Annotated in this window: 120 protein-coding genes and 2 tRNA genes (1 of these 122 cut by a window edge); 110 read left to right on the forward strand and 12 right to left on the reverse strand. The window is 41.3% G+C overall.

What is annotated here, in order from left to right; genetic code table 11:
* Positions 1 to 12: 12 nt before the first annotated feature.
* A complete protein-coding gene (gene truB, locus WC310_02745) occupies positions 13 to 672 on the forward strand; it encodes a tRNA pseudouridine(55) synthase TruB (GenBank protein ID MFA5358710.1) in 660 nt (219 codons plus the stop codon).
* Between the two features lie 29 nt (positions 673 to 701).
* On the opposite strand, the gene WC310_02750 is transcribed toward truB, so the two are convergent.
* Positions 702 to 1,517, reverse strand: coding sequence for a bifunctional 5,10-methylenetetrahydrofolate dehydrogenase/5,10-methenyltetrahydrofolate cyclohydrolase (locus WC310_02750; GenBank protein MFA5358711.1), 816 nt, complete (start codon positions 1,515 to 1,517; stop codon positions 702 to 704).
* A gap of 281 nt (positions 1,518 to 1,798) precedes the next feature.
* On the opposite strand from WC310_02750, the gene rny reads away from it, so the two are divergent.
* The 3 genes from rny to WC310_02765 all read left to right on the forward strand — a co-directional run bounded on the left by rny (position 1,799) and on the right by WC310_02765 (position 4,555).
* On the forward strand, positions 1,799 to 3,319 hold the full coding sequence (gene rny, locus WC310_02755) for a ribonuclease Y (protein MFA5358712.1): 1,521 nt from the start codon (positions 1,799 to 1,801) through the stop codon (positions 3,317 to 3,319).
* A 67-nt stretch (positions 3,320 to 3,386) separates the two neighbouring features.
* Positions 3,387 to 4,205 carry a TIGR00282 family metallophosphoesterase gene (locus WC310_02760; GenBank protein MFA5358713.1) on the forward strand — a complete coding sequence of 273 codons (819 nt, stop codon included), beginning with the start codon at positions 3,387 to 3,389 and terminating at the stop codon, positions 4,203 to 4,205.
* Positions 4,206 to 4,255: 50 nt separating this feature from the next.
* Positions 4,256 to 4,555 (forward strand): HU family DNA-binding protein, encoded by a 300-nt coding sequence (locus WC310_02765; GenBank protein MFA5358714.1) that lies wholly within the window; start codon positions 4,256 to 4,258, stop codon positions 4,553 to 4,555.
* A 108-nt stretch (positions 4,556 to 4,663) separates the two neighbouring features.
* Here the strand turns inward: WC310_02765 and clpP are convergent, their stop codons facing one another.
* The 3 genes from clpP to WC310_02780 all read right to left on the reverse strand — a co-directional run bounded on the left by clpP (position 4,664) and on the right by WC310_02780 (position 6,817).
* The gene (gene clpP / locus WC310_02770) at positions 4,664 to 5,251 is read right to left on the reverse strand and encodes an ATP-dependent Clp endopeptidase proteolytic subunit ClpP (protein MFA5358715.1); all 588 of its coding nucleotides are present in this window, start codon (positions 5,249 to 5,251) and stop codon (positions 4,664 to 4,666) included.
* 175 nt (positions 5,252 to 5,426) lie between these two features.
* Positions 5,427 to 6,419 (reverse strand): bifunctional oligoribonuclease/PAP phosphatase NrnA, encoded by a 993-nt coding sequence (locus tag WC310_02775; GenBank protein ID MFA5358716.1) that lies wholly within the window; start codon positions 6,417 to 6,419, stop codon positions 5,427 to 5,429.
* 50 nt (positions 6,420 to 6,469) lie between these two features.
* Complete coding sequence (locus WC310_02780; GenBank protein MFA5358717.1) at positions 6,470 to 6,817, reverse strand: ribosome-binding factor A; 348 nt, start codon at positions 6,815 to 6,817, stop codon at positions 6,470 to 6,472.
* A 168-nt stretch (positions 6,818 to 6,985) separates the two neighbouring features.
* Here WC310_02780 and infB point away from each other — a divergent pair, with 168 nt between their 5' ends.
* A complete protein-coding gene (gene infB / locus WC310_02785; GenBank protein MFA5358718.1) occupies positions 6,986 to 8,992 on the forward strand; it encodes a translation initiation factor IF-2 in 2,007 nt (668 codons plus the stop codon).
* Positions 8,993 to 9,018: 26 nt separating this feature from the next.
* On the forward strand, positions 9,019 to 9,342 hold the full coding sequence (trxA, locus tag WC310_02790; protein ID MFA5358719.1) for a thioredoxin: 324 nt from the start codon (positions 9,019 to 9,021) through the stop codon (positions 9,340 to 9,342).
* Between the two features lie 34 nt (positions 9,343 to 9,376).
* On the opposite strand, the gene WC310_02795 is transcribed toward trxA, so the two are convergent.
* The gene (locus WC310_02795) at positions 9,377 to 10,162 is read right to left on the reverse strand and encodes a helix-turn-helix domain-containing protein (GenBank protein ID MFA5358720.1); all 786 of its coding nucleotides are present in this window, start codon (positions 10,160 to 10,162) and stop codon (positions 9,377 to 9,379) included.
* Between the two features lie 253 nt (positions 10,163 to 10,415).
* Here WC310_02795 and WC310_02800 point away from each other — a divergent pair, with 253 nt between their 5' ends.
* The 79 genes from WC310_02800 (at position 10,416) to WC310_03190 (ending at position 86,665) form a co-directional block, all read left to right on the forward strand.
* Entirely contained in the window at positions 10,416 to 11,300 is an 885-nt protein-coding gene (locus WC310_02800; protein MFA5358721.1) for an amidohydrolase family protein, read from the forward strand.
* Between the two features lie 11 nt (positions 11,301 to 11,311).
* Entirely contained in the window at positions 11,312 to 12,007 is a 696-nt protein-coding gene (locus tag WC310_02805; protein MFA5358722.1) for a phosphopantothenoylcysteine decarboxylase, read from the forward strand.
* Entirely contained in the window at positions 11,994 to 12,653 is a 660-nt protein-coding gene (locus tag WC310_02810) for a flavoprotein (GenBank protein MFA5358723.1), read from the forward strand. The genes WC310_02805 and WC310_02810 overlap by 14 nt, the downstream gene beginning before the upstream one ends.
* A gap of 31 nt (positions 12,654 to 12,684) precedes the next feature.
* Entirely contained in the window at positions 12,685 to 12,942 is a 258-nt protein-coding gene (locus WC310_02815; GenBank protein MFA5358724.1) for a hypothetical protein, read from the forward strand.
* Position 12,943: 1 nt separating this feature from the next.
* Positions 12,944 to 13,201, forward strand: a complete 258-nt coding sequence (locus WC310_02820; GenBank protein ID MFA5358725.1) for a hypothetical protein — start codon at positions 12,944 to 12,946, stop codon at positions 13,199 to 13,201.
* A gap of 102 nt (positions 13,202 to 13,303) precedes the next feature.
* On the forward strand, positions 13,304 to 13,675 hold the full coding sequence (locus WC310_02825; protein MFA5358726.1) for a hypothetical protein: 372 nt from the start codon (positions 13,304 to 13,306) through the stop codon (positions 13,673 to 13,675).
* A gap of 34 nt (positions 13,676 to 13,709) precedes the next feature.
* Entirely contained in the window at positions 13,710 to 13,934 is a 225-nt protein-coding gene (locus WC310_02830) for a hypothetical protein (GenBank protein ID MFA5358727.1), read from the forward strand.
* Positions 13,935 to 14,157: 223 nt separating this feature from the next.
* Positions 14,158 to 15,099, forward strand: a complete 942-nt coding sequence (locus WC310_02835; GenBank protein MFA5358728.1) for an FAD-dependent oxidoreductase — start codon at positions 14,158 to 14,160, stop codon at positions 15,097 to 15,099.
* A 92-nt stretch (positions 15,100 to 15,191) separates the two neighbouring features.
* Positions 15,192 to 16,433: a Glu/Leu/Phe/Val dehydrogenase gene (locus tag WC310_02840; GenBank protein MFA5358729.1), complete on the forward strand. Its 1,242-nt coding sequence runs from the start codon at positions 15,192 to 15,194 to the stop codon at positions 16,431 to 16,433.
* A gap of 169 nt (positions 16,434 to 16,602) precedes the next feature.
* Positions 16,603 to 16,830: a hypothetical protein gene (locus WC310_02845; protein ID MFA5358730.1), complete on the forward strand. Its 228-nt coding sequence runs from the start codon at positions 16,603 to 16,605 to the stop codon at positions 16,828 to 16,830.
* Between the two features lie 132 nt (positions 16,831 to 16,962).
* A complete protein-coding gene (locus WC310_02850) occupies positions 16,963 to 17,580 on the forward strand; it encodes a ribonuclease HII (protein ID MFA5358731.1) in 618 nt (205 codons plus the stop codon).
* A gap of 62 nt (positions 17,581 to 17,642) precedes the next feature.
* The gene (locus WC310_02855; GenBank protein ID MFA5358732.1) at positions 17,643 to 17,951 is read left to right on the forward strand and encodes a hypothetical protein; all 309 of its coding nucleotides are present in this window, start codon (positions 17,643 to 17,645) and stop codon (positions 17,949 to 17,951) included.
* 9 nt (positions 17,952 to 17,960) lie between these two features.
* On the forward strand, positions 17,961 to 21,425 hold the full coding sequence (locus WC310_02860; protein ID MFA5358733.1) for an alpha/beta fold hydrolase: 3,465 nt from the start codon (positions 17,961 to 17,963) through the stop codon (positions 21,423 to 21,425).
* A gap of 1 nt (position 21,426) precedes the next feature.
* Entirely contained in the window at positions 21,427 to 21,915 is a 489-nt protein-coding gene (locus tag WC310_02865) for a hypothetical protein (protein MFA5358734.1), read from the forward strand.
* Between the two features lie 5 nt (positions 21,916 to 21,920).
* Entirely contained in the window at positions 21,921 to 22,622 is a 702-nt protein-coding gene (locus WC310_02870; GenBank protein MFA5358735.1) for a sugar phosphate nucleotidyltransferase, read from the forward strand.
* A gap of 90 nt (positions 22,623 to 22,712) precedes the next feature.
* Complete coding sequence (locus WC310_02875) at positions 22,713 to 23,249, forward strand: adenine phosphoribosyltransferase (GenBank protein ID MFA5358736.1); 537 nt, start codon at positions 22,713 to 22,715, stop codon at positions 23,247 to 23,249.
* Positions 23,250 to 23,275: 26 nt separating this feature from the next.
* Complete coding sequence (locus tag WC310_02880) at positions 23,276 to 24,055, forward strand: class I SAM-dependent methyltransferase (GenBank protein MFA5358737.1); 780 nt, start codon at positions 23,276 to 23,278, stop codon at positions 24,053 to 24,055.
* A gap of 32 nt (positions 24,056 to 24,087) precedes the next feature.
* The gene (gene mtnP / locus WC310_02885) at positions 24,088 to 24,819 is read left to right on the forward strand and encodes an S-methyl-5'-thioadenosine phosphorylase (GenBank protein ID MFA5358738.1); all 732 of its coding nucleotides are present in this window, start codon (positions 24,088 to 24,090) and stop codon (positions 24,817 to 24,819) included.
* A gap of 28 nt (positions 24,820 to 24,847) precedes the next feature.
* Positions 24,848 to 25,396, forward strand: a complete 549-nt coding sequence (locus WC310_02890; GenBank protein ID MFA5358739.1) for a DUF6580 family putative transport protein — start codon at positions 24,848 to 24,850, stop codon at positions 25,394 to 25,396.
* A gap of 16 nt (positions 25,397 to 25,412) precedes the next feature.
* Positions 25,413 to 26,372: a glycosyltransferase family 2 protein gene (locus WC310_02895; protein MFA5358740.1), complete on the forward strand. Its 960-nt coding sequence runs from the start codon at positions 25,413 to 25,415 to the stop codon at positions 26,370 to 26,372.
* Positions 26,373 to 26,396: 24 nt separating this feature from the next.
* On the forward strand, positions 26,397 to 27,374 hold the full coding sequence (locus tag WC310_02900) for a glycosyltransferase family 2 protein (protein ID MFA5358741.1): 978 nt from the start codon (positions 26,397 to 26,399) through the stop codon (positions 27,372 to 27,374).
* Between the two features lie 4 nt (positions 27,375 to 27,378).
* Positions 27,379 to 28,836, forward strand: a complete 1,458-nt coding sequence (locus WC310_02905; protein ID MFA5358742.1) for a radical SAM protein — start codon at positions 27,379 to 27,381, stop codon at positions 28,834 to 28,836.
* A gap of 10 nt (positions 28,837 to 28,846) precedes the next feature.
* Entirely contained in the window at positions 28,847 to 30,142 is a 1,296-nt protein-coding gene (locus WC310_02910) for an oligosaccharide flippase family protein (protein MFA5358743.1), read from the forward strand.
* 9 nt (positions 30,143 to 30,151) lie between these two features.
* A complete protein-coding gene (locus WC310_02915; protein MFA5358744.1) occupies positions 30,152 to 31,156 on the forward strand; it encodes a glycosyltransferase in 1,005 nt (334 codons plus the stop codon).
* Positions 31,157 to 31,225: 69 nt separating this feature from the next.
* Complete coding sequence (locus WC310_02920; GenBank protein MFA5358745.1) at positions 31,226 to 32,263, forward strand: GDP-mannose 4,6-dehydratase; 1,038 nt, start codon at positions 31,226 to 31,228, stop codon at positions 32,261 to 32,263.
* A gap of 15 nt (positions 32,264 to 32,278) precedes the next feature.
* Positions 32,279 to 33,382 (forward strand): SDR family NAD(P)-dependent oxidoreductase, encoded by a 1,104-nt coding sequence (locus WC310_02925; protein ID MFA5358746.1) that lies wholly within the window; start codon positions 32,279 to 32,281, stop codon positions 33,380 to 33,382.
* A gap of 10 nt (positions 33,383 to 33,392) precedes the next feature.
* Positions 33,393 to 35,717 (forward strand): glycosyltransferase, encoded by a 2,325-nt coding sequence (locus WC310_02930; protein MFA5358747.1) that lies wholly within the window; start codon positions 33,393 to 33,395, stop codon positions 35,715 to 35,717.
* Between the two features lie 8 nt (positions 35,718 to 35,725).
* On the forward strand, positions 35,726 to 36,748 hold the full coding sequence (locus WC310_02935) for a radical SAM/SPASM domain-containing protein (GenBank protein ID MFA5358748.1): 1,023 nt from the start codon (positions 35,726 to 35,728) through the stop codon (positions 36,746 to 36,748).
* Between the two features lie 9 nt (positions 36,749 to 36,757).
* Positions 36,758 to 37,375 (forward strand): methyltransferase domain-containing protein, encoded by a 618-nt coding sequence (locus WC310_02940; GenBank protein MFA5358749.1) that lies wholly within the window; start codon positions 36,758 to 36,760, stop codon positions 37,373 to 37,375.
* Between the two features lie 28 nt (positions 37,376 to 37,403).
* Positions 37,404 to 38,822, forward strand: coding sequence for a radical SAM protein (locus WC310_02945; GenBank protein ID MFA5358750.1), 1,419 nt, complete (start codon positions 37,404 to 37,406; stop codon positions 38,820 to 38,822).
* Between the two features lie 29 nt (positions 38,823 to 38,851).
* The gene (locus tag WC310_02950; protein MFA5358751.1) at positions 38,852 to 41,293 is read left to right on the forward strand and encodes an alpha-(1->3)-arabinofuranosyltransferase family protein; all 2,442 of its coding nucleotides are present in this window, start codon (positions 38,852 to 38,854) and stop codon (positions 41,291 to 41,293) included.
* A gap of 67 nt (positions 41,294 to 41,360) precedes the next feature.
* Positions 41,361 to 42,518, forward strand: coding sequence for a glycosyltransferase family 4 protein (locus WC310_02955; GenBank protein ID MFA5358752.1), 1,158 nt, complete (start codon positions 41,361 to 41,363; stop codon positions 42,516 to 42,518).
* A 7-nt stretch (positions 42,519 to 42,525) separates the two neighbouring features.
* Positions 42,526 to 43,191: a YdcF family protein gene (locus WC310_02960; GenBank protein ID MFA5358753.1), complete on the forward strand. Its 666-nt coding sequence runs from the start codon at positions 42,526 to 42,528 to the stop codon at positions 43,189 to 43,191.
* Between the two features lie 9 nt (positions 43,192 to 43,200).
* A complete protein-coding gene (locus WC310_02965) occupies positions 43,201 to 44,217 on the forward strand; it encodes a polysaccharide biosynthesis protein (GenBank protein ID MFA5358754.1) in 1,017 nt (338 codons plus the stop codon).
* Positions 44,201 to 45,124, forward strand: coding sequence for a dTDP-4-dehydrorhamnose reductase (gene rfbD, locus WC310_02970; protein ID MFA5358755.1), 924 nt, complete (start codon positions 44,201 to 44,203; stop codon positions 45,122 to 45,124). Before WC310_02965 ends, rfbD begins: the two co-directional genes overlap by 17 nt.
* The gene (locus WC310_02975) at positions 45,090 to 45,476 is read left to right on the forward strand and encodes a WxcM-like domain-containing protein (GenBank protein MFA5358756.1); all 387 of its coding nucleotides are present in this window, start codon (positions 45,090 to 45,092) and stop codon (positions 45,474 to 45,476) included. Before rfbD ends, WC310_02975 begins: the two co-directional genes overlap by 35 nt.
* Positions 45,477 to 45,482: 6 nt before the next feature.
* Complete coding sequence (locus WC310_02980; protein MFA5358757.1) at positions 45,483 to 46,367, forward strand: class I SAM-dependent methyltransferase; 885 nt, start codon at positions 45,483 to 45,485, stop codon at positions 46,365 to 46,367.
* A complete protein-coding gene (locus WC310_02985) occupies positions 46,357 to 47,169 on the forward strand; it encodes a polysaccharide deacetylase family protein (GenBank protein ID MFA5358758.1) in 813 nt (270 codons plus the stop codon). Before WC310_02980 ends, WC310_02985 begins: the two co-directional genes overlap by 11 nt.
* Entirely contained in the window at positions 47,166 to 48,080 is a 915-nt protein-coding gene (locus WC310_02990; GenBank protein ID MFA5358759.1) for a class I SAM-dependent methyltransferase, read from the forward strand. The genes WC310_02985 and WC310_02990 overlap by 4 nt, the downstream gene beginning before the upstream one ends.
* Positions 48,081 to 49,568, forward strand: a complete 1,488-nt coding sequence (locus WC310_02995) for a radical SAM protein (protein ID MFA5358760.1) — start codon at positions 48,081 to 48,083, stop codon at positions 49,566 to 49,568.
* Between the two features lie 5 nt (positions 49,569 to 49,573).
* Entirely contained in the window at positions 49,574 to 50,716 is a 1,143-nt protein-coding gene (locus WC310_03000) for a glycosyltransferase family 4 protein (protein ID MFA5358761.1), read from the forward strand.
* A gap of 13 nt (positions 50,717 to 50,729) precedes the next feature.
* Positions 50,730 to 51,524: a class I SAM-dependent methyltransferase gene (locus WC310_03005; GenBank protein MFA5358762.1), complete on the forward strand. Its 795-nt coding sequence runs from the start codon at positions 50,730 to 50,732 to the stop codon at positions 51,522 to 51,524.
* A 17-nt stretch (positions 51,525 to 51,541) separates the two neighbouring features.
* Positions 51,542 to 52,204 carry a class I SAM-dependent methyltransferase gene (locus WC310_03010; GenBank protein MFA5358763.1) on the forward strand — a complete coding sequence of 221 codons (663 nt, stop codon included), beginning with the start codon at positions 51,542 to 51,544 and terminating at the stop codon, positions 52,202 to 52,204.
* Positions 52,194 to 53,327: a radical SAM protein gene (locus WC310_03015; protein ID MFA5358764.1), complete on the forward strand. Its 1,134-nt coding sequence runs from the start codon at positions 52,194 to 52,196 to the stop codon at positions 53,325 to 53,327. The genes WC310_03010 and WC310_03015 overlap by 11 nt, the downstream gene beginning before the upstream one ends.
* A 1-nt stretch (position 53,328) precedes the next feature.
* On the forward strand, positions 53,329 to 54,525 hold the full coding sequence (locus WC310_03020) for a glycosyltransferase family 4 protein (protein MFA5358765.1): 1,197 nt from the start codon (positions 53,329 to 53,331) through the stop codon (positions 54,523 to 54,525).
* Position 54,526: 1 nt separating this feature from the next.
* The gene (locus tag WC310_03025) at positions 54,527 to 55,078 is read left to right on the forward strand and encodes a methyltransferase domain-containing protein (GenBank protein MFA5358766.1); all 552 of its coding nucleotides are present in this window, start codon (positions 54,527 to 54,529) and stop codon (positions 55,076 to 55,078) included.
* A 1-nt stretch (position 55,079) separates the two neighbouring features.
* The gene (locus tag WC310_03030) at positions 55,080 to 56,297 is read left to right on the forward strand and encodes a hypothetical protein (protein ID MFA5358767.1); all 1,218 of its coding nucleotides are present in this window, start codon (positions 55,080 to 55,082) and stop codon (positions 56,295 to 56,297) included.
* A gap of 1 nt (position 56,298) precedes the next feature.
* Entirely contained in the window at positions 56,299 to 57,405 is a 1,107-nt protein-coding gene (locus WC310_03035; GenBank protein ID MFA5358768.1) for an alkaline phosphatase family protein, read from the forward strand.
* Positions 57,406 to 57,409: 4 nt separating this feature from the next.
* Positions 57,410 to 60,628: an alpha-(1->3)-arabinofuranosyltransferase family protein gene (locus WC310_03040; GenBank protein MFA5358769.1), complete on the forward strand. Its 3,219-nt coding sequence runs from the start codon at positions 57,410 to 57,412 to the stop codon at positions 60,626 to 60,628.
* Between the two features lie 5 nt (positions 60,629 to 60,633).
* Entirely contained in the window at positions 60,634 to 62,490 is a 1,857-nt protein-coding gene (locus tag WC310_03045; GenBank protein MFA5358770.1) for a hypothetical protein, read from the forward strand.
* Positions 62,474 to 63,301 carry a hypothetical protein gene (locus WC310_03050; protein MFA5358771.1) on the forward strand — a complete coding sequence of 276 codons (828 nt, stop codon included), beginning with the start codon at positions 62,474 to 62,476 and terminating at the stop codon, positions 63,299 to 63,301. The genes WC310_03045 and WC310_03050 overlap by 17 nt, the downstream gene beginning before the upstream one ends.
* Before the next feature lie 147 nt (positions 63,302 to 63,448).
* On the forward strand, positions 63,449 to 64,438 hold the full coding sequence (locus WC310_03055; protein ID MFA5358772.1) for a fibronectin type III domain-containing protein: 990 nt from the start codon (positions 63,449 to 63,451) through the stop codon (positions 64,436 to 64,438).
* A 91-nt stretch (positions 64,439 to 64,529) separates the two neighbouring features.
* The gene (locus WC310_03060; protein ID MFA5358773.1) at positions 64,530 to 65,855 is read left to right on the forward strand and encodes a ComEC/Rec2 family competence protein; all 1,326 of its coding nucleotides are present in this window, start codon (positions 64,530 to 64,532) and stop codon (positions 65,853 to 65,855) included.
* Positions 65,831 to 66,700 (forward strand): MBL fold metallo-hydrolase, encoded by an 870-nt coding sequence (locus WC310_03065; protein MFA5358774.1) that lies wholly within the window; start codon positions 65,831 to 65,833, stop codon positions 66,698 to 66,700. Before WC310_03060 ends, WC310_03065 begins: the two co-directional genes overlap by 25 nt.
* 185 nt (positions 66,701 to 66,885) lie before the next feature.
* Positions 66,886 to 67,491: a nucleoside-diphosphate kinase gene (locus WC310_03070; GenBank protein ID MFA5358775.1), complete on the forward strand. Its 606-nt coding sequence runs from the start codon at positions 66,886 to 66,888 to the stop codon at positions 67,489 to 67,491.
* A gap of 152 nt (positions 67,492 to 67,643) precedes the next feature.
* Positions 67,644 to 67,955: a hypothetical protein gene (locus tag WC310_03075; GenBank protein MFA5358776.1), complete on the forward strand. Its 312-nt coding sequence runs from the start codon at positions 67,644 to 67,646 to the stop codon at positions 67,953 to 67,955.
* A 468-nt stretch (positions 67,956 to 68,423) separates the two neighbouring features.
* Positions 68,424 to 68,500 (forward strand) — tRNA-Pro (locus tag WC310_03080).
* A gap of 103 nt (positions 68,501 to 68,603) precedes the next feature.
* A complete protein-coding gene (locus tag WC310_03085) occupies positions 68,604 to 74,564 on the forward strand; it encodes a right-handed parallel beta-helix repeat-containing protein (GenBank protein MFA5358777.1) in 5,961 nt (1,986 codons plus the stop codon).
* A 337-nt stretch (positions 74,565 to 74,901) separates the two neighbouring features.
* Complete coding sequence (gene rplC / locus WC310_03090) at positions 74,902 to 75,546, forward strand: 50S ribosomal protein L3 (GenBank protein ID MFA5358778.1); 645 nt, start codon at positions 74,902 to 74,904, stop codon at positions 75,544 to 75,546.
* A 1-nt stretch (position 75,547) separates the two neighbouring features.
* Positions 75,548 to 76,180: a 50S ribosomal protein L4 gene (gene rplD / locus WC310_03095; GenBank protein MFA5358779.1), complete on the forward strand. Its 633-nt coding sequence runs from the start codon at positions 75,548 to 75,550 to the stop codon at positions 76,178 to 76,180.
* Between the two features lie 2 nt (positions 76,181 to 76,182).
* A complete protein-coding gene (gene rplW / locus WC310_03100; protein ID MFA5358780.1) occupies positions 76,183 to 76,623 on the forward strand; it encodes a 50S ribosomal protein L23 in 441 nt (146 codons plus the stop codon).
* Between the two features lie 8 nt (positions 76,624 to 76,631).
* On the forward strand, positions 76,632 to 77,474 hold the full coding sequence (gene rplB, locus WC310_03105) for a 50S ribosomal protein L2 (GenBank protein MFA5358781.1): 843 nt from the start codon (positions 76,632 to 76,634) through the stop codon (positions 77,472 to 77,474).
* Between the two features lie 3 nt (positions 77,475 to 77,477).
* Positions 77,478 to 77,819: a 30S ribosomal protein S19 gene (rpsS, locus tag WC310_03110; GenBank protein ID MFA5358782.1), complete on the forward strand. Its 342-nt coding sequence runs from the start codon at positions 77,478 to 77,480 to the stop codon at positions 77,817 to 77,819.
* A gap of 20 nt (positions 77,820 to 77,839) precedes the next feature.
* Positions 77,840 to 78,442: a 50S ribosomal protein L22 gene (gene rplV / locus WC310_03115; GenBank protein MFA5358783.1), complete on the forward strand. Its 603-nt coding sequence runs from the start codon at positions 77,840 to 77,842 to the stop codon at positions 78,440 to 78,442.
* Between the two features lie 10 nt (positions 78,443 to 78,452).
* Positions 78,453 to 79,109: a 30S ribosomal protein S3 gene (gene rpsC, locus WC310_03120; protein ID MFA5358784.1), complete on the forward strand. Its 657-nt coding sequence runs from the start codon at positions 78,453 to 78,455 to the stop codon at positions 79,107 to 79,109.
* Positions 79,110 to 79,112: 3 nt separating this feature from the next.
* Complete coding sequence (gene rplP / locus WC310_03125; protein MFA5358785.1) at positions 79,113 to 79,520, forward strand: 50S ribosomal protein L16; 408 nt, start codon at positions 79,113 to 79,115, stop codon at positions 79,518 to 79,520.
* Between the two features lie 9 nt (positions 79,521 to 79,529).
* Positions 79,530 to 79,760 (forward strand): 50S ribosomal protein L29, encoded by a 231-nt coding sequence (gene rpmC, locus WC310_03130; GenBank protein ID MFA5358786.1) that lies wholly within the window; start codon positions 79,530 to 79,532, stop codon positions 79,758 to 79,760.
* A 19-nt stretch (positions 79,761 to 79,779) separates the two neighbouring features.
* Complete coding sequence (gene rpsQ, locus WC310_03135; protein MFA5358787.1) at positions 79,780 to 80,061, forward strand: 30S ribosomal protein S17; 282 nt, start codon at positions 79,780 to 79,782, stop codon at positions 80,059 to 80,061.
* 10 nt (positions 80,062 to 80,071) lie between these two features.
* Complete coding sequence (rplN, locus tag WC310_03140) at positions 80,072 to 80,443, forward strand: 50S ribosomal protein L14 (protein MFA5358788.1); 372 nt, start codon at positions 80,072 to 80,074, stop codon at positions 80,441 to 80,443.
* Positions 80,444 to 80,453: 10 nt separating this feature from the next.
* Positions 80,454 to 80,798, forward strand: coding sequence for a 50S ribosomal protein L24 (rplX, locus tag WC310_03145; GenBank protein MFA5358789.1), 345 nt, complete (start codon positions 80,454 to 80,456; stop codon positions 80,796 to 80,798).
* A gap of 1 nt (position 80,799) precedes the next feature.
* On the forward strand, positions 80,800 to 81,345 hold the full coding sequence (gene rplE, locus WC310_03150; protein ID MFA5358790.1) for a 50S ribosomal protein L5: 546 nt from the start codon (positions 80,800 to 80,802) through the stop codon (positions 81,343 to 81,345).
* A gap of 5 nt (positions 81,346 to 81,350) precedes the next feature.
* A complete protein-coding gene (locus WC310_03155) occupies positions 81,351 to 81,536 on the forward strand; it encodes a type Z 30S ribosomal protein S14 (protein ID MFA5358791.1) in 186 nt (61 codons plus the stop codon).
* 42 nt (positions 81,537 to 81,578) lie between these two features.
* Positions 81,579 to 81,971: a 30S ribosomal protein S8 gene (rpsH, locus tag WC310_03160; protein MFA5358792.1), complete on the forward strand. Its 393-nt coding sequence runs from the start codon at positions 81,579 to 81,581 to the stop codon at positions 81,969 to 81,971.
* A gap of 8 nt (positions 81,972 to 81,979) precedes the next feature.
* Complete coding sequence (rplF, locus tag WC310_03165) at positions 81,980 to 82,525, forward strand: 50S ribosomal protein L6 (protein MFA5358793.1); 546 nt, start codon at positions 81,980 to 81,982, stop codon at positions 82,523 to 82,525.
* Positions 82,526 to 82,616: 91 nt separating this feature from the next.
* Complete coding sequence (gene rplR, locus WC310_03170) at positions 82,617 to 82,970, forward strand: 50S ribosomal protein L18 (GenBank protein MFA5358794.1); 354 nt, start codon at positions 82,617 to 82,619, stop codon at positions 82,968 to 82,970.
* A gap of 30 nt (positions 82,971 to 83,000) precedes the next feature.
* Entirely contained in the window at positions 83,001 to 83,786 is a 786-nt protein-coding gene (gene rpsE, locus WC310_03175) for a 30S ribosomal protein S5 (protein MFA5358795.1), read from the forward strand.
* A 20-nt stretch (positions 83,787 to 83,806) separates the two neighbouring features.
* A complete protein-coding gene (rplO, locus tag WC310_03180) occupies positions 83,807 to 84,247 on the forward strand; it encodes a 50S ribosomal protein L15 (GenBank protein ID MFA5358796.1) in 441 nt (146 codons plus the stop codon).
* A 44-nt stretch (positions 84,248 to 84,291) separates the two neighbouring features.
* Positions 84,292 to 85,566 carry a preprotein translocase subunit SecY gene (gene secY / locus WC310_03185; protein ID MFA5358797.1) on the forward strand — a complete coding sequence of 425 codons (1,275 nt, stop codon included), beginning with the start codon at positions 84,292 to 84,294 and terminating at the stop codon, positions 85,564 to 85,566.
* Positions 85,567 to 85,675: 109 nt separating this feature from the next.
* Entirely contained in the window at positions 85,676 to 86,665 is a 990-nt protein-coding gene (locus WC310_03190) for a tRNA-dihydrouridine synthase (GenBank protein MFA5358798.1), read from the forward strand.
* Between the two features lie 2 nt (positions 86,666 to 86,667).
* Here WC310_03190 and WC310_03195 read toward each other — a convergent pair whose 3' ends face one another.
* The gene (locus WC310_03195) at positions 86,668 to 87,597 is read right to left on the reverse strand and encodes a magnesium transporter CorA family protein (GenBank protein MFA5358799.1); all 930 of its coding nucleotides are present in this window, start codon (positions 87,595 to 87,597) and stop codon (positions 86,668 to 86,670) included.
* A 121-nt stretch (positions 87,598 to 87,718) separates the two neighbouring features.
* Between WC310_03195 and WC310_03200 the strand changes: the two genes are divergently transcribed.
* The 11 genes from WC310_03200 to WC310_03250 all read left to right on the forward strand — a co-directional run bounded on the left by WC310_03200 (position 87,719) and on the right by WC310_03250 (position 97,189).
* A complete protein-coding gene (locus tag WC310_03200) occupies positions 87,719 to 88,252 on the forward strand; it encodes a hypothetical protein (GenBank protein ID MFA5358800.1) in 534 nt (177 codons plus the stop codon).
* A gap of 13 nt (positions 88,253 to 88,265) precedes the next feature.
* The gene (locus tag WC310_03205) at positions 88,266 to 90,851 is read left to right on the forward strand and encodes a DUF87 domain-containing protein (GenBank protein ID MFA5358801.1); all 2,586 of its coding nucleotides are present in this window, start codon (positions 88,266 to 88,268) and stop codon (positions 90,849 to 90,851) included.
* Between the two features lie 21 nt (positions 90,852 to 90,872).
* On the forward strand, positions 90,873 to 91,481 hold the full coding sequence (locus WC310_03210) for a hypothetical protein (GenBank protein MFA5358802.1): 609 nt from the start codon (positions 90,873 to 90,875) through the stop codon (positions 91,479 to 91,481).
* A 15-nt stretch (positions 91,482 to 91,496) separates the two neighbouring features.
* Positions 91,497 to 91,760, forward strand: coding sequence for a hypothetical protein (locus tag WC310_03215; GenBank protein ID MFA5358803.1), 264 nt, complete (start codon positions 91,497 to 91,499; stop codon positions 91,758 to 91,760).
* Between the two features lie 13 nt (positions 91,761 to 91,773).
* Positions 91,774 to 92,424: a nucleoside monophosphate kinase gene (locus tag WC310_03220; GenBank protein ID MFA5358804.1), complete on the forward strand. Its 651-nt coding sequence runs from the start codon at positions 91,774 to 91,776 to the stop codon at positions 92,422 to 92,424.
* Positions 92,425 to 92,426: 2 nt separating this feature from the next.
* Positions 92,427 to 93,194, forward strand: a complete 768-nt coding sequence (gene map, locus WC310_03225) for a type I methionyl aminopeptidase (GenBank protein MFA5358805.1) — start codon at positions 92,427 to 92,429, stop codon at positions 93,192 to 93,194.
* Positions 93,195 to 93,232: 38 nt separating this feature from the next.
* Entirely contained in the window at positions 93,233 to 93,625 is a 393-nt protein-coding gene (gene ruvX / locus WC310_03230) for a Holliday junction resolvase RuvX (protein ID MFA5358806.1), read from the forward strand.
* A 4-nt stretch (positions 93,626 to 93,629) separates the two neighbouring features.
* Positions 93,630 to 94,361, forward strand: a complete 732-nt coding sequence (locus tag WC310_03235; GenBank protein MFA5358807.1) for a hypothetical protein — start codon at positions 93,630 to 93,632, stop codon at positions 94,359 to 94,361.
* 21 nt (positions 94,362 to 94,382) lie between these two features.
* A complete protein-coding gene (recO, locus tag WC310_03240; GenBank protein MFA5358808.1) occupies positions 94,383 to 95,120 on the forward strand; it encodes a DNA repair protein RecO in 738 nt (245 codons plus the stop codon).
* A gap of 193 nt (positions 95,121 to 95,313) precedes the next feature.
* Positions 95,314 to 95,385 (forward strand) — tRNA-Asn (locus WC310_03245).
* 778 nt (positions 95,386 to 96,163) lie between these two features.
* Entirely contained in the window at positions 96,164 to 97,189 is a 1,026-nt protein-coding gene (locus tag WC310_03250; protein MFA5358809.1) for a hypothetical protein, read from the forward strand.
* Positions 97,190 to 97,736: 547 nt separating this feature from the next.
* Here the strand turns inward: WC310_03250 and avd are convergent.
* The gene (avd, locus tag WC310_03255; GenBank protein MFA5358810.1) at positions 97,737 to 98,075 is read right to left on the reverse strand and encodes a diversity-generating retroelement protein Avd; all 339 of its coding nucleotides are present in this window, start codon (positions 98,073 to 98,075) and stop codon (positions 97,737 to 97,739) included.
* Between avd and WC310_03260 the strand changes: the two genes are divergently transcribed.
* On the forward strand, positions 98,076 to 98,657 hold the full coding sequence (locus WC310_03260) for a reverse transcriptase domain-containing protein (protein ID MFA5358811.1): 582 nt from the start codon (positions 98,076 to 98,078) through the stop codon (positions 98,655 to 98,657).
* Positions 98,644 to 99,153, forward strand: coding sequence for an RNA-directed DNA polymerase (locus tag WC310_03265; GenBank protein ID MFA5358812.1), 510 nt, complete (start codon positions 98,644 to 98,646; stop codon positions 99,151 to 99,153). The genes WC310_03260 and WC310_03265 overlap by 14 nt, the downstream gene beginning before the upstream one ends.
* 75 nt (positions 99,154 to 99,228) lie before the next feature.
* Here the strand turns inward: WC310_03265 and WC310_03270 are convergent, their stop codons facing one another.
* Together WC310_03270 and WC310_03275 are read right to left on the reverse strand one after the other, a co-directional pair.
* Positions 99,229 to 100,284 (reverse strand): hypothetical protein, encoded by a 1,056-nt coding sequence (locus WC310_03270; protein ID MFA5358813.1) that lies wholly within the window; start codon positions 100,282 to 100,284, stop codon positions 99,229 to 99,231.
* Positions 100,285 to 100,296: 12 nt separating this feature from the next.
* On the reverse strand, positions 100,297 to 101,025 hold the full coding sequence (locus WC310_03275; GenBank protein ID MFA5358814.1) for an NUDIX domain-containing protein: 729 nt from the start codon (positions 101,023 to 101,025) through the stop codon (positions 100,297 to 100,299).
* A gap of 336 nt (positions 101,026 to 101,361) precedes the next feature.
* On the opposite strand from WC310_03275, the gene WC310_03280 reads away from it, so the two are divergent.
* The 3 genes from WC310_03280 to WC310_03290 all read left to right on the forward strand — a co-directional run bounded on the left by WC310_03280 (position 101,362) and on the right by WC310_03290 (position 105,032).
* A complete protein-coding gene (locus tag WC310_03280) occupies positions 101,362 to 103,122 on the forward strand; it encodes an ABC transporter ATP-binding protein (protein ID MFA5358815.1) in 1,761 nt (586 codons plus the stop codon).
* 191 nt (positions 103,123 to 103,313) lie between these two features.
* The gene (prs, locus tag WC310_03285; protein MFA5358816.1) at positions 103,314 to 104,351 is read left to right on the forward strand and encodes a ribose-phosphate diphosphokinase; all 1,038 of its coding nucleotides are present in this window, start codon (positions 103,314 to 103,316) and stop codon (positions 104,349 to 104,351) included.
* A 162-nt stretch (positions 104,352 to 104,513) separates the two neighbouring features.
* Complete coding sequence (locus WC310_03290; protein MFA5358817.1) at positions 104,514 to 105,032, forward strand: hypothetical protein; 519 nt, start codon at positions 104,514 to 104,516, stop codon at positions 105,030 to 105,032.
* A gap of 134 nt (positions 105,033 to 105,166) precedes the next feature.
* On the opposite strand, the gene WC310_03295 is transcribed toward WC310_03290, so the two are convergent.
* Genes WC310_03295 through WC310_03305 form a run of 3 tightly spaced genes read right to left on the reverse strand, consistent with a single transcriptional unit; the run spans position 105,167 to position 106,215 of the window.
* Positions 105,167 to 105,427 carry a hypothetical protein gene (locus tag WC310_03295; GenBank protein MFA5358818.1) on the reverse strand — a complete coding sequence of 87 codons (261 nt, stop codon included), beginning with the start codon at positions 105,425 to 105,427 and terminating at the stop codon, positions 105,167 to 105,169.
* Positions 105,369 to 105,725 carry a hypothetical protein gene (locus WC310_03300; GenBank protein MFA5358819.1) on the reverse strand — a complete coding sequence of 119 codons (357 nt, stop codon included), beginning with the start codon at positions 105,723 to 105,725 and terminating at the stop codon, positions 105,369 to 105,371. Before WC310_03300 ends, WC310_03295 begins: the two co-directional genes overlap by 59 nt.
* A complete protein-coding gene (locus tag WC310_03305; protein ID MFA5358820.1) occupies positions 105,715 to 106,215 on the reverse strand; it encodes a hypothetical protein in 501 nt (166 codons plus the stop codon). The genes WC310_03300 and WC310_03305 overlap by 11 nt, the downstream gene beginning before the upstream one ends.
* Before the next feature lie 215 nt (positions 106,216 to 106,430).
* On the opposite strand from WC310_03305, the gene WC310_03310 reads away from it, so the two are divergent.
* From WC310_03310 to WC310_03350, 9 genes are all read left to right on the forward strand, one after another.
* On the forward strand, positions 106,431 to 107,108 hold the full coding sequence (locus WC310_03310) for an NUDIX domain-containing protein (protein MFA5358821.1): 678 nt from the start codon (positions 106,431 to 106,433) through the stop codon (positions 107,106 to 107,108).
* A gap of 83 nt (positions 107,109 to 107,191) precedes the next feature.
* Positions 107,192 to 107,776 carry a nicotinamide riboside transporter PnuC gene (pnuC, locus tag WC310_03315; GenBank protein MFA5358822.1) on the forward strand — a complete coding sequence of 195 codons (585 nt, stop codon included), beginning with the start codon at positions 107,192 to 107,194 and terminating at the stop codon, positions 107,774 to 107,776.
* Positions 107,757 to 108,824: an AAA family ATPase gene (locus WC310_03320; protein ID MFA5358823.1), complete on the forward strand. Its 1,068-nt coding sequence runs from the start codon at positions 107,757 to 107,759 to the stop codon at positions 108,822 to 108,824. The genes pnuC and WC310_03320 overlap by 20 nt, the downstream gene beginning before the upstream one ends.
* A 175-nt stretch (positions 108,825 to 108,999) precedes the next feature.
* Entirely contained in the window at positions 109,000 to 109,797 is a 798-nt protein-coding gene (locus tag WC310_03325; GenBank protein MFA5358824.1) for a hypothetical protein, read from the forward strand.
* 39 nt (positions 109,798 to 109,836) lie between these two features.
* Positions 109,837 to 110,586, forward strand: coding sequence for an isochorismatase family protein (locus WC310_03330; GenBank protein ID MFA5358825.1), 750 nt, complete (start codon positions 109,837 to 109,839; stop codon positions 110,584 to 110,586).
* A gap of 189 nt (positions 110,587 to 110,775) precedes the next feature.
* Positions 110,776 to 111,876: an ADP-ribosylglycohydrolase family protein gene (locus tag WC310_03335; protein MFA5358826.1), complete on the forward strand. Its 1,101-nt coding sequence runs from the start codon at positions 110,776 to 110,778 to the stop codon at positions 111,874 to 111,876.
* Between the two features lie 153 nt (positions 111,877 to 112,029).
* Positions 112,030 to 113,508 (forward strand): NAD(+)/NADH kinase, encoded by a 1,479-nt coding sequence (locus WC310_03340; GenBank protein ID MFA5358827.1) that lies wholly within the window; start codon positions 112,030 to 112,032, stop codon positions 113,506 to 113,508.
* 171 nt (positions 113,509 to 113,679) lie between these two features.
* Positions 113,680 to 114,936, forward strand: coding sequence for a nicotinate phosphoribosyltransferase (gene pncB, locus WC310_03345; GenBank protein ID MFA5358828.1), 1,257 nt, complete (start codon positions 113,680 to 113,682; stop codon positions 114,934 to 114,936).
* Between the two features lie 227 nt (positions 114,937 to 115,163).
* A protein-coding gene (locus WC310_03350; GenBank protein MFA5358829.1) for an NAD(+) synthase crosses the window boundary here: on the forward strand, positions 115,164 to 115,343 show its start. 1,872 nt of this gene lie beyond the right edge of the window; the window shows 180 of its 2,052 coding nt (coding positions 1-180); its start codon is at positions 115,164 to 115,166; the stop codon falls past the right edge of the window.

Below are 115,343 nucleotides of genomic sequence, written 5' to 3' on the forward strand. Positions count from 1 at the left end.
TATACTTCTTTTATGTTTCTTTTAGTTAACAAACCAACCGGTATCACCTCGCATGATGTTGTAAATGTTTTGCGCCGGATTACCGGAATAAAAAAAATCGGTCACGCCGGAACACTCGATCCGCTAGCGACCGGTCTTTTGATCGTGGCGATCAATCGAGAATCAACTAAGGAAATAGATAGATTTGTAAAGCTGGATAAAGAATATGTCGCGACAATCAAATTAGGAGCGACTTCTGACACCTATGATGCAGAAGGGAAAATAATCCCCGCTTCCAAATCACTAGCTCCAAGTTTGGACGAAATCAAAAAAACCATAAATGTGTTTATCGGCAGACAGCAGCAGATTCCCCCTATGTTTTCGGCTAAAAAAATCGGCGGCAAAAAACTGTACGATTTAGCTCGTGCCGGAAAAGAGATCGAACGCGCGCCAAGTGAGATAGAAATATTTTCAATTAAAATCTTAGAGTACAGTTATCCGATTCTAAAAATTAACGTTCATTGTTCATCCGGTACTTATATTCGTTCATTGGCAAACGATATTGGTGCCAGTCTCGGTGTCGGCGGCTATCTGGCTGCATTAGAACGGACTAAAATCGGAAAATACGAACTAAAAAATTCCGTCGCGTTGGCGGAATTGGATAAAAACAACTGGAAAAATTATGCGTCGTAATAACACGCGACAGAAAACAGGACTTGTGATTATTGATTTTTAACCACGTTCTCAAGTAACTTCGCCACTGTTACAGGACCGACACCACCAGTCGGTGGGGTGACTAGACTAGCTTTTTCTTTAATCCCTTCAAAATCAACATCACCAACGGTTTTGCCGTCAACAAAACTAATGCCGGCATCCATTATCACCACGCCGTTTTTGACCATCTCGGCGGTAATAATTTTTGGTTTGCCAACACCGGTGATCAAAACATCGGCATTTTTAATTATCTCGTTTCTATTTGACGTATCAATATCGCAAGCCGTCACGTCGTAACCTCTTTGCTTTAGTATCGCTAATATTGGCGAGCCAACTAGCTGACCAAGTCCGACGACTGCGATCTTGCAGCCAGACAATTCTATATTATAGTAGTTAAGTATTTCTAGTATCGCCCCGGGAGTCGGCGGGATAAATACCGGGTTGTCAGTTCGTAATCGGGCAATATTTACGCTAGACAGGCAATCAACGTCAAATTCCGGTCTGACCGCGTCCAGAATTTTTTTTGTATCAAAACCATCCGGCAGCGGCAGCTGGACGATCAGGGCGCTCAGTTCTTCCTTGTCTTGAATCCGTTCGATTTCCGTCAGCAAGTTTTCCTCGGTGGTTTCGTTCGGATAGCTGAAAAGTTTAAAACCAATGCCGATGTTTTCACATGATTGCCTTTTCTTATTTATATAAATAACCGAAGATTGGTTGTCGCCAACCAGCACCACGCCCAAAACCGGCGTCTTCGGTAAAGCCGTTATTTTTTCTTTTAGCCGGTCTAATACTTTGCCGGCAATGATTTTTCCCGCGACAATCATAAAGATAACGAAATTTTACCACAAAAATGCAATCTTGCAAGGAGCGGAAGGCTATGCTATGATACTAGCACTAATTAATTAAGACTTTTCTGCTAAGGAATAAGAATTGAGTAATTTTCTGAAAAACACCGAATTTCAGCATTTTCCCAAGATTTTGTGACTTTATCAACTCTAAATAACATCTGTCGAAAGTTTTTGTCACGAACCTGGAATAAAAAACAGGTCTAATTTTGGCTAAACTCATTATCTTGTTTTAAACAGCAGAAAAGGTAAACAATAATATGTTTGATCCCATTTTTTTTGCAGTTATCGGTTTATTTTTAGGAGTCGGCGGCGGATATTTGCTGCGCAAATTAATTCTTGGTCAGCGCGCTGCTTCAGCCGAAGCCAAGGCTTCAAAACTTTTAACCGAAGCTAAAAACAAACAACAAGAGTTATTACTGGAAGCAAAGGAGAAAGCCATCAAAATAATTGATGAGGCGAAAAAGGAAGAACAGGATTCCAAGCAAGAAATGCGCCAATTACAAAAACGTCTAGAACAGCGCGAAAGCCGTTTTGATCAAAAGTTGCTTGAGCTGGAAAACAAACAGCAAGAAATTTTCGACAAGGCGCAGCAGCTTGAAGCAGTAAAAAAGAAGATTCATGAGATTAAGGAAGAGCAGCTCGCGCGTCTGGAAAAAATCGCCGGTATGACTAAGGATCAGGCTGTCGAGGTGATGTTAAAAAACGTCGAAGAACAAAGCAAGGACACTATTCTTGCTCGGGTGAAAAAACTGGAAGCCCAGGAATCCGAAGAAGTGGAAAAGAAGGCTAGAGATATTGTTACGCTGGCTATTCAGCGTTGTGCCGGTTCACAAGCCGTAGAGTTGACTACTACGACCGTTGATTTGCCATCCGATGAAATGAAAGGCAGAATTATCGGTCGTGAAGGTAGGAATATTCGTGTTATTGAACAGCTAACCGGTACCGAGATTATCGTTGACGACACTCCGCAGGCAATCACTGTTTCCGGATTTTCTCCTATTCGTCGTCATATTGCCAAATTAGCTTTAGAAAAACTGATCGTCGACGGTCGCATTCATCCGGGAAGAATCGAAGAAGCGGTCAACGAAGCCAGAACCGCGATTGCCATAGATATTAAAAAGGCAGGTGAAAATGCTCTCTACGAGTTGGGAATCACCGGGCTTGATCCTAAGTTGGTACAAATTTTAGGTCGTCTCAAATATCGCACCTCTTACGGTCAAAATGTGCTCCAGCATTCCATGGAGGTTGCTCATTTGTCCGCGCTACTAGCAGAGCAGCTTGGTGCCAATGTTACAGTCGCAAAAAAAGCTGGACTACTTCACGATATTGGCAAGGCGGTTGATCATGAAGTCCAGGGTACTCATCCGGAAATCGGACGCGATATTGCTAAAAAATTTGGTTTACCTGAGGAAATTATTACCCCGATACTCAATCATCACGAGGACAAACCGCCGACATTGGAGGCTGTTATTGTCAAAGTGGCCGACGCTATTTCCGGTGCCAGACCAGGAGCAAGAAAAGATACTTATGAAAATTTTTTGCAGCGTTTGGAAGAACTGGAAAAAATCGCTACTTCTTTTGCCGGAGTGGAAAAAACTTATGCTATTCAGGCTGGTCGTGAAATCCGCGTCTTTATCAATGCTGACGAAATAAACGATCTGCAGGCGACTAAGCTTGCTCGAGATATCGCCAATCGTATCGAAAACGAACTCAAATACCCCGGTGAAATCAAGGTCAATATTATCCGCGAAATGCGCGTGATTGAATACGCCAGATAAAATCAATGATTACTAATTGGTAATTTAGAAATATTTTTTTACCAGCCAGACGGTCACTCTATAAAATATGATAAAAACGAATAACCTTAAAGTTTTGTTTTTCGGCGACGTCATCGGTAAAATCGGTCGGCGGGCGCTGGTTAAGGCTGTGCCGAACCTTCGCAAAAAATACGAAGCTGATTTGGTGATTGTCAATGTAGAAAATCTCGCTCACGGCAAAGGTATTACTCGTAAAACCTGGAACGAGCTGATTGAAAGCGGTATTGATTTTGCTACTTCGGGAAATCACATATTCAAAAAACCAGAAGGAGTAGAAATGCTCGACGAAGATATTCCGATTATCCGTCCGGCAAATTATGCACACAAAACTCCGGGTAAGGGTTACAAGATAATCGAAACCGCCAAGGGTCCGATAATGATAGTTAATCTTCTGGGTCAATTGTTTATCAAGGATGAACCGGTACCGACTAATCCTTTCACCAAATTAGCGGATATTTTAGCTAACGCCAAACCAAAAAAGGTTAAAATGGTCATCGTTGATTTTCACGCTGAAGCCACTTCGGAAAAAGTTGCCCTAGGTCGGCAATTTGACGGCGAGGTATCGGCGGTTCTTGGTACTCACACCCATATTCCTACCGCCGATATGAAAATTTTGCCAAAAGGCACCGGTTATATTACCGACGTCGGTATGGTGGGAGATAAAAATTCTATCTTGGGCGGACAGATTGAACCGATACTTGATGCTTATATGAACAAAGAACGCAGTTCACGTTTTGAAATATCGGAAAACGGCATCTGCCTGGCTAATTTTGTCTATCTGGAAATCGATACCGCCAAAGGCTTGACACGTAAAATAAAACGGTTAGACAAGGAAATTGTCGTATAGTATAATAAAAGAGGTAAAATTAGAATAAATTTAACCACAAGAAAAACCATATGAACAAAGCTACTCTAATCGAAACCCTAGCGCAAAAAGCCAACGTCTCAAAAAAACAGGCCGAGGATTTGGTTGACGCCCTGATGCAAACTATAATGGACACTATTAAAGACGGCGGTGAAGTTACTCTTACTGGTTTTGGTACTTTTTCCGCTCGCGTTCGTAAAGGTCGCGAAGGCATTAATCCGAGATCGAAAACTTCTATTACCATTCCTCCGACTAAAGTAGTCAAATTTAAAGCCGGTAAGGTTTTGAAAGAAACGCTCAAGTCTTCCAGCAATACTCCGGCAGCCGTATAAAATATAGAAAATATTTTTTAAAAAATACCCCGCGATAAGCGAGGTATTTTTATTTAGTTTATAGAAGTTAGGTTGTTTTAGACCGTAATTTTTCCGCGTAAACAAAAATTATTTGCTATTGATAATAATTTTATCGATAATGCCGTATTTTTTAGCTTCTTCTGCGTCCATGAAGAAATCACGATCGCCGTCTTTTTCTATTTTAACAACCGGCTGGCCGGTATGTTTGGCTAGCAGCTTATTCATTTTTTCGTGAACCTTGATAATTCTTTCAGCGCGGATTTTGACATCAGCAGCTTGTCCTTCGGCGCCGCCCATTACTTGATGAATCATTATTTCCGAATTAGGCAGAGCGTATCTTTTTCCTTTAGTACCAGCGGCAAGTAGCGTCGCTCCCATGGAAGCTGCCTGACCAACACAAATAGTGGCAACGTCACATTTTACATACTGCATGGTATCGTAAATAGCCAGCCCGGCAGTTACGCTGCCTCCGGGGGAATTGATATAAAGCTTGATGTCTTTTTTGCTGTCTTCAGCGTCCAAAAATAAGAATTGAGCGATGACAATGTTGGCGACAACATCGTCAATAGGAGATCCTAAAAATATAATCCGGTCTTTGAGCAAACGAGAATAAATGTCGTAAGCGCGTTCGCCGAACTGGGATTTTTCAATAACAGTAGGGATAAGGTAATTCATAAATTAAGATTTTAAGAAGTTAATTCCAAAAAGCCAGTTTTGTTTTTGGGAGATGAATAAATGGTAGCATTGATGCGGTTAATTTTCAAGAACTTTAGCTTTGTCTGAAAACACTGAAAATTTTGGCATTTATGAAAATAATAAAAAGAAAACGGGTATAAGAAGGTTTAAATATCTAATTAATAACCGTTACTTTCCAGCCCTTGCCTTCTACTTTTTCTATCCGTCCCCGTACCAAAAATCCGGCGGATTTTTTGTGCCCGCCGCCGCCATATTGACGAGCGATTTCCGACACATCGACGTCATCACGAGTGGTGCGCAGACTGCCGCGGACAAAACCGCCATCTTCTTCTTTGAAAATGATTACTGCTTTTGCCGTACCAAGGTTGTTTAAAAAATTTGCCACGCCGGCAAAATCATCAGGTGATACTTTGTTATCCTCTAAATCTTTAAGGGTGATGGCAGTGGTGGCTATTCCTGTTTGCGGGTCTTCTTCTAGGCGCAGGAGGGCAATTCCCCAAAGATGTAAAATAGGCAGTTTTTTGTTTTGCCAAGTATTTATTGTTACTTCTTGCAGTCGTGCGCCAAAACCAAGCAGTTCAGCGCCGGTACGTAAAGCGGTAAAAGTCGTTCCTAGATTTGTGAAATTTTCCGTATCGGTGACCAGTCCTGTCAGTAAGCAAGTGGCGATATCTTTGGTTATTATTATTCCCATTTGTACAAAAAGATTGTAAACTATTTCGCAAGTAGAAGAAGCGTCGGTTATTACCAGCGAGATATCAAAAAAATTCGGTTCGGGGTTTTGGTGATGATCAATATTGATAAAAGTTGTTCCTGTTTTTTTTATTTCACGTAGCTTTTCTTCGATGCCGGAATTTTTTAGTTGACCAAAATCAACCATGACGACCAGATCGTATTCTTTCGTATAAATTTCTTCCGGGTTGTTTTTTAAAAAATTAACTCCGGGTAAATAACTCAAGCTGGCAGGAACGGGATAAAGATTGAAAATCGTAAAATTTTTTGTGATACTTTTTAGATAATGACCAAAAGCAAAACAAGATCCGAGGCTATCTCCGTCCGGTTTGGGAATTGAGTGCCCCAAAATCAAAATTTTTTTTGAAGTCAATATTTTATCTAAAATTTTTTGGGCTAAAAATAGATCAACCATAAATTAGTGTAGAAAGGGTAAGCGTAAAATATAGAGAGGGGTATATTTTTTTATTTTTTACTCTCCTGGCGGATTTGCTCAAGCAGTCTTTCTACTTCTTGTGCCGCCATCGCTCCTCGGTCAATGCGAAAAGACAGTAGTGGGGTAAATTGCCAATCCAGTTTGGCAGCCAATAAACGGCGCAATTCTTTGACGCTATCGCGCAGCTTACCATAAACAATACCAATATTTTCTTCGGGGCTGACGGTTATCCAGATTTTGGCGGAGCGCAGGTTTGGAGATATTTGCGCGCGCAAAACAGTTACCAAAGAATCTTTTGGCAATTCGATCTCTCTTGCTATGATTTCGCTTAATTTGTCGCGCAGCACTTCTCCGGCGCGTTGGGCTCTATTAGACATAAGTTCACTATATTATAGCACAAAATGATTTTTGTAAAGGTGCGGCAGGTAAAAGACGGAATGTATGATATAAGATTTGTAATTTTTAATCTCCAGCCGTTAGCCTTCAATCATTTATTTCCAAATTGACTTTTTGTCATAAATAACGTAAACTTTTGAATACTTGTTATGAATGTTACTGAGCTAGCACGAAAACTAAGAGTAACAACAAAAGAGCTACTGGAACTTTTGCCGCAGCTTGGTTTTGATATTGGCGCGCGAGCGATAAAAGTTGATCCGCGGGTAGCGTCGCAAATTTTACGGGAATGGCCGCGTTTTTATCGTGAACATCAGGCTAAGCTTGAGGCTATTCGCAAGCAAAAATTAATCGAAGAACGTAAGCTCAAAATGCAGGACAGCGGTCCGGTAAAACTGTCGGCAGTGATGACTGTCCGTGAATTCGCGGAAAAATTGGAAGTGCCGGTCAATCAGGTGATCGCCGAACTGATGAACAATGGAATCTTGGCAACGCTTAATGAGAGAATAGACTATGACACCGCTGCCATCGTGGCGGAAGGTTTTGGTTTTACGGTAGAAAAGTCGGAAGATGTCGCTTCCGACGTTGATATCGATAAGGATAAAAGAATAAGAGATATCCTTGATAGTGCTGATAAAGAAAAATTGCAAGCACGTCCGCCGGTAGTAGTGGTGATGGGTCACGTCGATCACGGCAAAACTAAATTACTCGACGCTATTCGTAAAACAAACGTTATTGATACGGAACACGGCGGTATTACTCAACACATCGGCGCGTATCAAACCATTTTTCAGGGACGGGCGATCACTTTTATCGACACTCCTGGTCACGAGGCTTTTACTACTATGCGTTCCCGCGGTGCCAAGGTCGCCGATATCGCCATACTTGTAGTAGCTGCCGATGATTCGATAAAACCGCAAACCGTGGAAGTAATTCAGATTTTACAGGCGCTCAATTTGCCTTTTATCGTGGCGATAAATAAAATCGATAAACCAGATGCCAATATTGAAAAGGTAAAACAAGATTTGGCGCAGCGAAATTTATTGCCAGAAGATTGGGGCGGCAAAGTTGTTTGTGTGCCTATTTCCGCTAAACAAGGAACTAATATTAATCAACTTCTGGAGATGATCTTGTTGATTATGGATTTGAATAAAGAAAAAACTATGGCCGATCCTACCGGTCCGGCATGCGGTACTATTATCGAAGCTCATAAAGATGCCGGCGAAGGAGCCGTGGCAACATTGTTAGTGCAAACCGGTACTTTAAAAGTAAATGATATTTTGTCTATTAATGGCGCTTTTTACGGTCGGGTGCGGGCGATGAAAGATTGGATCGGCAAAGATGTTTTTGCCGCTCCGCCGGGAATGCCGGTCAAGATTTTAGGTTGGCGGGCGGAAGCCGCGGTCGGTGATATATTAGAAGTCGTATCCGATGTCAAAAAACTAAACGAACAAAAGATAAAGAAGCAAAAACCGTCGTCTGTTTCTAGCGCCGTAGTAACGCAAACCGAAAATTCCAGCGAAGAAGACGAGGAGAAGATAAAGACTCTGAATATAGTTTTGCGCAGCGATGTACTGGGTTCGACCGAAGCGATTGTCGAATCTTTGGCTAAACTAGAAATTCCGCATGGTGTAAAGTATAAAATAGTTTCTCAAGGGCTGGGTAATATAGTTGAATCCGACGTTTTGCGTGCCGAAGGCGACAACGGCGTGGTACTCGGTTTTAACGTTCAGGTTACGCCACTGGCTAATAAAATAGCGGATGAAAAAAAGGTAGAGGTAAAAACCTATAAAATCATTTATGAGTTGCTTGATTTGGTAAGAACAAAACTAAACGCTATGATTGAAGTAGAGATTAAAGAAAACGATATCGGCAAGGTGGAAGTTTTGGCGTTATTTAGAAAAGATAAGGTTGGTCAAGTGGTTGGCGGTCGTGTTAAGTCTGGCAAGATAGAAACCGGAGCCAAGGTTCGCGTGATGCGCGAGAATCTTGATTTAGCGCGACTGAAAATTTTGGAGTTACAAACCACCAAGCAGATAGTCAAAGACGTAGAGAAAGGTTTTGAATGTGGTATTAAATTAGAAGGAAAATTTGAGGTAGCTGTTGGTGATACGCTGGAAGTCTATCAGGAAGAAATGATAGAGAGAAAAGTAAAATAATTAATGATTAACAATTAATAATTTATATGTCTGAGATTATATTAGATGACAAAAATTTTGAGGCAGAAGTACTCGCCTCTGACGTGCCGGTGCTTGTAGATTTTTATGCCGTTTGGTGCGGTCCGTGCAAAATACAGGGGCCGATGATTGATGAATTAGCCGAGGAGATGAAGGACCAAAAAGTAAAAATCGCCAAACTGGACGTTGACAAAGCGCCGGAATTTTCCCAGAAATACGAAATTATGTCTGTTCCTACCTTGATTATTTTTAAAGGCGGGCAAATAGTCGAACGCATGACTGGGATGAGAACAAAAGAGGAATTAAAAGAAAAGTTGGAAAAGTTAATATAATATAATAAGTTTTTAGAATATTTTAAAACTCCGTTTATTGGGCGGAGTTTTTTAATATTATCCCGCTAGACACGGACCACAATCCTTCAAATATCGCGAGCATGGTATCGTGAAATTCTTTTGATTGGATTAGTACTGCCGACAGTTCTTTGAGTGAAGAAATAATCAGCACTTTGTCATCGTAAATATCGATGACTGAAGAAAATTTTCCGTACATTACCGGCGGCAGGACGCGAGGGTTGCGTTCCAGGAGCTGTTGCGGGGTCATTAGTTTTTGACTTTCTTGGTATTCCCAGAGCGATCGGCTGGTAATACCTTTGGCTTGGCGGGTTTCCACGAAATATTTGGCGTAATTTTTATCAAATTCAGAAAAAAAGTTTTTAATGGGAGAAATAATATCCCAGTGTTTTGATTTGCAGTAGAGTGCGTCTTCGATTACTGTTTTTACGCCCTCGATCCCTTCATAGTGATAGACGCTGATTTTATTTTCCGGCTGTTCCATGCTTTGTAGCAGGAGCGGGATAATAGCGGAGATTTCACCTTTTTGTTTTTCTAGCATTCTAATTTTTTCTTGGAGCAGGTTTTGGATGTTTTTCGGGTCGGTGGCGGTGAAAAGTATTTTTTGTCCGGAAATTTTTTTCCCGACCAGTCCCTTGTCTGTCAAAGTGCCTAGGGCGTGATAAATTGTCGTCCGGTTAACGTTGGTTTGTTTGACCAGTTCATTTACCCCGATCGTCGAGTATTTCAAAGCAGCGAGGTATATCTTTACTTCAGTTTGCGTCAGACCTAGATTTTTTAGAGAGTCGGTGATTTGGGACATATTGGTAGTTGGTAGATGGTAGTTGGGGATTAGGGTCAAGAGAAATAAGAAATTGGAAATGACTATTATAATAATATTAGTTATTGATGGTTTTGTCAAAGATTGTTTGTAATGAAATATATTTAAAATTAGATAAAAAATTTATTTGTTTATCAATAGTTATAAACACATATTAACACTTTTGGTATTTAGCTGTTAAATATAGGTGGAAAAAGAACATTAAAAATTGAAACAAACAAAAAGGAGGATAACGATGATTATCGATGTCCATACCCATACTACTACGCACGATCTGTGGGATTTACATACCAAAACCGCCACACTGACCGATCTGGAAGGATTGGCCGCGCAGTACGACGTCAGGAAAATCATCCTGATGGCAACGTATTTTCCGACCAAAGGCACGGGACTGCACAATTTGGATCTGCTGCGCCGAATCGGAGAAAGCAAACTTTTTGCCATGTGCGCCAGTCTAAACGCTATGACTGCTGACGGTCTACACATCGGTCTGCAGGAGATCAGCCTCTTGGCGCGAGAAAAAATGATCGTCGGGATTAAGCTCTATCCCGGTTATCAAAATTTTCACCTTTCCGATCGACGAATCGATCCACTGTATGAGCTCGCGGAAAAGTATCGTTTGCCGGTGACGGTTCATACCGGTGAGTTGCATCACTGCTGCCCGGTCAAAGATCGGGGAGAGGGTCGCGGTCGCTGCGGTCAAGTCTGCCCGATTGACGAGTGGCAAAATTTGGCGCGACCGTCGCAGATTATCGAAGCAGCGACACGCTTTCCCGAAGTCAATTTTGTGCTGGCACATCTGGCCAATCCCTACTTCAGTGAGTTGCTGTATGACGTGATGGCAGTATTGCCAAACGTCTACACGGATATTTCCGGACAGTTTCGTTCGGGAACAGAAGAAGCGACTGAGGAATACAAAGATGAAGTGTTGGCGCAAATCAAAATGTTTATTTCGTCAGGGCAAGCCGGCATCGATCGAGTGATGTTTGGTACAGACTTTCCTATTCAGTCTTACGCCGACACGGTTGATTTCGTGGAACGGCTGGGACTAGGTAAAGAAGACAAGGAAAAAATCTACTGGCGTAACGCCGCAAGGCTGTTTGCGTTGGATATAGGGTAAGGAGACGGAATATGGAAAGAAAAAGAATTTTGGTTACCGCCGGGTCCACAGTAGTGCCTATTGATCAGGTGCGAGTTATTTCCAATATCTTTAAGGGCAAAACCGGAACGGCTATTGCTGCACATTTTGCAGAGCGAGGACACGGCGTGACTTTGCTCACCTCAAATCCAGAGCTGCTTGAAGATTACCGCGAGATCAGCAATGGCTGGAATATTCAGGTGGTGAAATTCCGGACGTTCAACGACCTGGCTAGCGCAATGAAAAAGCTGATCACTGCCGGCGCATATGACATGATCGTTCATTCGGCCGCAGTCAGCGACTATCAGGTCGCTCAAGTACTGACGAAAGATGTAGGAGGTCAGTTGTTGCCACTAGACGCTGGTACAAAAGTTTCTTCTCGGCACGGCAAGCTGTATCTGGAAATGGTGCCGACAGCAAAATTGATCGACAAGATTCGGACCGATTGGGGTTTTGCCGGCTATCTGGTCAAGTTCAAACTGCAGGTGGGAATCGGCGACGGAGAGCTAGTCAATATCGCCCGTCAGAGCCGAGCTGATTCGGCATCAGACCTAATCATCGCCAACTGTCTGGAGTGGGCCGCTCAATATGCCTATGCTATTGGGTCTGATAATACGGCAGAGAAAATTTCGCGGGAAAAAATCGGCGAGACGATTGAAAGGAGGGCGGGTTGGTATGACGAAAAATAAAGTTTTACTCGGGCTGACTGGGAGTGTAGCTTCCAAGCTCGACAGGCAAATTGTGGCAGCGCTAAAAGCAGAAGGTTGCGAGGTGATCGTTGTTCCAACTATTGCTTCGCTGTATTTCAGCTGGTCTCTCAAGCTCGAGTTTGTTAAAGCGTTGCTAGCAAGCAAGCTTGGCTTACTTGGTAGGATGTTAGCGCGGGTAATCGAGCTATTGTTTCCAAGCAAACTCGGAGCGCCGGTAGTTACCGATGCCGCCGAATGGCGCGGACTCAACTACAAAAAAAATATGCCGATCGAGCATATTGTCTTGCGCGACTGGGCTGATGTGCTGGTAATCGCGCCGCTGTCGGCTAACACGCTTGGCAAAATCGCAAACGGTCTAGCAGACAATCTACTGACTTGTATTGTCCGCGCTTGGGATCCGGCCAAACCAGTTGTGCTGGCACCGGCTATGAATACCAAGATGTGGCAGTCGTCGTTTACCGCAACGCACTTGCAAAGTTTGAAAAATATTTTTCAGCTGTGTGTAGTGCCACCGGTAAGTAAAAAGTTGGCTTGCGGCGATGAAGGAGTTGGTGCACTGGCTGCTATTACTGACATCGTCGCTGCTGTCGGCGTTGCCACAAAATCGTCTCTCGACGTTGTCTAGTTGCAAATAACCTGAAAAAAAGGAGCGGTCAATGGAAGCGTACAAAACAGTTTGTCCAGATTGCGGCTATGTCCGGTTTTGGACCGGTTGGAAAACCGGTTTGGGCAAGACCAAAGAACAGCTGGAACAGATGAGCCGTGATTTCAAGACATGCAAGAAATGCGGTTCGGTTAACGCCAAAACCGGTTCTGACCGTGAGTCTGAAATAGGCCGCGATTTTGCTGCCATGGACAAAGAGGCAGTGCGAGTCATTGGCGATTTTATCAAAGAACGGTTGGGGGTAAAATAGAATGAAAGTCCGTGTTTATGGAGAAGATAAGGCAGGACTTGTCGCTGATACAACGGTGATTCAAATAACGTGTCCGCATTGCAACAGCGATCTGGACGTGACTTTTAGCGACATCAGTCGTTGTGCCGGTTTTCGTCACGATGTAGATGCTTGCGGAGTAAGGACTTGCTGCGGTGCCTGCAATCAGTATTTTCTCATTTCGCAAGACAAGATGCCAAAAAATTGGCTAAAGGCGTTATTTCCGCCTGATGAGTTTTGAAAAAAAACAAAACCCCGTACCAAGTATGGGGTTTTTAAAATATTGACTTTTTTCTGTTATTATTCTAAGTTATATAGTTAAATAAAAAAGGAGGGCGTTAACATGTACAGAGACATTGAACCGGATGGACGCGTCCGCAGCGTTCTTTTCGCGGGATGGCTGGTTGTTGTGGGGTTGATGATCACCGTATTCTTTTTTCACATTTTAGGAAAGGTTGCTTGGGGGTTGTTTATTGCTCTTTATTCTTTGCCCTGGTGCATTTGGGGGTTTGTCACTATCGGCGCTTATGTTTTGCAGTTTAAAATGAACATGACGATGGGTAGTGGCAGTAAGGAAAAAAAAGAAGATTGGCGACGCGGCGGCAACAGACGGTACAGATATTCTGGTATTCCGGGGGGAAATTCCAGTGGTCTTTGGAATCAAGGTCGGGTTTGGGATCCGGAAAAAAACCAATGGGAAGAAAAAAAGGAGTAATGAGACGACTTAAATAACGCGAGGAGGGGAGAAAATGAACCGCGTTAAGCAAGAGCCAAAACCCGGCAGAAAGTGCGTTCTTTGCGGTATGCCGCTGAGTATGTACAATCCAAACAATCAGTGTTTTTGTCATCAAACAGGGTTGAAAAACGACCCCTTGTTTCTACGAGTAGAAAAAACTGGTTGTTTTTCAACTGGAATTCGGGGCTTCGATTTTCGTCGGACCATGTCCGACTACGAAGGAAGATCGGTTGATTAAAAATCTATCCGCCCGATACACTAGTCGGGCGGATTTTTATTTTCTTGAAAAAAAAGGTTAAAAGTAGTACACTGCTACTGCTTTATTTGGTAGCTGCGGATTGGTGGTTGATGATTGGGATCTAGAAAATTTTTCTAACCATCCGCCTACGTCCGCCGCCGCGGACTTCGGCGAGGCAAGCTAACCATTAACCATTAATCATTAATCATTAATTACTATTTTTATGGAAAATCAATACGATGTTGTCATCGTCGGTGGCGGTCCGGCTGGTATCGTTGCCGCTATTTATGCCGCGCGTAAACAATTAAATACCGTTATTATCACCCCTGACCTCGGCGGTCAGATGGCGATTACCAACCATATAGAAAATTACCCCGGTTTTGAAAATATTTCCGGTCCAGAGTTGGTAAACAAATTTCGTTTGCAGGTGGAAAAGCTGGGCGGTAAATTTATTTTTGATCAAGTCGTCGGTATAGAGCCGGTTGACAGTATTTTTAAAGTCAAAACTTCTGGCAGGGAATTTATGACTCGAACAGTTGTCCTGGCTTTTGGTTTGACACCACGAGGGCTAGATGTTCCCGGAGAAGAAAAGTTTAAAGGACGCGGTATCGCTTTCTGTGCTACTTGTGACGCGCCGCTTTATAAAGGAAAAACCGTGGCAGTAGTTGGCGGTGGTAACAGCGCGATGGAAGCTATTACCGAGTTGTCTAAAATCGCTACCAAAGTTTATGCCACGCATCGCGGCGACAAATTTAGCACCGCTGATCCAGTCGAAGTAGAAAAGATTAGTGGTTACGCCAATGTCGAAGTGATGTTGAACAGTGAAATCACAGGGTTTATCGGGGATAAAAAATTAGAAAAAATTTTGGTTCATAATAATAAAAATGAAAAGCCGGATTTTGAGTTGGCGGTCGACGGCGTGTTTTTAGAAATCGGTTACGTGACTAAAACCGACTGGCTAAAAGGGTTTGTGGATATTGATGAAAAAGGACATGTATTAATCAATGAAAAGGCCGAAACTTCTCGACCCGGCGTTTATGCCGCTGGTGATGTGACCAATACGACTTATAAACAAATTGTTATTTCCGGCGGCGAGGGTGCCAAAGCCGCGTTGTCAGCTTATAAATATTTAAACAACTCCAAAACGGTTACGCCGGATTGGTAGTGGATAGTCCAGAGTCCAAAGTCCAGAGTTTGGGGTAAATCCTCCTAACCTCCTAACCTCCTAACCTCCTAACCTTTTAACTTCCTACTATTATGTCTAATGCATTTTCCAACGCCATGAAGCAGCTTGACGTCGCTGCCAAATATTTGGATTTTGAGCCAGAGATTTTGGATAAACTACGATCGCCGAAAAGAGCGTTCAATTTTTCTCTTCCGGTAAAAATGGATAATGGCACGACAAAAACTTTTGAAGGTTATCGCGTGCAATACAACGATGCCAGAGGTCCTTTTAAAGGTGGAATCCGTTTTCATCCTAAAGCCGACATGAACGAAGTAAAGGCATTGTCTTTTTGGATGACGATTAAGTGCGCTGTTGTCGGTATTCCTTTTGGTGGTGGCAAAGGCGGCGTGACAGTCGACCCCAAAAAATTGTCAGCAACTGAGCTAGAAAATCTTTCTCGCGCTTATGCTCGCGCACTGGGTAAAAATATTGGTCCATATATTGATGTGCCGGCGCCCGATGTTTACACTACGCCGCAGATCATGGCTTGGATGATGGATGAATACGAAAAATTGGTTGGTTGTCATGCGCCAGGAGTGATTACTGGCAAGCCTCTGTCTGTTGGCGGATCGCTAGGTCGCGACACAGCTACGGCGCAAGGAGCTTTTTATGTTTTGCAGAGTTTGGCTAAAAAAATTAGATTAAACAAAAAAGCGAGTTTGGCAATACAGGGTTTTGGTAACGCCGGTTACCATCTGGCGCGGTTAGCTTACGATGCCGGTTACGTTATTAAGGCGATAGCCGATTCGCGCGGCGGAATAGTGGCGCTGGACGCTAAAGGTTTTGATCCAAAAGAAGTGGTGGTTTACAAGGAAAATAATGGTGAACTGGGCAGTAATAAAACTAAGTACAAAAAAATAGTAAGTGAAAAAGTTTTGGAAGAAAAAGTGGACGTGGTGGTTCCGGCGGCGCTAGAAAATCAAATTACCCTAAAAAATGTCGGCAAGATTAAAGCCGCGGTAGTACTGGAAGTGGCTAACGGACCGACTACTCCCGAGGCTGACGTGAAGTTGTTTAAAAAAAGCGTGGTGGTTTGCCCGGATGTTTTGACCAACGCCGGTGGCGTGACCGTTTCATACTTTGAGTGGGTGCAAAATTTGCAGGGTTATTATTGGACGGAAAAAGAAGTGTTTAGTAAGCTGCAGCCGATTATGGAGAGTTCATTTGCGGCTGTTTGGGATATTTCTCAAGAAAAAAAAGTTGATCTGCGTACTGCTAGTTTTGTTTTGGCAATCAAGCGTGTGGTGGAGGCGATGAAGGCGAGAGGGTATTAAAAAGTAAAAAGTAAAAAAACTGCGGGAGGCCGCGGTTTTTTGTATACTAAGTTTAGCCCCTGTATGCCGTTCCCTGCATACTTCGTTTTTATATTGACTAGCTATAGATTCCGTAGTAAGGTGTTAAATCAAGACAAAAGGTTCTTTTACGTAAAGAAGGAGTAGTCAAATGAAAAGTTTTCTTTTGCGGAAGTGGCACGAGTTCATGGCTAAGAGTGACGAGACTATTTGGTTGACGGTAATCCTTTCTGTCCTTTGCGCCGTTTGCGCGATTCTTGTCACCTTCGGGCTTGGCAACAATCCGGTGGTTTTTTTTCTCTTGGCCGTATTCTACGGCGCCCTTGCAGCAGTCCTTTTCTTTGTCACACCAAAGGTGCCATCACCACCGCCATTTTGACCAATCACCCAACGCCCTCGCGTTTCATATGACGCGGGGGTTTTTAATTAGTATATAGTATATAGTATATACTATATAGTATAGAGTATAGAGGAAATTTACAAAAACCCTATATACTATATACTAATTTCCATGATTACCCCGACTTTTAAACTTGAACAAATCGCCTTGGCTGACGGTTTCACTCTGATCGCCGGTATTGACGAAGCTGGTCGTGGACCTTGGGCTGGACCGCTCTGCGCTGCCGCAGTTATTTTGGATATCGCCAGTTTTAGCAACGACGCTGTTCGTGACTCCAAGATGTTAACGGCCAAAAAGCGTGAAGAGCTTTCTCCTTGGATTAAGGAAAACTGTATTGCTTGGTCGGCCGGTGAAGTTTCTTCCGAGGAGATCGACGCCATTGGTCTGCAAATGGGCAACAAAACCGCCATGAAGCGCGCGATAGAAAACCTCGCCACCAAGCCTGATTTTATCTTGACCGACTATGTCGGTCGGATTGAGTTTCGTACGCCTTTTAAAGTAGTAAAAATGGGCGACAAACTTTCTATTTCTATTGCCGCGGCTTCGATTATCGCCAAGGTTCATCGTGATGAGATAATGATGCGCCTAGCAGAGCAATATCCAGAATATCGTTTTGACCTGCACAAAGGTTACGGCACGGCGCTCCACCAAGAAATGATCCAAAAATACGGACTTTGTCCGATTCATCGGCGCAGCTTTCGGCCGATCAAACAGGTTGCGAAAAGCTAAAATAGGTAGTAAAATCATAAATAACTAAGCTACAGCTATTTATTTTTTTATTTATCAAAAATATGGCAAAAGAACCATGGAGTGATGAGTCAATTACCGGTCCAAGAGTGGTGCCGTCTAACGCGGAGTTTGTTGATGTTCCCACTGACCCAAAAGTTGATGAAAAGATTTTTATCATGTCTTTGGTTTTACGTCCTGGTGAAAACCAGGTTGATACAGAAAAAATCCGTGATCGTTTTCAGAGAGTGGTAAGACATCTGGCAGCGCTAGAGGAAGAACTATTTGCCGGATTTGGCGAAGAAATGAAAAAAGCCGATTTGGAAGAGCTGCGTGACCGTTTCGAAAAATTAGTTAAAGAAAAAGCAGCCTAAGATAATTTTATGAATGAATATAATCACCAAGAAATAGAAAAGAAATGGCAGAAGGTTTGGACAGGGCAAAATATTTATCGCACTCGAGAAGACAAGGGTAGACCCAAGTTTTACATTTTGGATATGTTTCCCTATCCCTCTGGTGTGGGACTACATGTTGGTCATCCCAAAGGATATATTGCTACTGATATTTTTGGTCGGGCTAAATCAATGCAGGGCTACAATGTGCTCCATCCCATGGGATGGGACGCTTTTGGCTTGCCGGCAGAAAACTACGCTATCCAAAACAAAGTTCATCCGCGCCAGGCGACAGAAGAAAATATCAAAACTTTCAAAAATCAGCTAGCCATACTCGGTTTCACTTACGATTGGGAAAGAGAAATCAATACTACTGACCCGGCGTATTACAAATGGACGCAGTGGGCTTTTATTCAGATGTTCAAAAAAGGTCTTGCTTACGAATCATACGAGCCGATCAACTGGTGTCCATCTTGCAAAACCGGTCTAGCCAACGAAGATCTGGAAAACGGTCTTTGCGAACGTTGCGGTTCAGAAGTAGAACGTAAACCCATTCGACAGTGGGTGCTAAAGATTACCGATTACGCCGACCGACTACTAAACGATTTGGAAAAATTGCCGGACTGGGAAGAGTCGATCAAAGAAATGCAGAGGAATTGGATTGGGAGGTCGGAGGGGGTAGAGATAGAATTTAAAATTAAAAATAATGGTGAGCAGCAGTATAACCCACCAATTAATTGGTGGGTTAACAGTGGTGACGGAGACGTTTGGTTTTTTGTTACTTTCCCGACTTACAGCCGAGGTTTATTTTTTGAAGAGCAAGGTGAGGCTCAGAAAATAATCAATATTTTTGAGCAGATTGTTAAGGAAAAAAAATATCAAGTGGCAGATATCGCGGTTATGCCAGAGCACGTACACCTGCTTGTTAAACGCGGAAAAAAAGACGATTTGGAAAAGATTGTTAAAAACCTCAAAGGTATTAGTTCTCGTTTGTATGATCAAAGCGAGGAGCATTTATGGGCTAAAAGTTTTGAATACGAAACGATAGAGAACCAAGTAGATTTTGATAAGGTGATTAGTTATTTACAAAATAATCCGATCAAGGCGGGTTTGCCAAAAGATGGTAGACTTTTATCCGAGTATCGGATGACTACGATTGGTGGGTCAGTCGACAGGATTAAGGTGTTTACTACTCGACCGGACACGCTCTATGGCGCAACTTATTTAGTATTGTCGCCGGAGTACGCGTGGTTAAACTCAGTGTCGCCGGAGTACGCGTGGTTAAACCACCAATTAATTGGTGGTTTAACCAATGCAGATGAAGTGGTGGCTTATATCGAGAAGACCAAGCAAAAAACCGATCTAGCTCGCCAGGCGGAAAAAGAAAAAACCGGCGTTGAGTTAAAAGGCATCAAAGCTATCAATCCGGTTAATGGCGACGAGCTGCCGATTTTTATTGCCGACTATGTTTTGTCCAGTTACGGCACGGGAGCTATCATGGCAGTGCCAGCTCACGATGAAAGAGATTTTGAATTTGCCAAGAAATTTAACTTGCCGATCATTCCGGTTATTAAAGATGAGGATAAAGATAAACGTGGAACAATTTTGGTTATTCATGGACTATGCGGAAATTCTAATGAAAATTGGTTTCCGTGGTTAAAAGATAATGCCCAAAAAATTGGTTATGAGGTTTTAGTCCCAGATCTACCAAATGCAGATGAACCAAAAATGGAAGAATGGTTGTCGGTTTTAGCTGGTCTAAAAGAAAAATTAGTTGGTGAGATAATTGTAATTGGTCATAGTTTGGGCGCTGCAGTGGCTTGTAAATTTGTTGAAGAAAATAATTTGAAAATAAATAAGTTAATTTTAGTTGCGCCGACTGGGTCAAGTCAAGGTGAAGATAATTGGCAAGCGTTAAAAAGTGCTGGTGTAACAGATAGTGGCATTCAAGCAATTAAAGATTTTAACGGAGTGAAAATTGATTGGAAAAATTTGCAAAGTTTAATCGAAAGTCCGTTTATTTGTATGTCAGACAATGATCCATATATTCCGTTGGAAGTTCAGAATGATTATAAAGGAATAAATCCGGCAATTAGAATATTTTCTAACTGCGGTCATTTTAATCAAAAAGCGGGTTTTATCAAGTTTCCTGAATTAATGGCGGAGATCATGGATGGGGCTTATGTCGGCAAAGGTGGTTTGGTTAATTCAGGAGAATTTGATGGTATGGAAGTTGATGAAGCCAAGAAAAAAATTACTAAAAAAGTTGGCGGCAAACTGACCGTCCAATACAAACTTCGCGATTGGGTGTTTTCTCGCCAGCGTTATTGGGGCGAGCCGATTCCGCTCGTCAAATGCGACAAATGCGGCTGGGTAGCAGTACCGGAAAAAGATTTGCCGGTCGAGCTTCCTGATGTAAGATTTTACGAGCCAACCGGTACGGGTGAATCACCGCTAGCTAATATTACCGACTGGGTAAATACCACTTGCCCGGAGTGCGGCGGACCAGCTAAACGTGAAACCAACACCATGCCACAGTGGGCTGGATCATCTTGGTATTATTTACGTTATATCGATCCGCACAATGATACGGCGCTAGTCGACAAGAAAAAAGAAAAATATTGGTCGCCGGTTGATTTTTACGTTGGTGGAGCTGAGCACGCGACACGACATTTGATTTACGCTAGATTTTGGCACAAATTTTTGTATGATATTGGCGCGGTAAATTATGATGAGCCGTTTAAGAGATTGCAACACGTTGGATTGATACTAGCTGAAGACGGTCGCAAGATGAGTAAGCGTTGGGGCAACGTGATAAACCCAAACGATATCGTCCGCGATTATGGCGCTGACGCCATGCGTGTTTACGAAATGTTTATGGGACCTTTTTCGCAACCCTGCGCTTGGAGTACAGATGGGTTGGTTGGAGCTAGAAGATTTTTGGTTAAGATATGGAAATTGCAAGATAAAGTAAAGGAGACGGAAATTGAGAAATTAGAAATTAAGAAATTGGTTCATAAGACGATTAAAAAGGTTACCGAAGATATTGAAAACTTTAGGTTCAACACCGCTATCTCGGCGATGATGATTTTGGTTAACGAAATGGAAAAGGAAGAAAGTATTTCAGCCGCCAATTTTCAATTTCTCATTTCTATATTATCTCCTTTTGCTCCGCATATCTGCGAAGAGTTGTGGCAAAAGCTTGGTCACATTGACAGTATTACTGTGCGGCCTTGGCCGAAATATGACGAGAAGCTGATTGTTGACGACGTTGTTAGCTTAGTCGTTCAGGTCAACGGCAAACTAAGAGAAAATATTGAAGTAGCAAAAGACATCACGGAAAAAGAAGCAACCGAGCTGGTGCTAGCAAGCGAAAAAATACAGAAATGGCTAGAAGGGAAAACACCAAAGAAAATAATTTTTGTTCCGGGTAAATTAATTAATATAGTTGTTTAATATGATGGAAGGTGGTGAAATAATAGAGCAAAGAAAAACAGACGGTTCTGGAGTTAAAGAAGAGGCGGCTTTGCTTATAGAGCTTCAGGCTGCAGCGGAAAAAGAATTGTCAGATTTGATTTCCCTTTTTGAGAGAGAAATCACTGCTCCTACCAAACAATTTTCCTTATTTATAAAAAATTCCGTCGAGAGGCTGAAAAACAATCGTGACAGTGGGGGTGGTGAAATCAAAGATGGTTTTAATGATATCTTTTCTCGTTATAATGCGGTTTATTCCAAAAGAAAAGAGGATGGAGTTTTTCGTCACAACCTTTTTGATTATTTTGTTCACGCGGTAGGCGTTTTGGATTTGTTGAAAATGGATATTGATGAAGGCAAAGACAGTAAAAAAAGAAGAAAACAGGCGTTGGAGCTCATTCGTTATGACTATGAAAAAGCCAAGTCTTTTCTGGCGCAAAAAATAAACGGTTCTAACGGAAAAGAAGTCTAAGTTTTATGCAAGCAGTGATACTAGCCGCCGGTCGTGGCGTACGTATGCAGCCTTTGACTTACGAAATACCAAAACCGATGCTCCGAGTGCAAGGCAAACCCATACTTGCTTACACCATAGATTTGTTGCCGGCAGAAATCGACGAAATTATTATTGTTGTTGGTTATCTCGGCGATCAGATCAAGGAATATTTCGGGCAAGACTACAACGGTAGAAAGGTTGTTTATGTCGAGCAGCAAGAACTGCTCGGTACAGGGCACGCATTGTCTTTATGTCGGGATATATTGCACGACAGATTTCTGGTTTTGATGGGAGATGATATATATTCTGCTGCCGATATTCCGCGCTGTTTGGAGTACGAGCAAAGTATACTTGCCAAAGAAGTGACAGCCGAAGAAAAAAGAAATTACGGGGCGTTTGAAATAAACGACAAAGGAGATCTGATCGGTATTACCGAAAAAGAATTGCCGACCGGAGATAAGTTTTTGGTCAACACCGGTTTGTATGTACTAGACATGACATTTTTTGACTACGATTTAGTCTCGATCAAAGACGGCAAAGAGTTTGGCCTACCGCAGACACTGGTGAATGTGGCCAAAGATCATCCGATCCGCATCGTGAAAACAGATTACTGGTTGCCGATAGGTTATCCTGATGATATCGAAAAAGCGGAGATATATTTGAGGAAAAATGGAGTGATTAGATAGATACTAGCCGCTAGCCGCTAGCGGCTAGTATCTAGGTCTTAGTATTTAGTATCTAGGGAACATTATCGCTTAATTTATAACCACCGTCCTATGAACCTAGACGAAAAGATTCGCAAGATTCCCAATTGGCCAAAAGAGGGTATTTTGTTTTACGACGTGACTACGCTTTTTGAAGATCCGGCGGCGCTACGTTATACTATCGACAAAATGATCGAGCCGTATCGCGGACAAAAAATCGACAAGATAGTAGCTATCGACGCGCGCGGATTCTTGCTCGCAACGCCAATGGCGCTAGAAATGAACACCGGAGTATCTCTAGTCCGCAAGAAAGGCAAACTACCCCACAAAACTGTGGAAGCTAGTTACGAAAAAGAATATGGTCCAGATACGATAGTCATGCACGAAGATACTATCAAACCCGGGGAAAAGGTTTTGATTGTTGACGATCTGCTTGCTACCGGCGGCACGATGCTGGCGTCAGTGGAGCTGGTACGAAAGCTTGGAGGAGAGGTAGTGGGTGCTAGCGTTTTGGTAAACCTGTCGTTTTTGCCAGGGCTGGAAAAGTTGAAAGCTGAAGGAATAAGAGTAAATTATTTGGTGGAGTATAATAATGAGGCGGTAGTGTAATCTAATAATGATAAAAAAGCTTGTTTATGGATTTGTTTAAAAGTGCGGCAAAAGGTTATACGAAATATCGCGGAGAATATCCTAAAGAAGTAATTGAGAAAATAATTGCTAAATTAAATTTAGATGGGTCAGGGCGTCTTTTGGATATCGGCTGTGGCGACGGCACATTAACCTTCGCATTATCGAAGTATTTTAAAGAAGTAGTTGCAGTGGATATAAGTATTGAAATGATAAATGAAGGGAAAAAAAGAGCCAAAGCATTAGGTGTTAACAATATTAATTGGATCGTAAAGAGCGCCAATAGCTTAAATGATGATATCGGCAGATTTGATTGTATTACAATTGCTAAAGCGTTACATTGGTTTGATATAGAAAAAGTTTTATCTTTAAGCCATAAAATTTTAAAACATAATAGCGCAATTGTTATTTTAGGAGGAAAGAGTATTTGGAATTATGCACCAACAGAATGGGAGAAAAAAATAATTGAAATTATTAAAAAATATCTTGGACCGGAAAGGATGACTATAAATGGCAAATTTCTGGTTTCACAAAAGCCCTACGAGGGTTATTTAAAGGAAGCGGGTTTTAAAAATATAAAGGTGTTTGGATATACTACGCCCAAAGGTCCTAAAACAGTTGACGAAGTTTTAGCCGAGCAGTTTTCGACTTCCTATGCGGCAAAAGAGCTTTTTGGCAATAGATTAATCAATTTTGAACAAGAGTTGAAAAATGAATTATTAAAGATTCGTCCAGATAACAAATTTGTCAGCGAGTCTAGAGGAGATGTAATTATGGGGTTTAAATAATAGTTGAATGAATTAAGAATAATAAATAAAATATGAAAATCGGCATTATCGGTGGTAGTGGTCTAGATGATCCAAAGATTCTAGAAAACGCCACAGAAAAAGAAGTGGAGACACCTTATGGTATGCCTGCCAGTGCTTTGATTATTGGTAAAATTGGTAATACTGATGTAGTGGTGGCTTCACGCCATGGTAAAGATCACACTATTACTCCAACGCACGTTCCTTTTCGCGCCAACATTTGGGCGCTCAAAGAAGAGGGCTGCACCCATATTTTGGCAACCACTGCTTGCGGCTCGCTACGCGAAGAAATTAAACCGGGCGACTTGGTTTTTATCGATCAGTTTATTGATAACACCAAACATCGGATTCTGACTTTTTTTGAAGATCGGGTAGTACATACGCCAATGGCCGAACCGTTTAGTCGGGAACTGCGCGACAAACTTTCAGCTGCAGCTAAAGACCTTGGCTTTGCTTATCACGATAAAGGTACGATGGTAACTATCGAAGGACCGCGCTTTTCTACCAAAGCCGAATCGCATATGTTTCGCGCTTGGGGCGCTGACGTGGTTAATATGTCGACAGTACCTGAAGTGATACTAGCTAACGAGCTTGGCATTCCTTATCAATCAATTGCTATGGCAACAGATTATGACTGCTGGAAAGAGGATGTTGAGCCGGTAAGCTTTGAAATGATTTTGCAGCGGATGGCGGAAAACGCCGATAAAGTGAGGAAGCTGATTATCCAGGTAATAAAAAATTTTTAACAATTTAATAATTTAATTAAAAAAAAGTATGAAAAAAAATTGGCAAATATTTGTCGTTTTGGCAATAATAATTTTGGCAGCTGCTTCGCGCTTAGTTCATCATCCGTTTAATTTTACGCCGATCATTGCTTTGGCGTTATTTGCTGGTTGTTATTCCAAAAAACATTGGGCGATAATTTTGCCTTTGGGAGCGATGTTGGTCAGCGATTATTTTATTGGTTTTTATGACTGGCAGGTGATGGCTTCGGTCTACGTCGGTTTTGCCATCGCTTTTTATATCGGTTGGTTTTTAAAAAAACACAAAACCTGGTACGGGGTTGGTGCCGCAGCGCTTATTTCCTCGGTGGTGTTTTTTGGGGTAACCAATTTCGCAGTTTGGGGATTTTTTGAATGGTATCCGCATACTTGGGCGGGGCTGGTTTCTTGTTTCACCTTAGCTTTGCCATTTTTTCGCAACAGCTTAGCCGGAGATCTGATTTACAGCGCCGCTTTATTCGGATTATTTGAAACAGCTATTTATTTCGTAGATAAAAAAAATTGGATAAAGCAAAACACGACTTCTCCGGAAAAGGTGTAGTTAATGTCTAAAAAATATGGATAGTCAAAAACAAATTTCGATTGTTATTCCTCTTTACAATGAAGCAGGCAATCTCGAAAAATTATACAGCGACCTAAAAGATGTTTTAGCCAAAATTTCTTGTTCTTGTAATTATGAAATTATTTTTGTTGACGACGGCAGTACCGATGGCAGCACCGAAATGGTTTTGCGTTTTGCTGCGAATGATCGGGCGGTAAAAGTGATAGAGTTCTCTCGTAACTTTGGTAAAGAGCTCGCTATAACCGCCGGCGTAAATAATTGCGAGGGAGATGCCTGTATTATCATGGATGCCGATTTACAGCATCCGATCGGGTTAATACCGGAGTTTGTCAAAAAATGGGAAGCAGGCGCCGAAGTGGTAGTGGGTGTTCGTGAAAAAAATAAAAACGAAGGTTTGACAAAAAAAATCGGTTCAATCCTTTTTTATAAAATTATCGGTATGATTAGCGAGACAGAAATGGTGCCGCGTTCAACCGACTACCGTCTGCTTGACCGTAAAGTGATAAAAGAGTTTAACCGCTTTACGGAAAAAAATCGTATTACCCGTGGATTAATTGCTTGGCTCGGTTTCAAAAAAGATTATATTTATTTTGCCGCCAACGCGCGCTATTCGGGCAGAGCCAGCTATGGATTTTTTAAACTAATCAAGCTGGCTTTATCGGCTTTCGTTACTCATAGTCTTTTTCCGCTAAAATTGGCCGGCTATGTTGGGGTTTTTATCACCATTTTTTCCGCAATAACCGGAATTTTTATCTTTACCGACAAATATATTCTCAATAATCTTTGGAACCTCAACTTTACCGGGACGGCTTTGCTAGCGGTTTTAATCATTTTTTTCGTCGGCATCATTCTTTGTTGCCTGGGATTGATCGCTCTGTATATTGCCAATATTCATGAAGAGGTTTCTCATCGGCCTCTATATATTGTCCGCCGCAGAGAAAACTTTGATAATTAGCAGGCAGTTCAATTTATTTATTTTATGATTAAATACAGCTTTATCATACCGGTAAAGGAAATTAACGATTATATCCAGGAAACCGTTGCTGCTATTTTGAAAATTTCTCGCGACGATTACGAAATAATTATTTATCCGGATGTCGCTACTTCTGACGTCTGGTTAAAGACAAGGCAGATTGCCACCGGACATGTCGGTCCGGCGCAAAAAAGAAGCTTGGCGATAAATGACGCCGCTAGCGAGATATTGGTTTTTGTTGATGACGATGCTTACCCGCAGGCGGATTTTTTGGACAAACTCGATGACGATTTTTCGTCGGCAGAGGTCGTGGCTGTCGGCGGTCCGGCTATTACTCCGGCAAGCGACGGTTTTTGGCAAAAAGTTTCCGGCGCTGTTTTTTTGAGTAAACTGTCGGGCGGATTTCCCGAACGTTACGCTGCAGTTGGTGTTAAACATTTTGTTGATGACTGGCCGAGTGTTAACCTGTCAGTGCGCAAAACAGATTTTTCCGCTGTCGGCGGTTTCGATAGCGTTTATTGGCCGGGCGAGGATACTAAACTTTGTATTGATCTGATTAAAAAAGCTAAAGGTAAAATACTCTATGATCCGGCTTTGATTTGCTTTCACCATCGTCGAGATGGATTTTTCAGACACTTAAAACAAATCGGCAATTATGGACTTCATCGTGGGTTTTTTGTCAAAAAATTTCCCCAGACATCTTTGAAGTTAAAATATTTCTTTCCCGGTTTTTTTCTTTTGTTTGTACTGGTCGGAGCGCTTTTTAGTTTATACTCGCCATTTTTTTTAAAACTATATATACTAGGTTGGCTGGTTTATGTTTTGATTTTGGTTAAAGCCCTGCTGGAAATAAGTAAATATGAGAAAAATTGGTCGATATTGCTTAATTCTTTATACTATATATTTTTTACCCATATTTTCTACGGCATTCGTTTTATTCAAGGTCTGATTTTTACGAGAGACTTAAAAAGCAAATTAAGGTAACAGCATGAGAATTTCTATTTCTTATCCGCCTCTGGAATCGCCAAAAGGTACGCCGCTACTCAGCCAAAATCGGCAATTTCAGTGGTTTAACAGTCCAACTTATATTTATCCGATGATTCCGGCTTACGCCGCGACGCTTTTGCAATCCCAAGGTCATGAGGTTTTATGGGATGACGGTATTGCCGAAGGTTTGGAATATAAAAAATGGTTAGAAAAACTATTGCATTTTTATCCTGAGTTGGTTGCTATCGAAACAAAAACTCCAGTGGTTAAAAAACACTGGGAGATTATTAAGCAAATAAAAGACGTTATACCGAGCGGCAAGATAGTTCTGATGGGAGATCATGTTAGCGCTTTGCCGCAAGAATCGTTTGAACAGTGTCCAGTAGATTTTGTGATTGCCGGCGGTAATTATGATTTTATTTTAGCTAATATCGCCGGATATTTGGCAAAACGGGAAAAACTGGGCGGCGGTATTTGGTACCGCGACGGTAAAGAAATAAAAAATACCGGAGAGTACGATCCGCATGTTCATAATTTAGACGAACTGCCGATGATCGACCGCGAATTAACGCGCTTCCGTCTTTATGCTTACCAAAACGGAAATTTCAAATACACTCCCGGTTCATATATGATGAGTGGGCGTGATTGTTGGTGGGGGCGCTGCACTTTTTGTTCTTGGACAACGATTTTTCCCGGTAAAAATTTTCGCGTTCGCAGCGCGGAAAAAGCTCTAGACGAAGTCGGTAATTTGATAAAATTGGGAATCAAAGAAATTATGGAAGATTCCGGTAGTTTGCCCGTCGGTAAATGGCTGGAGGATTTTTGTCAGGGCATGATTAAACGTGGTTACAGCAAAAAGGTGGTGATGAGTTGTAATATGCGTATCAATGGTATTAAAGATCCGGCTCTTTGGTGGTTGATGAAAGAGGCGGGTTTTCGTTTTATTTTATTTGGACTGGAGTCGGCTAACCAAGTAACTTTAGACCGAATAGAAAAAGGATTACGGGTCGAGGAAATAGAGCCGGGGTTAAAAATGTGCAAAGAAGCCGGACTTGAGCCGCACATTACGGCGATGATCGGCTATCCTTGGGAGACTAAAACGGATGCCAAGAAAACGGTTGATCTGGCAAAAAGTTTATTTAAAAAGGGTTATGTTGATACGCTACAGGCGACGATTGTTATACCTTATCCGGGAACTCCGTTGTATAAATATTGCAAGGAAAACAATTTACTGAATTTTGACGATTACGATCGTTTTGATCAGCGCGAGCAAGTAATGAAATCCGAGCTGACTACGACTGATGTTAAAGAATTGACTCAGGGGTTGTACAAATCATTTGTCACGCCAAAATTTTTGTTTAAAAAAATCATCAGTATTCGTAGTTTTGCCGATGTTAAATTTCTGGTTCGAGCGGCGATAAGGGTAGTTGGTCACTTGACCGACTTTAGTAAAAAATAAAATAAAAAAAATGAAAAAATATATTTTGGCCTTAGCAAGCAACAGGATAGTGCGTAACAGTTCTATTCTTTTTATTGGTTCAATGATTTGTGCGGTCGGCAACTACCTTTTTCATTTAATAACCGCTCGAATGTTGACTGTTAACGCTTATGGCGAGATGGAGTCATTGATTGCTCTGTTCTATATTATCTCCGTACCGGCTGGAACGATTATGACCGTGATTATCAAATATTCTGCTCAATTCAGCGCCGAAGGAAGACTTGATAAAGTACATAAATTATTTACCGCTTTCAGTCATAAGCTGCTCTTGGCCGGATTTATTTGTTTTATTGTTATTTTTTTTCTTAGTCCGTGGATTGCCAAATTTTTACAACTATCTTCAGTTTTACCCGTGATAATTTTAGGAACAATAATGATTACGGCGCTGCTGTTGTCTTGTGGTCGTGGAGTTCTCAACGGTTTGCAAAAATTTTTTTCAACGGCGATAAATATGGTTATTGAAGTTTTAACCAAAATTATTTTAGCCTTTGCTTTTATTTATTTCGCTTTCGGCGTTAATGGCGCAATCGGAGCAATCAGTATCGCTGCTCTAACCGCTTATCTCTTCGTTTTCAAACCATTACGTTTTTTGCTTAAGGAAAAAATCGACGAAACAAAAATTGATTATAAAGAAATTTTTCTTTTTTCTTTGCCGACACTTTTTATTACTCTGTTTCTCAATCTTTTTTATAATGTTGACGTTTTGTTGGTCAAACATTTTTTTGATCCGAGTATGGCCGGGCAATACAGTGCATTGACGGTGCTTGGTCGGATAGTATTTTTTGTAACCATGACCATCTCGACGGTGGTTTTTCCACTGACAGCCGAAGCCCATACTAAAAACGAAAATCATAGGAAGATTTTGAATCAAGGTTTTATTTTAGTAAGTTTAATAGCTGGAACGGCTTTGTTTTTATTTTTTTCCGTCCCGGGACTGGTTATCAAAATTTTAATCGGTAGTAAATTTTTGGCAGTCGCCCCGTATCTTGGCTGGTTTGGACTGGCGATGTTTTTTTATTCTTTGGTTTATCTTTTAACTCAATATTTTTTGTCTATTGGTAAAACCAAATGTCTATACATTGTAACCGTCGGTGTCGCAGTGCAGGTAACGTTGATAATGTTGTTTCATAATAGTATCGTGCAGATAGTGCAGATAATGAACGTAGTAATGATTGGGACGACACTGGCTTTGCTTATTTATTATAAAAAAATCGGTAAGATATTAATGGTAGATAGGCAGCAGATACAAGAAGTAATAACGCAATAAGTAATTATTATGGAGCGGTTATTTGTTTCAATTGTTATGCCGACGTTTAATTCGGCTAGAACGCTGGAGGCGGCTTTAGCGGCGATAAAAAATCAAAATTATCCGGCGGACAAAGTTGAGATAATTATTGCTGATGCCGGATCGACCGATAAAACCAGACAGATCGCCAATAAATATACTAACTTGATTTTTGATAATCCTCTGACTACCGGCGAAGCGGGCAAAGCCGTGGCGGTAAAAAAAGCCAAGGGCGATATTGTCGCACTAATAGATTCGGACAATATTTTACCGACTAACGATTGGTTGGAAAAAATGGTCGCGCCATTTGACGACCCGGAGATTATCGGCAGTGAACCGTTAGAATATACGTATCGTCCGACGGATCACTATATTACGCGCTACTGCGCCCTGATTGGTATGAACGACCCTCTGTGTTATTTTTTGGGCAATTATGATCGTTATAGCTTTTTAAGTAAAAAATGGAACGGACTACAAATTAAAGTCGAAGAGCAAGACGATTATCTGAAAGTCTTTTTGGAACCAGGGAAAATGCCGACGATTGGCGCCAATGGTACGATGATTAGAAAGCAGTATTTGCAAAACGTTGGTGACTATTTGATGGATATAGATATTATTTACGATTTAGTTGCTTCTGGCAAAAATAAATTTGCCAAAGTAAAAGTAGGTATCATTCATCTTTTCGGCGGCAGTCTAAAAACTTTTTACCGTAAACAAAAAAGGAGGGTGAAAGATTATTTGTATTTTAAAGACAAGGGTAACCGTAGTTATCCCTGGAAAAGTCAGTCTCGCGTTGGTTTGGTCAAATTTGTTGTTTATTGTCTTTTGATTTTTCCTTTAATTTTTCAGAGCATAATCGGATTTTGCCGCCGGCGTGATTGGGTTTGGTTTCTGCATCCGGTGTTTTGTTGGATTACTTTTTGGGTTTACGGTTGGGGGACAATCTTTAGTTTGTGGCATAAAGAGCAGATGAGTCGAGAAAAGTACGGACAGTAGTTGATATCTTGATTTTGACGGTAAATAAGCATATTCTTAATATACGATAAATAAAGAGCTTCTTTTTTTATGCAAAATTATTTGATTATCGGCGGTGCTGGTTTTATTGGCTCTAACATTGCTAGCTATCTGTGTTCTGTCGGTAAAAGCGTTACAATTCTAGACAATTTTTCTCGCCGAGGAACAGATCTCAATCTCAAATGGCTGCAAACAAGTTATCCGGACATTAAGGTGGTAAAAGCTGATGTTCGTCATGATTTAGACAAACTTAACGAAGCCGTAGCGCAAAACGAGGTTGTCTATCATTTAGCGGCGCAGGTAGCAGTTACCACTTCGGTCAAAAATCCCAGAGAAGATTTTGAGATTAATGCGCTCGGCACGTTTAACGTTTTGGAGGCCGCCAGGCTTTCCGCTCGAAAACCGATTGTGATTTTTTCTTCCACCAATAAAGTTTATGGCGGCATGGAAGATGTTAAAATAGTTCATGACGAAAAACGTTACAGTTACGCCGATTATCCACTTGGTATTCCCGAAGATCGCTTGCTTGATTTTCATTCTCCTTACGGTTGTTCCAAGGGTACCGGCGACCAATATGTCCGCGACTATGCCAGAATCTACGATATTCCCACTGTAGTTTTCCGCCAATCTTGTATTTATGGCACGCATCAGTTCGGTTTGGAAGACCAAGGCTGGGTAGCTTGGTTTACTATTGCCTCGCTGCTTAGTAAACCGTTGAAAATTTACGGCGACGGCAAGCAGGTTCGCGATGTGCTTTTTGTTGATGATTTAGTCAGAGCTTTTGTTAGTGCTACGGACAATATAGAAAAAACCAAAGGAAAAATTTTCAATATCGGCGGCGGGGCTAGCTATACCATGTCGCTGCTTGAGCTAGTTAGTTATCTGGAAGAATTTCTTGGTCAAAAAATCACTTATTCTTTTGCCGATTGGCGACCGGGAGATCAGCCGGTCTATATTAGCGACGTGCGCAAAGCCAAAGAAGTATTTGGCTGGCAACCGCAGATTGATGTGAAGCAAGGCGTGTCTAAGCTCGTCTTTTGGGTAAAAGAAAATCGGGCGATGATCGAAGATGTTTTCAAAGACATGTAAAATAATTATAAAATTATGAAAATTTTAGTTACCGGCGGCGCCGGATTTATTGGTTCTCATCTAGTCGACCGTCTTATCGAGCAGGGTCACGAGGTCAGAATTTTTGATAATCTGACTGAACAAGTGCATCAAGGTAAAATTCCTGAATACCTGAACCCCAAAGCCGAGTTTATCAAAGGTGATGTTTTAGACCGCGCGGCGCTTGCCGCAGCGCTTGCAGGAATAGATGTGGTCTTTCACTTTGCTTCGGCAGTCGGAGTAGGACAGTCGCAATATCAGATTTATCATTATGTGAATACCAATGTCGGCGGTACGGCTAACTTGCTAGATATTATTGTTAACGACAAACTGCCGATAAGAAAAGTGATTGTCGCTGCTTCTATGAGTAGCTACGGCGAAGGTCTTTATAATTGCGACAAATGCGGCGCGGTTAGACCAGAGCTACGTTCGCAAGTAGTAGATGGCGATTGGGAACCGCGTTGTCCGCTTTGTGGCGGAACAGTCAAACCGATACCGACCAATGAAAAAGCGGTGCAATATTGCAATTCTATTTACGCTTTGACTAAAAAAGCTCAAGAAGATATGGTAACAAACATCGGTCGAACTTATAATATTCCGACTGTTGCCCTTCGTTTTTTTAATGTCTATGGTCCCAGACAGAGCCTGTCTAATCCTTACACCGGCGTAGCGGCAATTTTTATGAGTCGGATCAAAAACGGTAACTCGCCGGTGATCTATGAAGACGGGCTTCAGACACGCGATTTTGTTTCTGTTTACGATATTGCTGATGCTAATATTGCCGCGATGAATAGTGCTAGCTCCGACTACGAAGTTTTCAATGTTGGTAGCGGCACGGCTTTACCAATTAAAGAAGTGGCGGAAATTTTGGCCAAACTCTATGGTAATGATGTTAAACCAGAAATAACTAGCCAGTTTCGCAAAGGCGATGTGCGGCATTGTTTTGCCGACATGACAAAGGCTAAAGAAAAATTGGGCTGGCAGCCAAAAATTTCTTTCGAGCAAGGTATGGCTGATCTGATCGCTTGGAGTCGTGATGCCGAGGCGGTAGACAGTCTGGATAAAGCCATTGCCGAGATGAAGGAAAAGGGTTTAGTTTAGAAGAAAAAAAATGAAAATATTATTTCTCAATCATAACCAGGAAAAGGTTGGTACTTATTACCGTTGTTTTTTCTTGGGAAAATATTTGTCGCAAATCGGTTACCAAATCACCATGATTTGCGCCAGCGGAAAAAGTTTTGATCTGCGGATTCGTCGGCAGAAAATTAACGACAACTTTACTATTATTACTCTACCGCGGATCAAGTACAGCCGCTATCTTACTGGTCAGCTTTTACTTCGTTTGCCGCTGACTATTTTTTACATTTTTTCTTTATCTTACGACATTTGTCACGCCTTTACCGTCGCTCAACCGCAAATCGGTATTCCGGCTTGGGTAGCCAAAAAAATAAGAGGCAAAAAATTGATTGTCGATTGGGATGACCTGTGGGGCGGTGGTTTTGCCGACTATCATGCCTGGCCGATCAAACCGGTTTTGTCTTGGTTTGAGAATTCTGTCCCGCGACTCGGCGATCGGATAACTTATGTTTCCGAATATCTGGGTGAAAGGATAAATAAACTCGGGTTGATGGATCGCGCGGCCAAAATACCTAATGGTTCTGACCCAGAAAAAATACTGTCGCTAGATAAAGCTGTCGTTCGTCAAAAGTTGGGACTAGCTTTGGACAAAAAATATTTAGTAGCTATGGGTAATACTTATTTGGAGAGTTTTGCCCTAATGCTGACGGCTTTTGCCGAAGTGGTTAAGAAAAACAGTAATGCCTTTTTGATTCTACTTGGCAATGCCGAAATCTCTCCAGCGCTGCAAGACCTTTTTGCCAAAATAAAAGACAATGTTATTATTGGCGGTTTTGTGCCGATTGAAAAAGCTGCGGCGTACCTCAGCGCCGCTGACGTTTTAGTGCTGCCCATGGACAGCAATCCTATTGAGTTTGCTCGTTTTCCGATTCGTCTGGGCGACTATCTTTGCGCCGGTAGGCCGGTTGTTTCCAATGCTGTCGGCGAAGTAAAATATTATTTGGAAAAATATAATTGTGGTTTGATCTCGGCGCCGCAAGATACCGACGCAATGGCTAATAATGTTTTGACTTTACTATCCGATCAGGAACAGTCGCAGAAGCTGGGTCTTGCCGCTCGGCAAGTGGCAGAAAATATTTTGCCGTGGAAAAAAGCCGCGTTTGAGTTATCTACGGTTTATAATGATTTAGCGAGCGAAGAGGTCAGAAACAAAAAAATATCAGGGATTATTATTTTGTCGCCGTTTTACGAACCAAACACCGGAGGAGTGGAAACTCATTTACGCGATTTATCTAAATATTTAGTTAAACAAGACTATCGCGTGGCGGTATTAACTTATCAGCCGCTTACCACCAAAGCCAAGGCCCCGATCTGGGAGCAACCAGGAGAAGGTTTCATTATCCACCGTATTCCTTGGGTTGGTCATAATCTTTTTCATAAATTAGAAGAGCATCCGTTTTTTCAATTTTTATATCTGACACCGATCCTTTTTGTTTATACGTTTTTCTTTTTATTATTTAATCGTCGCAAATACGAAGTAATTCACGCTCACGGGCTTACTTCGGCGCTGATCAGTAACTTCATGCAGAAAATTTTTCATATCCGTTTTGTGGTTAGCATGCACGCAATCTACGGTTTTCGTCCCGACTGGTGGCTAGCCAAAGTTTGCCGGTTTATTTTAGCTCCAGCCAAAAAAATATTTTGTCTTGCTGAAGCATCGCGTGACGATATTCGACAGTTGGACCTGGAAGAAAAAAGATTGGATCTTTATATCCAGTGGGTGGATCAGGACAATTTTAAGCCGCGAGATAAAAAAGAATGTCGAGCGACGTTAAAATTGACCGATAAATTTACTGTGCTTTTTGTTGGACGCCTAATCGAGAAAAAGGGCGCCGGTGTTTTGCTTGAGGTAGCAAAAAAACTGCCAAACATTAATTTTATTTTTATCGGCGATGGGCCAATGTATGATGATTTGAAAAAAGCGGAGGGAATATCCGGTAATGTAATTGCTGCCGGCAAAAAAGAACAAGAAGAAGTGGCCGAATATTTTGGCGCTTGCAATGTAGTAGTGGTGCCGTCGCAGTATCCCGAAGGTTTTGCTCGAGTGGTTTTGGAAACATTGTCTAGCGGTCGGCCGATTATTGCGGCTAACGCCGGTTGTCTGCCGGAAATGATTACTGAAAAAGTAGGGGTGCTGCTAGAACCAACAGCGGAAAACATTACCAATCAGCTAGAGGATTTTTACAATAACCCAGACAAACTTTTGGCGCTGGAAGCAAATTGCCGAGAATACGCGCTTGAACATTTCGGTGAGGCGCACGCCAAACCAATCGAAGAGTCTTACTACATAACCGAATAATTTTGGCTATGTCTCTTGCTACCAAGGCGTACAATTTTATTATTTACAATCGTCTGGTCAAACGTCTTGCCGGATGGTTTTTGCGTCAGCGGTTTTTTAATCAAAATTATTTTTATCAACAGAAATACCAGCGGTTACTAAAAAATAAAATGGGAAAATATCAGCGAGTGCCTTTTCGGGTGATGATTGAGAACACCAATGCATGCAATTCCAACTGTGTTTTTTGCCCGCATCCGGCAATGAAAAGAAAAATCGGCAATATGTCGATGGAGCTTTTTCAAAAAATTGTCGATCAGTGTGTTAGCCTAGGCATTGATTATGTTACCATCTATGGCTTTGGCGAGCCGCTGCTCGACCCTGAGTTTGTCGCCAAAGTAAAATACGCCAAAAGTCGCGGTATCAAAAGAGTGACTACTAACACCAACGGCGCGCTTTTAACCGAAGAAAGAAGTAGAGCGCTTGTCGAAGCCGGCATTGATGAGATCTATATCAGCTTTGACGCAGCAACAGCTGAAACCTTTCGCAAGATTCGTCCGGCTCTTAACTTCGATAAAATAGAAAAAAATATTTTCGACTTGGCCAGGATCAGAAAAGAAATGGGATCAAAAAAACCAGAAATAGTTTTGAGTTTTGTCGAGACTGGCGACAACAAACAAGAAGTAAAAAAATATATCAAAAAATGGCAAAAAACAGTTGATCATATTTCTATTTCTTTCATCCATAACTGGACAGGTGACCTTTTTGATAAGCTAAAAATAAAACAGCGAGATTGGCTACGTGATCCGTGTCGTTTGATTTGGACCGACATGGTAATCAGCTGGGACGGCACAGTGCCGCTTTGTTGTAACGACTACGAAAATAAAATAATTTTAGGTGATATTAACAAGCAGACGGTTGCCGAGGTTTGGGGCGGAGAAAAGCTGCGGCAATTTCGTTATTATCATCAAAAAGGAGAATTTAAGAGTATTAACATTTGTGCTGATTGTGTGTATAATTGTCATCATAAGTCGCCATGGTGGGTCGGCAAATAAACCTTTAATATGTCAAAAAGGCAAGATCGCGCTACTATTACCAGAATAAAAAAAATATCCCGGTTGATACCAGGCGGGAAAATTTTAGATATTGGTTGCCGGGAAAATTTATTACAAGATTTTTTACCAGCAGGAACGGAATACTTCGGTTTAGAAGTGAGTAGTACCAACAGCAGCCAAAACGGGGAAAAAAATAAATTTTTGCCGCAAGGAATTTGTGATGACAAGTCGAGAGAGGTTTTTGGCGATTTGAAATTTGACGCAGTAGTTTTGGCGGAAACCCTGGAACACTTATTAGAGCCTTTTCAAGCTCTGGATAATATAAAATTTTTATTGCGCGACGGCGGTCAGCTTATTGGTAGTGTGCCGAACGCCGTTGCCTGGCGTTATTTCTTTTTTTTGGAATTATTAGGTGACGGAATGAACGATTTTGTTGCGCCGAAATGGGATGGTCATGAGCACTTTTTTGCTTTTAATAAATATATTTTAAGAACGCTTTTAATGCGAGCAGGGTTTAAAAAAATAACGATCAAAGAGTGGGGAAGCTGGATTCCTGGTACAGGAATTTTTTTACCTTTCAATTTTCGCGGTTCGCATTTGATTTTCACGGCGGAAAAACAATCTTGAAGTTTTAATCAACTTAATCGTTAAAAGTATGGCACAAGTGGTTTTAATTCAGGCTTCTATGGGATTTTATGGCGATGAAGGAATAGTCGCCGACCAGACTTCTAATCCGCCGATGGGTCTTTTATATATTGCTGCTTATTTAGAAAAATACGGAGTTTCGGTCAGACTAATTGATCCTTTTCCGGAACAGCTCAATTTAGCTGATATCCTCAAAGAGATTGAATTAGAAAAACCCTTGGTTATCGGTATTTCTGCTATGACTCCGGGTATTCCTACTGCTTACAAAATGGCGCAAGCCATTCGCGGGCGGTTTGGTCCGCGACCTTTTATAGGCGTCGGAGGTATTCATACGAGCGTTGATCCGGGTTTTATTGATCGTTATCCAATTTTTGATTTTGAAGTCGTTGGGGAAGGGGAGGTAACTTTTTACGAAGTCCTTCAAACTGTTTTGGCTGGTAAAATACCGCAGAAAAAATATTTTGGTAAAATTATAGAAAATCTTGATGATTTGCCTTTTCCCGCCAGACATCTTTTGCGAGGTAGATATTTTTGTCCGCACGATGAAACAGAGGCAGATGATCCGGAAGTAACTATTATTGCTTCACGAGGCTGTCCTTTTCACTGCATTTTTTGTTCCAAGCCGGGATTTAGGGATCGTTATCGCTATCGTTCGGCAAAAAATATTGTAGACGAAATGGAAAGAGATTATAAACTATGCAACGGCAAGTTTAATTTTGTTGACGATACCATCGGAGCCAATCAGCAGAGAGCGATAGAGTTTTGCGAAGAAATAATGTCACGAAAACTAAAGGTTCAGTTTGCCGTCCAGATGAGAGCAACTGACGCCAGCGATGTTTTTTTTAAAAAATTAGCGGCATCAGGTTGTCGCGAAATATTTTTTGGTGTTGAATCCGGCAGTAATCGAGTGAGAAATGAAATAATCGAAAAAAGAGTCCCAGAGGAAAAATTATTTGAGGCGGTTAAACTTTGCCGTCGTTATGGCATGCAGTCAAATTTTTACCTGATGCTCGGATTTCCTACGGAAACAAAAAAAGATTTAGAAGATACGGTCAATATCGGCGTCAGGACCAAAGTTGATTTTATCGGTTTGCATGTTACTCAGATCATTCCCGGGTCCCGTTTGTATGATTTAGCCATCAAAGAAGGTAAGATGTCTAACGATCTGTTGGATCAATATATTCGTGGCGAGTTAGGTAATAATTTTTTTGAAGTTTTTCCAAAATATATTCCCGATGGTTTGACGATTAAAGATTTAGAGGCTGCCAGAACACTTGCTTATCGTAAATTTTTTATCAATCCTGGTTGGTGGTATCGTCGCATCAGGTCTTATTTCAAACACCCCGATCGGTTGGTTAAAGATTGGAAACAATTCAGATTAGGAATTTATGTTTTAATTCACGGGCATACTAAATCGGCAGCATCTTAGTTTCTCATTTTCTAAAACAGTTTTTTAATATGAAAAGACTTTTCCAGTCCAAACATTTTTGGCCGGTTTTGATTGTTGTTTTGGCCGGTTTGGCGGTTTTTACTTGGTTTAAGGGCGATTTGATTTTTAGTTATGGCGACGTGAGGTTCAATTTTTCTCCTCTGGAAACTTTTAAAAACTATTTTTATACTTGGAGCAGAGAAGATACCGGCTCGCCGGTAATACAGGCGATGCCGTTTATTTTTTACCAAATTTGTTTGGCTATTTGGGCAAAGATCGGTCTGCCATTATTTTTATTCCAACGGTTGGCTTATTATTTTTTGTTTGTTTCCGGCGGTTTGGGGGTCTATGTTTTGTTAACTACTGTTTTTCGCGGCGAACGACGTTATTTAATAGGGCTGTTAGCAGCTCTTTTTTATATGTTTAATATTTATGCTCTAGTTATGGTTTGGGGCATGGGTATCCAGATTATTTATTTTTATCCTTTTTTGCCATGGTTGCTAACCCTTTTTATTAGGGGGATAGAGGGTGGGAAGGTGATAATCTATTTGCTTCTTTTTTCTCTGCTCAATTTTTTAGTCGCTATTGCTTACAGTAACGCTTCTTATGTGGTTTTAGTCTGGTTGCCGATTTTTGCTTATTTTATTTTTTATTTGTTTGTTAATCGTCGTGACCGGCAAAAGGTCAGGGTCGCTTGTATTTTTACAGCTTTATTGGTGGTCGTTTGGTTATTGCTAAACCTTTATTGGTTAGTACCTTTTGTCTATGATATTTCTTCTTTTTCTTCAGCCGCTTTGAAAAATGCAGCTTATTCTCACAGTTTGGGCGAGACGGTTCGGGGTGCGAGCGTGACGGCACATTTGTCTAATGCCGTCAGACTTTTTGGCTATCAGCCTTTTGATGATAATTTTTCTTATGCGCCAGGAGATTATTTTCATTCGTATTCGCCGGTCTATAACGGCAAAATATTTTTTACTATACTTAGCTATACTATTCCGCTGCTAGCTTTGGGAAGTTTATTATTTTTATTTAAAGAAGAGAAAAAAGAAAAAAGGCGTTTAGTGTTTTTTTTGTTGTTTTCAGTTGCCGCTTTATTTTTGTATAAGGGATCGCAACCTCCGTTTGGAGGCTTATATGTTTGGGCAGTAAACAAGTTTTCTTTGTTTGGTGCTTTTCGTCATCCGATGGGGAAATTCGGCACGTTTCTTGTCTTGGGTTATGCTGTCTTGATCGGCTACACTCTCAGCGAAATTTATTTGTGGTTAAAGAAGAAAATAAATGCAACTAATGCCAAAACAGTTTTGGTTGTTATTTGTGTTTTATTGTTTGTTATTTATCAGTATCCATTTTGGCAAGGAGATGTTTTTCATGAAAAAGGACTAATTTCTCGGTCAGCTTTAGTGGGCGTTCCTGATTATTATCGAGAGGCGGCTGGCTGGCTGGCGACGCAGCCGGAAAATTTTAGAATTTATCCTGTGCCTGAGACGGGTTTTTTTGGTACCGCGTTGCGTTGGGATAACGGTTACGATGGAGCTGATCCCGCCTATCCTCTTTTATTACGATCGGTAACGCATTTGATGAATGAAAACGGAATCGAAATAAAAATTTGGGACGAAATTTCAGCCGAGACGGTTAACGAGCAAAACGCGGCATTATTGATGGGACTGCTAAATACTAAATATGCTATGGTGAGAAAAGACGTGGCGAAAGAATATTTTAATATGCCGAAAGTCACTTTTGATCTGGCCGTGAAGCATTTGGAAAAAGAAGAAATAGCCGGCTTAAAATTCGATCGGAATATTGGTCAGTTGGATTTTTATTTGTTGGAGGATAAATATTTTTATCCTCGTATCTACGTTCCGACATTTTGCGCTCTAAGCTCCGATTGGTTGCAAGCCTTGAAATTAGTCAACACTAGACTGGAAAAAGACAAGATAGCGATTTTTACTTCTACGGATCCGGAGAAAACCTTTGGTCAGATCCGTAAAGATTCAGCCTTTGATTTTAGTGCTACGGCGGTTTTGGACGGCAAAAAAGAATCATTGGAAAATCTGACGTTGAAAACGGCACCAGACATAAAATTTGAAAGAATAAACCCGACAAAATATCGAGTCGAAGTTAGTAATGCCCAAGGTAACTTTCTTTTGGTACTGTCAGATAGTTTTAATAATGAATGGAAAGCCTATTTAATACCTGATACAAAGCGGGTTAATAGTTTTTTTGGTCAGATTGCCGAAACGTGGAGTTTGCAGCCGATTGCCGATGATAAGCACTTTTGGGTTAATAAATACGCTAATGCTTGGTATGTGGAGCGACCGGAACAAAAAGAGGACTTTACCATTATTTTAGAATTTTGGCCGCAGCGCCTAGTTTATTGGAGCTTGACCGCAAGTGTCGTTGCCTGGTTGGTTTTTATTATAGTATTGATTATTGTTAGCCGAAAAAAAAGAAAGTCAATTAAAGATATTTAGAAAATTGAGAAAAATTTGGCTATCTTTACAAGAAAAGTTAATGGGAGTAGACTGTAAAAACTAAAATATGTCCAAGAAAATCTACATAATAGCCAATACCATGATAGAACCGGGCATGAGCGGCGGTAATAGAATTTTTATTGAATTAGCCAAAAATTGGGTAAAAACCGGTCATCAGGTTACGGTTTTTACCTCTCCTGTTGGTAAGCAGATTTGTCAGGCTAATGATTTGATGGGCGCTCGGTATGTCACTTGGCCGGCACAAAATTTTCGCTTTTTAGGGATTTTCGGTCAATACTTTGTCGGTGTTTTTTGGGGTTTATGGAATGCGCTAAAAAGTTGGCGCGGATTTGAAAATGTTATTGTTTGGTCAACGTCTGATTTTTGGCCGGATGCTTTATCGGGATTACTTTTTAAAATCATTAACCCCAAATGTTTCTGGATTGCTTCGGTATTTATGTTTGCTCCGAATCCTTTCAAACAGACTAAATTTTACGTCAAAGCTTTTTTACATTTTATTACCCAGAAACCAATTTATTTTCTCAGTAAAAAAATAGCGCAGATGATTTTTGTTACCAATGACGGTGACAGAGATTTTGTTGTAGGCGATGGAGTGCCGGCCGAGCGGGTAGTATCGATCCGCGGCGGCGTTAATCTTGATTATATTCAAAGTATCAGAGCCGAAGGAAAAAAATATCTTGGTATTTTTATGGGACGGGTGCATCGCCACAAAGGAATTTTAGAGCTGCTTGATGTCTGGAGAAAGGTTTGTGATGTTATGCCGCAGGCCAAGCTAGCAGTGGTAGGAGAAGGTCCACAGGAAAAAGAAGCCAAAGAAAAAGCGGAAAAATTGGGATTAAAAAATAATGTCGTATTTTTTGGTTTTGTGGATGGTGACTACAAATATATTTTGATGAAAGAAAGTCAGATGTTTTTACATTCCTCGGTCTGGGATAGCGGCGGCATGAGTGCGGCCGAAGGCATGGCTTGCGGTTTGCCGGTAGTTGGTTATGATTTGCCGGCTTTCAAAACATATTATCCTAAAGGTATGCTCAAAGCGCCGCTTGGAGATCGGGATAAATATGCCGAATTGATTATCAGTCTAGCAAACGATGTTAGTCTTTATCAAAAGATCAGCGCTAAAGCTCTAGACTGGGCAAATGGTTGGGACTGGGCGGTAAATGCTAGTCGTATTATGCAAGCGATTGATGGAATTTTAAAATAATTTTTATATGTTTAATGAACAAAAAGGTTCTAAGGCTTATCCTGAATATGATCCGACTGACGAGGACTCGGAGATTTCTCGGCTTTATAAGTTAATCAAAGAACAACCGTTGGAGCAGTCAGATGCTGCTGTGTGGTTGGAGGGCGAAGCAGACGACCGCAATGTAAAGTGTATAAGGATCGTTCAGAGTGATTATGCACCCAAGCTAGTTTTATCGGGTGGCGTTGATAAGGCGCCAACGGATATTCCATCTCAAAAAATGGCCGAGGTGTTCGTTCAATCTGGAATTAGTCGTGATCAAATCATTATAGACCCTACGTCTTTGAATACGAAGGAGCAGGCAGTAAATGTTTTGCGTTTAGTTAAAGATAATGATTGGCACAAAATAATCTTAGTAGCTAATCCATATCACCAGATTAGAGTTTTTTTGACTTTTTTGGCGGAGCTTAAAAAACAAGGTATGGACAAGATGGTTAAAATCATCAATGCCCCAGCGGATTTGAATTGGTTTAGGACCACAGCTCGAGGTCGCGATGAAGTTGATTTGTTTAACGAAGAAGAAATCCCTCGGTTGATAAAATATGGTCAGGATGGTGTTGATGGCAAAAAAGCAGACGTCGCTAAGTTATCAGAGGGCTTAGATTATATAGAATATTGGAATAATCAATTATAAATTTATTTTATGTTCAGAGGCAAAAGAATACTAGTTACCGGGGGGACGGGATCGTTTGGCCATCAAATAGTTAATGATTTGATTCCTTACGAACCGGCCGAGATACGGGTTTTTTCCCGTGATGAAAAAAAGCAGCACGACATGCGTTTGGAATATCCGGATGTTAAGTTTTTAACTTTTGTTATTGGTGATGTTCGCGATGCTGCGTCAGTACGATCAGCAATGAGAGGAATTGATATAGTTTTCAACGCCGCGGCATTAAAACAAGTTCCTTCCTGCGAATATCATGTTATCCAGGCAGTCAAAACCAACATTCTTGGTCCGCACAACGTTATCGAAGCGGCTTTGCAAGAAGACGTTGAGAAGGTGATAACTATTTCAACAGACAAAGCGTGCGAACCGATCAACGCCATGGGTATCAGTAAGGCAATGCAAGAGCGTTTGTTTGTTTCGGCCAACCTTGAAAAAGGTAACAAAAGAACAGTCTTTGCCGGCGTTCGTTATGGCAACGTGCTTGGTTCTCGCGGGTCAGTAGTGCCGCTATTTAAACAGCTTGCCGAAGAAGGCAAGGATTTACCGATTACCGACAGACTAATGACGCGTTTTATTATTACTTTACCTCAATCAATAGAGCTAGTTTTTTATGCAGCCGAGCATGCTGTCGGTGGTGAAATGTTTGTCAAAAAAATGCCAGCGCACACCATCACTGATTTGGCAGAAATTATCTTAGCCCGACACGGCAAAAATGAAAATCAAAAGGTAGTAGAAAAAGGAATCCGTCCCGGAGAAAAGATTCATGAGAGTCTGGTTTCTCCTTCCGAGTCACTGCACTGTATTGATCAGGGCGACTACTTTGTTATTTTGCCGCAGATATCACTACCCGATGTAGAAGCTAAATACGGTTCGTTAATAAACAATCTCCCTGGTCCGACGCAGCAAAAATCTTTCCGCTATTCTTCGGAAAATACTCAACGTCTAAGCAAAGAAGATCTTGGGGAGCTACTAAAAAATGAAGGCTGGATCTAAAATTTTAATTACTGGCGGTAGCGGCATGCTGGGTAGCAGCCTATTTTTTACGTGGCAGGAAAAAGCTGACATTTATCTTTTGTCGCGTGAGTTGCCGGCTTACGATCAGGAAAAAAGTGTTAGCGTTGATCTAACCGACGGGCAAAAAACTCTTGAAGCGGTAAAGAAAATAAGTCCAGATATTATCGTTCACACCGCGGCAATGACTAACGTTGACTATTGTGAAGATAACCCAGAGCAAGCGCGTGCGGTTAATGTAATGGCAACAGAAAATATTGCTTTAGCTACCAAAGAGATTGGCGCCAAACTGGTTTATATTTCTACTGATTTTGTCTTTGACGGCAAAAAAGGAAATTATACCGAGGAAGATGTGCCAAATCCTCTCAGCGTCTATGCTAAAACAAAATGGGAAGGCGAAGAAGTGGTGAGAAATATTTTAACTGACTGGTTGATTATTCGCACTACCATCTATGGCTGGAATATTTTACAAAAAAGTTGTTTTCCCGAAGCGGTAATCAATGCTTTGAGTCAAGGTAAAGAGTTTACCCCGTTTGAAGATCAATACAGCACGCCGGTTTTTACCGAAACTCTGGCCGATGTTTTATGGCAGTTGCTGGAGAAAAATAAAATCGGAATTTATAATGTTACTTGCAATGAAATTTTGTCTAAATATCAGTGGGCGCAGATGGTTGCTGATGAGTTCGGTCTGGATCAAAGCAGCTTACGACCGGTCCCTTTTGCGTTAGCCATACTGCGAGCGCCACGTCCGGTTAACGCTTCTTTAAATAACGCCAAGTTGCTTAGTGAACTAGGTTGGGATAAAATTAGTCTGAAAGACGATATAAAGAAAATGCATCTAAGGCAAAATTTTTATGGTCAATATAAAAAATCTAGAGAAAAAAGTTGATGATCGCGGCTGGTTAGCTGAAATAATCCGCGCCGAAGATGTCGAGCCAAAAGAATTCGGTCAGTTTTTGATTACTACCGCCAAACCAGGGATTACCAAAGGCGGTCATTACCACAAAAGAAAAAATGAATGGTATTGTGTCATTCGCGGTAAAGCCGAGCTTTATCTAAAAAATTTGACTAGCGGGCAGGAGGAAAACGTAATTTTGGACGAAAATAATTTGCAGTTAGTAAAAATCGAGCCAAACGTTTTTCATAGCATTAAAAATATCGGTGAAGACGAAATGTATCTCCTTGCTTATACTACGGAGGTGTTCAACTCCGAAGATCCGGATACCTTTACTCTAAGTTAATATAAGATGAAAAAAATATTTTGCCCGATCTGCGGTGAGGGTAAATACGAAGATTTTTTAGACACCCGAGATGCTAGATATAGTCAAGCGGGCGTTTTTAAATTGGTTAAATGTATCCAATGCGATATGGTTTTTTTAGCCGTTATTCCCGAGGGAGACGAGTGGAAAAAGTTTTACCCGGATGACTATTGGGCGGAAGAAGATAGTTTTTTCAATAATTTTGTTATCAATTTTTTATTGGCTAATTTTTTGCGGCTGATAAAAAAATATAAAAAATATGGTAGCGTTCTTGATGTCGGGTGTGGCACCGGTAGAGTTTTGGAATATTTAGCGAGTAAGGGATGGCGGGTTTGGGGTCAAGAAATATCATCAGTTGCTTGCCGCCAAGCTGAGAGAAGAATAGAAAATGTTTATTGTGGTCCGCTTAAAGCCGCGACTTATCAAGAAAAATTTTTTGACGTGATAATCCTAAATTATGTTTTTCATCAGATGATCGATTTAGCCGAAGAGCTGGCCCAAATAAAAAAAATAATCAAAGATGATGGAATAATGGTTTTTAGTATTCCCAATGTTGACAGTCGTCAGTTGACGATAACTCAGCGGGATTGGTTTTGTATTGATTCTCCTCGCCATATTTATTTTTTTTCCCCAAAAACGATCAAAAGATTTTTTGAAAAAGAGGGACTAGAGATTGTTGATATAAGTTTCCCGTTATTTCAATTGCCACTCGATTTTTTTCATGGTCTGACTGCAAAATATTTTGGCAATAAAAAGGGGACAAAATATTGGTTTTTGTTTTTTCCGCTTTTAGTTTTTTCGTTGTTAATAAAAGTTATACCAGCCTACCGTAGTTGTATGACAGTGGCATGTAAAAAACAATATGTCGAATAGTGCCAGGAGAATGGTAAAAAATTTAATCTGGTTGTACAAGTATGTCTTAGAGTATTTAGGTTCTTTTTTTGTTATCGAGGGAGATTTATCGCGGTTAGTAATCACCGTTGATGTAGAGACCGCTGTCGATTTTTGCAATTGGCAGCCAGAGGCCGTTGCGTTAAAACATGCTGAAATCTCTCGAAGTGCTATAACGGAAATGATCGCTTTGACTAGGCAGTACAATGTGCCTATTACGTGGTTTTGTACTGGGAAGACTATTTTAAAAAACGAACAAGAGCCGTTAAATTATTTTGGTGATCTAATTGATGGCTTAACCGATTCCGGAGTGGGGCACGAAATAGCTTCGCATACTTTTAGCCATCCGCATTGTTCCAAAATCAGTCGACAGGATTTTATTCAAGAGATGCAAAAATTGAAAGAAGCCTTTGTCCAAAGAGGATTGGCATTTAGCAGCCATGCTTATCCTTGGAACGAGGTTGCTTATCTCGAGGAGTTACCAAAATTTAGCGTTCAAACTGTCAGAATAAAAGAAGGACTCTTTCCAAGTGTTATAAGTCAGCCGGAAAAATCGATTGTCAATTTAGTTAAACAATCTCTTGAAGGCACGCCACTTAGTTTTTGGTTGATTAAATTTGGTCTGCATATTGCCCGGCGAAAAAAAGCCTGTTTTGTCTGGTTGCTGCACCCGGAAAATTTTTATTATCAGCAAGATAAAGAGATAATAAAAAAAGTTTTTGACTACGCCGTTTATTTGCGGAAAAAAGGAGAACTAAAAATTATTACCGTTAAAGAAATATGAATAAAGAAAAATGCATAGTTTGCGGTCAAACGCAGCTTGACAATGTTTTTGAAATCCAAAGACCGGATTTTTCTCGTCCGGTAGGGATTGTTGTTTGTCGTAACTGTGGTTTTATTTTTCAGTCAGTGGGTCTGACACAGCAGGAAACAGCTTTATATTATAATCGGGAATACTATCAGCGTCAGACGTCTTTTTTGGAAAAAATGTTGGTGCTTTTTTTAGAATGGCTGGTGGCAATAGAAATCGGCAAAAATCGTTCCGGTGGGTTGATTTTAGATATTGGTTGTGGGGAAGGAAATTTTTTAAATAGTATGAAAAGAAATGGTTGGCGAACCTTCGGTATTGACACCTCGGCTGTTGCCTGTGAGGTGGCGACTAAAAAATTAGGCAACGATGCTGTCGTGTTAAATAAAAATCTTGAAGATTGCGGATTTGCTGATAACTATTTTGATGTCGTAACTTTGTGGCATGTTTTGGAACATATCGAGAATCCCGACCGGTTACTCACCGAAATACGGCGTATTCTTAAACCAAATGGTATGCTGGTTGTTGAAGTGCCAAATTTATCTAGTCCGGTTTTTAAACTCACCAAGCAGGGGTACTTTAGTTTTGACGACCCGACTCACTTGTATCATTTTAGCGCTAAGACGCTAAATAAGTTGATTGAAAAAAACGGCTTTTCTTTTAAAAAACGGGGTTGCACGACATTCAATATTGTTTTATCATTATTTACTAGCATATCGCGCCGATTGTATTATCGAGATAAAATAAATTCTAAGGTGATAAGGAGCCTGGTTTTTGTTGTTTTGTTTCCACTTTTGACGATTTTGACCTTAATTTTTGGATTTTTGACGCTAATACGTCCGCTAGGCAGTGTTTTGCGATTTTACTACTCAAATAATCAAAAATAAATGAAGGTATTGCTTTCTAATCCTCCTTGCCGCGTTGATTCGGGTGACGGCAAAGAAAAGTTTTTTATCCGTGCTGGCTCTCGCTGGCCATTTTCTGTCACAAAGAAAAAAGAGGAGAAAGCGGACTATTTACCGTTTCCTTTTTATTTAGCCTATACCGCCGCTCTTTTAGAAAAAAAAGGTTTTGATATTGTGGTTAACGACGCGGTGACGCTAAACAAAACAGAGGAAGAGTTTCTACAAGAAATCGTGCGAGACAATCCTGATATAATTTTATTCGAAACCTCAACGCCGACGATCAATCATGACTTAGTATTAGTTAATAAAATAAAAAAACTTTTACCTAAAATAAAAATTGCTCTTGCCGGACCTCATGTTTCAACTTTTTTTCAAGAAACCATGAAAAAATCTCCAGTTGTAGATTTTATTTTTATTCAAGAATACGAGCTGTCCTTCACTGAATTAGTCGAACGGTTAGTACAAGGAAAGACTTTTGATGATATTACGGGGCTAGTTTGGCGTTCCGGTGAGCAGATAAAAAATAATCCACCAAAACTGATTGATCCGCTTGATCAACTGCCGCCGCCGGCTCGTCGTTTTTTCCCTATTGATTTGTATTGGGACGGATTTTGCCAATATCGGCCGGCAGTACAGATGCATGCCACCAGAGGTTGTCCTTTTCGCTGTAATTTTTGTCTTTGGAACCAAGTAATGTACAACAATGCCAAATATCGTACATTTGGTGTTAAAAGAATCGTCGATGAAATGAAGGACTGCCAGAAAAAATACGGCGCCAAAGAAGTTTATTTTGACGACGATACTTTTACCGGCAATAAGCAATTTGTTTTAGATTTTTGTCGAGAGATAAAAAATCGTGGTCTTAATATCCATTGGTCGTGTATGGGTGATGCCATGATCACCGACGAAGAAATGGTGGAAGCGATGGCGGATGCTGGTTGTGTTGGTATGAAATTTGGCGTTGAGTCGGGAGATGCGGAGGTTTTAAAAAAAATTTGTAAGCCGGTGGTTCATGAAAAGATAAAAAAAGTAGCGCGACTACTAGCCAAAAAGCATATTAAGACTCATGCTACTTTTACTTTCGGTCTTTCAGGAGAAACTAAAGAGAGCATGAAAAAAACCATGGATTTTGCTAAAGAATTGGACGTTGATAGCGTGCAGTTTTCTATTAATACGCCTTTTCCGGGTACCAGGTATTACCAGGAATCTCAAGAAAAAGGTTTGTTACTAGCCAAAGATTGGTCGGACTACGACGGGGCGACTTCTTCGATAGTTAAATTTGAAAATTTGACCAACGAGGAAGTAGAGTGGCGTTATTGCAGTGCTAGCGGTGAGTGGTTGCGTTATAAGCTAAAAAGCCCGCGTTGGGTGTTGCGACAGGTCTATAATTTTTTCCGTTTGCTGGTCGGACAAGGTACGGTTGGCGCCGGGCAAAAGTTAAAAAGGCTTTTTGAATTAATTAAATCTTAATCAATATGAAAATCGGGGTTCTTATCGGACAGGTAGTACAGATAGGCGGTGTGTGTATTGCCGCTTTTGAAGAAGTGCGTAATTTGCGAGCCGTTGGTCATGATGCCGAGCTGGTTATTTTGCAGGAGCGACCGGAATTTCGATTTGATGATTTTGCCGGCGATATTCCGATACGCTATATTTCTCGTGAGCTGCCGGCGTGGGCACGGATAGATTTCAAAATTCCATTTTTTTCTTTTTTTAGATTTTTTCATCTGCGCAGTTTTTTTACCGCCAAAAAAGTCATCAGAGATCAGGAGTATGATTTGCTGATTGTCCACGAAACATACAATTGTTTTGCTGCGCTATCTCTCAAGAAAGACCGTCATATTCCTTTCAAAGTTTTTTTGTGGGACCCGGCATCGTATATTTTGCCGAGAGTTTATCAAAACAGTTTTCTTGGTTTATTTTTACCGATACTTTTTCCTCTTAGCCTGCTACTTGATAAAAAGATAATTAAAGAAGCCGAAGAGGTTATTGTTTGTTCTGATTTGCACAAAAAGTATATCGAAGGTATCGGCGGACGGGACAAAACTAAAATCGTTTATCCAGGTTGCTATCCCCTGGAAAAGTTACCAGAAGAAAAAAAACAATATCTATTAGCACTAACCAAATGGGATATCGGAAAAAATCCTTTCTTGCTTTTAGATGTTTTAAAAATATTGGTTGATAAAAATATAAAATTAATTGTTGCCGGAAATTGGGTGCAAGAAGATTATCGTCTGGAGTTTATTGATAAAATAAAGCAAGAAGGATTGGTTGATAGGGTAGGACTGATTGATAGGGTGGATGATCTGCAAAAGATACAGCTTTTTTCCGGCGCGATTGTCCTCGTTCATCCGATTATCGAAGCTTTTGGCATGATGTGTTTAGAAGCGGCCGGTTGCGGATGTCCCAGCATTATCCCCAAAGGATCGGGGGTAACAAATATTTTTGAACACGGTACGCAGGGTTTTTTTCCGACCGAAGGGGATATCAACGCTTACGCCGGCTATATAAACGATTTGGTAGCAGATACGGCTTTAGCGGCAAAAATGGGTAATGCAGCCTGGGAAGTGGCTAAACAAAACACCTGGGTAGAGCACGCTAAAAAGATATTGATGCAATAAATATTCTTTAGCGATGAACAAAGAACTAAACAATTCGGACGGCAATATCGGATCTTATGACCGGCAGTATTTTTTGGAGAAAGAATCCGGTCGGTACGATTTTCGTAATAAAATAATAAATCAAAGATTTAAAGATATTTTGCGGTTGGTTGCTTTGAGTAGTAACGACAAGGTTTTAGATTTAGGGTCTGGTCGCGGCGAGATGGGTGATATTTTGCAAGGCAGTGCAGGAGAAATTGTTTTAGCGGATTATTCTGATGAAGCGTTGGCGATAATAAGGGGGCATATTGTGGCAAATGAGAGGGTGAGGATAGAAAAGATCAACGCCAAAAGTATTCCTTATCCCGACGAATATTTTGACAAGGTGTTCTTTTTGGAAGTTATCGAGCATCTCTATTTACCAGAAGCGGAAGATGTTTTAAGGGAAATAAAAAGAGTTTTAAAAAATGGTGGAGAGCTGATTTTATCTACTGGTCCAAACAAATATTTATCTTCTCCGCAATACTTTATCGCTCAAAAGGTTTTTAACCTAAAAACAGAGTGGGGTAAATATCATTTAAACGAATTTTCGTATTTTTCACTTAGAAAAGCGGTCAAAAAAAATTTTAGTGATTTTAAAATATATTGTTATGAAGATCCAGGATGGTTTTATTCGACAATAAAAAGCCAAAATCTTCCCAGACTAATCAAAGAGGTCACGCGTCTACTTAACAAAGTATATGATTTGAGTCTTTTTAGACTTCTGAGAACAAAGCTGCCGCTCAGAAAGTTTTTTGCTCACCGTTTCATATTAATAGCTAAGAAATAAAAAATAATTGATATTCTATGTCCAGAATAGATGATTCCCGTCAGGGTTACGACGAACTTCATAAAGATCAAGGCTTTAGCGAGGAGCCGGAGTACTATGAAGTTGTCGGCGCGTTAGTCAAGGGTAAAAAAAGCGTAGATATTGGTTGTGGCTATGGTTTTATCGAAATGTATTCTCCAGAAACAGTGGCGGTTGATTTTTCCGAAGAAGCGTTAAAAGTAGCGCAGCAAAATGGCGCGCGGCAAACAGTGAAAGCGCCAGCCGAAGAACTGCCGTTTGCCAGCGATGAGTTTGAAGTAGCGACAAGTATTGGTGTTTTGGAACACTGCGCCGATCAAAAAAAAGCAATTCAAGAAATGGTTAGGGTTTCCAAAATTCAAATTTTAGCAGTTCATGCCAAGTTGCCTTATGGTTTAGAATTAGTACGCCGTCCGCTCATTAAATTTTTTGGTCTCAAAGATCAGCCAATCGAAGACCCTCTGACTATGAAACAGATTAAGCAGCTGCTCAAAGACGCCGGCTCGCGCGTTATCGTCGAAGGTTTTTGGAACTATATTGATCTGCGCTGGCTTTGGAAAAAAATTCCTTATAGTTTGGTGAAATGGCCGTCTCATCATTTTGTCATTGCTATTAAAACACCAAACCTCGAACGTAAATTTTTAGGAGAAAATGAAAGATAATATTGGAAAGATTATCAAAACTATTGTTAACAACCCGGGCAATATACCCTGGCGCGGTTTTCAGTTCGCCCGAAGGATTTTTCCGCTAGATTATTATTTTGCCTCCGGTCACGCTTTTCCCCCAGACATTATTACCATACTGATCACTAGGCGTTGTAATTTTAGTTGTCCGGGTTGTTCTTCTGCTTCACCGCTGTACACCAAAGATTGCGCGGACAAAAAAGAAATGAGCTTGGAGGAAATAAAGAAACTAATTGACCAAGTCGCTTGGTTTAAACCAGCGATATATTTTAACGGTGGCGAGCCAACACTCCGTCCTGATCTGATCGAGGCGATAAAATATGCCAAAAGCAAAGGGTTGATAACGGCGCTGACCACCAACGGCAGTTTGATGGACGAAGATTTGACGGCAAAAATAGTTTCCAGCGGGCTTGATTTTTATTCTACCTCTATCGACGGTCCAGCAGAGTATCACAATGCTCGTCGCGGTTTTACTTTTGCTTATGAAAACGCTACCAGGGGAATTATCAATCTTTTGCTTGCTAGAAAAAAGGCAGGCGTTGCCACACCGCATATTCGCATTTCTTGTATCACTAACAGTGAGAAGGTGGATTATAACTGGCACGTTTTGCACTTAGCGAACGACCTTGGCACTGACGAAGTGGCTTTTGGTAATCTAATGTTTTATTCACCAGAAGTTGAAAAAAAACAAAATGATTTTATTGCCGCGCATGGCACTGGCGGACAAGAAGTGATTGGTTTAGCCGTTAATGACGGCAAGATAGCGGTTGATGCCCCGGCATTAAAAGAGTTTTATCGCACCGCGAAGCAAAAATCCAAAATACCGGTTTACCTGGTGTTAAACGAGGGAGACGTTGATAGTTTCTATTCCTGGCGGTATCCGGCTAAAAGCCGTTGTCTTACTCCTTGGCTGGTGGCAGTGGTTTTACCAAACGGCGATGTGACGGTTTGCCAAAATTTAATACTAGGAAATATTTTGCAAGACAAATTTACAAAAATCTGGAATAACAAAAAGTTTAAATATTTTCGTTTAGCCAGAAAGAAATACCAGATGCCGGCTTGTTTTCGTTGTATCGAAGGTCAGGAAATAAAATTTGATTAATATGCGGATATGTTTTTTTAATCTTAATCGGCTTGATTACGAAGGTGGCGCCGAAAAGTATTTTGTCGAGACGGCTGCCGCGCTAAAAAGGGATGGTCAGGATGTTTTTTTTGTTTGTGATAATTACTTTTACGTTCGGATTCGGCCAAAAATAGAAAATTTTATTTTTCGTCTGATCGGAGCGCCACTGCATCAAAATGGGATTACTTCCCGCCAGCTGGAAGAAGATCTGAAAATATTTGATAGCTACAAAATGCCGCTATTATTTCAGTTGCCGTTTTCCGCCGCACGCAGGAAAATCAAAAAATTATTAGCCCAAGCCGACGTAATTTATTGCAAAAACGAGTTTATTGATTCTTGGTATTTGAAACGTTTAATCGGCAAAAAGGGATTTGCCAAAGTAGTGCTTGGATTACACACTGCTATTTTTTTAGCCAATGCAGAATCTTTTCATTCGCGAGTTCATAATTTTTTGTATTTTTCGCGCGTTTACCAAAAAGTTTTGCAGCTTTGCGGCGCCGTTCATGTGATCAACAATTCCTATAAAGATAAATTGGTCGAAAGTTTCAAGCTTGATCCGGGAAAAATTGTCTTTGTGCCAAACGGAATAAAAGAAAACGATTTGGAAAGGACGACTGCCGGCGAAAGTGACGCTTTTAAGATTTTATTCGCCGGACGCTTTACCGAACAAAAAGGCATTGATTATTTGTCGGAAATCATTGATAATCTATCTAAAGATCCAATCTTTTCGCGAATAGAAATATTGATTGCCGGAGCGGGTCAGCGCCAGGATATTGTAGATAAATTGATAAATAAATTTAGTAACGTCAAATATCTTGGTTTTGTCAAGGAAATGTCGAATCTTTATCGACAAGTTGATATTTGCATCGTGCCGTCACGTTGGGAAATGTTTCCGTATAATTGTCTGGAGCCGCAAGCGAAAAGTTTGCCAGTAGTGGCTTTCGACATTCCCGGAACTAAAGATATTGTTGTTAATGGCACGACCGGGTTACTTACTCCGCTTGGCGAGGCGAATTCCTTTAGCGGGGCAATAAAAAAAATGTTTGATCTAAAGGCTAATAACCGCGTCGAGTGGCAAGTGATGAAAGATGCGGCTTACAAAAATGTTTCGGAAAGATTTACTCTGACAGCTGTGGCAAAAGAACTGGAAAAACTTTTTGAAAAAGTAAAAAAATAATATGGTAGAGCTGCAAAAAATAAACTTTGGTTGCGGGCACAAACATTTGTCCGGTTTTATTAATGTTGATAATAACCCCAACGTCAAAGAAGCTGATGTTGTTCATGACTTAAATATCTTTCCTTATCCTTTTGCTGATTCTTCGGTTAACGAAGTAATCATGGACCATGTTTTGGAACACTTGGACGATCCGATTCGGGTGATTGAAGAGCTATATCGAATCAGTGCTGACGGGGCGATGCTTTATATCAAGACGCCGCATTTTTCTTGCAACTGGCTGCACCCGGGGCACAAAAATGGGATTAGCACGATGCTTTTCAGCTATTTTGTTCATGACGGAGATGATTACTACGGAGATTGTTACTTTGAAGTAAAGAAAATCAAGTTAAGCTGGTTGCGTCCAGCAAACAAACATTCGGTTGCGCTCAATACGCTTTCCCGGATAATTAATTTTTTCGCCAACCTCAATATTGGTTTCTGTCAGCGAGTTTGGTGTTACTGGGTGGGGGGATTTGAAGAGTTAGAATTTGAAACCAAAGTAATAAAAAAATAAAATGACAGAGTTTTTTTTCTCGGAAATAGAAAAATATAAATATCCGGATTTTCTGATTGATATTATCCAGGATTCTTTGAATATTTTTCTTGGTAATATCGGTGAAGACAATCTTGCCGCCGTTGTCCTTCATGGTAGCACCGCGAAGGGTAAAATTACTATTATTGGTGATCAGCTCTACAGCGATGTGGAGTTTTTTGTCTTTGTTCGCCGTAGCGTTAGCGGCGCGGCAGCAGAAAAAATAAGAAACGATTTGGTGGCGATAAAAGAAAAGTACCATCAAAAAAACCGTTTTTTTCATGTCGACTTTATTATTAAGAAAAAGTGTTTAATGCGGTTTTATCAGAGAAACCTTTTGATCTATGAGCTGAAAAACGCCGGTAAGGTTTTGTACGGTGATCTGAATATTCTTTCTAATATCCCGAAGATCGATGAAAAAAACATTAATCTGAGAGCCGTCAACGATATTATGCTTATGCGCTTGAGGGTTTTCTTGAAAGATTTTAGTTTTAATCCTGGTGACAAAGAGGATTATTATGCGTTACTAAAAAATGTTTATCAGTATTTAATGGCGGTGGTTGTTTTTAATAAAGGGATTTTGTTACCTAGCGGTTATGACAGGTATAAATATGTCGAAGCGCACCACGAGGACTATTTATTTTTGGGGGACAGATTTTTTTCCAATTATTATTTTTCCAGTCGGATGAAATTTCCGATGCACTTTGCGGAAAACGAGAGAAACGTGTCTTTTGATAAGGGGTATTTTGATTACGCCAAAGAAGTGGTGGGCGGCATGTTTTTAGTTCTGAGACTTTTACTTCAAAAAAACAATCTGTCCCAGTCAGAGATAAATGAGGAGAACGTTTTTTCTGTTTTAGACAGATCAGCCGATATTTTTAATGACAGCTGGTTCGATGTTTATAGTCTGGCTTGTCGGGTGCGCTATCTCAAGCAAGTTGTTTTATCGGGTAAGATTTTTTCTCTATTTAAAGCTTTTAGACCGATAAAAAAGAAATTGGTTTTGGCGTATCTGGCGCTTTGTTTTGCTCTCAAAAAACAACTAAATGGCGAATCACCAGATTTGTATTTGCAGTTGGCGGCAAAATATACCAAGCAACTCAGTTACGAAAATACAAAGTTTTCTCTGACAGGGGACTTTAAAAAAGATTTTTATTTCCTTAAAGCGGAGCTGCTCACTATTTATCGAATTGTTTTTTAATATGGCTAATCTGGTTATCTTCATCGACGGTTTTCCTTACGATCAGCTGGCGCAGACCGATTTTTTGAATAATCTCAAAAAAAGTCGTCGTATTCCCGGTATCGGCTATAGTTTTAATCTTTATTTGGAGATGTTTGCTGGACTAGTGCCAGATCAAAGCGGTGTGTTTTGTGAGTTTGCTTTTGAGCCGCAACGGTTGCAAAATAAAACCGTTCGTATTTTAATGCCGGTTTTGAAAATTATTGATAAACTCGGTATCTTTTCTTCTCTTTTTAAACGTTTTGTCACAGGGTATTGTGGTTTTAAGTTTCACAACGTGCCGTTTGCCTACCGATATTTTTTCACCGACGCGGGAAAACAAATCCAACGTCCTGATCTGCGGGAAAAAACTATTTTTAAGAAAATAGAAAAGTTAAGTAATGGTAAAATTTTTGATCATAGCATTTGCTGCTATACCGACAAAGAAAGCGTGGGTCTTTTTTATCAAAATATTGACGCCGATAATCTTTTTATTCATTTCACCGAGCTGGATGGAGCCGGTCACGCCGGATTTTTGAGCGCCGAATATTTTGCTAAGCTAAAATGGCTTGATGATAAGCTGAAAAATATCTGGCAAAAATATCAAGAGCGGCATCCGGGAGCAAATCTTATTATTTTGTCAGATCATGGTTTTTGCTCGGTTGAGAAATTTATCCGACCGGAGTTTGAAAGAATCGGCAGCTTAAAAGCCGGTAGAGATTATTTTTATTTTGTTGATACGACTATGGTTAAGTTTTGGTTTTTATCACAAGCGGCAAAAGAAGCGGTTTTGAAATATTTAAGCGGTTTGGATTTTGGCAGGGTTTTAAGTGAACAAGAACGTTTGGCTTCAGGAATAGCAGACAAAAAGTTTGCTGACGAGATTTTTTTACTTCAGCCCGGCATTGCCTTTTTCCCTTCTTTTTACGGTGGAATCATTAAGGTTAAAGGAGTACACGGTTACGGTCCGGAGTGTAGCGGACATCACGGAATATTTTTGTATAATACGCCAAGGCGGGTTGAAATTGCGCCTATCATCAATAACAAAGAAACATATCAGTGCATTTTAGATATTTTAGATTTAAAATAATAAGATGATTGTCTTGGAAAAAATAAAAAAGTATTGGCCGATTTTATTTATTTTAGTTTTGGGTTCTTTGCCCTTGGTTTGGTTTAGAGATGGTCTGCTTATCGCCGGCGGCGACAATGATTGGTATCTTAACCCGGTAAAGCTTTTTCACGATGCCCTTTACACCTGGTCAGGGCTAAAAAGCGCTGGAGAAATAAATTTTTTGGTTTGTCATATTTTTCCATTGCCTGCTTTTTGGGCTTTATTAAAACTGGTCGGTTTGAGTTTGGTTAATATCCAGAGGCTATGGACTATTTTGATTTTCGTTACCCCGGCTCTATCGATTTATTATTTGGTTATCAGATATTTTGGCGCAGACAAAAAGGAGGTTAAATATCAGCTCGTCGGACTGCTAGCCGCTATCCTCTATAGCTTCAATATGTTTTTGATTAATAGTCCGCTCAACTCCGTTGCTTCTCCGGTGCTGGCAATCATGCCGCTGATGCTTTGGTTCTTTATTTCGGCTTTGGAGCAAGAAAAATTTTCTTTCAAATATCCGGCGGCTATTAGCGTGTTATCTATTTTCCTCTTTTTTTCGAACACCAATCTGGCGGAAGTTAGTATTATACCACTGGTCCTCGGTCTTTATTTGTTATTTTTTGTTGCTTTCAACTTTAAATTTTTTAAAATAGTTCATGCTTTCAAAGTAGTCGTGGCTAGTGTAGTCGCATATCTGGCGGTTAACTCCTGGTGGTTGCTGATAATATCTTTTTCTTTTGTTGAAGCTGCTTCCAAAGCAGGAGAAATTGTAAAAAGTATCAGTTTTGTCGAACGTAGTTATTTGTTTGAAGTATTTAGATTGATGGGTTTTTGGGCTTTTAGGATCAAAACCGGCGCGGGGCTTTCAAACGTGCCGTACAGTGATTTGTATTATCAACCTTTACTTATAATCTTGACCTACCTAATTCCACTAGTGGTATTTTTCGCTTTAATTTTTCGACCGCGGGACAAGAAGATTATTTTTTTCTCCCTGATTTTTTTGCTGGGAATATTTTTAGCCAAGGGGACCAATGAACCGTTTGGTGTCGTCTATGGTTTTTTGTTTGAAAAGATCCCTGGATTTTGGGTTTTTCGCAACCCTTACTCCAAATTTATGCCTTTGACGATATTTGGTTTTTCGATTTTGTATGGTTTATCTGCCGCCGATATATATTATGGAGCAAAAAAGTGGTTTGTAACCAAGATAAAAAACCGGCAAAGGGCGGTAGCGATGGCTTTGATTATCCTTGTGTTTTTGGGGTTACTGCCAATTGCGGCTGCCTGGCCAATACTGACCGGTAAATTTTTGTCCGATGCTTCCTGGTATGGTACACCTGAAAAATCAATGCATGTCCAAGTGCCGGACTACTGGCAGCAAGCAAACAAATGGTTTACAGAAAACGACCCTGAAGGTAGAGTTTTGCTTTTACCCAAAGCAGGATATGGGCATTGTTATAAATGGTTGTCGGGAATATGCACCGGAGGATATGTTGCCAACTATCTTATACCAAATCCGATTATCAGCTATCCCAATCTAAAAATAGATTCTCCGTACGATAACACGATTGATAGTCTTTTTTCTTACATTAAACCGCAGACCAGGGTTGATCTTGCCGAATTACTGGGTGTTTTTAATATTAAATATATCTTGCAGCAAGACGATTTACTGTGGCAAAGGGCGGGCACCGATTCTTATTCGCCGGAACAGATAAAAAATATTTTAGCGGAGCAGCCGGGGATAGAGTTTATAAAAAATTTTGGCAAGTTGAATCTTTATCAGATTAAAGGTGATTATTACGTGCAGAGAATTTTTGCCCCACGTAAAGTTAGTTATACGTCTAGCAAAGATCCCCTGGAGACAAGTCAGGCGGTTTTACTCAACAAAAAAAACGTGACGGAAGAGTCGATGTTCGAAATAAAAGATGGTTTGGATAGTTCAGACAAGGATTTGATAGCAACAAAAAGACTAGCCGATACTAACGGTTATAGTCTAGATATACCAGCGCAGGCAGAATATGATTTTTATTTGATTCAAAAACCAATCTCGCCGCAAGTTGTGGTCTGTGCCGGATGCCCGTCGGGTTTTGGTATTAGTCTTGGCGATGAATATTCGGGGAAACAATTATTTTTTACTAAAGCAATAAGTGGTGGAGTTTACTTTGATAATGACAAAAAGATTTCTTTGTCCTGGCGTCGGTCGATAAAGATTTATCCTTTAGACGTTAATGATGTGGGTATTGATAGTCCGATAGTCGGTTGGAGTTTTATCCAAAATGTTGGGGCGGTAGATCTTTACGGGTCGCAGCTGTCGGAAAATTTTCCCGAAGACTACAAAACGTCATCAGAAGCAAAAATATTTTTTGCCGGTTTCCGGGATGGACAGCAACTGGGCGAAGACTGGGGGGTCGAAATTTTTCCCGATTCTTTTGAAATAGGGACTATGAAGACCAGAAGGGTGGTGGTTAGTGTGCCAGCGGGAACTAGACCCGGGGAGGGCTATCGATTCGTTTATCTCAAAAAACCAAGCATGCTTTCCGATTTAGATTTTGGGAGCAATGTCGGCACAAGCAGTGTTTTATCTGTCGGTTCTGCAAGTCTCGCTGCCGGCAATCATCGTGTTTTATTGACCGGACTGACCAGCGAGGATTTGGATAAAATGACTTTTGTTGCCAAGAAAAAGGTGGTGGAAGGCGGAGTGGTGGTGCCAAAAATAACATTCAAAAAAATCAACCCGACAAAGTATAAAGTGATGGTTAGTGGAGCTGTAACCGATTTTTCTTTGGTTTTTTCTGAAAACTTTAATACTTTTTGGAGGGTTTATGTCTTTCCTCAAGTATTTTTAAGCCAAAGGGAACTTTCGGGCAAGCCTTTTTCGCCAGTGTCATCAAGCGGTCCGGTAGACGCTGATTTTGTAAGCGAGGAATATGGCGGATCCACGCAGAATAATAATCTTACGTCGCCTTTTTACAAGACATATTTTAGGTCTTCGCTTGGCGAGCACCAGCATTTTTTGGCCAATGGTTATGCTAATGGTTGGTGGATTAAGCGACCGGACTGCCTTGAACAAGGAGATAAGTGTCAGAATTTCGAAATCATTATTGAATTTTGGCCACAAAGGATTTATTATCTCGGTGGCTTGATTTCCGGTCTGTCATTTTGTTTGATATTGTTTTATTTGATCAAAAAAATACGGTCGAGGGAATAAAAATTATGAAAAATAAAATTATTAAAATCATAAAAGCCATGTTTAGTTGGTGGTCGGCGGGAGAGCGGATAATATTTTTAGAGTACGCCGCACTGTCTATTTTTATATTATTGCCGATATTTAAACCCGGATATATTTTTGCTCTGGACTTTACCGCCGCTCCGCATTTTGATTTTCCATCCACAGTTTCTTTCGAGTACCCGTGGTTAGTTTTTTTGTGGTTATTAAATCTGTTTATTCCGGCGGCAGTGATACAAAAGATAATTTGCTTCGCCATTCTGTTTTTAGCCGGCATCGGTGCACATTATTTTGTCGGAAAGTTTTCGTCGACTAAATGGTCAAAATATTTTGCCGGTTTGTTGTTTATCTTTAATCCGTTAGTTTATTCTCGTTTAGCTTATGGTCAGTTTCGTTTTTTGTTAGGGTACGCTCTATTGCCGTGGTTATTTTTAGCTGGCTTGCGGTTTTTGAAACAACCATTGATTAAAAAGACGTTTTATTTAGCGCTACTCCTAACGGTTTGCGGAGCAGTCAGTCTCCATATTTTGTTTATATTTTCTTTTGTTTTTATCGCGACGTGGCTGACTCGTTTTTTTCAATCAATTTATAACAGAAATTATTTGTTTGAATTTTTAAAACAAACCGTTTTTTTATTGCTATTATTTTTGTTTTTAAATAGTTATTGGTTATTACCGGTTTTTGTCAACCATTCTAGCGTCAACAATGCTCTGTCATCTTTTGACCAGCGGGACGTCTTTGGTTTTCAGACCAATGCCGACTCTCGCTTTGGGGTTTTTGTTAACACAGCAGCGATGTATGGTTTTTGGGGTGACAGAGAGGGTCGTTATTTTTCTCAAAAAACAGTAGTCTCTTATTGGTTTGTTTTGTTTCTAGTGTTATTATTTTTTGTTTTTTGGGGCGTTGGTTTGTTGTTTTGGAAATTAATCAAGAAATATCATCAGTTCAGATTATTGACAAACCCGTCTGTTGCTCAGCTAAAAGATGAACGATTATCGGAAGATATTTGGCTTGCCCTCCCAATATTTTTTTGTGCCGTTGTCGCTTTGTTTATGGCTGTCGGCGTGGCGCATCCATTTTCTGCGCTGATTTCTCAGTGGTTATACCAAAACTTTTCTTTTTATAAAGGTTTTAGGGAGCCGCAAAAATGGGTAGTGGTCTTGATTTTAGCTTATACCTATTTTGCTTCATTTGGTGTTGATGATTTGGTAAAGAAAGCCGCCCGCGGTCTTGAGTATTTGGCCAGGAGAGCCAATCAACTAAAAACAAAGAAACCGATTTTATTTTTATTGTCAGTTTTTAGAAAAGTTTTGCCCGTGATATTTCTGATCGTTCCTTTGTTCTACAGTCCGATATTATTGCTAGGGCTTGGTCGCCAGATGTGCGTTGGTTCTTATCCGGCCAGTTGGTACGAGTCTAACGAGCTGTTAAATTCTGATCAGGAAAATTTTCAGACGCTTTTTCTGCCATGGCACATGTATCTCAATCTGTCTTTTGCTTGTAACAAGGTAGTAACAAATCCTGCCGCTGCCTTTTTTGATAAACCATTTATAGTCGGAGACAATATTGAATTTGGAAATATTTATAACCAAAATAATCGGGCTGATTCAAAATATGTCGAAGAAAACATATTGCAAAACAAAGGGCGGTTTACTCAAAAAGACGGCGGGGGTTTAGGAGAAGTGTTGAATACGATAAACGTTAAGTATGTTGTTTGGGCAAAAGAGTCGGATTTTTTTAATTATGATTTTGTTAAATTGGCGCCGGACTTAGAATTGGTTTATGATAGAGACAGGATTCAAATTTATAAAAATTTAAAATGGCAAGATGAAAAAAATAGATAAAGAAAAAATAATTTTTGGCGTCAAGCTGATAATTTTGCTGTTAGTTGTGATTTTTAGTTTGTATAAAGACATTACCATTGTTGGTTTGTTGGTTCTGGCTTTTTCGGCATATGTTATTTTGTGGCAACAAGAGATCGCTACTAGTTTTGTAGCTGGGATTTTGTTACTGATTGTCTCACAGGTTATAACCGTATTTCGTTCAGAGGTCAGTGCGCGGTCATTGGCTGGTTATGGCTTGGTATTAATTTTAGTATCTATTTTTACTTGGTTTTTTGTTTACTTCAAAGATAAGCTTAGATTTATTCTGAGAAGATTTATTTTTAGTAAGACAGAACCATTAGTTGCGGAAGGGATTGGTAATTATAAAAAAGCAGTGGCGAGGTTGAAAGATTCTAATAAAGGGACAAATATGTCTTTTACCAAACGAATACAGCAGCGGTGGTCGTTGATAATAATGCTGCTTTTGAGTATTTGGAAGGGTAGCCGATTTTTTGTAGTCAAAATCGCCGCCATGATTTTGTTGTTTCTGATTATACTGGTTATGACAAGTTGGTCGATTCTAAATACTTTTATTTTATTGGTGATGTTTATAGGAATTTTATTCAACATTGATGCCCGACCGGTTTTTCTATTAGGTATAATTTTGTTAATAGGGATACCGATATTTTTGATTTTGGGTAAAGAGGGGGTAAGCGCTGTTTTAGCAATTTACGCCTATCACGCCTTAATTATTGGTTTTATATGGGACTTGGCAGGTGCAATAAGGATCAAATATCAGGGCGCGCGACCGATCTGTGCCAGGTTTGAGTAATTGTGGATAACTGGCTTTTATTGAATTGTTGGCTTTTTCTATTTATTTTGGTATAATAATAACCAGTAAAAATATCTCTAATTTTAAACAAGTAGTTGGTTTTAAAATATTTAACTTAATATAAAGAAAAAAATAAAAAACCTTATTATGGGTCAATTATTCAAAAATTTATCTCGCAACGAAAATTTCGTTGTAAAAGGGCTTTTAATAGCAGCTTTGCTAGTTCTAGCCGCGTCTATTTCTTCGACTGTTTATTCACAAATACAAGGATATGTTGGTTATGGTTATGGCTATAATGCCTGGGGCTATGGCTATGGTTATGGATCTTCTCTTCCGTCAGCTGTTAGCGATCTTGCTTTGAGCACGACTACTAGTAGCGGCGAATTAAGAGCCAGTTGGACTGCGGTAACCACTTGTATGGATGAAACAAGTCTTGATAATTTTGCTTATTACAAGGTTTACTGGGCTACTTCGTCAACAGACGCCAATAGCACGTCCCGTTTAAGTGCGATCGTTGCTACTCAGGGTAGTGGTACGATTAATGCTACTATCAGTGGCTTAACAGCAGGAACTACTTATTATATGGCTATTTATACAGTTGATTCCATGGGAAACTGGAGCAATATTTCTAACGTTTCTTCTTTGGCAGCTGGTGCGACTAGCACTGCTGGTCAAAATGGCGGTGGCGGCGGTGGTGGATCAAGTACCACTACTAGTCCGACTACCGGTGAGTCAGTGCCTGTGGTTGTGGTTGCTCCTACCCCTGCTTTGGGAGTTGTCACCGGATTTACCACGCCAACTGTTACTGGGGTAAAGAGTGAATCTTTGAGAACTGGTAATTTCGCTTATGGCTACGCTCGCGTTGCTTCCCTGGCAGTGGAGCAGGGTCTGGCTAAATACCTAGCTACGAACCTGGAAAATAAATTCGGCAGAGCTACTTTCAACAGTTTGTTCCGCAAAGCCACAAAGACTTCTGGGCAATGGTGGTACGCTTATGTAAATGCTTATACTTATGGCGGCTACACATTAAAGGAAGTCCAACAAGGCGTGAAGTTTGGCGGTAAAACCGTTCATCCGACCATACCGGCTTCTGCTTGGAGAAATAGCGCGGATTATAAGGCTTACATCAATAAATAGAATCTAGATAGATAGAATAAAAAGACCTCGGGAAATCCGGGGTCTTTTGTATTTTAGAAATATTTAATCTTTAGAGAGTTAAAATAGCGGCATGGAAGCTAGGCGTTTTAGATTTTATTTACTGGTTATTTTATTAATAATAGCGATTGTTCGTTATTATTTATGGTTGCCGCAAAATGAGCCACGACAAGTGATTTATTACAATGGTCAAAAGCTTGATTTTAAAGCATTAGTGGTGGACGACCCCAAATACAACATTGACTCCGGTAAATTGGTCGTACAGCCAGAAAATTTGAAAGGAAAGGTTTTGGTTACAACAGAACTTTACCCTAGATATTATTATGGTGATTTATTACAGATTAGCTGTCGTCTTGTCGCGCCAAAAGCCAAGGAGGGCTTTGCTTACGATAAATATTTGGCTAAGTCCGATATTTATTCTATTTGTTATCAGCCCAAAATAAACATCGTTGCCCGTGGTCAGGGCAGCAGCATCAAGCAGGCAATTTTTGCTTTTAAACAAAAGGCAATAAGGGTAATTGATCGGCAATTGCCGTCGCCGACTTCGGCGCTACTGACCGCTATTATTTTTGGTGATACTGGTAAAATACCCGCGGCGCTGGCTGATAATTTTTCTCGAACCGGAACAACGCATATTATGGCCGTATCAGGAATGAATATTACTTTATTGGTGGCGATTATGCTTAATTTTTTGGTGGCGGTCGGTCTGCGGCGTAAAACCGCTTATTATTTTATAGTTGTATTTTTATCAACTTTTGTTTTTTTGATTGGCGCGCCGGCTTCAGCGGTACGGGCGTTGATAATGGGTATACTGTGGCTGACCGCGGCGCAAATCGGGAGAATTAACAACTCCGGTTGGGCACTTACTTTAGCCGGCGCGGTGATGCTGGCGCTTAACCCGATGTTATTATTTTACGACGCTGGTTTTCAATTATCTTTTTTATCAATGTGGGGGCTGGGTAAATTTGGTGATCTGGTAAATAGATTTTTGGAAAAAGCAAAAATACCATCGGCTTTCGCTATCCGCGAGTCTCTTGCCTCTACTATCGCCGCGCAGATTGGCACTTTACCTCTCATGGTTTATAGTTTTCACAGTATTTCTATTATTTCACTGTTAGTAAACGTTTTAGTTTTGCCAGTAATACCAGTGGTGATGATTACCGGGTTGATTTTAGTTACTCTAGGCTTGGCGATTAAGGTATCGTTAATATTTTTATCATGGTTCGTATATTTATTTTTGTACTACATGGTCGGCATAATTAATTTTTTTGGAAAAGTGGATTTTGCGGCTTTAAACATCAATATTGGCTTGTGGTCGGTCGTGGTTTACTATTTGTTGTTATTAGTAGCGCTTTATTGGAAGAAAGTAATTTTATGCTACCAAAGATTAAAAAAATAATTTTGTGGTTAGTGTTGCTCGAGATGGTTTTAGTTGTACTATTTTTTTTATCTTTTCGTTTTGGTTGGTCAAGTAAAAAAATAGAAGTGGTTTTTTGTGACGTCGGTCAAGGCGACGCAATGCTAATAAAAACTTTTACCGGTCAAGACGTTCTTATTGACGGTGGACCAGGGGATGCGGTTTTGAGCTGCCTTGGTAATCATTTGCCGTTTTATGACCGTAGTCTGGATTTGGTAATACTCACACATCCGCATCAAGACCATCTGGGTGGGCTAGTCGCAGTTTTGGATAAATATAGCGTTAATAGTATTATTGCTAGCGGTCTTGATATTGCCGTAGGTAATGCAACGGGTAAGGAACTAGGGCAAAAGATAAAGGAGAAAAATATTAAAACCACTAGTGCTGTCGCTGGTCAGGTGGTTGATTTTGGACAAGGAATAAAGATGGAAATATTATTTCCCTTAAGTAAAAAAAATGACTCCAAAAAAGATTTGAATGATATTTCTATAGTTAGCCGTCTGGTTTATAAAGATAATGAATTTTTATTTATGGGCGACGCCGGGATTGAGACGGAAGAAGTGATTTTGTTAAGCAATAAAAATGTATCAAGTGACGTTTTAAAAGTTGGTCATCATGGCAGTTTTTATTCCAGTAGTGAAAATTTTTTGCAGGCAGTTTTACCAAAAGTAGCAGTTATTTCCGTCGGTGAAAACAACAAGTTTGGTCATCCGTCTAATTTAGTCGTCAAGAGATTGGAAAGACGCGGGGTCAGGATTTTTCGTACCGACCAAGACGGCGATATTGTATTGATAAGCGATGGGGTAAAAATTTATGACAAAAATTAAAAGCGAGAAAGAAAATTAGACCATTTGTTGTCACATTAATTATATCGCCGTCAGTTTTTATTTTGTAACGATTATTCGTGTTGGTCCGTTTTTGGTGTGGTAGCAGGCGGTAATGTCCTGTCGCCTTGCCAAAAGGACGTATTTTGCTATAATAGAGCCAATAATTTTTTAAAAAGAAAAATCATATGGAACACCCAAAAGAGGAAAAAACCCTGGTTATCATTAAACCAGACGGAGTACAAAGAACATTGATTGGCGAAATCATTCATCGTTACGAAAGAAGCGGTTTAAAGCTATTAGCGCTTAAAATGTTTATACCGAACGAAGAAGATGTTGAAGCGCATTATATCGTTGATCCGGAATGGAAGAGAAAGGTAGGGGAGAAATCAATCGCCTCATATGAAAAAAAGAGGTTGTCCGCGCCGTTTAGTAACGCTTTGGAGTGTGGTGAAGCCGTGCTTGGTCGTCTGAAAAAATATTTAGTTTCCGGTCCGGTAGTGGCGATGGTTTGGCAGGGTAATCAAGCAGTTGGTATTGTTCGTAAAATTACCGGTGGTACAGAGCCGTTGTCTTCCGATGTCGGCACTATTCGTGGCGACTTTACCATTGATTCTTATGGTATGGGAGACGTAGACGAAAGAGCGATTCGTAATCTGGTACACGCCTCCGGCAGTCCAGAAGAGGCAGAGAAGGAAATAGCTATCTGGTTTAAGCCGGAAGAGATTTTGAAATACAGATTGATCAGCGATCAAATGCTTTATGATGTTAATTTGGACGGAATAAAAGAGTAGAATAAAAAAGTTTTTTACAGGGAAGTGGATGCCGTATTACATCCGCTTCTTGATATTTATAAATAATCGTGCTATGGTGTGAACACGTTCTTTTTAAGTAAGCGTGTTTTTTCAAAAAAAACAGAACAAAACATCACCAAAGAGGAGAGAAAATGGCAACGGAGATTGTGAGAGAGGGGGAATCGGAGCAGGACGACAAAGGTGCTCCGGCTGAGGGAATTATCATTCCTGCCGCCCAAAACTTTTTGGCAATGGTGATCGGTCAACCTTGCTGTAATCAGCTCAAAATATTGAGTCCAGCCCATCTTAAAGAACTCAGGCGGCACGTCGGGTTATTCCCTCGGTTTCTAAAACCGGGAGAGCGGAGCAGTCTGTCTGTACCTGGTGGTCGTTATGCCGGGCAAAAAGTTGTTTTGGTCCGTTCGGACACAGACCCTAACCTGGTTAGGGTTTCGACCGTGTAAATTCAATATGGGGGCAAACTTTTGATTTTAAATAATCAGAAGTAAAATGCCTCCATTTTTTATTATTTAATATACTCTTGACAAAGATATATTTGTTGTCTTAAAAGGTATTTGCTATAATTTATTTGAGCTTCACTATCTGGCGTTCTTACAAAAGATTAAAGGACTGTTTACGTTCTGGGTCAACAATTTTTTATGGGAGCAAACGTCTGTCTGAACCTTGGTTTAGATGGCGAGCACCCTGATTGCCTATAGTCGAGTAAGGTTTCCTTCGAAAAACAATTGGACTGCAAGGTGCAGATTTGGAGGAATTTTTGCTTTGACTGGCAGCGCGTAATTTATACGCCAGATCGTCTTATGGTCCGCGTCAGTAGTGAAGTCATGGTTTTCGGTCGCTTTTTACAGCGATTTTTTGTTTGACAAAAAGGGGAAAGGATATAGAATAGTGTTACTAACAAGTTGCGGTTTCGGGCTGTAGCGTAGTTGGCTAGCGCGCATGCATGGGGTGCATGAGGTCGCGGGTTCAAGTCCCGCCAGCCCGACCAAAGAAGATTGTTAAAGAGGCAATTTTTTTGTTTAAAAATTGTTGCAATGATCTCTAAAATATGCTATACTTAAAATAAGAAAAATAAAAACCTATTTTTAGTTATGGTCAAAACAAAAATAAAACGCCATGGAAAGGTATTTGGCGCCCTAATTTTGGTAGTTGCTGTTATTTTAACGCTCCATTTCTACTATGGAGTTTTTATTTTTGGTCAAAAACAGGCTGAGGCGGCGGATTTTAACTATGTGGTGGATAGCGCGGGTTCTCAATTTGATGACAATGCCGGTGACGGTATTTGCCATACCGCTGTTGGAACTTGCACTTATTATGCGGCGATCCAAGAAGCCAATGCCGACGGTGGCACCTCGGCAATTACCTTTTCTATTACGGGGACCATTACTATGTTAGCGGGAACCGGTTTTAATATTTCTGCGCCGGTAAGTATCACCGGTCCGGGAGAGGCTAATTTGACTATTAATGGTAACGGAGATGCTGGTATTTCACCTTTATATTTTGATTCTGGTTCCGGCGGTTCTTCGGCTACGGCTTTAACACTAGCCGGTTGCGGTTTAGCCGGATCGCCCGGTACTAGACAGTGCATCAAACTTCCTTCCACCGACGATGGTTATTCTTTTACTCAGATGACATTTACTAATGGGTCTATTCGTTGCGGCCAGAATGGCAATGATGATATTACTATTACCAATAACACTTTTACCGGCGTGGACGGAATTATTAATTTTGCTGATAATGCGGTTGTTAACGATAATATTAATATTTCCGATAATACTTTTACTATTAATGATCCAGCTAATGAAGAACAGGTGATGAAAATCAACGGCAGTAATGTTACGGTTCACGGTAACACTATAGATTGTACTAGTTCGGGTATAGGGGCGGGCATATTTATTCATGGCGCTTCCGGCTATACGGTAACTGATAATGAGCTTACCGAATGTGGTCTTACCGCAGATGCCGGTGGTAATGGTTCCATATATATTTCCCCAGGAGATGACGCGTCTCCGATGGTTATTACCGGCAATACTATTACGGGCGGAGAAGGTCATGGTATCTGGGTCAATACGACGAGCGACAACTCTTATACCGGGTTTGATGTTTCTGATAATATTATTTCTAACACCGGAAGTTACGGCATAATATTTGGAGTCAACGGCGCCGGCTACACTAGTCTTTCAGGAGTTATCGATGGTAATGTAATAACCAATGCTGGAGCTAGCGTTCCTGATAATGAGGAAATGGGTATAGGCGTGTTTAATTTGGATTCAGATTCTGATTTAACCGTTTCCAATAATGATATTAGTGGTAGTGGGGCGTATGGGCTGTTGCTGTATAATGTCGATGACACAGTAGTTGTCACTGGCAATACTTCCAGTTCTAATGATGCCGGCATTTTTTTTCTTAACTGTTCCGGTGAAGTTAGTATATCTAATAATACTTTTGAGTCTAATGAGTTTGCTGGAGTAACGTTTGATGAAAATACCACTATCACCGGCGGGACTATTGCCGGTAATACTTTTAATTCAAATCCAACAGGTATTGCTCTAGGTACCGCTATTAGCAACGTAACCATCGGCGGATCTGGTGCTGCTAAAAATATATTTGATAATAACGAAATCGCTATTAATATTGATTCGCTTGGTGTTTCCGCCATTACTATTCAGGGTAATGAGATTACTGATTCTACTGATTCCGGGATAGTTACTACTAGTGGGTGCGGAGCCGATATTTCCATCATTAATAATATCATCAGTGGTTCTGCTCTTTATGGTGTCAATCTTAATGGTTGCGAAGAGGCGGTTACTTTCTCCGGCAATACTATTTCCAATAATGGTTCAACGACTTCCAGCGGTTTTATGGCCGCAGTCTCTCCTGGTCCCACCTATGATGGTGATGTATATAGTGGAGTATATTTTTATGCTGGTGGGGGTGGAGGAGAATTAATTGAGCTGAGTGGTAGTACGGCTTTGGGCGATACGGCTGATGGTGTCCATAATTTTAATCTTTCTCTAATAGATATAGACGCTGCTTTTTATGCTTTTTTTGTCCGCGATGACGCTTTTGCTTCTTCCGGCGCCTTTGAAACAGAGTGTAATACTTGGGGAGTAGGCACTTGTACAGCGGTTACCTGGCAGGATGATATTTTCGTCGCCCATGGCGCCACCTCGTCATATACTTTGAATCTAACCGGTCCTGGCATAGTCTTTAGTGTTGATCCTACGCTTACCTACGCCACTGGAATTTATTTGTATTATGGTTATTATCTTTCTGTCGCCGCTCATACTATCACCAACGACACCTTTTCCGGCAACGGCAATGGCATTTATTTTGGTATCGGTCCAGAGACCGGTGCTAGTTGCACTGTTACCGATTCGGTAATCTCTTCTTTGAATAGTGATTTTGTTACTGATTTTGGCGATTCCAGTTTTAGTGTTATTAATACTACTTATACCACTTATACCTCCACCCATAACGTTACCATCAATCACCAAGTTCGCGTTCATGTGATTGATGTCGATGGTGACGCGGTAGCGGCAACTGTCACTGCTACTAATGCCGGTGGTACTGCCAGCAGTATGGGTACTACCGATGCCTCGGGTCTTACCAGTTACGTTACGCTAAGTCACGATCTTGTTGAAGGTGAAGATTTGGATAGCCCTTTTATTTTCTCCGCCGCTCTCAGTGGTAAGACCGGTACTACTACTGCTACATATTTAAACACTAAGAATCAGCAGGTTGAGCTAACCATCGCTTCTAGCGGACCAGCCCCAGTGACTTCGTCGGCTTGTTCCAATGGCACCGACGATGATGGTGATGGGTATACTGACTATCTTGATGATCCTGGTTGTGCTTCAGCTAGTGATAACAACGAGGCCAATGATCCGGCCTGCTCTGATCGTGTCGACAACGACGGTGACGGCAAAATTGACGCCTTAGATTTTGGTTGTTTGGACAGTAACGGCGTTTATGACAAGTATGACAACGATGAAACCAATTCTCTTACTTTACCTGAATGCTCTGACAGCTTGGATAATGATAATGATGGTTATGTGGACTTTCCTGTTGATCCTGGCTGCGCTAATGCGGTTGATCCTTCTGAAAATCCCAACCCGGCTTGCTCCGACGGTTTAGATAACGATAAAGATGGTTTGATCGATTACCCGGCAGATATGGGCTGTACCTCTATTTTTGATATTGACGAAACCACGCCAGTTATTTCCGCCTGTTCTGATGGTATTGATAATGATAAAGATGGCAAGATTGATATGGCTGACCCGGGTTGTTCTTCTATCTTTGATACTAACGAAAGCGATACGATAAAAGCCGCTTGCGCTGATGGTTTGGATAATGATAGTGACGGCAAGATAGATTATCCGGCGGATGACGGTTGTTTTGCTGCTTTTGATGAAAGTGAAATTGGCGCGTCGCTTGCCGCTTGTTCCGACGGTCTGGATAATGACGAAGATGGACTGATTGATTGGCCGGAAGACCCTGGTTGTTTGTCCGTTTTTGATAGTGATGAAAATAACGTTACGATCAAAGCTCAATGCGCTGACGGTTTGGATAACGATGCTGATGGCGGTTGTGACCACGGCGGTTGTACTATCGTCGGTGTGAAACTTCCCGCCGATTTGTCTTGTTCTTCACCTGCGGATAATGACGAGTTTTTGCCCTTATCCCAGTGCCAAGACGGTCGAGACAATGATGGAGACAACACTTATGATTATCAATCCGCTAATCCCGATTCTGGCTGTAGTTCGACTCAAGACGATAGCGAGGTGGCCGAAGTTTCTGTTTGTGGTAACTCCATTAGGGAAGCGGGCGAGACTTGCGATGACGGTAATTTAACAAACGGCGACGGATGTTCTTCTGCTTGCATTATCGAAGATTCGACCGAATTTTGTTTCTACGAAGATTTTAATTCCAGTCCGTTAAGCACCAGTAAGTGGCGTAGCGCCGGTCGTTTTACCAGTCTTAATTACACAACCACTAATGGTAAATATGTTTTTGATTTGCAAGGAGTCGGTGATTCACTTTATTACGAACAATTATTAAGTCTATATAATCAGACCAAAGACTATTCTTACAAAACGGCGGCCAATACCTATATGGCGCAGAACAACAAATATCTTGGTCTGATACCTCTGTCCGGCGGTAAACGCTTAGCGGTTTTGGATGATTTTAAAGTTGAAATAAATTTTTCCAACTTTAACCAAGAGGGTAACCCATATTATGCCGCTTGGCGGGCATTAATCGTGCTATGTCAGGACGACAATACGTCGTTGCGAATGGAGTTACTGAGAAAGAGCGACCGCACTCAAGCCACTTTTAATGGTTATGCCCCTCCCGGCATACCCACTTACTCTGATTTCAGTTTAAACTCATCCAGCGGTCAGTTTGCTATTGAGCGGCAGAATAACAGTTTATCGTTTTATGTCGACGGTTTGAAATTTCACCAAATGAACCTTGTCTATTTACCGCGGGTTTGTTACACATATTTTGATTCGGACGTGCAGTTCACCGGTAACAGATTACAAGTATCGGTTGATGAGTTTAAAATTAATAAAGGTTGCTATTTGTCGATTTGCGGTGACGGCATCGTTGATAAAGTGACCGGCGAAACTTGCGATGACGGCAATCTGGTAGACGGTGACGGTTGTTCTTCTGCTTGTACTATCGAAGAAAGAAAAGCTTCGGTCTGCGGCAACGGCGTCAAAGAGTCGGGTGAAGAGTGTGATGACGGCACTATTAACGGACAAGAAGGAAGATGTAATACTTCTTGTTCGGGAACAGTTGTTTCAACGGAAGAACCAATAGTTGAGGAACCAATAATTGAAGAACCAAAACAAGAAGAACCGGAAACGGAAGAACCGTTGATTACTGAAGGTAAACAAGAATCCACTGTTACTCAAACGGTTTCTGAAGTTACTTCGGCTATCTCTGGTTTTGTCGGTGAAGTCAGCGTTAAAGGTCAGGAGATAGTCAGCTCTATTGCCGGATTTTTATCTTCCGAACAAGCAAGGCCGATGACTGAGGAATATCAGGTTATGGAATCTATTCCAGTCTTGCGTCAAATCGCCGAAACCAATGCCTATCAAACAATCAGTAAAACTGTTTTAGACAACAAAGCAGTGGAACGAGCCAATGTTTCTATTGCTACTCCCGCGGTTATCGCTATTACTGCAGCCAACGCTTTGGCGGCGCTACCCAGTTTGTCGTTGATTCCCAACTTGGCCTTAATCTTCACTGAACCATTTCGCTTGTTGTTTTTCCGTAAGCGTAAATATGGTGTTATTTATAACAGTTTAAGCAAAAAACCGATTGATTTAGCTATTGTTCGTCTTTATGATAACGTCACTAATAAATTAGTAGCTACCGCTGTTACCGATTCCCATGGTCGTTATTCTTTTTTGGCTGATCCGGGGGAATACTATATTAAAGTTCAGTCTCCTAACTATGTTTTTCCGTCATCCACTCTTGGTCAAAAAATAAAAGATCACGACTACGCCGATCTTTACTACGGCGCTCCGGTTCGTACCACTGATCAAAGCTCATCTTTGACTCTAAACATCCCTCTAGACCCTAACATCCCGACCAAAACAGATAAAGAAGTATTAAGAGCTGATATGATTAAGAAGTTCAAAGCTTTTATCGCCCATTTTGGTCTTATTCTTTCCTTTGGTTCCTTGATTATTTCTCCCAACAAATTAGTGTTATTGGTAGTTGTCTTCCATATTCTTCTTTTTATCTTCTTCCGTCGTATCGCCACCACTCACAAGCCTAAATCTTACGGCGTTATTTTTGATCAAGATACAAAGAAGGCCATTAATAAAACCATCTTGCGTATTTTTGATAACCAATACAACAAACTACTGGCTACCGCTGTTGCCAACTCCAAAGGTCAATATAACTTTTTGGTCGGTCCTAATGTTTATTACCTGACTGCCAATCATCCCTCCTACCAACCATTTAAATCCGATGTCTTGGATTTTGGTAATGCCAAGGAAGCAGTGGTGGACAAGGATATTAGGATGAAAAAGAAATAGAAAAAATAAAATAGCTAAAAATAGACAAAAAATCCATTAGTTAATGGATTTTTTGTTAATGGAAGCTAACCTTGTTTATTTATTAACATTTTGTTTAAAATTGGCTATTGACACACTTGTCGGATTGCTTTATACTAGCGCTACCAATTGCCGTTAGGGATTAGTGGAGCAAATTTCTGCCGCAAAGCATGAATAATCTACGCTAGTCTTTAAAAAGCAAAGAAGGAGATAAATAGCTAAATTAAGCAAAAATATCTGCCATTCTACATAAGGCTAGAAACCCTTACTGGTATTATTGGTTATTATTAAAGGTTTCTAGCTTTTTTCTTTACCACAAATTATGAAGATTATTTTGGGGAAAAAACTACAAATGACTCAGAAATTTGCTGCCGACGGCACAGTGACTCCTGTGACCGCTGTTTTAGCCGGTCCGTGTTTTATTACTCAGGTAAAAGCAGACGATAAGGATGGATATAAAGCAGTACAAATTGGTTTTGGTGAAAAGAACAAAATTAGCAAGCCTCTTGCCGGTCATTTAAAAAATCTTGGAAAATTTGCATATTTAAAGGAATTCAGACTAAAAGATAAAGACGAATTGGGCGAGATGAAACGTGGTGACAAAATTACTACCGCTGATTTTGCCATTGGACAAATAGTCGAGATTGCCGGTACTTCCAAGGGTCGTGGTTTTCAGGGTGTTGTCAAAAGACATCATTTTCATGGTCATCCGGCCTCTCATGGACACAAGGATCAACTTCGTACTTCCGGCTCCATTGGCGCTGGCGGCATCCAGCATGTTATGAAAGGTATGCGCATGGGCGGTCATATGGGTGTTGACAGAGTTACTATTAAAAACTTGGAGATTATTGACATTGATAAGGAAAAAAACATTATTTTTATCAAAGGCGCTGTTCCTGGCGCTCGTAATGGTTTGGTCGAGGTTCGAGTAACTAAGGAAGTAGAAGCAAAAAAAGTAAAGTAATATGAAAGCAACGATTTATAATTTAAAAGGGGAAAAGGTTCAAGAGATTGATTTGAATTCTTATATTTTTGATATTAAGCCAAAAACGGAAGTGGTCCATCAGGTGGTTATTGCTCAGGAAAATAACGCTAGAAAAAATCTTGCTCATACTAAAACCAAAGGCGAGGTTCGCGGCGGCGGCAAAAAACCTTGGAAGCAAAAAGGTACCGGTCGCGCTCGTGCCGGTTCGTCTCGTTCGCCATTGTGGCGCGGCGGCGGCGTAACTTTTGGTCCCCGTAAAGAAAGGGATTATTCAGTTAAAGTAAACAAAAAAATGAAAAATTTGGCTTTACGCATGGTTTTATCCGACAAGGCAAAAGAAAATGATTTGATTGTCGTTGACAGACTTGAACTAGCTGATATTAAGACTAAAAAATTTGTGGAAGTTTTGCGTAAACTGCCGGTCAAGGACGCTAAAACCGTGGTGGCTCTCGGTCCTCAGGATTCGAAATTGGTTCGAGTGGCAAAAAATCTGCCAAAAGTTTTGGCGATTGGAGCCGGTAGTTTGAATATAGTCGATTTACTAAAATATAAATATCTGGTTGTTTCTCAAAACGGACTAGATCAGATAGAAAAAGTTTACGGTAAGAAATAAATATGGGTTTATTAAACAAATTAAAAAAGACTGAAACGAAGAAGGAAGAAAAAAGGACAGAAGAGGTGAAAAAAGAAACCCCTATTGTTAAGGTTGAAGACAAAAAGTCTGAAGATAAAAAGGAAAAAACTGTTACTAGATACAGCAAAGATGATACCGGCAGCGCTTATAAAGTTTTACTTCGTCCGGTATTGACTGAAAAGGTTACTGATATGGGATCGTTAAACAAATATGTTTTTGAAGTATCTATCGATGCTACTAAAAATGAAGTCAAAAAAGCCGTACACGCGCTTTATGGTGTTGATCCGGTCAAAGTAAATATTATTAAATTAAAAGGAAAATGGAGCCGTTATGGTAGCAACTTTGGTCAGCAAAAGAATTGGAAAAAAGCGGTTGTTACGTTAAAGGAAGGCGAAAATATCCAAATATACGAAGGAGTTTAATATAAAATATGGAAATTAAGCTTTACAAACCAACTACCCCGGCTCGCCGCAGAACTTCTGTGGACGACTTTTCTGATATTACTTCCAAAAGAAGTTTAAAAAACAGAATTCAGATTAAAAAAAGCCAAGGTGGTCGCAATAATACCGGGAAGATAACTGTTCGTCATCGTGGCGGCGGCGCCAAAAATTTTTATCGTCAGGTTGATTTCAAACAAGATAAATTTGATATTCAGGCAAAGCTTATTGCTGTCGAGTATGACCCAAATCGTTCGGTTCGGATTGGCGTTCTGGCTTATGCCGACGGAGAAAAAAGATATATTTTGCTTCCAGAGGGAGTCAAAGTTGGTCAGGTGGTAACATCTTCAAAAAAGGCAATTAAACCGGAAATCGGCAATCGTATGCCTTTGGAATTCATTCCGGTTGGTATGTTTGTTCATAATGTCGAGCTTACTCCTGGTAAAGGCGGTGAAATAGTTCGTAGCGCCGGTACTTCCGCTCAGTTCATGGCTTTGGAAGAAGGTGGTTTAGCGCAGTTACGGCTTCCCTCGGGAGAAATCAGGGCAGTAACCAAAGAATGTTTAGCTACTATTGGTCAGCTGAGTGGTCAGCAGCATCGTCATATACGTATTGGTAAGGCAGGTAGACGTCGTCATATGGGATTTCGTCCGTCAGTACGTGGTAAGGCAATGAATCCAGTTGATCATCCTCATGGTGGTGGAGAAGGTCATAATCCGATTGGTCTTAAACATCCGAAAACTCCTTGGGGTAAACCAGCCAGAGGCGTTAAGACACGTAAACATGGTAAGTATTCAGATAAATTAATTATCCAAAGAAGAAAAAAGAGAAAATAATTTATGTCACGACGTTCACTAAAAAAAGGAATTTTTACCGATCCTAGATTGTTAAAAAAAGTTAGTAATCTTCGGATTGGCGATAAGACGGTAATCAAAACTTGGTTCCGCTCTTCAGTTATTTCTCCGGAAATGATCGGTTTTGTTTTTGGTGTGCATAATGGCAAAAATTTTATCGAAGTGGTTGTAACTGAAAATATGGTCGGACATCGTCTAGGGGAGTTTGCTCCTACACGTAAATTTGTGGTTCATGGCGGTAAGATGGCAAAAGATTTGGCTAAGGCTGCCGCGGTCAAAGATGCGACCGTAAAAAAAGCTGCCACAGAAGCGGTTTCTAAAAAATAGAGTTTGTTTAATCTAATACTATGCGTCTAGAAGTAAAAGCCAGATATATAAAAAAAGCACCGCGAAAAGTTCGTCTGATTTGTGATTTAGTTCGCGGTAAAGATGTCAATCAGGCGTTGGTACAGCTTACCTTTTTAAAAAAAGAAGCCGCGGTTCCGGTTAAAAAGTTAGTCGAATCCGCTATTGCTAATGCGGTAAACAATTTCAATTTAGATAAAGATAATTTGTATATAGCCAGTATCTTTGTTGATGGTGGTCCTGTACTAAAACGTTGGATGCCACGAGCTCATGGTCGCGCTACCGAGCTTAAAAAGAAAATGTCTCACATTGTTTTGGTTTTAGCTGAAAGAGTGCCGAGTAAGACCAATGATGGAAAAAAGGTTAAAAAGAGTAAAGAAAAGATCGAAATTGTTAATAATAAGCCAAAGGACGAGACAGTGATTTCCAAAACCGACGGTAAAGTTAACGCGAAAAAATCAGAAGAAGAAGTAAGCGAAGAGATTTTTGATCCACGGATGAAGGGTAAGCATCGCCACAACCAAAATCAGGATAAAAAACAAATGAAAGAAGCAGGTAATAAGAGTTTTATTAAAAAAGTATTTAACCGCAAGTCGGGTTCATAAATAAATTTTTATGGGACAGAAGGTAAATCCAAAAGTATTTCGCATCGGTACTACCACCAACTGGAATTCACGTTGGTTTGCGAATAAGAAAAATTTTGCTGCACAGTTGCGGGAAGATATTAAAATTAGAAAATTTTTCGAAAAAGAGTTACGTATGGCTGCTGTTGATAGTATTGTTATTGAACGCACTGCCAAGACCTTGAACATCAATATCGCCACCGCTAAACCGGGTGTTATTATCGGTCGTGGCGGTCAGGGTGTTGAAGATTTGAAGAAAAAAATAAAAGATTTGTTTTTTGGTAATCAAAAAGTTTCAATCAATATTAACATAAAAGAAGTCGACAAGCCGGCGCTTTCCGCCAGAATTGTAATGATGGACATTATTTTTGATTTAGAAAAGCGTATTCCTTTTCGTCGAGCGGTAAAAGGCGCGATGAATCGTGTCGAGCGCGCTGGCGCCAAGGGTATTAAGGTTATTGTCAGCGGTCGTCTCAACGGAGCCGAAATCGCCCGTCGAGAAACATTTAACTGGGGATCTGTTCCTTTGCATACATTGCGTGCTAATATTGACTACTCCCGCGCTGCAGCTAGGACTATTTATGGGGCGATCGGGGTAAAGGTTTGGATCTATAAAGGTAACGTTATTGAGCAAGGTAATAAAAAATAAGATATGTTAGCGCCAAGAAAAGTAAAACATAGAAAATGGTTTCGAGGGGATACTAAAGGTAAAAAAGCTACTTCCGGTACTACTTTAAGTTTTGGTAAGTGGGGATTAAAATCTTTAGAAGCAAAATGGGTAACTGCCCGTCAGATTGAGGCTGCCCGTCGCGCCATGAGTCGTTATCTTAAGCGTGGTGGTAAAATTTGGATTCGCGTTTTTCCCGATAAACCGGTAACTACTAAAAATGCCGAGGTTCCGATGGGTGGCGGTAAGGGTCCGGTTGATCATTATGTTGTTGTGGTCAAAGCCGGTACTATCATGTTCGAAATCGACGGTATTCCCGCCGATCAGGCACGGGAGGCTTTACGTCTAGCCGGCAATAAAATGCCCGTAACCACTAAAATAGTTTCCAGATAATATTTAAATATGGAATTCAAAGAATTAAAACTTAAAGCCGAAGCCGAATTGCAAAAGCTTTTAAAGTCGCAAAGAGAAAAAATGCGAGACTTGCGTTTTAAAATAGCCAATAAACAGCAAAAGAACGTTCGCGAGATTCGTGTTATTAAAAAAGAAATTGCCCAAATTTTGACTATTATTAATGGGCGTAAGACCGGTAAGATAGCTAAAGTAGCAGCTATTATCGAAGGAAAGAAATAATCAGTAAATATTTTTTAATATGACAGAGGCTAAGAAAAAAATAGAGACCAAAAAAACCAAGCTTTTCCGAAAGTTTGTCGGCAAGGTGATTGCTGGAAAGATGGATAAAACCATAGTTGTTTTGGTTGAAAGAACAAAAATTCATCCTTTATATAAAAAAAGGTTTAAAACTAGCCGTAAGTATAAAGTTCACGATGAAAAGAATCAGTACAAAGTTGGTGATATTATCGAGTTTGTCGAATGCCGACCTATTAGTAAAGATAAAAGGTGGAGAGCGCTAAAAAATATTTCCGCTAAATAATCAGGTATATATGATCCAATTACGAACAATGTTAAAATCGGCTGATAACAGCGGTGCCAAAAAGCTCCAATGTATTCATGTCAAAGGCGAATCGTACAAACGATATGCCCGGATTGGTGATATTGTAAAAGTTACCATCAAGGAAGCAGTGCCGCACAGTGGCGTCAAAAAAGGCGAGGTTCATGACGCCGTGGTTGTTCGTACCCACAAGGAATATCGTAGAGCGGATGGTAGTTACATTCGTTTTGATGACAACGCTGTTGTTTTGGTAAACGTCAAAGATAAAGAGCCAAAAGCTACTCGTATTTTCGGACCAATACCGCGCGAGCTTCGCAATTTGGGCTATGCCAAGATTATTTCTTTAGCACCTGAGGTTTTGTAAAATTATCAATATGAAGATAAAAAAAGGCGACAAAGTAGAGATTATTACGGGTAAGGACAAGGGCAAATCCGGCAAGATTATGCAGGTTTTTTCCAATGAAAACAAAGTGGTTGTTGAGGGACTTAATTTGCTTGTCAAAAACACTAGACCTCGTCGTCAGGGTGAAAAGGGTCAGCAGGTTCGTTTTCCTGCGCCGATCAATCTTTCTAATGTAATGCTCGTTTGTCCCAAATGCGGTAAAAAAACTCGAGTTGGTTTTCGTCTGGCTGAAAAAAAAGAAAATAATAAAAGCGCCGTTGCTTTGCGCGGCAAAAAGTTTCGTGAATGTAAAAAGTGTAAACAAGTAATAGAGTAATATGAGATTACAGGAAAAATACAATAAAGAGATTAAAGCGGCTTTAAAAGAAAAGTTTGGTAAAGATAATGTCATGTCTGTCCCGAAAGTTACCAAAATAGTTTTGAACATCGGTGCTAGTAAAGCTTTGCAAGATCCTAAATATTTAGAGATAATGGAAAGCACATTAGCTCGTATTTCCGGACAAAAGCCGATCAAAACTAGAGCTAAAAAGTCTATTGCTGCTTTTAAAATCCGTCAGGGGATGGTCGTTGGTTTTAAGGTTACATTGCGCGGGATAAGAATGTGGGACTTTTTAGAGAAGTTAATCAATGTTACTATGCCTCGTTCTCGCGACTTTCGTGGTTTGGATGAAAAAGGCTTTGATGGTAAGGGCAATTATTCACTCGGTTTTAAAGAATATATCGCTTTTCCGGAAATTCGTTCCGATGAGGTGGAGAAGCAGCATGGTTTAGAAGTAACTATTATAACTACGGCAAAAAACGACGAAGAAGGCTTCGCACTGCTTAGCGCATTAGGAGTGCCGTTTAAAAAGAAAGAAAAATAATACATATGGCTATTACGTCACAAGTTGTTAAATCACGAAGAAAACCGAAATTTTCTACCCGCAAGATTCGTCGTTGTTGGCGTTGTGGTCGCAATCACGGTTATATACGCAAGTTTCAGATGTGTCGTATTTGTTTCCGTGAGCTAGCGGGAAAGGGTGATATTCCGGGAGTGAAAAAAGCCAGCTGGTAATTTATTTATTTAAAGAATATTAACGCTTATTAAGATTATTATATGATGACAGATCCTATAGCCGACATGCTGACCAGAATCAGGAATTCGGTAGCTATAAGAAAATCTGAGGTAGCAATGCCTTATTCCAAACTAAAAGCCGAAATCGCCAAGATTTTAGAGGCCAATGGTTATATTTCCGGATTTGAAAAAGCAGGCGAAGGTATTAATGCTGAGTTGAAAATTAATCTTAAATATGAAGACGGTGTGTCTAAAATAAATTCTTTAGTTCGCACCAGTAAACCGGGTCGCAGAATTTACTCTAAAAAAGACAATTTACCGATAGTTTTAAATAATCGAGGTATTGCAATTATTTCTACATCTCGCGGATTAATGACCAACAAAGAGGCTGGGAAAAACGGTTTGGGTGGAGAAGTGATTTGTGAAATTTATTAGTTAATTTTATGTCACGTATAGGTAAAAAACCAATTCAAATTCCTTCCGGCGTCGAGGTAAAAGCTGACGGCGGTCAACTTTCGGTAAATGGTCCTAAAGGGACACTGACTATTCAATTGCATCCGGTTGTTAATATTGAAATCAAGGATGGTAGTATTTTTGTTACTGTCAGTGAACCGGAAGAGAAAAAACAGCGAGCTTTATGGGGTCTTTTTCGTAAATTGATTGCTAATATGATCGAGGGTGTTGTTAAGGGTTTTGAAAAAAAATTGGAAATTAGCGGCGTTGGTTTTCGCGTGGCTTTGCAGGGAAACAAATTGGTTTTTAATTTAGGCTTTTCTCATCAAATCGAGTTTGTTTTGCCACAAGGTATTTCTGCTGTTATCGAGGGAACAAATGTAATAATTCTTAATGGTATTGATAAACAGTTGATTGGTGAAACCGCTGCAAAAATTCGTAAATTAAAAAAACCGGAGCCTTACAAAGGCAAAGGAATTAAATATGCTGGCGAGGCTATCCGTCGCAAAGCCGGTAAATCCGGTAAGGCGGCTTAAAGAAACAAGTGGGTAGTCGTTAGTAGTTAGTTGTTAGAGAGGGCATTAACACCTAGCCACTGACCACTAGCTACTAACTACTGATTAAAATATGGCAAAAGACTACACAAAAATGAAAAAAGTATTAAAGGAACGACGAATTACTAAGATTCGATCGAAGGTTTTTGGTACTACTGCCAAACCAAGATTAGCTGTTTTTCGTAGCTTGAGTCATATTCACGCTCAAATTATTGATGATAATTCTGGGAAAACCTTAGTTTTTGTTGATGACCGTGGTTTGAAGGGTAAAAAGGTGGAAAAAGCATTAGCGGTCGGTAAATTGATAGCCGGTAAGGCAAAAGAGAAGAAAATCACTGAAGTTGTCTTTGATCGTCGGGGTAACAGATATCACGGTCGCGTTGCCGCGTTAGCCGACGGTGCTCGTGAAGGGGGACTAAAGTTTTAAAAGATAAGGTAGACTTTTTAAATAAATTTTATGGATCAAGATATAAAACAAATTAAAGATCAAGAAAGAGACGTTGAGCTGGAAAACGAAGCCAAAGAAGTAAAGGCTGGTAAGCTTGAAGTAGAAGAGATTATTACTCCCGATGCTGTTGCAACTGCTGAAGAGCCAAAAGCTGAAGCAACTGCCGCAGTGGTTGGTAAACCTGGTTTTAGGGGTCGTGGCGGTAAAGAACGCGGTGCCGGTTTGGGTGGTCGCGGCGGTCATGGTAGAGGCGAAGGCGGTGGCGGCAGACGTCGTGGTGATAATAAGGGCGGAGAAGATGGTGAATTTGAGCAGAAAATTATTGATTTGGCCCGAGTTACAAGGGTTATGGCTGGCGGCAAAAGAATGAGATTCCGTGCTTGTGTTGCTATTGGCGATCGCAAAGGCAGAGTAGCCGTTGGTTTGGCCAAAGGTCAGGACGTTACTGTGGCAATTGCCAAAGCCGTTACCCAGGCTAAAAAAGATATAATTACCGTGCCGATTGTTAACGGTACTATTCCGATAGAAGTCAGGGAGAAATATAAGGCTGCCAGAGTTTTATTCAAACCGGCTAAACAAGGTAAGGGCGTTATTGCCGGTGGCGCCGTTCGTATCGTTTTAGAATTAGCTGGAGTACCAAATATCGTTACTAAAATTTTAGGTAGCAATAACAAGGTTACCAACGTTAAAGTAACGATGAAGGCTTTGAACAGAATTGCTAGCTATTGGCGTTTTCGTGGTGGTAAAACTGATGCTGATAAGGCTAAAAAACAGGAAAAGGAAATTAAGAAATAATTTATTACAATGAAAATAATATGGTTTTGACCTTATCAAATTTAAAACCGGCGAGCGGTTCTAAAAGAAAAAAGAAAAGAGTGGGTCGAGGTAATGCCTCGGGACACGGTACTTATAGTACTAGTGGTTTGAAGGGTCAGCGTTCTCGTTCTGGCGGACGCGGTGGTTTGAAACTAAAAGGCTTGAAAAATAGGTTGCAAAAAATTCCCAAATTACGTGGTTTTACTTCTCAATATTCCAAGCCGGAAGTGGTTAAACTCAAGGATTTGGAAAAATATTTTCCAGTTGGAGCGAAAATTAATGTCGAAGGTCTAAAAAAACACAACCTTATTCATCGCACTACTTCACTGGTTAAGGTTTTGGGCGGCAGCAAGCTTACTAAAAAATTTACTATTCAGGGCTGTGCCGTTTCTGCCGGAGCTAAAAAAGAAATTGAGGCAATAGGCGGAAAAGTGCTATAATATACTGGCGGTTAACTTTGTTAACCGTTTTCCTCTCATAAAATATGTGGCAAAAACTAGTCCAAATTTGGAAAGTAAAAGATCTTCGTAACAGCATCCTTTTTGTTTTGGGGATGTTGGCGATTTTTCGTTTTGCCGCTCATATACCGGTTCCGGGTATTGATGTTACCGCTCTCAAGAGACTTTTTGAGTCAAATCAGTTTTTAGGATTGATCAACGTATTTTCCGGCGGCAGTATGGAAAATTTTTCCGTCGTTGCTATGGGTGTGGCGCCATATATTACTTCATCTATTATTTTTCAGTTACTTATCATGATCATTCCTTCGCTAGAACATCTTTCTAAGGAAGGTGAGCATGGCAGACAAAAGATTAATCAATATACTCGTTGGTTGACCATACCTTTAGCTATTTTGCAGGGTTATGGCATGCTTTCGTTACTTAGCCGGTCAAGTCAGGGAATCGTCGGCGCGATGTCTGGATTCCAACTCGTTACTGTTATAGCGACGGTAACAGCCGGTACCGTGCTTTTGATGTGGATTGGCGAGTTGATTTCGGAAAAGAAGATCGGTAATGGCGTGTCGATTTTGATTTTTGCCGGTATTATTACTAGTATTCCTGGAGCCATTGGGCAAACACTGTCTGTTTTTGATAAGACTCAGGTTTTCAACCTCGTAATGTTTTTGGCGATTGCCTTGATTACGGTAGTTACCGTTGTTATTTTAACAGAGGGACAACGCAATGTCCCGGTTTCTTACGCCCGCCGAGTACGAGGAAATAAAATGTATGGCGGTGTTGATACTCATTTGCCAATTCGCGTAAATATGGGTGGTGTGATCCCTATCATTTTTGCCATCTCATTGATTTTATTTCCTTCAATGATTGCTCAGTTTTTTATCAACGCTCAAACCGCTTGGGTGGTTAGTGCTGCACGTTTTGTTATTAACCTTTTTCAAAATCAACTATTCTACGGTATCAGCTATTTCGTTTTAGTAGTTGGCTTCACTTATTTTTATACGTTTGTTGTTTTTCATCCTCAGCAAATTGCTGAAAATTTACAAAAACAAGGAGGCTTTATTCCTGGTATTCGTCCGGGACCAAATACTGCCGAATATCTTAATAAGATTGTAAGTCGTATTATTCTAGGCGGCGCTTTATTTTTAGGATTGATTGCTATATTGCCTTTATCAATCAAATATATTACCGGTCTTAATACCATGGTAGTCGGGGGTACTTCGCTTTTAATCGTTGTTTCGGTAGTAATTGAAATAGTAAAACAAGTTGAATCACAGTTGACAATGCGTGATTACGACGGTTTTTAAACAATTTTTTTATTATTTTTTTAACCCCTGATAATAAGGGGTTTTTGTTTTAAATAAGCTAAAATATTGAAGTTTTATTTAAAACCTGGTAAACTAAAATCTAAGAATTATGGTCAATATATTCAGAAAGAAACCAATACTTGCCCTGGCGCCGATGGCGGGAATAACCGATTCGGCTTTTCGTCAGCTTTGTCGCGGGCTAGGCGCTGATTTGGTTTACTCGGAAATGATTAGTGCTGAAGGAATAATTTATGGCAAACCGCAGGATTATTATGATTGGGAAAAGAAAAAATGGGGCAAGTTAAGCAAGACCGAACGGTTAGCTATCTATGAGTCTAAAGAAAAACCGATTATATTACAGCTTTTTGGTAAAAATCCGGAGAATATGGCAATAGCTGCCGCGATATTAGTTAAAAAATTCAAACCAACCGGGATCGATATTAATATGGGTTGTCCGGCAAAAAAAGTGGTGAAATCCGGTCACGGCGTGGCTTTGATGAAAGATCCGGCGTTAGCCTGCGAGATTGTAAAAAAAGTAAAGGCAGCTGTTGGTAAAAAAGTTTTAGTGTCAGTCAAAACTCGTTTGGGCTTTACCAGTAAAAACGAAATTTTGAAATTTGCTCCTAAAATAGAAAAAGCCGGGGCGGACTTTATTTGTTTGCATGGACGTACGTATAAGCAGGGATTTTCCGGAGCAGTAGATTACGATCTGATAAAAAAGGTAAAGAAAAAAATTTCTATTCCTTTGATTGCTAATGGTGGAGTGAAAACGCCGCAGCAAGCTATAGATGTTTTACGTCTGACGAGGGCTGACGGACTAGCTATCGGTATGGCAACGTGGGGGCAGCCATGGATTTTTCAAGAGATAAAAAAATATTTTTCCGGAAAAATAGTCGGCAGGTTTTCCTGGGCGCAGGTAAAGAAGGTGATTTTGAGACACGCCGAGTTGGTTTATAAGGAAAAGGGAAGTTACGGTATTATTGAGTTGCGTAAACATCTTTGCTGGTATGTTCGTGGACAAAAAAACGCCGCAGAGTTGCGACGAAAATTGGTTCGCGTCAAAACAGTTGGGCAAATAAAGAATGTTTTAGATAGTTAAGGCTACCACCAGCGTTTTTTACGGAAAATCAGACCCAGGGTTAAAGCTATTAATGCCATTATTCCCAGTATGATCCAAAAGCCAAAATCATTTTGTTCTAGCGGATGAGGAGTTCTCATGGCAAAAATGAAAGCCACAAGATTCATGGGTGCAAAAAGTACTGAAATAATCGTTAAGGTTTTAATAATTTGATTAAGGCGATAGGAGCTAAGGGACATTCTGGTTTCGTGCAAAGAGTTAATGGTTTCTTTGTGGGTTTCCAGTAAATCCCATATTTCCTTTAGTTGATCGATAAGGTTTTTGAAATATATATCGATTTTGTCGTTTAGAAAGAAGCGATCGCTGGCTTCCACGAGGTGAGAAATGGTGCTTTTATGAGCTTGCATTGTTCTTCGAAAATTGATGATATTTTTTTTAATCAGCGCGATTTCGTATATTGTTTTTGGTCCGTGTTTGATAAATATTTGCGACCCGATAGCGTCAATATCGTTATTAATATGGACTAGCATTGGAAAACAGTAATTGGTTAGGCGGTTCAATATTTCAAAAAGTAGATTGGCTGATCCGCCCTCCATTATCTCTTGATAAAATTTGGGGTTTTTTTCACAGCGAGTAAAAAATTCACGAAGCGGCGGCAGTTGACCATCGTGAATAGTAACTATAAAATTGCGACCAATAAAAAAATCAACTTCCGTAGCCTTTATTTCCCGAGTTTTTCGATTGTAAATCGGGAAGAGTAGAACCATAAAAAGATATTCGTCGTGTTCTACTAATTTTGGTCGCTGTGTCGGAGGTAGACAGTCTTGGACGTCAGTATGGTAAAAAGGAAAACTTTTTTTTAACCAGTTTATTTCCCGTAGAGTATTTTGAGTGACATTAAACCATTGAAAGCCACCCAATCGTAAAAGATGTATATGTTTTGGTTTTTCCATAATTTATTTTTGTTTGTTAAAATATTATAACATATTTTGGTTTGATTGAGAAATAATAGTAATGACCCGTTACTAAAACTAGATATTTTTGCTATAATAGTAGTGTTAATATAATAAAATTATGTCTCAAAAAGAAGGTAAAAAAGACGCGGCTTTTGCCCCGATAACCCCGGAGGTAGTATCGCAAACTCCAGAATCGTTAGAACAACCATTAAATCCAGAGGATTTGGCTAGCCCAGAGACTACCACTGGAGTTGTAACTGAGGGCGAGCCGCAGACATCAACTGATGGTTATCCGCCGCTTCCTGGTTCGGGAACGGTCGGTAAAGCTGCTGATATTTTGGCAACGGCAAAAGACGAAACCCTGGAAAATATAGAAGATATTTTAGAAGACGATTTAGAGCAGGTATACGCCAATTTACCGGAAGAAAAAAAACAAGAATTTAAAATTGAGGGAGAAAAAACAGCTTACGCCATCCGGGGAGTTCTCTCTTCGGTAAGAATTAAAGCCAGAAGAATTTTTCGTCTGATTGCCAGTTGGCTGAAAATCGTCCCTGGAATTAATAAATTTTTTTTGGAACAAGAGGCAAAGATAAAAACTGATGAGATATTGGATTTGGTTGACGAGGAAAAGAAAAACAAAAATATAAAATAAATTTTTATTTAACATGGACCAGGAGCTTCAATTTGGGTTGCCGACTGGCAATCCGGCTGAACAAGTAAGTCAAGGTTTGGTGGCATCCAGCCCGTGGCTGATGTTTATTTTTTATTTTGCGCTCACGGCGCTTTTTGTTTTTATTATACTTTTGTTTATTCGTTATTATTTTTACCGTCGGGAAAAGGTTCCGGCTGCTTTTCGTAAAGTCATTTTGCTTATTACTTTACCCAAGGAGTCGTTGAAGCAAGAAAAAGGACACGAGAGGGAAACGCAGCAGTCAATTGCCGAGGAAATATCACTAGGAGAAATGTTGGCTGGTAGTATCGGCGGGCTAAAAGCGCAAAAAGGTTTGCGTTATTGGTTGTTCGGTCGGACTGACCATGTCGCTTTAGAAATAGTCGCCCATGATGGTTTTATCTCTTTCTACGCTGCCGTGCCTAGTTATTTGCAGCAATATTTTGAACAGCAAATACATGCACACTATCCAGAGGCTTTTATTGAAATAAAGGAGGATTATAATATTTTTAGCCCGCAAGGAGTGATTCGAGCGGCTTATTTGAAATTTAGACGTGAGTTTTTCTTTCCTATCAAAACTTATAAAAAAATGGAAAACGACCCCCTGGAATCGTTGACTAATGCCATGGGGAAGCTAGCTGATAATGAAGGGGCAGTGATACAGGTTATTGTCCGTAGTTCTCGTCCCAGCTGGCACAAGGTGGGCAGTCGTGTTGTTTCTGAAATGAAGCAAGGAAAAAAATTAAAAACAGCCGTTCGTGCTGCCGGAACAAATGGATTTTTGAAATTTTTGGGAGTAGTAGCTGATGTTTTTAAAACTAAAAATAAAGATGAGCAGCAGATAGGAATGATGGATAGTAGGCATTACCAGCTTTCACAGATGGAAGAGGAAATGGCAAAAGGCATTGAGGAAAAATCCAGTAAAGCGGGACTGGACGTAAATATTAGGGTAGTGGTTTCCGCACAAGACCCTACCAGTGCTCAGCTTTGTCTAGATAATATTGTTAATGCTTTTTTTCAATATAATATTTATGAATATGGTAATGGTTTTGTTAAAAAGGTTCCTTATCGTATAGATGGAATCGTTAATGACTTTATTCATCGAAATTACACGGAAAAGTATAAAATGATTATGAACACCGAAGAAGTCGCTAGCATTTATCATTTGCCACTTACTTCGACCGACATGCCAAACATTCGTTGGTTGACCTCTAAAAAGGCGCCGGCACCTCTTAATGCGCCCAAGGAAGGCATTCGGCTTGGTACTAATATTTATCGCGACGTCGCTACTCCGATTTTTATCAAAAGGGAGGATCGTCGAAGACACGTGTATATTATTGGTAAATCAGGCGTCGGTAAATCCGTTTTGATGGGGGGGTTGGCTACTCAGGACATAATTAATGGCGAAGGAGTTTGCGTTATTGATCCGCACGGAGATTTAGTTGATGATGTTCTGGCAGCAGTGCCAAAAGAGCGGGCTGACGATGTTATTATTTTTGATCCGGCGGATATCGAACGACCAATGGGTTTAAATCTTTTGGAATATGATCCGCGTTATCCGGAGCAAAAAACTTTTGTTATCAACGAAATGATTAAAATATTTGATAAACTGTATGATTTGCGAGCTACCGGCGGTCCAATGTTTGAGCAATACATAAGAAATGCGATGTTATTGATTATGGAGGATCCCGAATCGGGTTCGACTTTGATGGAGATATCCAAAGTGTTAGCCGATGCCGAATATCGTCGTTATAAACTATTGAAGTGCAAAACTCAAGTGGTTAAAGATTTCTGGCAAAAAGAAGCGGAAAAAGCCGGCGGTGAAGCATCGCTGCAAAATATGGTACCCTATATTACTTCAAAATTAAATACTTTTGTTTCCAATGATTTTATGCGACCGATTATTGGTCAGCAAAAAAGCGCGATTAATTTTCGGGATATAATGGATAGCCAAAAGATTTTGCTGGTTCGATTATCCAAGGGTCGGCTAGGGGATATTAATACTAATCTACTTGGTATGATGATCGTCGGTAAGATATTGATGGCTGCTTTGAGTCGTACTGATACTTCGAGAGAAGTACGTAAAGATTTTTATCTTTATATTGATGAATTTCAAAATTTTACCACTGACAGTATTGCTGTTATTTTGTCGGAAGCCCGTAAATATATGTTGAATCTGATAATTGCTCATCAATATATCGGTCAGCTGGTGGTAAATAATGATACTACTATTCGCGACGCGGTGTTTGGTAACGTCGGTACGATAGTTTGTTTCAAAATTGGCGTGGAAGACGCGGAAATACTGGCTAAAGAGTTTGCGCCGGTATTTAACGAGTATGATGTTATCAACATTGAAAAATATACCGCTTATGTTAAACTTTTGGTGGATAACGAGGCAACAAAGGCCTTTAATATGGCTACCGACTACTTTAATCCTCAAAGCCGTGATTTAGCGGAAAAAATTCGTGAATTGTCGCGTTTGAAATATGGTCGCGATCGAGATATAGTGGAAAGAGAGATACTGGATCGGTCTAAGACGGCTGGAGTCGCAAGTTTTATACCGTCAACTGATCGTGAATAAAAACAAAAAAACAAAATAAATATGAAAGACAAAAAAAACAAAAATGAAGTTTTGGATTTGGGCGATATGGCAGATAGTATGGGAGTTGACGATGAAAAAAAAGAGGCTTTGCGTCAAATCTTAAATAATATAAAAAGCAATATTGAAAGGGCGATAAAAATAGTCGAAGATAGCGGTAGCGGTAATGGAGGGTTGGTTTTAGAAAAGCTGGAAAGTATAAAAAGCGATGTTGATTTTGATGGTAAATATTTTGATGAACAAAAAGTGGTGGAGGGAGTTTTTGACGGACAAAAAATGATTGATACCGAAGGACAGGAATATCAAATACCGCCAAATTATATTTCCAAATCAAAATTAGTAGAGGGTGATATTTTAAAGTTAACTATTGACGATCGTGGTAATTTTGTATACAAACAGATAGGTCCGGTCGGTCGTCGAAGGGTCAAAGCTCAGCTTGGTCAGGATCCGGAAACCAAGCAATATTACGCTGTCGCCGGCACTAAGCGCTGGAAGTTGATTACCGCAGCAGTTACTTATTTTCGCGGTGATCCGGGCGATGAGGTGGTTATTTTGGTGCCCGAGGAGAGTAAATCGGCTTGGGCGGCAGTGGAAAACGTGATTAAATCATAATAGTAGTAAAAAAATATGGCGATTTTTGGCTCTTTGTTTGGTTCCAGTAGAAAAATTTTTCACACCAAGGATGAAATAAAAAAATCTTTGTTTAGACTCAATACCTTGACTCAAGATCAGCGTGAAATAATTTTTAATATTGTCGCCGGAGAATTGGACGATAATGGCGTTACCGAATTTGAATGGAAAAAACGTCTCAGTCCGATTTTTTATCAACTGGTCAAAGAGGGGAAAATCAGCCAGATCGATTACGAAAAATTGAAAAATTTAGGCAACTAATAATCTTGTATTTGTGGTAAAAGATAAAAAAATATACCGAATAGTATTTTTGGGTCCGCAAGGGTCGGGTAAAAGCACTCAAGCGAAAATATTAGCTCAAAAATTAAATATTCCAATAATTTCTACGGGAGAAATGTATCGACATGAGGCAAAAAAGAAGACGATTTTTGCTGAGCAGGTCTCCGGTTATATTAATCAAGGTAAGCTCGTCCCCGGAGAGATTACCAATGCTTTGGTTAAAAAAAGACTGGCAAAAAAAGACTGCGCCAAAGGCTTTGTATTAGACGGTTATCCGCGAACAATTGATCAGGCAATAGATTTGGATGAAATGACTAAAATTACACACGTTGTTTTGATTGATTTAGCGGATCACGAAGCGTTGTATCGGATTAGCGGTCGCGAGGTTTGTCCTAAGTGCGAAGAGGTTTATCATTTTAAGTTTAAACCTCCAAAAGTTGATAACCAATGCGATCGCTGTAATATTAAATTGGTTACTCGTCGTGATGATGACGAAGACGCGGCTCTACGCAAAAGATTAAGTATTTATCGTGAGGAAATCGGACCGATTATTGAAAGATATCAGAATAAAAAAATTATTCATGAAATAAACGGTTTTAGAAATATTCCTCAGGTTGAGGCAGATGTAACAAAAATCTTTAGTTGACTATGATTACCATAAAAACAGAAAAAGAAATCAGAAAGCTCGCTTATAGCGGCAAGATTTTATCAAAAATTTTGAGACATTTGTTTTTAGAATCAAAGCCAGGAGTAACCACGGCGCAGATTGACGAGATTGCCGAGAGAATGATTCGCGAAGTCGGCGGCACACCGGCTTTTAAAAATTACCAAAGTTCTCACAACGATCCGCCTTTTCCTTCCACTATTTGCGCTTCAATAAATAATCAACTGGTTCATGCGCCGGCATCGCCAATAAAAAAATTAAAATCAGGCGACATTTTTACTATTGATATCGGCATGGAATACGAAGGTCTGTATACCGATATGGCAGCAACGATAACGATAGGAAAAGTTCCGGCACGAGTTAATAAATTGATCAAAGTAACCAAAAAAAGTCTTGAAAACGCTATTAAGCAAGTGAAGCCAGGAAATACCGTTGCCGATATTTCTTACGCCGTGCAGAGTTATGCTGAAAAAAATGGCTTCGCGGTAGTTAAAGAATTAGTCGGGCATGGCGTCGGTTACGCGCCGCACGAAGAGCCGATGATTCCTAATTTTGTGGCCATTCATCAGCCAAAAATAGAATTAAAACCAGGAATGGTTTTAGCTATTGAGCCGATGTTAACAGACGGTACTGACCGGGTGAAGTTTTTAGATGACGGTTGGACGGTGGTGACAGCCGATGGATCAATGTGTGCTCACTTTGAACATACGGTAGCGGTAACAGAAAAAGGCTGTCAAATTTTAACAAAATAGCAGTTAGCGGGCAGCAACCAGTAAATAATATAAAAAATATGTCTAAAATATTGGGAATGGATTATGGTTCGGTGCGTATCGGTTTGGCACTCGGTGATGAAGAGCAAAAAATAGCTCTTCCTTTTGATGTTATTGCTAACAACGAAGGAGTGGTGGGCAATTTACGCCGGATAATAGATGCGGAAAAAGTTTATCGCATCGTCATTGGTTTGCCTCTCAATATGTCGGGAGTCAGTACGAAAAAAACCGAAGAAGTCGAGGATTTTATCGATTTATTAAAAAGTAATTTTAACTTGCCAATTTTGACTGAAGACGAAAGACTAAGCTCAAAAATGGCTGATAGTTTGTTCAAAGATTTTAAACAAAAATATGATCGTGACGCCATTGCCGCGATGATAATTTTGCAGGGATATCTGGATAAGATAAAATAATAATATGGTTGAAAATTTTTCTCAACAATTGTGGGAACCATCGGTAGGCGAAAAAAGGAAGACCGACCTAAACCCTTTTATTGAAGAATTGCGTCGCCCAATAAAGAAAATCATTAATAAACTTAGAGAGAAGATTGATAATTGCGAGTATACCCATATTATCGGTGATGATGCCTCTGGACGTATTCCCGCCTTAGTCTTTAGAAAAATTTTAGAGCATGTTTATAAAACTAAAGGCAAAGAGGCACCAAAAACATTTTTTATTCCTGGACATTCTCCGGCAGTAAGCAGGGTAAAAAAAATTTTTCCTACGCAAGTTGAAAAAGACACTAAAATTCTTATTGTAACCGACACAATTGTGACTGGTAATAGTTTATATACTCTCACCCTAACTTTAAAAGAATTTGGCATTCCCTTCGATATCGCAACCATTGGTATTTATTCTCCGCTCGAAGGTCGTAATGGGAAAAATCCCGGCGACCAATATATTCAGGAAATAGAACGTGCTTTGGGAGGAGATATTTTTTATGGGTCGTATGCCACTCCGGAATTATATGAAGAAGAAGGACATAAATTGACAGGTGTAAAAAAGGACAGAGGCGCTGACATTTCTTTTCGCCTCGTAAAACAAAAAACCGATCAAGATATGGTTAATAAGGCTCGAAAAGACGCTAATATTCTAGCCGAAGAATTAGTAGCGGAATACGAAAAAAGCGTAAGTTTTGAGAATGATTAATTAGCAGGTTAATCGGACCAAATGGAATACTACACGGCAGCCATTGTTTTATCTAAAAGCGACGTTAAGGAATACGACCGCTTTTTTTCGCTTTATACCAAAAATCTTGGCAAGATATCGGTGCTTGCCCGGGGCGTACGACGACTGCAGAGTAAAATGGCTGGACATCTTGAGCCATTCGGCGTGGTGGTGGCTAAGATCGTTTTGGGTAATAAATCAGCGCGGTTATCTAATATCGAAACCATTGAAAGATATCAAAATATTATCAAAGATTTGGATTCTTTGCGCTTGGCTAAAAAATGTTTGACTGTTATCAATAATTTGGTGAAAGAAGGCAGCTGCGATCTTGGTATTTTTGAGTTGCTTTCTTCCATATTATCGAACCTGGATGACAGGGATCGGTTAGTTTGGGAAAAAGAATTTTTATTTAGTGTTTTTATTTTGAAACTTTTAGTTCATCTGGGTTATCGGCCAGAGTTGTGTAACTGTGTTATATGTAAAAATCGTGTTATGCCCGAGGACAATATTTTTGATTTTTTACGCGGCGGGTTAGTTTGCGGTGATTGCAAAAAAGCTGTCGGTCTTGGCGGTAGCGGTCAGTTTGCGGTGAGCAGTAATGAAATAAAGGTGTTGCGGTTGATGCTGGAAAAAGATTTAGAATTTTTTTCAAAAAATAAAATTAATAAAAAATTAGCCGATTTTACCGGTAATTTGGTTAAAGGTTTTGCTCGAGTCGTGGGTGAGGTTGACTTTTTATGACAATATGATACAGTATAAATGTATGAAATTTATAGTTGTACAATTTAATAATAATAATCAGCACTGGGGCTGACGAGTTTTTGTTTACTCGTCGTAAGATAGCCCCGCAAAGATCGCGGGGTTTTTAAATAGGTTGTTTGCAAAATTCTCGGGTAGTTTAAAGGTAAAACGCCTGGCTGCCTGCCCGCCAGCCTCTGGGATAGTTTAAAGGTAAAACGCCTGGCTGTTAACCAGGATAGTGGAGGTTCGATTCCTCCTCCCAGAGGCAGGCAATGGCAGGCGGGTTAACCAGGATAGTGGAGGCTCGATTCCTTCTCCCAGAGTTTTGTAAACAAGCCGCGATGTCTGCCGGTTGAAGGCGGGTTAACGCTGTTTCATTAACCAGATAAACCACCCCGCATGTGCGGGGTGAGTGCGTTTAAAAGCGTAGTTTTCGGACAAAGAGAAGCAACACCTTTATTTTGTTGACCATCTTTCGCCCTTATACCGCCTGCCTGCCGGTAGGCAGGGGCAGGCAGTTATCCAAGCTGCAGCGCCCTGCAGCTGGGCAACCAAAGAGTTTTGGGGGCTCCAGAAGCGCGAATACCTTAGCACCTCATCGTTCCTAAACCCGCCTCACCCTTTTCGCTCGCCCCGCCAAGGCGGGGCTCGACTCTCGGGGCTTCGGCTTTGGCGCAGCTTCCGCTCCCAAACCCCCGCAGTTTTAACAATTTAATATTTTTGAAATGAGGTTAAAGCCTTGGCTGGCATAAGCCAGCAAACGGAAACCGCCCCGCTGCATAGCGGGGCGGTAGTTCATTTAGCGTTCAGAATTATTAAATAACATTTAATTACACAACAACCCTGATTAATAAGTAGATAATTTTTACCCATAAAACCCTATAAAAACCCCTAAAATTGCTTAAAATATCCCAAATACTTTACAGGAATGGTTATTTGTGCTATATTTTAGAATCTTGTCATCGTGGTGATGATGGGATTTCGCGCCTCAAATAGAGGCAAAATTCGACATTCGGCAAATAGCCGAAAGGAGGACGGGTATCATGACAACTTATCGTACTACGCTTTTGGAACAGGCGGCGCAGTTGATTCTCATGTTGGGCGGATCCGATAAGGTTACCGCACTACTTGAGAGTCGGGAAGGCGCCAACTTCAAGTTTGGTCAATTCGATTTTGGTCAGCTTGAGGCGATTCTCAACAAGCTCATTCAGGCCGGGGTTGCCGATCAAGGCGTACTCGGTCAGCTCTTGCGAGACGAGTTGGAAATTCAGCTTGTGTCGGCAATCAAAAAGTTTTTCGCCCAAAATGGCCGCCGCATTCCCAGGGGTTTGAAAGCGAACCACACTGACTCCAACCGTAACTTTCATCTCGTTCAGCCCAATCTGGATATGGTGGAAGCCCTGGCTTTGCGCCTAGTTCGGTTTCAGGAGGCGCTCCAACCGGGGCTGATCATGTCGGCGGCGGATTTCCAAGGCAAGGTCAATGAGCTCCTGACGGCGCTTAGCGCCGACGAGCAGATCGCCAATCTGACCAGCGGCATCTGCCTGCCAATCATCATGCCGCAGATCGAGAAAAAGAAATTCGACTACGGCAAGGTTCTTGAGCAGACTTTTGTCGCGGCGGCTAAGAAGGCTTATGAGAAAGAGTTCTCCGGTCGGCCGTTCAACAACTACCGCAAGGACGATTTGTTCGGCAAGGTGACAATCATCGACGACAGCCATCGTCGGCTTGTCGAGCGGCTCTTCCAAAGCCATCTGGTCGCCTTGTACTTCCCAAACCCGCTTCAGGGCTTCTCAGTCCATGCCGACCGTGAGCAGATGGAAGGTTTGCCGACGACCCTGCACCTCGCTGGCGGGTTCGACACCCTGTCCGCCGTCACCATGTATCCGGATGTCCTGGGTCGGGATTTCAATACCCCGGGTCTGGACATGGCCGCACTGGAATGGCAGGGTCCCGGCCGCTCGCTCCACTTCGGGGTCGGCGACGGCAACGCCGGCTTCGGCGACGGGGCGGGCCTCGGCGATGCCGACGCCCGCTGTTCCGGCGGGCTCGTGTTCTGCCTCGCGTAGCGCAGCCCTTGGGACTTGGTTTCCTTGTCCCTCGGCTTGGATCCTTGGCATCAGTACCGCCGTTAGGCGGTCGCCACAAAATGGTATTTCGGGGACGTATTCGTACGCCCCCTTTTCTTTTACAAAAAATCGGGTAGAATATACTTGGGAGTAGGTTAATGTATCTTAGTTCAAAAGATTAAGGTCACCGAAACCTGGAATTTTTCCAATGTGCCAGAGTCCGATAGTTGCTATTTCGTGATTATCGGAGAGTGCACGGTAAAATTCTAAGCACTACTTGCCGGGCTCTAATGACCAACCTGGGTCAGAATAAAATACAGGGCGGATAGCAATATCTTCCCGGTGCTTATAGGCGGAGAACGGCAAAATTCTAGCAGGATCCCGACCACTCGCTCAACTTCAAGGTCAACGACGACAACGCCGACTTCGACAACAGGACGAACCTCGGCAATGCCAACGACAACTATTCCGGCGGGATCGTGTTCTGCCTCGGTTATGCTTAGAAAAAATTCAAAAGTCCCTCTGCGGTGCAGAAGGACTTTTGTTGTTATTGAACCGACTTTTGCCAACCACCAATCATTCTCCCAATTTCTTGAATTTGTTGTTGCAAGATAATGTACTTTTTATCCTCGAGTAGGTTTAAATCTTTGACAAGTCGGATAAATACTTTTAAGATGTCTAGTTTTAAACTGGCTTGCTGGATAAGTCGAGATTTGTCAGTCCGGACTCCTACGCTGGTAGCAATAAGCAGTTCCATGATCTCTAGGATATATTCCTCGCATTTACCACCCAGAGCATATTTGTCTTTCTTCGGAAACAATTCCAAATAACCGTAAAAGATTTTGTACAGCTCATAAGTTTTTAAGATAATCGGCGTGTCTATCATATGGTTAAGAGTTTTGATGAATTAATTAGTTTGAAGAATATTTTTAGTTGTTGGCGTGATTTTAGGAGAGATAAAGCCAAGAAGCCAGATGTTATGGAGTTTGAACGATGTTTAGAAGATAATATTTTTAAGCTTCATAATGAATTATCCTCCGATTGTTATCGCCACGGTCCCTATTCCACCTTCCATATCTACGACCCCAAGCATCGAGTTATCAGTAAGGCGTTAGTTCGTGATCGTCTAGTTCACCACGTGGTTTTTAACGAGCTCTATCGTATTTTTGATCCCAGCTTTATTTATCATTCCTATTCTTCCCGAGTTGCCAAGGGCACACATTTGGCGGTTCTCAACTTATTTCATTGCCTCCGCCAAGTTAGCCACAATTACACCCAAACCGTCTATATCCTCAAATGCGACATCAAAAAATTCTTTTGGAGCGTGGATCACCAAAAACTCTTGGCAATAATCCAAAACAAGATTAAAGACGAGAAGTTTCTTTGGTTAATCAACGAGATTATTGGGAGTTTTTTATCTACGAAAATTGCTAAGGGGGGGGGCTTTAAAGGGTTTGCCTATCGGTAATGTCACCTCGCAAATTTTCGCCAACATATATTTAAACGAATTAGACCAGTTCATTAAACACAAGTTGAAAATCAAGGACTATTTTCGCTACGCCGATGACTTTGTTATCGTTCATCCCCAAAAAGAATTTTTACAGACCACCTTAACACGAATCCAAGAATTTTTACAAGAGGAATTATTACTAGAACTTCATCCCGGGAAAGTTTCGATTCAAAAATTTATACAAGGCGTGGACTTTTTGGGCTATGTTGTTTTACCGCGATATATTGTTTTAAGAACCAAAACTAAAAAACGGATGCTAAAGAAGATCAGTTTGAGGAAACAAAAATTGGAACAAGGTCTGATAGCAAAAGAATCGTTTAATCAGTCGTTGCAATCGTACTTTGGGATACTAAAGCATTGTCAGGGACGTGAAATAGGGCAAAAAATTCTGGAAATAGCTAAATATTCCCAAAAAAACTCCTTCAAAAAATCAGTTACGGTGTTACTAGACTGAATTCGGAGATATTGAGGTAGTTATCTATCTAAAAATAAAAAAGGATGTATCAGATACATCCTTTTTTGGTTGTTGTTAAAACCGTAACGCGGAAGTTTCCGCGGCGGTTAAAAATTGACGTAGACCGTCAATGTCTCGGACACCGTGATTGTCGGATGAAACGCCGATGACCAAATGTCGTACTCCGTTGACCCACACTTCGGTTGGGTCGAAAAACGTGTCGATTAAGTTCGGTATGGCGGCGACAAAGTTAATCGGGTCGTATAGGTTGAAATTTTGGACATACGACCAGATGTCATCGCCGTCATTAATTGCGGGATCAACGTCGCCGCAGAAGACTTTAACAAACCATTGGCGGTTTCGGTCGACCGGCAGCGTACCGCGAATTTTTGATTCGGGAGCGGAACAAGCCGCTTGCCATAGTTTTTGCAGCGCGGGCTTTTGCCGACCTTTTAAACAATCGCCGATAGGATTGCCCGTATTTTCCATATCGTCATAGACAGTAAGGGGAAATTGGCAGGCATACGCTGCGTCTCGAGTGGTAATAATCATCGGAATTTTTAATTCTTGCAGTCGCCAGTACAAAAAAACAGCTGATTCGCGGTCGAATTCGTTGTTGTTGGCGTTATTGGGTGTCATCATGCCGCGAATGTCAAGTTTGATTTTTTTATTTTCGGTTTCGACGCCGCCCATAATAGCAACCTGGCGGATTTTTTGTGTAAATAAAAATGGTTCTCGGTCTAACAATTCGGCCGCATCGGTCATACCTGATTGTAGCACCAAAATTACGTTTCGATCGCTGCTTTTTAGCAGAGTGGTTTTTAGGAGATCAAAACCGTTTGGCAACACCTCGCTTAAATCGGCAAGATAGGAAATTCGTGTTTCGTAAGGGTGGGTTTTTCCCTCAAAGACTGGCGTGCCAACAGCAACAGGAACGCTGTCCAGGTCGAGCTGTTTGAGCATACCTTTGGCTATGCGAGCGCGTAAATGCGCCGGCGATAGATTGGCGACGACCGCTTTTAAGTTGATTATGCCTTGACGGGCGAGTCGGGCGGCGACAAGTAACGTGTGTTCATCGTCGAGGTCTTTACCAAAGTCGCCGATGATAACCAAGTTTGGTCTAGCAGTCATTTTACCTTCCCCTTATTTGTAACCTAGCTGGTGATACAACGCCAAGGCAATGAAGGATTTTCCGTCTTGAATGACGGAAGATAAGAGTCTCAGTTGCAATATCTGAAGGGTGATTTTTTCTCCTTCATTTGCAACACCGGTGATTTTGTTTTGCAGTTCTTGCATTTTTTTTCGGGTCATGACCAGTTTGATCATGTAAAATTTTGCTTTTTCGTCGAGCATACCAGGGCTGAAATAAATCCCGTTGGCGCTCGCCGGAAGATTCTCGGTCATGTCGATTAATTCTTTTTGTCCGACAACCAAACCAAGTTCCTCGTATAATTCACGAGCTGCCGCGCCGGAAAAAGTACCGTTGTCGATCATGCCAGCGGGTAGCTCAGGCAATGCGATTTTGCCGGTAGCGATACGCGGTTGGCGAACCAAGACAGTAAAAATTTCGCCGTCCACATCAATAATCGGCAGCATGACAACGGTGTTGCCACGCAGTTCAACGACCGCCGGATAGAGCAGGTTGGCACAGGTAACCTTCATCCGAATAAACAAGACGTTTTTCGCGGTCGCTTCTCCGCGAAAATCAACAGCTTGGATAAAGATGTGGGAAATTTTGAATTTCCGGCTCAGGCTATTTTTCCAGTTTTTGAAGATTCTGGAATTAATTGCCATTGTGGCTTCCGTAAAGTTCACGGCGACAGAATAAGATATTTCTACATCTTGGCGGTTGATTTTTACGATGCCTTGCATGCCTTTTCTCCTTTGTTTTTTCGATTTTTAATGGACTGGTAGTCAAGATTGTCAAAATCGTTGATTGCTAATATTACCAATAATTTGAAGGTTTTGTCAACATGCCGTATTGTTTACTATCGCGAAGAGGCGCTAGTTTTTCATTTTTTTATAAACAAAGAATCCGTCTTTGTATATTTATAATATTTCTGTTTTCTTTGGCTTCCGGTTTGAGTAGTGTTGCTAATATGATTACTTTACTTAAATTGTTAATTGTGGTGAAAAGTGATAAAATTAAGCTATCAGTGTAACTTTCGTCGGTAGAAGTCGTCTTATATCGAGTACCTTGTCGTATTTATGAAGGATAATACTAAAAAAACAATATCGATTTATTGGCATAACCTTATGCAGTACAAAGGTTATGTTTTTGTTATGCTTTTTTCAGTGCTGGGTGCGTCTATAATAAACGTGATTATCCCACTTTTTTTCAAAGATTTTTTTGATATTTTATCCAGTGGGCAAGAGCAGTCGGCGATAATCGATGGACTGATAAAGGTTTTAATACTGATTGGTATTTGGAGTTTAGTTCAATGGGGATTCTGGCGCATTGCTACTTTTACCGCCAGTTACTTTTATTCGAAGGTGATGATGAACATGACCAACTACTGTTTCGCTTATTTGCATAAACATTCCTTTTCTTTTTTTAACAACAATTTTGTTGGTTCTTTAACTAAAAAAGTAAAATGGTTTGTTAACGCTTTTGAAGATATTCTTGACCGTATCACTTGGAGCTTTCTGCCGTTGGTAGTAAATATCGTGGTTATTATATTCGTTTTGTACCGTCGTAGCTGGGCGCTCGCCGCCGGCATGGGTGTTTGGATAGTTTTGTTTATAATAGTTAATGGTTTTTTTACCAAATATAAACTCAAATACGATATCCAGCGTAGCGCTGCCGAGACCGAATCAACGGCAATATTAGCTGATACTATCACTAATCATAACAACGTTAAGCTTTTTAACGGTTATCAGCGAGAGATAGATAATTATAGCGGGGTTAATGAAAAATTAAGAAAATTGCGTCGTTGGACCTGGGATTTCGATAATTTTTTTGACGCGGTTCAAGGTTTGCTGATGACTGTTTTGGAAGTAGGAATATTTTATCTGGCAATTCGGCTATGGCAAAAGGGAGTTTTGACAGTAGGTGATTTTGTCTTGATTCAATCTTACGTTCTCAATATTTTTCAGCGCGTTTGGGATTTTGGTCGAATAATCCGCGGTCTATATACGCGCCTTGCTGACGCTGAAGAAATGACAATAGTATTACAAACTCCGCACGAGGTGAGAGATTACCGCTACGCTAAGGACCTGAAAGTTCGTCAAGGTAAAATAGAATTTAAAAAAGTTGATTTTTGTTATCAAAAAACCAGAAAGGTTTTAGCTCAACTGAGCTTGATAATAAAACCGCACGAAAGGCTGGCTTTGATTGGTCCTTCGGGCGCCGGTAAAACCACGGTGGTCAAATTGTTGTTACGAATGCATGATTTGACCGGCGGAAAAATTTTGATTGATGGTCAGGATATTTCCAAGGTAAAACAAGAAAGCTTGTGGCGGGCAATCAGTTTGGTGCCGCAGGATCCAATACTTTTTCACCGGTCGCTGAGAGATAATATCGCTTACGGTAAACCAGACGCGACCGATCAGGAGGTGGTAGAAGCGGCAAAAGCAGCTCACTGTCATGAGTTTATTACTTCTTTTCCTGAAGGCTATGATACTTTCGTCGGTGAGCGAGGAGTGAAGCTGTCCGGCGGTGAACGTCAGCGTGTAGCGATTGCTCGGGCAATACTGCGCAATGCGCCGATACTCGTTTTAGACGAAGCAACGTCAAGTCTGGACAGCGAATCGGAAATACTGATTCAAGACGCTTTGGACAAATTAATGAAAAATAAAACCGTAATCGTAATCGCGCATCGACTTTCGACGATACGAAAAGTTGATCGGATAGTGGTGATTGATGAAAAGGGAATAGTAGAAGAGGGTAGTCACGAACAACTGAGTAAAAAGCCAGATGGTCTGTATCACAAGTTATGGCAGCTGCAGGCCGGTGGGTTTATTGAATAAAATTTTGTATAAAAAACCAACTCTTCTTAGTGTTGGTTTTTTTTGTTTATTCTGCTAAAACAAAAAGAGGTGATACTTCGTCGGAGCGAGAATTGACAATTTTTGTCTGTCCGGAGTAAAATAAAGGCGTTATTTATCAAGTAAATAACAGGCTAGTTTTTTTAAGAACAATAAACTAAGGAGGGGAGTTTATGCTTTATCTACCTCACCCAGCAATGGTTTTGACCACAACCGGTTCGGACGTTTTGGCACAAGCCATTGCCGAAGAACTTAAACGACGACTGCCAACTGATTTACAGGCTGATCCTATTTTTGTTTCACCACAAGTGGTTCGGTTCTCTAATGACAATATTCAAGTGCAAGTGCCGAACGTTCGTGGTCATGTGGCAGTGATCGTACATACTCAAGTGCCGCCGGTTAATGATCATTTGGTGGAATTGTTTGAATTGATTGCCGCAGCGCGTGACGCTCGCGCTTACGACATCATGGTGGTTTTTCCGTACATGCCGTATGCTCGGTCGGATCGCAAAAATAAACCGCGAATTTCGACTATGGGTGTGGTTTTGCCGCAGCTCATCGAAAACTTGGGAGTCAAGCGCGTTTTATTGCTTGATCCTCACGATACGCATATCAAGCACTATTTTCGACCGGGCGCAGATGAAATATCGGCGGTTTATCTGCTGATAGATTATTTGCAAAATAATTTTTTCACCACCACGCCCAGGGAAGAATGCACGTTGGTTTTTTCCGACGAAGGTTCGTCGAAACGTTTTGGTCATGTGTCGGGAATGTTGAAAATTCCCACCGCTCACATCGATAAAACTCGTTTGGATGATACCGAGCGACCTAAGGCTGAAATGATGATTGGTGACGTGCGCGGTCGGACGGCCATTATCATCGATGACGAAATTTTGACCGGTCGGACGGTCGAAGAAGACGTGGCGATTATTAAAGCAGCCGGTGCTGCCAAGGTGATCATGATTGCTATTCACGCACCGATGGATGATATCAAGACTTCAGCGACGGAAGTGATTAATCGTCTGGAGCGTTCGGCAGTGGATCAGTTTATTGTTACTGATTCGATTCCGATAGCCCATAAACTTGAACTAAGTAGTAAAATCAAAGTGCTGTCGGTCGCCGGTCTGCTCGCTGAAGCGATTAACCGTGAGGTGACCGATCAGTCACTGACCGAACTACATCAACTGGAAAACGCCGGTCTTTATCGTTAAAAGTTACGACAAACCTCCTGATTTTAATGTCAGGGGGTTTTTAAAATCCGGCAGATCGCAGCCGGCATAGATGTATTTTTTAACATTGACTTTTTTTTGCAAAGGAGCTAAATTGTATAGCCAGCTTTTGACGAATAATGTTTTTTTCAAAGGAGGAAGTAAATGAAAAGCGTTAAGGTGCTATCGGTGGTTTTAATTTTGGTGTTGGCGGCGGCTTTTTCGACCGGTTGCGGTCGAACCCCTTCGCGATTTCTGGGCAAGGATTCGCGACAGATTTTGACAGTAGAAGGGATGGCGGAGTATATCAACACCAGCTTTGACTGGCGGCAAGACAGTACTGTCAAAGACGTTACTTTCAAAGCTCTCGACGGCTATGTCTATACGCGGGAGTTCAAAGACGCGCACATGTTTCAGGGCGTGATCCGTTGGGTGCCGTTTAATGAAACTGATTCAATCGTTCAGTCACGGGCACTTTCCCGTTGGGTCGGCGGAGTGGTTAATTTGCGTTTACCCGAGGACTGCGCACAAGTGCTTGGTGTAGACGTTAGTTATTCTGGTTCCAATGAAAGAGTAAAAAATTTAGCCTATCGTTCAAACACCGGTCAGATTTTTGTCCGAGAATATCGGGAAGGTCTAATCAATCGGCGTTTTGAAGGTTGGCTAGAGATAGTCGCAAAATAGCAAGTCAGTCGTAGATCCCGTGTTTAAAAAACACGGGATTTTTATTTAACCAGATAAACCACCCCGCTGCATAGCGGGGCGGTAGTTCATTTAATAACAAAAAAAGCCCCGTCGGGTGACGGGGCGGTGGTTTGTTACTTGGGTTTTTTCTGCGTTTTTCCCTTGGGATTTTTGCTGCGCGCAGCAGCAACCAGCTGTTGCAGGGTCATGCCGCTGCTGATGATGTCGACGAGCTCTTCCAGAAGATCCGGTTTTTCTCGCAGTGTCGCCTTGGTTCTGGCTCGGACGTTGTCGTCGCCTTCGATCGGGACCTGGCGAATACGCGGTTTGGTCGCTTTACCTTCTTCGGCTGTTTTTTTCCAGAGCGTGATTGATAAAATTTTCAGCTCCGCCAAGGATTTTTTCGGCCAAATTGATCGCTCTGTCACCACGGTCTTTCAGCGTGTTGCCGGTCTTTTTGGCAAGGTTGAAAGTCTTTATGACTTTTTCGAACAGGGGAGAGTCTTCTTCGGTGAACTCGGCCGGGACGTGAATGAACTTTTCTTTGCCGCTGTTTTCAACGGTGAAATTAATTCCAGTCTCGGTAAAAATTTGGACGAATTTAGTGAACTGGGTGATGTCGTTGAAGGCAAAGACAATCGTCAGTTTTCCATTTTCGTCCGGGGATATAAAAACGTTTTTGTTACTTGCCATGACCCTTGGCTCCTTTTTGTTGTTTTTGCATCAGGTTGTCAAAAATTTTGTTGTAGGCTTTCACATAGGTGACCCAGACTGTGTTTGCGGAGGCGTAGGTGCCTTCCGCATTTTTTAGACCTGTCCAATTTTGCAGCCCGTAATATTTTTGTTTTTGTTGCCAAAATTTTTCCAATTTTTCGGTGGTCATATCTTTTCTTTTGGCAATGTTCAAAATTTCATATGGATCGGTCAGGTTTTTTATCCTTCTCACTTCATTTTTTACCCAAAGGATTAACCGCGGATCAACGGCGGTCCGTGGTTCGGGCAATGTTTTACCGGTAAGAAGGGTAAATATCCGTCTGCCGGCACGGCGAATGTCATAAGGGAGTAATAAGTCGGGGATGTCGGTTCTTTTGATCCCATAGTCTTCGTCGCCGGTGGTGATCAGCATGATGTCGCGGTAAAGATTGTCGAGACGATTAACAACGAGATTTACCTTTTTAGGCATTATTACCTCCTTACAGTGGGGGATTGATTTGTATGTCAACGAACTTGGAATTGGTCTTTAAAGTTATCAAAATGGGGGTTTAATGTCAATTGAGGGAATTAGGGGCTGGGAACTAGGAACTGGGAACTGGGGGTTGGGGATGGGTGTGGATAAGACGGTTATTGACGTTTTTAGTTAGTGTGTTAGTATGTGTATAGAATACACTAAGATAAAATATGGTCAAGAAATTAACCAAAAAATACAAATTTGCCACTATTGCTACCGATGTGGTTATTTTTACCATCAAAGACGAAAAGCCGCAGGTACTACTGATTAAGATGAAGAAAAAACCTTTTGCTGACTCGTGGGCAGTACCGGGCGGGTTAGTACATGGTGATGAATCGGTTGACCGAGCGGCACGCCGTCATCTTTTTTCTAAAACCGGTCTCAAAGACGTTTATCTCGAACAGCTTTATACTTTTGGTAGTGTTGATCGCGATCCTTTTGGTCGGGTAGTGTCGGTTGCTTATTTTGCCCTGATTCCGAATGCCGACTTGAAACTAAAAACCACCAGTGAATATGCCGGAGTGCAATGGTGTCCGGTAGATAAATTGCCAAAACTTGCCTATGACCACAAAGAGGTGGTGAGTAAAGCGGTAGAAAGACTGCAGGCTAAACTTGGTTATACCAATATTGTTTTTGGGCTGCTACCGCCAGAGTTTACTTTGTCGGAGCTACAAAAGACTTACGAAATAATACTCGGTAAGAAATTAGATAAAAGAAACTTTCGCAAAAAATTGTTTAGTCTGAAACTGGTGCAAAGTACCGGTGGTCGCAAAGCGGGGGATGCTAATAGACCGGCTGAGCTTTATCGTTTTGCCAGCAAACACCCGCAGCTAATCGAGATCCTTTAATTCCTTTTTATTTTTTATCCAGAGTTAGTGTAATAAATACACTATAAAGATATAAATAATCTAATAAATAAAGAAAAAAGCATATGAGTATCTTTGAAATCATCGGAGTGATATTTGGTGTCTGGTCAGTATATCTGACTGTAAAACAAAAAGTACTCAGTTGGCCGGTGGGGCTAGTCAGCGTCGTGGCGCTAGGCATAATGTTTTTCCAGATAAAACTTTACGCTGATGCCATGGAGCAGATTTATTACGTCATTACCGGCTTTGTCGGCTGGTATCTATGGAAATATGGGGGAGAGAAAAAAAGCGAACTAAAGGTTTCGCTACTAAACAACAAGCAGCGAGTGATCGGCGCCGGGATTGTCTTGGCACTATCAGCAGTACTTGGATATTTGCTCGACACTTATACCGACGCTTCACTGCCTTATCTGGATTCAGTCACTACAGTCATGAGTCTATGCGCGCAGCTACTGCTCACTAAAAAGATTTTCGAAAACTGGATTTTATGGATTATCGTCGACGTCATGGCACTTGGTATTTATACCTATAAAGGCGTCTATCTGACTACCGGTCTTTACGTCATTTACCTAGTATTAGCTAGCGGCGGTTTTGTGCAGTGGTATAAATCACTAGTCGCTAACAAAAAGTATGTCAAAGAAACCATCTAAAAATCAAACTACTGGACTCGTGCTCGGCAAATTTGCTCCGTTTCACGCTGGGCACCAGTATCTGGTGGAAACCGCAATCAAGCAAACCGACAGGGTGATTGTCCTGATTTACAATTGTCCGGAAACAATCGATATACCGCTTGATGTCCGTGCCGAATGGATTCGACAAATTTATCCGCAAGTGGAAGTGATAGAGGCTTGGGATGGACCGACCGAGTCAGGGCACGATCCGCGAGTGATAAAATTAAACGAAGATTATATTTTGCAAAAAATAAAAGAGCCGATCACGCATTTTTTTTGCAGTGAGTGGTATGGCGATCATGTTAGCAAGGCGCTTGGCGCTATTAACTGCGTGGTGGATGAGAAAAGAGAAACTTTTCCGGTGTCGGGAACGATAATTCGTTCCAACCCACATGTTTACAAAAAATTTTTACATCCGGTGGTTTACAAAGACTTTGTAAAGAAAATTGTTTTTCTTGGTGCCGAGTCAACCGGTAAAACCACCATTACTAGAGAGCTAGCCAAAATTTACAAAACCGAGTGGATGCCGGAACTAGGCAGAGAGTATTGGGAAAAAAACCAAATAGACGGAAAACTCTCGGAAGAGCAGCTGCTAGATCTAGCCTATCAGCATATAGAAAAAGAAGAAGAACTCCTTTTACGAGCGAACAGATATTTTTTTGCTGATACTAATGCTATAACCACGGCAATGTTTTCCCGCTATTATCACGGTCATATCCATCCGCAACTGGAGTGTCTGGCAAGAAGAGTGGAATCTCGCTACGATTTGTATTTTGTTTGTGATATAGATATCCCTTATGAAGACGATGGTGCCAGGTCCGGCGCCGATCACAGACTAATTTTTCAGCAGCAGATAATAGAGGACCTAGAAAGAAGGGGGATAAACTATATTTTACTTCGTGGCGACTTGGGACAGCGGATGAGACGGGTAAGAGAATATCTAAACATGCTAGAAAAAGATCAAAAAATAGAGGAGAATATTGGTTTTTTCTTGTATTTTAGTAAGATGTTAAGACAATTTGGCTAAATCTTGACATTTTATATCTATTATGTTAAGTTTTGGGGTTAGAGCTGACGGTATTTAACACGTAGAAAAACAAAGAAAAAAGTAGCTAAAATCTGGCTAATTTTTTCTAGCTTTGATTGCAAATATCAAGGCTGAAGTGAACATTAAATTCAAAAACGAAGAAGGGAGGATATAGATGGATGTTTTGTCTCGAAACAATGGGGTAACGACGATAACTTCGGATAGGGGTTTTACCAAGTCGTTTGCTCCGGGTCGGGTGTTTTTGCCCGATGAGTATCCGGAAGTGCTGCAGAAGTTTCTGCAGGGTCCAAACGTCGTGGTCATCGGCTTGACCGGCTATTCGTCGATCAAGTCCGAGCATTGTGCTCGTTGGGGGATTAAGCCCGGCGCTTATGAGTATGCGGTTCATAGCATGCTTACCAATTTAGTGAATGAACTGCGTACCGCCTATCCCGGCATCGATATTCGCTTTGTCCACGGCGCTTCGGATATGGGCGTGGACAAGGAAGTTATTGCAGTCGGTGAAGAGCTTGGTGTCCCGCAACTCGGATTTTCTTGTCCGGAATTTCTGTCATACGTCGACAACGAAAATCATGACTTTCCGATCTACGTCGGCGCCGATCAAGCGGACTACTCGGACAAGTTCATCCAGGCACTCGATATTCTAGTTGCGGCCAATGGTCGTAAGCAGGCGTTCATCCACGATATGTCGGCGGCGCTTAGCCACGCTAAATACATCGTGCCGATCAATATCGTGCAGGCGATTTCCAGTACTGGTGGTCCGGCAGCCATCAACGAAGACGGTACGATCGAAGACGCAACCGAGCTGTTTTATCAGCGGGTTGTCTATTTAGCTATCCAGTTTGGCATCGCCGGACAGGATGTCTGGGCTGAGCTCAACCAGAAACTTACCCAGGCGATCAAGGCAATCACTCGTAAGATTTTGCCGGCAAACGCTGCTTTTCCTATTTAACCGTTGATGATAGTCACACGAAAGGAAAGGAGATTTCCGATGAAAAATGTTACTATTGGTCCGCATGACGCGGTCATTGCCGTCGATTTGTTTCAGAAGGCTTTTCGCTTCGGTGGCGGATTGCCGATAGTGGGCGGTGATGGTTTGGTTATTCCGGCGATTAACTTTATTTCCCTGCCGTGGGGATATGTTGTTGCCAGTATTGACCAGCATCAGCTGGGAAATATTTCTTTCGCCAGCTCGTACCGAAACGTGCCGGTACCGAAAATCGGTTATCCGGAAATAACCCTGGAGATGGTACGGAAAAACTGGGCGGATTATTACGTCGGTCCGGCTGCCAAGTTTACCGCGAAGCAGTTGGTTGATTATTTGGAAAACGTCGTTTCCTGCTCGCAGGTTCTCTGGCCGAACCATGGTACGGTCGAAGCCGGTGACGGTGTTATTAGTCCGCCGTTTATCGAAGTGTCGCTCGACTACATTCTGTTCAAGGGAACAGATGTGTTATGTGACAGCTACTCCGCTTTTGTCGACAATCTCGGTCGTCCGACCGGTCTTGCCGATGAATTGCGTCGATGCGGTATTAAGCGCGTTTTTTTGATTGGACTTGCTTTCGACTATTGCGTCGGTTGGTCAGCGCTCGACGGCGTGAAGGAAAGTTTCGAGGTCTACATTGTTGAAAATCTGACCAAGTCGGTCGGCTTTCCGGCTAATTCGGTCGAAGCGATGCGCGAGCAGCTTCTCGCGACCGGGGTGAAAATCATCACCACCGCCGACATCTCGACGATGTAAAAAAAACAACACGTGCGGAGGGTGCTCTACGGAGTACCTTCCGCCCTAGAAAATTTGCACCAAAGAAATTTGGTTCAAGCTTTCTGGTCACAACCACACGGCTGCGGCCTAAAATGTTCTTTAAATTTCAGTTACTCATAAATCAACCAACCAACTTTTGTCCAAAAAAGTTCAGAAAGGGGATAGAAAATGGTGAACAGAAGTAGGGAAGATTTTTTGCTTAGCCGTGTTTACGCGGCGCTCGTTGGTCTATGGATCGGCGATGGCATGGGTATGCCGGTGGAAATGATGACACCGGAGCAGATCAAAGAGACAGTCGGTCGAGTCACTGGGTTTATTACGCCGGTGCAAAGGCATATCGGAGGCACGGCCTTCCTTCCGGCAGGTCACTGGACCGATGACTGGCAGTTGGCGCGCGCTATTTTGCGGTCGCTAGTTGAATCTGGCGGCTACAACATCAATGATATCGTCGGGCAGCATTTGCTCGCCCTGAAAGAATCGACCATAGGATGGGGCAAGGCGACCAAAAACGAGCTTCTGAATATCCAGCGGTTTTTCGAAACCGGTGGGACCGAAGGTCGTAATCCAGCCACTTCGCCGCAGTTGATCGCCGGCCAGGGTACTGGCAATGGCGTGGCGATGAAAATCGCTGCGCTCGCGCTGTACCAAGTGTTGAAACAAGGCGGCTTTTATCGGCTGCCGCTCGTTACCCAAGTGAAAGAAGTGGGTCTACTGACTCACGCTGATCCTCGGGCGAGCGTTGCGGCGTTTGCTGTCGCCGCGGTGATTGGCATGGTTATGGAAAAGCCTTTTGAGCTTTTTTGGCCTGCCAAAAAATTTCAGCAGCAAAGGTTTTTGCGGCGGCTGATCGCTCTGACCGAATGGGCCGAGCAAGACGGTGGTTTGAAAAGCGTCAATTACACTGACCAGTTTTTTTCCGAAGCACTTGGTTATCTGGCTAGCAACAATGGATTACTCCTCGAAGGGTCGGAATATTTGCGCAAAATCGGTACGAACTGTTTCGCCTTGAATTCGGTGCCGTTTGCAATCGGTGTATTCTTGCGTCACCCGACAGACTTTCGCGCTGGAGTGCTTGAAGCGATCAACGCCGGCGGCGATACCGACACGACCGCGGCCATGGTTGGCGCGATGATCGGAGCCAACGTTGGTTTGGAAGGTATTCCTCTGGAGTGGCGACACTTTTTGATGGAACACTATAGCGATGACTACGGCGAATTGCTTTCCTTGGGCAGTGCGCTTTTCATGCAGGCCACGGGGAAGGTTGAGTAACTAAACAAACACGCGGCGGGCGTCTTTATAAAAAGGGCGTCCGCCGACAGAAAATTTGTACTAAAGAAATTTGGTTCAAGCTTTCTAGTCGTAACCAAGGTTGTGACTAAAACGAACTTTACAACAAAATTTTTACGATAAAGGAGCAAAAGGATGAAAATCGACAAAAATGACATTGCGGTTTACGGCGGCAGTTTTAGCCCGCCGGGAAACCACCATGTGAAGGTAGTGGAGGTGCTAATCGAAGCAGGGTTTCGGCGAATCATCGTCGTTCCTTGCGGCTATCGCGATGACAAAAAAACCCGAACTAACGACATCGAAAAACTGCATCGAGCAGTAATGTCGGATATGGCTTTTGGTCATTTGCCCGGTGTCGAGGTCGACCTGTTTGATCTTGAAAAAGACGTTTTTACCAGAACGTGGGATTTGGAACGTCGTTACAAAAACCAGGGTCGGGTTTGGCACGTCATCGGCGCTGATATGATCATCGGCGGGCGCGCTGGTGAGTCGGAAATCCAGCGGGAATGGGAACACGGCCGCGAACTGTGGAACAAGTCCAACTTCGTGGTTTTCACCCGTGATGGCTACAATCTTTTGAAAGAAGATTTACCGCCGCATAATGTGGTAATGACGGCAGCGGTAGAGACTGCAAAATCCAGTACGGAAATTCGGCGCGCTATCGCCGCTCACGAATCAATCGCTGATATGACCCCGCCGCTAGTGACGGATTATATCGAAAGATATCGTCTGTACAGTGCTGGGTTAACCGTGCGCAGCGGAGAAATAAATATTCATTCGCCGCGCCTTTTGATTATTTCTGATCCGGATAATTTGCGGGCGCAAGAGATAGCACGATATTTTTCGCGCTTTGCTTGTCCGCAAAAACCGAATATGATTTTGGTTGTCGGCGGCGACGGCACGATGCTGCGGGCGGTCAGAGAAAATTGGCGAAAACGTTTGCCGTTTTTTGGTATTAACGCCGGTCATCTGGGATTTTTGCTCAACCGTATCGAGGCATTGCCGGAAGAGTGGGAAGACGTTTTTGTTTCGCCATTTGTAGTGCATCAGTCGCCGTTGCTTTACGTGGAAACACGAAAGCATCTGCATGATTGGAAAGGCGCTTTTGCCGTCAACGATGCCTGGGTGGAGCGGCAGACGCTGCAAGCCGCCTGGATCGAGCTGATTGTTCGTCAGCGCGCCAACGGTCATGTGACAACCGAAGAGTGGCATCTGGATAAACTGGTCGGTAATGGCGCGCTTGTTTCCACGGCAGCCGGGTCGACCTCTTATGCCCAACCGATGGGTGCTCCGGCGATGTTAGTCGGTTCACCGCATTTGGTCTTGGTGGGAGACGATGTAAAATTTCCTGCCAACTGGGAGTATTCGACATTGGACTTGAATCAAGAAGTTGAAATGGTCGGTTTGGACGGTAAAAAACGTCCTTTGCGTGGTTCGGTCGACGGTGTGGATTTGGGTCGAGTTCAAGCCATGCGGGTTCGTACTTCCAACATCGCCGCCGCCGAATTTGTTTTTGTCAAAGGGCAAGACCTGGCAGGAAAATTGGAAGAAATCCAATTTCCCGGAGCGATCAGTTCATCGGGCTGGCGCAAGAGGCCGACGACAAATTCGTAAAAATCAAACAAGTGGAGGGTGTTACCATAAGGCGCGCCCTCCACTATAGAAAATTTGCACCAAAGAAATTTGGTTCAAGCTTTCTGGTCACAACTACGGTTGCGGCCAAAAAAGAACATTACAATAAACCAAAGGAAAAACAGTAATAATTGCGAGACAAGGAGAAAAAAGATGAGACATCGAGATAAGCCTATTATTCAGTCTCTATTGGATATGGATTTTTACAAATTTACCATGGGTCAGTTCATTTTTCGTTATTATCCTGACCTGCAGGTCAGGTTCGCTTTGACCAACCGTACCAAAAGCGTGCGTTTGGCTGACATGATTGACCTGGGACAACTGCGAGAAGAACTGGAACATTTGCGTAGCTTGCGGTTTACCAAAAGTGAACTGCATTATCTTCGTGGCACCAACGAGTACGGCGATCGAATGTTTGGTGAAGATTATCTCACCTTTTTGTCCGAACTTCGTATGCCCGAATTTCATTTGGAAAAGCGAAGCGATGGGCAAATTAATCTCTGGTCCGAAGGCGACTGGCCCTCGGTCTCTCCTGGGGAAACCCCCGGTCTGGCTATCTTGGCCGAACTGTACTGTCGGCATCTGACCAAAGACATGACCCGTTTCGAGCTCGAAGCGGTTCGCGCCAACGGCATCATGCGTTTGCAGGAAAAACACCGCAAGTTGCGCCAGTATCCGTTTATTAAATATTCGGATTTTGGTCATCGGCGCCGTGCTTACCGGGACTGGCATGATTTCGTTGTTAGTGTCGAGGCTGAAGAAATGGCTGGACAGTTTCTCGGTACTTCCGATGCTTGGCTGGCCATGAAATACGGTCTTCTTCCTATGGGCACCAATGCTCATGAGTTGGGAATGGTGATTGCGGCATTTTTGGCTATCACGGAAGGTGACGCCGGTATCCTGCGCGCCAATCGCGAGATCGTCGATAAGTGGTGGCAGATGTATGGTCAGGGTCTGTCGATTGCCTTGCCCGACACTTTCGGCTCGGATACTTTTTTGCAGACAATGAACGGTCTCGACGCGGTGAAATGGAAGGGTTTCCGTCACGACAGCGGTGACCCGATCGAATTCGGCGAAAAGATCATTAATTTTTACGAAGGGTTCGGTGTTGATCCGCGAGAACACATAATCGTCTTTTCCGACGGTCTCAATGTGGACGAGATTATTCGTCTAGCCCTGCACTTCAAGGACAGGATCAAGGTGTCTTTTGGTTGGGGTACGACTCTGACCAATGACCTGGGTTTCAAAAACCTGTCCATTGTCATCAAGGTGGCTTCGGCTAACGGCCAACCGGCGGTGAAACTGTCTGACAATATCGCCAAAGCGGTCAGTCCGTCGCCGGAAGAGATTGAACGTTACAAGCGTTTGTTCGGCTACCATGCGCAGTTCGAAGTGGTTCCTACGGTTTAACAATGTTCCCGGGCATCCCATGTGGTGCCCGGTTCTGACCAGGGAAGAGTAAAAATGGCACGCGGCACGAAGCACGTGGCAAAAAAAATGGCACGCGGCGAGCCTACGCAGCCGTGCGCTATTTATTCATCCTGGTCAGGAGAAAGCAGTACTTTGAAAATTTAAACAAAAAAATCAATTCACGTTTTTTTTCGTTTAAGAAAATACGAAGAAAGGAAGGTGGTTAAATGAAGGCAGATCGTTTTCTTGATATCCGTAATCATGGGTTTTTTCGTGTGGCAGCGGTAATTCCGCGGGTGTTTTTGGCTGACCCCAAGGTAAACGGCGAAGAGCACCTGAAGGTTTTACGGACATTGTACGACGAGGGCGTTATGTATGCTGTTTTTCCGGAGCTTAGCCTGACGGGT

The organism is Patescibacteria group bacterium (genome assembly GCA_041653535.1).
Classification (GTDB): Bacteria; Patescibacteriota; Patescibacteriia; order JACRDY01; family JACRDY01; genus JBAZFH01.

Coding starts and splice junctions, on each gene's coding strand:
- truB (MFA5358710.1), top strand. CDS start 13: ATGTTTCTTTTAGTTAACAAACCAACCGGTATCACCTCGCATGATGTT.
- WC310_02750 (MFA5358711.1), bottom strand. CDS start 1,517: ATGATTGTCGCGGGAAAAATCATTGCCGGCAAAGTATTAGACCGGCTA.
- rny (MFA5358712.1), top strand. CDS start 1,799: ATGTTTGATCCCATTTTTTTTGCAGTTATCGGTTTATTTTTAGGAGTC.
- WC310_02760 (MFA5358713.1), top strand. CDS start 3,387: ATGATAAAAACGAATAACCTTAAAGTTTTGTTTTTCGGCGACGTCATC.
- WC310_02765 (MFA5358714.1), top strand. CDS start 4,256: ATGAACAAAGCTACTCTAATCGAAACCCTAGCGCAAAAAGCCAACGTC.
- clpP (MFA5358715.1), bottom strand. CDS start 5,251: ATGAATTACCTTATCCCTACTGTTATTGAAAAATCCCAGTTCGGCGAA.
- WC310_02775 (MFA5358716.1), bottom strand. CDS start 6,419: ATGGTTGATCTATTTTTAGCCCAAAAAATTTTAGATAAAATATTGACT.
- WC310_02780 (MFA5358717.1), bottom strand. CDS start 6,817: ATGTCTAATAGAGCCCAACGCGCCGGAGAAGTGCTGCGCGACAAATTA.
- infB (MFA5358718.1), top strand. CDS start 6,986: ATGAATGTTACTGAGCTAGCACGAAAACTAAGAGTAACAACAAAAGAG.
- trxA (MFA5358719.1), top strand. CDS start 9,019: ATGTCTGAGATTATATTAGATGACAAAAATTTTGAGGCAGAAGTACTC.
- WC310_02795 (MFA5358720.1), bottom strand. CDS start 10,162: ATGTCCCAAATCACCGACTCTCTAAAAAATCTAGGTCTGACGCAAACT.
- WC310_02800 (MFA5358721.1), top strand. CDS start 10,416: ATGATTATCGATGTCCATACCCATACTACTACGCACGATCTGTGGGAT.
- WC310_02805 (MFA5358722.1), top strand. CDS start 11,312: ATGGAAAGAAAAAGAATTTTGGTTACCGCCGGGTCCACAGTAGTGCCT.
- WC310_02810 (MFA5358723.1), top strand. CDS start 11,994: ATGACGAAAAATAAAGTTTTACTCGGGCTGACTGGGAGTGTAGCTTCC.
- WC310_02815 (MFA5358724.1), top strand. CDS start 12,685: ATGGAAGCGTACAAAACAGTTTGTCCAGATTGCGGCTATGTCCGGTTT.
- WC310_02820 (MFA5358725.1), top strand. CDS start 12,944: ATGAAAGTCCGTGTTTATGGAGAAGATAAGGCAGGACTTGTCGCTGAT.
- WC310_02825 (MFA5358726.1), top strand. CDS start 13,304: ATGTACAGAGACATTGAACCGGATGGACGCGTCCGCAGCGTTCTTTTC.
- WC310_02830 (MFA5358727.1), top strand. CDS start 13,710: ATGAACCGCGTTAAGCAAGAGCCAAAACCCGGCAGAAAGTGCGTTCTT.
- WC310_02835 (MFA5358728.1), top strand. CDS start 14,158: ATGGAAAATCAATACGATGTTGTCATCGTCGGTGGCGGTCCGGCTGGT.
- WC310_02840 (MFA5358729.1), top strand. CDS start 15,192: ATGTCTAATGCATTTTCCAACGCCATGAAGCAGCTTGACGTCGCTGCC.
- WC310_02845 (MFA5358730.1), top strand. CDS start 16,603: ATGAAAAGTTTTCTTTTGCGGAAGTGGCACGAGTTCATGGCTAAGAGT.
- WC310_02850 (MFA5358731.1), top strand. CDS start 16,963: ATGATTACCCCGACTTTTAAACTTGAACAAATCGCCTTGGCTGACGGT.
- WC310_02855 (MFA5358732.1), top strand. CDS start 17,643: ATGGCAAAAGAACCATGGAGTGATGAGTCAATTACCGGTCCAAGAGTG.
- WC310_02860 (MFA5358733.1), top strand. CDS start 17,961: ATGAATGAATATAATCACCAAGAAATAGAAAAGAAATGGCAGAAGGTT.
- WC310_02865 (MFA5358734.1), top strand. CDS start 21,427: ATGATGGAAGGTGGTGAAATAATAGAGCAAAGAAAAACAGACGGTTCT.
- WC310_02870 (MFA5358735.1), top strand. CDS start 21,921: ATGCAAGCAGTGATACTAGCCGCCGGTCGTGGCGTACGTATGCAGCCT.
- WC310_02875 (MFA5358736.1), top strand. CDS start 22,713: ATGAACCTAGACGAAAAGATTCGCAAGATTCCCAATTGGCCAAAAGAG.
- WC310_02880 (MFA5358737.1), top strand. CDS start 23,276: ATGGATTTGTTTAAAAGTGCGGCAAAAGGTTATACGAAATATCGCGGA.
- mtnP (MFA5358738.1), top strand. CDS start 24,088: ATGAAAATCGGCATTATCGGTGGTAGTGGTCTAGATGATCCAAAGATT.
- WC310_02890 (MFA5358739.1), top strand. CDS start 24,848: ATGAAAAAAAATTGGCAAATATTTGTCGTTTTGGCAATAATAATTTTG.
- WC310_02895 (MFA5358740.1), top strand. CDS start 25,413: ATGGATAGTCAAAAACAAATTTCGATTGTTATTCCTCTTTACAATGAA.
- WC310_02900 (MFA5358741.1), top strand. CDS start 26,397: ATGATTAAATACAGCTTTATCATACCGGTAAAGGAAATTAACGATTAT.
- WC310_02905 (MFA5358742.1), top strand. CDS start 27,379: ATGAGAATTTCTATTTCTTATCCGCCTCTGGAATCGCCAAAAGGTACG.
- WC310_02910 (MFA5358743.1), top strand. CDS start 28,847: ATGAAAAAATATATTTTGGCCTTAGCAAGCAACAGGATAGTGCGTAAC.
- WC310_02915 (MFA5358744.1), top strand. CDS start 30,152: ATGGAGCGGTTATTTGTTTCAATTGTTATGCCGACGTTTAATTCGGCT.
- WC310_02920 (MFA5358745.1), top strand. CDS start 31,226: ATGCAAAATTATTTGATTATCGGCGGTGCTGGTTTTATTGGCTCTAAC.
- WC310_02925 (MFA5358746.1), top strand. CDS start 32,279: ATGAAAATTTTAGTTACCGGCGGCGCCGGATTTATTGGTTCTCATCTA.
- WC310_02930 (MFA5358747.1), top strand. CDS start 33,393: ATGAAAATATTATTTCTCAATCATAACCAGGAAAAGGTTGGTACTTAT.
- WC310_02935 (MFA5358748.1), top strand. CDS start 35,726: ATGTCTCTTGCTACCAAGGCGTACAATTTTATTATTTACAATCGTCTG.
- WC310_02940 (MFA5358749.1), top strand. CDS start 36,758: ATGTCAAAAAGGCAAGATCGCGCTACTATTACCAGAATAAAAAAAATA.
- WC310_02945 (MFA5358750.1), top strand. CDS start 37,404: ATGGCACAAGTGGTTTTAATTCAGGCTTCTATGGGATTTTATGGCGAT.
- WC310_02950 (MFA5358751.1), top strand. CDS start 38,852: ATGAAAAGACTTTTCCAGTCCAAACATTTTTGGCCGGTTTTGATTGTT.
- WC310_02955 (MFA5358752.1), top strand. CDS start 41,361: ATGTCCAAGAAAATCTACATAATAGCCAATACCATGATAGAACCGGGC.
- WC310_02960 (MFA5358753.1), top strand. CDS start 42,526: ATGTTTAATGAACAAAAAGGTTCTAAGGCTTATCCTGAATATGATCCG.
- WC310_02965 (MFA5358754.1), top strand. CDS start 43,201: ATGTTCAGAGGCAAAAGAATACTAGTTACCGGGGGGACGGGATCGTTT.
- rfbD (MFA5358755.1), top strand. CDS start 44,201: ATGAAGGCTGGATCTAAAATTTTAATTACTGGCGGTAGCGGCATGCTG.
- WC310_02975 (MFA5358756.1), top strand. CDS start 45,090: ATGGTCAATATAAAAAATCTAGAGAAAAAAGTTGATGATCGCGGCTGG.
- WC310_02980 (MFA5358757.1), top strand. CDS start 45,483: ATGAAAAAAATATTTTGCCCGATCTGCGGTGAGGGTAAATACGAAGAT.
- WC310_02985 (MFA5358758.1), top strand. CDS start 46,357: ATGTCGAATAGTGCCAGGAGAATGGTAAAAAATTTAATCTGGTTGTAC.
- WC310_02990 (MFA5358759.1), top strand. CDS start 47,166: ATGAATAAAGAAAAATGCATAGTTTGCGGTCAAACGCAGCTTGACAAT.
- WC310_02995 (MFA5358760.1), top strand. CDS start 48,081: ATGAAGGTATTGCTTTCTAATCCTCCTTGCCGCGTTGATTCGGGTGAC.
- WC310_03000 (MFA5358761.1), top strand. CDS start 49,574: ATGAAAATCGGGGTTCTTATCGGACAGGTAGTACAGATAGGCGGTGTG.
- WC310_03005 (MFA5358762.1), top strand. CDS start 50,730: ATGAACAAAGAACTAAACAATTCGGACGGCAATATCGGATCTTATGAC.
- WC310_03010 (MFA5358763.1), top strand. CDS start 51,542: ATGTCCAGAATAGATGATTCCCGTCAGGGTTACGACGAACTTCATAAA.
- WC310_03015 (MFA5358764.1), top strand. CDS start 52,194: ATGAAAGATAATATTGGAAAGATTATCAAAACTATTGTTAACAACCCG.
- WC310_03020 (MFA5358765.1), top strand. CDS start 53,329: ATGCGGATATGTTTTTTTAATCTTAATCGGCTTGATTACGAAGGTGGC.
- WC310_03025 (MFA5358766.1), top strand. CDS start 54,527: ATGGTAGAGCTGCAAAAAATAAACTTTGGTTGCGGGCACAAACATTTG.
- WC310_03030 (MFA5358767.1), top strand. CDS start 55,080: ATGACAGAGTTTTTTTTCTCGGAAATAGAAAAATATAAATATCCGGAT.
- WC310_03035 (MFA5358768.1), top strand. CDS start 56,299: ATGGCTAATCTGGTTATCTTCATCGACGGTTTTCCTTACGATCAGCTG.
- WC310_03040 (MFA5358769.1), top strand. CDS start 57,410: ATGATTGTCTTGGAAAAAATAAAAAAGTATTGGCCGATTTTATTTATT.
- WC310_03045 (MFA5358770.1), top strand. CDS start 60,634: ATGAAAAATAAAATTATTAAAATCATAAAAGCCATGTTTAGTTGGTGG.
- WC310_03050 (MFA5358771.1), top strand. CDS start 62,474: ATGAAAAAAATAGATAAAGAAAAAATAATTTTTGGCGTCAAGCTGATA.
- WC310_03055 (MFA5358772.1), top strand. CDS start 63,449: ATGGGTCAATTATTCAAAAATTTATCTCGCAACGAAAATTTCGTTGTA.
- WC310_03060 (MFA5358773.1), top strand. CDS start 64,530: ATGGAAGCTAGGCGTTTTAGATTTTATTTACTGGTTATTTTATTAATA.
- WC310_03065 (MFA5358774.1), top strand. CDS start 65,831: ATGCTACCAAAGATTAAAAAAATAATTTTGTGGTTAGTGTTGCTCGAG.
- WC310_03070 (MFA5358775.1), top strand. CDS start 66,886: ATGGAACACCCAAAAGAGGAAAAAACCCTGGTTATCATTAAACCAGAC.
- WC310_03075 (MFA5358776.1), top strand. CDS start 67,644: ATGGCAACGGAGATTGTGAGAGAGGGGGAATCGGAGCAGGACGACAAA.
- WC310_03085 (MFA5358777.1), top strand. CDS start 68,604: ATGGTCAAAACAAAAATAAAACGCCATGGAAAGGTATTTGGCGCCCTA.
- rplD (MFA5358779.1), top strand. CDS start 75,548: ATGAAAGCAACGATTTATAATTTAAAAGGGGAAAAGGTTCAAGAGATT.
- rplW (MFA5358780.1), top strand. CDS start 76,183: ATGGGTTTATTAAACAAATTAAAAAAGACTGAAACGAAGAAGGAAGAA.
- rplB (MFA5358781.1), top strand. CDS start 76,632: ATGGAAATTAAGCTTTACAAACCAACTACCCCGGCTCGCCGCAGAACT.
- rpsS (MFA5358782.1), top strand. CDS start 77,478: ATGTCACGACGTTCACTAAAAAAAGGAATTTTTACCGATCCTAGATTG.
- rplV (MFA5358783.1), top strand. CDS start 77,840: ATGCGTCTAGAAGTAAAAGCCAGATATATAAAAAAAGCACCGCGAAAA.
- rpsC (MFA5358784.1), top strand. CDS start 78,453: ATGGGACAGAAGGTAAATCCAAAAGTATTTCGCATCGGTACTACCACC.
- rplP (MFA5358785.1), top strand. CDS start 79,113: ATGTTAGCGCCAAGAAAAGTAAAACATAGAAAATGGTTTCGAGGGGAT.
- rpmC (MFA5358786.1), top strand. CDS start 79,530: ATGGAATTCAAAGAATTAAAACTTAAAGCCGAAGCCGAATTGCAAAAG.
- rpsQ (MFA5358787.1), top strand. CDS start 79,780: ATGACAGAGGCTAAGAAAAAAATAGAGACCAAAAAAACCAAGCTTTTC.
- rplN (MFA5358788.1), top strand. CDS start 80,072: ATGATCCAATTACGAACAATGTTAAAATCGGCTGATAACAGCGGTGCC.
- rplX (MFA5358789.1), top strand. CDS start 80,454: ATGAAGATAAAAAAAGGCGACAAAGTAGAGATTATTACGGGTAAGGAC.
- rplE (MFA5358790.1), top strand. CDS start 80,800: ATGAGATTACAGGAAAAATACAATAAAGAGATTAAAGCGGCTTTAAAA.
- WC310_03155 (MFA5358791.1), top strand. CDS start 81,351: ATGGCTATTACGTCACAAGTTGTTAAATCACGAAGAAAACCGAAATTT.
- rpsH (MFA5358792.1), top strand. CDS start 81,579: ATGATGACAGATCCTATAGCCGACATGCTGACCAGAATCAGGAATTCG.
- rplF (MFA5358793.1), top strand. CDS start 81,980: ATGTCACGTATAGGTAAAAAACCAATTCAAATTCCTTCCGGCGTCGAG.
- rplR (MFA5358794.1), top strand. CDS start 82,617: ATGGCAAAAGACTACACAAAAATGAAAAAAGTATTAAAGGAACGACGA.
- rpsE (MFA5358795.1), top strand. CDS start 83,001: ATGGATCAAGATATAAAACAAATTAAAGATCAAGAAAGAGACGTTGAG.
- rplO (MFA5358796.1), top strand. CDS start 83,807: ATGGTTTTGACCTTATCAAATTTAAAACCGGCGAGCGGTTCTAAAAGA.
- secY (MFA5358797.1), top strand. CDS start 84,292: ATGTGGCAAAAACTAGTCCAAATTTGGAAAGTAAAAGATCTTCGTAAC.
- WC310_03190 (MFA5358798.1), top strand. CDS start 85,676: ATGGTCAATATATTCAGAAAGAAACCAATACTTGCCCTGGCGCCGATG.
- WC310_03195 (MFA5358799.1), bottom strand. CDS start 87,597: ATGGAAAAACCAAAACATATACATCTTTTACGATTGGGTGGCTTTCAA.
- WC310_03200 (MFA5358800.1), top strand. CDS start 87,719: ATGTCTCAAAAAGAAGGTAAAAAAGACGCGGCTTTTGCCCCGATAACC.
- WC310_03205 (MFA5358801.1), top strand. CDS start 88,266: ATGGACCAGGAGCTTCAATTTGGGTTGCCGACTGGCAATCCGGCTGAA.
- WC310_03210 (MFA5358802.1), top strand. CDS start 90,873: ATGAAAGACAAAAAAAACAAAAATGAAGTTTTGGATTTGGGCGATATG.
- WC310_03215 (MFA5358803.1), top strand. CDS start 91,497: ATGGCGATTTTTGGCTCTTTGTTTGGTTCCAGTAGAAAAATTTTTCAC.
- map (MFA5358805.1), top strand. CDS start 92,427: ATGATTACCATAAAAACAGAAAAAGAAATCAGAAAGCTCGCTTATAGC.
- ruvX (MFA5358806.1), top strand. CDS start 93,233: ATGTCTAAAATATTGGGAATGGATTATGGTTCGGTGCGTATCGGTTTG.
- WC310_03235 (MFA5358807.1), top strand. CDS start 93,630: ATGGTTGAAAATTTTTCTCAACAATTGTGGGAACCATCGGTAGGCGAA.
- recO (MFA5358808.1), top strand. CDS start 94,383: ATGGAATACTACACGGCAGCCATTGTTTTATCTAAAAGCGACGTTAAG.
- WC310_03250 (MFA5358809.1), top strand. CDS start 96,164: ATGACAACTTATCGTACTACGCTTTTGGAACAGGCGGCGCAGTTGATT.
- avd (MFA5358810.1), bottom strand. CDS start 98,075: ATGATAGACACGCCGATTATCTTAAAAACTTATGAGCTGTACAAAATC.
- WC310_03260 (MFA5358811.1), top strand. CDS start 98,076: ATGGTTAAGAGTTTTGATGAATTAATTAGTTTGAAGAATATTTTTAGT.
- WC310_03270 (MFA5358813.1), bottom strand. CDS start 100,284: ATGACTGCTAGACCAAACTTGGTTATCATCGGCGACTTTGGTAAAGAC.
- WC310_03275 (MFA5358814.1), bottom strand. CDS start 101,025: ATGCAAGGCATCGTAAAAATCAACCGCCAAGATGTAGAAATATCTTAT.
- WC310_03280 (MFA5358815.1), top strand. CDS start 101,362: ATGAAGGATAATACTAAAAAAACAATATCGATTTATTGGCATAACCTT.
- prs (MFA5358816.1), top strand. CDS start 103,314: ATGCTTTATCTACCTCACCCAGCAATGGTTTTGACCACAACCGGTTCG.
- WC310_03290 (MFA5358817.1), top strand. CDS start 104,514: ATGAAAAGCGTTAAGGTGCTATCGGTGGTTTTAATTTTGGTGTTGGCG.
- WC310_03300 (MFA5358819.1), bottom strand. CDS start 105,725: ATGGCAAGTAACAAAAACGTTTTTATATCCCCGGACGAAAATGGAAAA.
- WC310_03305 (MFA5358820.1), bottom strand. CDS start 106,215: ATGCCTAAAAAGGTAAATCTCGTTGTTAATCGTCTCGACAATCTTTAC.
- WC310_03310 (MFA5358821.1), top strand. CDS start 106,431: ATGGTCAAGAAATTAACCAAAAAATACAAATTTGCCACTATTGCTACC.
- pnuC (MFA5358822.1), top strand. CDS start 107,192: ATGAGTATCTTTGAAATCATCGGAGTGATATTTGGTGTCTGGTCAGTA.
- WC310_03320 (MFA5358823.1), top strand. CDS start 107,757: ATGTCAAAGAAACCATCTAAAAATCAAACTACTGGACTCGTGCTCGGC.
- WC310_03325 (MFA5358824.1), top strand. CDS start 109,000: ATGGATGTTTTGTCTCGAAACAATGGGGTAACGACGATAACTTCGGAT.
- WC310_03330 (MFA5358825.1), top strand. CDS start 109,837: ATGAAAAATGTTACTATTGGTCCGCATGACGCGGTCATTGCCGTCGAT.
- WC310_03335 (MFA5358826.1), top strand. CDS start 110,776: ATGGTGAACAGAAGTAGGGAAGATTTTTTGCTTAGCCGTGTTTACGCG.
- WC310_03340 (MFA5358827.1), top strand. CDS start 112,030: ATGAAAATCGACAAAAATGACATTGCGGTTTACGGCGGCAGTTTTAGC.
- pncB (MFA5358828.1), top strand. CDS start 113,680: ATGAGACATCGAGATAAGCCTATTATTCAGTCTCTATTGGATATGGAT.